The sequence below is a fragment of the Saccharothrix lopnurensis genome (genome assembly GCF_042658445.1).
Lineage (GTDB): Bacteria > Actinomycetota > Actinomycetes > Mycobacteriales > Pseudonocardiaceae > Actinosynnema > Actinosynnema lopnurensis.
Genome location: NZ_JBHSQO010000022.1, coordinates 1 through 115,343, shown reverse-complemented (window position 1 = coordinate 115,343; position 115,343 = coordinate 1). Strand labels below are relative to the sequence as shown.

At 74.7% G+C, this 115,343-nt stretch carries 102 protein-coding genes, 2 pseudogenes and 1 riboswitch (1 of these 105 running past the window's edge); of the genes and pseudogenes, 51 read left to right on the top strand and 53 right to left on the bottom strand.

Features of this window, described 5'->3' with window-relative positions; translation table 11 throughout:
• On the top strand, window positions 1-539 hold the 3' portion of the coding sequence (locus tag ACFP3R_RS21760; protein ID WP_344034012.1) for a GntR family transcriptional regulator. The gene continues 220 nt to the left of window position 1, outside the view; 539 of the gene's 759 nt are visible here — the last part of the coding sequence; the start codon falls outside the window, past its left edge; its stop codon occupies window positions 537-539.
• Window positions 540-767: 228 nt separating this feature from the next.
• Here ACFP3R_RS21760 and ACFP3R_RS21755 read toward each other — a convergent pair whose 3' ends face one another.
• Window positions 768-1,691, bottom strand: coding sequence for a threonine ammonia-lyase (locus ACFP3R_RS21755; protein ID WP_380638198.1), 924 nt, complete (start codon window positions 1,689-1,691; stop codon window positions 768-770).
• Between the two features lie 692 nt (window positions 1,692-2,383).
• Here ACFP3R_RS21755 and ACFP3R_RS21750 point away from each other — a divergent pair.
• Complete coding sequence (locus ACFP3R_RS21750) at window positions 2,384-3,403, top strand: S1 family peptidase (RefSeq protein ID WP_380638197.1); 1,020 nt, start codon at window positions 2,384-2,386, stop codon at window positions 3,401-3,403.
• 140 nt (window positions 3,404-3,543) lie between these two features.
• Here ACFP3R_RS21750 and ACFP3R_RS21745 read toward each other — a convergent pair whose 3' ends face one another.
• The gene (locus ACFP3R_RS21745) at window positions 3,544-4,299 is read right to left on the bottom strand and encodes a dioxygenase family protein (protein WP_380638214.1); all 756 of its coding nucleotides are present in this window, start codon (window positions 4,297-4,299) and stop codon (window positions 3,544-3,546) included.
• Entirely contained in the window at window positions 4,299-4,958 is a 660-nt protein-coding gene (gene thiE / locus ACFP3R_RS21740; RefSeq protein WP_380638196.1) for a thiamine phosphate synthase, read from the bottom strand. Before thiE ends, ACFP3R_RS21745 begins: the two co-directional genes overlap by 1 nt.
• 43 nt (window positions 4,959-5,001) lie before the next feature.
• Window positions 5,002-5,113: riboswitch (TPP riboswitch) on the top strand.
• On the opposite strand from thiE, the gene thiO reads away from it, so the two are divergent.
• The 4 genes from thiO (at window position 5,104) to ACFP3R_RS21720 (ending at window position 7,658) form a co-directional block, all read left to right on the top strand.
• Window positions 5,104-6,105, top strand: coding sequence for a glycine oxidase ThiO (gene thiO / locus ACFP3R_RS21735; RefSeq protein WP_380638195.1), 1,002 nt, complete (start codon window positions 5,104-5,106; stop codon window positions 6,103-6,105). Its footprint overlaps the riboswitch before it by 10 nt.
• Window positions 6,102-6,302, top strand: a complete 201-nt coding sequence (gene thiS, locus ACFP3R_RS21730) for a sulfur carrier protein ThiS (protein WP_380638194.1) — start codon at window positions 6,102-6,104, stop codon at window positions 6,300-6,302. Before thiO ends, thiS begins: the two co-directional genes overlap by 4 nt.
• Window positions 6,303-6,304: 2 nt before the next feature.
• On the top strand, window positions 6,305-7,168 hold the full coding sequence (thiG, locus tag ACFP3R_RS21725) for a thiazole synthase (protein ID WP_380638193.1): 864 nt from the start codon (window positions 6,305-6,307) through the stop codon (window positions 7,166-7,168).
• Window positions 7,169-7,226: 58 nt separating this feature from the next.
• Window positions 7,227-7,658: a MarR family winged helix-turn-helix transcriptional regulator gene (locus ACFP3R_RS21720; protein WP_380638192.1), complete on the top strand. Its 432-nt coding sequence runs from the start codon at window positions 7,227-7,229 to the stop codon at window positions 7,656-7,658.
• A gap of 91 nt (window positions 7,659-7,749) precedes the next feature.
• On the opposite strand, the gene thiD is transcribed toward ACFP3R_RS21720, so the two are convergent.
• Together thiD and thiC are read right to left on the bottom strand one after the other, a co-directional pair.
• Window positions 7,750-8,568 carry a bifunctional hydroxymethylpyrimidine kinase/phosphomethylpyrimidine kinase gene (gene thiD / locus ACFP3R_RS21715; protein ID WP_380638213.1) on the bottom strand — a complete coding sequence of 273 codons (819 nt, stop codon included), beginning with the start codon at window positions 8,566-8,568 and terminating at the stop codon, window positions 7,750-7,752.
• 28 nt (window positions 8,569-8,596) lie between these two features.
• The gene (thiC, locus tag ACFP3R_RS21710; protein ID WP_380638191.1) at window positions 8,597-10,246 is read right to left on the bottom strand and encodes a phosphomethylpyrimidine synthase ThiC; all 1,650 of its coding nucleotides are present in this window, start codon (window positions 10,244-10,246) and stop codon (window positions 8,597-8,599) included.
• Between the two features lie 194 nt (window positions 10,247-10,440).
• Between thiC and ACFP3R_RS21705 the strand changes: the two genes are divergently transcribed.
• On the top strand, window positions 10,441-11,196 hold the full coding sequence (locus tag ACFP3R_RS21705; RefSeq protein WP_380638190.1) for a hypothetical protein: 756 nt from the start codon (window positions 10,441-10,443) through the stop codon (window positions 11,194-11,196).
• A gap of 45 nt (window positions 11,197-11,241) precedes the next feature.
• On the opposite strand, the gene ACFP3R_RS21700 is transcribed toward ACFP3R_RS21705, so the two are convergent.
• Window positions 11,242-11,826: a peptide deformylase gene (locus ACFP3R_RS21700; RefSeq protein WP_380638189.1), complete on the bottom strand. Its 585-nt coding sequence runs from the start codon at window positions 11,824-11,826 to the stop codon at window positions 11,242-11,244.
• A 182-nt stretch (window positions 11,827-12,008) separates the two neighbouring features.
• Here ACFP3R_RS21700 and ACFP3R_RS21695 point away from each other — a divergent pair, with 182 nt between their 5' ends.
• Window positions 12,009-12,305, top strand: a complete 297-nt coding sequence (locus tag ACFP3R_RS21695; RefSeq protein ID WP_380638188.1) for a DUF3263 domain-containing protein — start codon at window positions 12,009-12,011, stop codon at window positions 12,303-12,305.
• Complete coding sequence (locus tag ACFP3R_RS21690) at window positions 12,302-12,988, top strand: LytR C-terminal domain-containing protein (RefSeq protein ID WP_380638187.1); 687 nt, start codon at window positions 12,302-12,304, stop codon at window positions 12,986-12,988. Before ACFP3R_RS21695 ends, ACFP3R_RS21690 begins: the two co-directional genes overlap by 4 nt.
• Before the next feature lie 200 nt (window positions 12,989-13,188).
• Here ACFP3R_RS21690 and ACFP3R_RS21685 read toward each other — a convergent pair whose 3' ends face one another.
• From ACFP3R_RS21685 to moeA, 5 genes are all read right to left on the bottom strand, one after another.
• Complete coding sequence (locus tag ACFP3R_RS21685) at window positions 13,189-14,574, bottom strand: alpha-amylase family protein (RefSeq protein WP_380638186.1); 1,386 nt, start codon at window positions 14,572-14,574, stop codon at window positions 13,189-13,191.
• A 107-nt stretch (window positions 14,575-14,681) separates the two neighbouring features.
• Entirely contained in the window at window positions 14,682-17,126 is a 2,445-nt protein-coding gene (locus ACFP3R_RS21680; protein ID WP_380638185.1) for an AAA family ATPase, read from the bottom strand.
• Between the two features lie 340 nt (window positions 17,127-17,466).
• Window positions 17,467-18,465, bottom strand: a complete 999-nt coding sequence (gene pssA, locus ACFP3R_RS21675; RefSeq protein WP_380638184.1) for a CDP-diacylglycerol--serine O-phosphatidyltransferase — start codon at window positions 18,463-18,465, stop codon at window positions 17,467-17,469.
• 4 nt (window positions 18,466-18,469) lie between these two features.
• Window positions 18,470-19,174 (bottom strand): phosphatidylserine decarboxylase, encoded by a 705-nt coding sequence (locus ACFP3R_RS21670; protein WP_380638183.1) that lies wholly within the window; start codon window positions 19,172-19,174, stop codon window positions 18,470-18,472.
• A gap of 184 nt (window positions 19,175-19,358) precedes the next feature.
• Entirely contained in the window at window positions 19,359-20,570 is a 1,212-nt protein-coding gene (gene moeA, locus ACFP3R_RS21665) for a molybdopterin molybdotransferase MoeA (RefSeq protein WP_380638182.1), read from the bottom strand.
• Window positions 20,571-20,624: 54 nt separating this feature from the next.
• Here moeA and ACFP3R_RS21660 point away from each other — a divergent pair, with 54 nt between their 5' ends.
• The 5 genes from ACFP3R_RS21660 (at window position 20,625) to ACFP3R_RS21640 (ending at window position 25,847) form a co-directional block, all read left to right on the top strand.
• Complete coding sequence (locus ACFP3R_RS21660) at window positions 20,625-21,269, top strand: AIM24 family protein (protein ID WP_380638212.1); 645 nt, start codon at window positions 20,625-20,627, stop codon at window positions 21,267-21,269.
• Between the two features lie 80 nt (window positions 21,270-21,349).
• The gene (locus ACFP3R_RS21655; RefSeq protein WP_033443686.1) at window positions 21,350-21,556 is read left to right on the top strand and encodes a cold-shock protein; all 207 of its coding nucleotides are present in this window, start codon (window positions 21,350-21,352) and stop codon (window positions 21,554-21,556) included.
• A gap of 109 nt (window positions 21,557-21,665) precedes the next feature.
• The gene (locus ACFP3R_RS21650; RefSeq protein WP_380638181.1) at window positions 21,666-22,883 is read left to right on the top strand and encodes a serine/threonine-protein kinase; all 1,218 of its coding nucleotides are present in this window, start codon (window positions 21,666-21,668) and stop codon (window positions 22,881-22,883) included.
• Between the two features lie 216 nt (window positions 22,884-23,099).
• Window positions 23,100-24,722 carry a chaperonin GroEL gene (gene groL, locus ACFP3R_RS21645; RefSeq protein ID WP_380638180.1) on the top strand — a complete coding sequence of 541 codons (1,623 nt, stop codon included), beginning with the start codon at window positions 23,100-23,102 and terminating at the stop codon, window positions 24,720-24,722.
• 624 nt (window positions 24,723-25,346) lie between these two features.
• Window positions 25,347-25,847: an NUDIX domain-containing protein gene (locus tag ACFP3R_RS21640; protein WP_380638211.1), complete on the top strand. Its 501-nt coding sequence runs from the start codon at window positions 25,347-25,349 to the stop codon at window positions 25,845-25,847.
• A gap of 504 nt (window positions 25,848-26,351) precedes the next feature.
• Here the strand turns inward: ACFP3R_RS21640 and ACFP3R_RS21635 are convergent.
• Both ACFP3R_RS21635 and ACFP3R_RS21630 read right to left on the bottom strand, forming a co-directional pair.
• A complete protein-coding gene (locus ACFP3R_RS21635) occupies window positions 26,352-26,774 on the bottom strand; it encodes a carboxypeptidase regulatory-like domain-containing protein (protein ID WP_380638210.1) in 423 nt (140 codons plus the stop codon).
• A gap of 59 nt (window positions 26,775-26,833) precedes the next feature.
• Entirely contained in the window at window positions 26,834-27,439 is a 606-nt protein-coding gene (locus ACFP3R_RS21630; RefSeq protein ID WP_380638179.1) for an RNA polymerase sigma factor, read from the bottom strand.
• 316 nt (window positions 27,440-27,755) lie between these two features.
• Between ACFP3R_RS21630 and ACFP3R_RS21625 the strand changes: the two genes are divergently transcribed.
• From ACFP3R_RS21625 to ACFP3R_RS21605, 5 genes are all read left to right on the top strand, one after another.
• Window positions 27,756-28,409 (top strand): copper homeostasis protein CutC, encoded by a 654-nt coding sequence (locus tag ACFP3R_RS21625; RefSeq protein ID WP_380638178.1) that lies wholly within the window; start codon window positions 27,756-27,758, stop codon window positions 28,407-28,409.
• Between the two features lie 93 nt (window positions 28,410-28,502).
• Window positions 28,503-29,780, top strand: a complete 1,278-nt coding sequence (locus ACFP3R_RS21620) for an extracellular solute-binding protein (RefSeq protein WP_380638177.1) — start codon at window positions 28,503-28,505, stop codon at window positions 29,778-29,780.
• A complete protein-coding gene (locus ACFP3R_RS21615; protein ID WP_380638176.1) occupies window positions 29,777-30,742 on the top strand; it encodes a carbohydrate ABC transporter permease in 966 nt (321 codons plus the stop codon). The genes ACFP3R_RS21620 and ACFP3R_RS21615 overlap by 4 nt, the downstream gene beginning before the upstream one ends.
• Window positions 30,739-31,584: a carbohydrate ABC transporter permease gene (locus ACFP3R_RS21610; protein WP_380638175.1), complete on the top strand. Its 846-nt coding sequence runs from the start codon at window positions 30,739-30,741 to the stop codon at window positions 31,582-31,584. Before ACFP3R_RS21615 ends, ACFP3R_RS21610 begins: the two co-directional genes overlap by 4 nt.
• Window positions 31,581-32,939: a beta-N-acetylhexosaminidase gene (locus ACFP3R_RS21605; RefSeq protein ID WP_380638174.1), complete on the top strand. Its 1,359-nt coding sequence runs from the start codon at window positions 31,581-31,583 to the stop codon at window positions 32,937-32,939. The genes ACFP3R_RS21610 and ACFP3R_RS21605 overlap by 4 nt, the downstream gene beginning before the upstream one ends.
• A gap of 59 nt (window positions 32,940-32,998) precedes the next feature.
• On the opposite strand, the gene ACFP3R_RS21600 is transcribed toward ACFP3R_RS21605, so the two are convergent.
• The gene (locus ACFP3R_RS21600; protein ID WP_380638173.1) at window positions 32,999-33,220 is read right to left on the bottom strand and encodes a PspC domain-containing protein; all 222 of its coding nucleotides are present in this window, start codon (window positions 33,218-33,220) and stop codon (window positions 32,999-33,001) included.
• 112 nt (window positions 33,221-33,332) lie between these two features.
• On the opposite strand from ACFP3R_RS21600, the gene ACFP3R_RS21595 reads away from it, so the two are divergent.
• The 10 genes from ACFP3R_RS21595 to ACFP3R_RS21550 all read left to right on the top strand — a co-directional run bounded on the left by ACFP3R_RS21595 (window position 33,333) and on the right by ACFP3R_RS21550 (window position 43,138).
• A complete protein-coding gene (locus tag ACFP3R_RS21595; protein WP_380638172.1) occupies window positions 33,333-34,187 on the top strand; it encodes an AAA family ATPase in 855 nt (284 codons plus the stop codon).
• A 19-nt stretch (window positions 34,188-34,206) separates the two neighbouring features.
• A complete protein-coding gene (locus tag ACFP3R_RS21590) occupies window positions 34,207-35,286 on the top strand; it encodes a vWA domain-containing protein (protein ID WP_380638171.1) in 1,080 nt (359 codons plus the stop codon).
• On the top strand, window positions 35,279-36,385 hold the full coding sequence (locus ACFP3R_RS21585) for an XdhC family protein (RefSeq protein ID WP_380638170.1): 1,107 nt from the start codon (window positions 35,279-35,281) through the stop codon (window positions 36,383-36,385). The genes ACFP3R_RS21590 and ACFP3R_RS21585 overlap by 8 nt, the downstream gene beginning before the upstream one ends.
• Before the next feature lie 78 nt (window positions 36,386-36,463).
• Window positions 36,464-36,955: a (2Fe-2S)-binding protein gene (locus ACFP3R_RS21580; protein ID WP_380638169.1), complete on the top strand. Its 492-nt coding sequence runs from the start codon at window positions 36,464-36,466 to the stop codon at window positions 36,953-36,955.
• Window positions 36,952-39,438, top strand: coding sequence for a xanthine dehydrogenase family protein molybdopterin-binding subunit (locus ACFP3R_RS21575; RefSeq protein WP_380638168.1), 2,487 nt, complete (start codon window positions 36,952-36,954; stop codon window positions 39,436-39,438). The genes ACFP3R_RS21580 and ACFP3R_RS21575 overlap by 4 nt, the downstream gene beginning before the upstream one ends.
• The gene (locus tag ACFP3R_RS21570) at window positions 39,435-40,301 is read left to right on the top strand and encodes an FAD binding domain-containing protein (RefSeq protein WP_380638167.1); all 867 of its coding nucleotides are present in this window, start codon (window positions 39,435-39,437) and stop codon (window positions 40,299-40,301) included. Before ACFP3R_RS21575 ends, ACFP3R_RS21570 begins: the two co-directional genes overlap by 4 nt.
• The gene (locus tag ACFP3R_RS21565) at window positions 40,298-40,918 is read left to right on the top strand and encodes an SRPBCC family protein (protein WP_380638166.1); all 621 of its coding nucleotides are present in this window, start codon (window positions 40,298-40,300) and stop codon (window positions 40,916-40,918) included. The genes ACFP3R_RS21570 and ACFP3R_RS21565 overlap by 4 nt, the downstream gene beginning before the upstream one ends.
• A 68-nt stretch (window positions 40,919-40,986) precedes the next feature.
• Window positions 40,987-42,012 carry a CapA family protein gene (locus tag ACFP3R_RS21560; protein ID WP_380638165.1) on the top strand — a complete coding sequence of 342 codons (1,026 nt, stop codon included), beginning with the start codon at window positions 40,987-40,989 and terminating at the stop codon, window positions 42,010-42,012.
• A gap of 90 nt (window positions 42,013-42,102) precedes the next feature.
• Window positions 42,103-42,762 (top strand): DUF433 domain-containing protein, encoded by a 660-nt coding sequence (locus ACFP3R_RS21555; protein ID WP_380638164.1) that lies wholly within the window; start codon window positions 42,103-42,105, stop codon window positions 42,760-42,762.
• The gene (locus ACFP3R_RS21550; protein WP_380638163.1) at window positions 42,749-43,138 is read left to right on the top strand and encodes a PIN-like domain-containing protein; all 390 of its coding nucleotides are present in this window, start codon (window positions 42,749-42,751) and stop codon (window positions 43,136-43,138) included. The genes ACFP3R_RS21555 and ACFP3R_RS21550 overlap by 14 nt, the downstream gene beginning before the upstream one ends.
• 60 nt (window positions 43,139-43,198) lie before the next feature.
• Here ACFP3R_RS21550 and ACFP3R_RS21545 read toward each other — a convergent pair whose 3' ends face one another.
• The 7 genes from ACFP3R_RS21545 to ACFP3R_RS21515 form a co-directional block, all read right to left on the bottom strand.
• Window positions 43,199-44,155: an o-succinylbenzoate synthase gene (locus tag ACFP3R_RS21545; protein ID WP_380638162.1), complete on the bottom strand. Its 957-nt coding sequence runs from the start codon at window positions 44,153-44,155 to the stop codon at window positions 43,199-43,201.
• 10 nt (window positions 44,156-44,165) lie between these two features.
• Window positions 44,166-44,891, bottom strand: coding sequence for a hypothetical protein (locus tag ACFP3R_RS21540; protein WP_380638161.1), 726 nt, complete (start codon window positions 44,889-44,891; stop codon window positions 44,166-44,168).
• 100 nt (window positions 44,892-44,991) lie between these two features.
• Window positions 44,992-46,653, bottom strand: coding sequence for a DNA repair helicase XPB (locus tag ACFP3R_RS21535; protein ID WP_380638160.1), 1,662 nt, complete (start codon window positions 46,651-46,653; stop codon window positions 44,992-44,994).
• Window positions 46,654-46,733: 80 nt separating this feature from the next.
• Entirely contained in the window at window positions 46,734-47,288 is a 555-nt protein-coding gene (locus tag ACFP3R_RS21530) for a hypothetical protein (RefSeq protein WP_380638159.1), read from the bottom strand.
• Window positions 47,289-47,693: 405 nt separating this feature from the next.
• A complete protein-coding gene (locus tag ACFP3R_RS21525) occupies window positions 47,694-48,554 on the bottom strand; it encodes a metal ABC transporter permease (RefSeq protein WP_380638158.1) in 861 nt (286 codons plus the stop codon).
• The gene (locus tag ACFP3R_RS21520) at window positions 48,551-49,288 is read right to left on the bottom strand and encodes a metal ABC transporter ATP-binding protein (RefSeq protein ID WP_380638157.1); all 738 of its coding nucleotides are present in this window, start codon (window positions 49,286-49,288) and stop codon (window positions 48,551-48,553) included. Before ACFP3R_RS21520 ends, ACFP3R_RS21525 begins: the two co-directional genes overlap by 4 nt.
• Window positions 49,285-50,190: a metal ABC transporter substrate-binding protein gene (locus tag ACFP3R_RS21515; RefSeq protein WP_380638156.1), complete on the bottom strand. Its 906-nt coding sequence runs from the start codon at window positions 50,188-50,190 to the stop codon at window positions 49,285-49,287. The genes ACFP3R_RS21520 and ACFP3R_RS21515 overlap by 4 nt, the downstream gene beginning before the upstream one ends.
• Window positions 50,191-50,534: 344 nt before the next feature.
• Between ACFP3R_RS21515 and ACFP3R_RS21510 the strand changes: the two genes are divergently transcribed.
• On the top strand, window positions 50,535-50,774 hold the full coding sequence (locus tag ACFP3R_RS21510) for a hypothetical protein (protein ID WP_380638155.1): 240 nt from the start codon (window positions 50,535-50,537) through the stop codon (window positions 50,772-50,774).
• Window positions 50,775-50,887: 113 nt separating this feature from the next.
• Here ACFP3R_RS21510 and ACFP3R_RS21505 read toward each other — a convergent pair whose 3' ends face one another.
• Both ACFP3R_RS21505 and ACFP3R_RS21500 read right to left on the bottom strand, forming a co-directional pair.
• Window positions 50,888-52,165, bottom strand: coding sequence for an RNA polymerase sigma factor (locus tag ACFP3R_RS21505; protein ID WP_380638209.1), 1,278 nt, complete (start codon window positions 52,163-52,165; stop codon window positions 50,888-50,890).
• 14 nt (window positions 52,166-52,179) lie between these two features.
• Window positions 52,180-52,599, bottom strand: a complete 420-nt coding sequence (locus ACFP3R_RS21500) for a YciI family protein (protein WP_380638154.1) — start codon at window positions 52,597-52,599, stop codon at window positions 52,180-52,182.
• Between the two features lie 240 nt (window positions 52,600-52,839).
• Between ACFP3R_RS21500 and ACFP3R_RS21495 the strand changes: the two genes are divergently transcribed.
• Window positions 52,840-54,336 carry a serine/threonine-protein kinase gene (locus tag ACFP3R_RS21495; protein ID WP_380638153.1) on the top strand — a complete coding sequence of 499 codons (1,497 nt, stop codon included), beginning with the start codon at window positions 52,840-52,842 and terminating at the stop codon, window positions 54,334-54,336.
• A 67-nt stretch (window positions 54,337-54,403) separates the two neighbouring features.
• Here ACFP3R_RS21495 and ACFP3R_RS21490 read toward each other — a convergent pair whose 3' ends face one another.
• Complete coding sequence (locus ACFP3R_RS21490) at window positions 54,404-55,882, bottom strand: SulP family inorganic anion transporter (protein WP_380638152.1); 1,479 nt, start codon at window positions 55,880-55,882, stop codon at window positions 54,404-54,406.
• A 364-nt stretch (window positions 55,883-56,246) separates the two neighbouring features.
• Here ACFP3R_RS21490 and ACFP3R_RS21485 point away from each other — a divergent pair, with 364 nt between their 5' ends.
• Window positions 56,247-56,609, top strand: a complete 363-nt coding sequence (locus ACFP3R_RS21485) for a DUF2203 domain-containing protein (RefSeq protein ID WP_380638151.1) — start codon at window positions 56,247-56,249, stop codon at window positions 56,607-56,609.
• A 7-nt stretch (window positions 56,610-56,616) separates the two neighbouring features.
• Here the strand turns inward: ACFP3R_RS21485 and ACFP3R_RS21480 are convergent, their stop codons facing one another.
• Together ACFP3R_RS21480 and ACFP3R_RS21475 are read right to left on the bottom strand one after the other, a co-directional pair.
• Window positions 56,617-56,931, bottom strand: coding sequence for a hypothetical protein (locus tag ACFP3R_RS21480; protein ID WP_380638150.1), 315 nt, complete (start codon window positions 56,929-56,931; stop codon window positions 56,617-56,619).
• A 118-nt stretch (window positions 56,932-57,049) separates the two neighbouring features.
• The gene (locus ACFP3R_RS21475; RefSeq protein WP_380638149.1) at window positions 57,050-58,096 is read right to left on the bottom strand and encodes a LacI family DNA-binding transcriptional regulator; all 1,047 of its coding nucleotides are present in this window, start codon (window positions 58,094-58,096) and stop codon (window positions 57,050-57,052) included.
• 229 nt (window positions 58,097-58,325) lie between these two features.
• On the opposite strand from ACFP3R_RS21475, the gene ACFP3R_RS21470 reads away from it, so the two are divergent.
• The 7 genes from ACFP3R_RS21470 to ACFP3R_RS21440 all read left to right on the top strand — a co-directional run bounded on the left by ACFP3R_RS21470 (window position 58,326) and on the right by ACFP3R_RS21440 (window position 68,660).
• On the top strand, window positions 58,326-60,662 hold the full coding sequence (locus tag ACFP3R_RS21470; RefSeq protein WP_380638148.1) for a beta-xylosidase/alpha-l-arabinosidase: 2,337 nt from the start codon (window positions 58,326-58,328) through the stop codon (window positions 60,660-60,662).
• Window positions 60,659-61,642 (top strand): ABC transporter permease, encoded by a 984-nt coding sequence (locus ACFP3R_RS21465; protein WP_380638147.1) that lies wholly within the window; start codon window positions 60,659-60,661, stop codon window positions 61,640-61,642. Before ACFP3R_RS21470 ends, ACFP3R_RS21465 begins: the two co-directional genes overlap by 4 nt.
• Entirely contained in the window at window positions 61,639-62,574 is a 936-nt protein-coding gene (locus ACFP3R_RS21460) for a carbohydrate ABC transporter permease (RefSeq protein ID WP_380638146.1), read from the top strand. The genes ACFP3R_RS21465 and ACFP3R_RS21460 overlap by 4 nt, the downstream gene beginning before the upstream one ends.
• Window positions 62,575-62,629: 55 nt before the next feature.
• On the top strand, window positions 62,630-64,255 hold the full coding sequence (locus tag ACFP3R_RS21455; RefSeq protein WP_380638145.1) for an ABC transporter substrate-binding protein: 1,626 nt from the start codon (window positions 62,630-62,632) through the stop codon (window positions 64,253-64,255).
• A 99-nt stretch (window positions 64,256-64,354) separates the two neighbouring features.
• Complete coding sequence (locus ACFP3R_RS21450) at window positions 64,355-65,968, top strand: GH39 family glycosyl hydrolase (protein ID WP_380638144.1); 1,614 nt, start codon at window positions 64,355-64,357, stop codon at window positions 65,966-65,968.
• Window positions 65,965-66,654 (top strand): glycosyl transferase, encoded by a 690-nt coding sequence (locus tag ACFP3R_RS21445; protein ID WP_380638143.1) that lies wholly within the window; start codon window positions 65,965-65,967, stop codon window positions 66,652-66,654. The genes ACFP3R_RS21450 and ACFP3R_RS21445 overlap by 4 nt, the downstream gene beginning before the upstream one ends.
• Window positions 66,651-68,660, top strand: a complete 2,010-nt coding sequence (locus ACFP3R_RS21440) for a beta-galactosidase (protein ID WP_380638142.1) — start codon at window positions 66,651-66,653, stop codon at window positions 68,658-68,660. The genes ACFP3R_RS21445 and ACFP3R_RS21440 overlap by 4 nt, the downstream gene beginning before the upstream one ends.
• Before the next feature lie 245 nt (window positions 68,661-68,905).
• Here ACFP3R_RS21440 and ACFP3R_RS21435 read toward each other — a convergent pair whose 3' ends face one another.
• Entirely contained in the window at window positions 68,906-70,870 is a 1,965-nt protein-coding gene (locus ACFP3R_RS21435) for an alpha-glucuronidase (protein ID WP_380638141.1), read from the bottom strand.
• Between the two features lie 171 nt (window positions 70,871-71,041).
• Here ACFP3R_RS21435 and ACFP3R_RS21430 point away from each other — a divergent pair, with 171 nt between their 5' ends.
• Window positions 71,042-72,004, top strand: a complete 963-nt coding sequence (locus ACFP3R_RS21430) for a pirin family protein (RefSeq protein WP_380638140.1) — start codon at window positions 71,042-71,044, stop codon at window positions 72,002-72,004.
• A 9-nt stretch (window positions 72,005-72,013) separates the two neighbouring features.
• On the opposite strand, the gene ACFP3R_RS21425 is transcribed toward ACFP3R_RS21430, so the two are convergent.
• From ACFP3R_RS21425 to ACFP3R_RS21415, 3 genes and pseudogenes are all read right to left on the bottom strand, one after another.
• A complete protein-coding gene (locus ACFP3R_RS21425; RefSeq protein WP_380638139.1) occupies window positions 72,014-72,346 on the bottom strand; it encodes a YnfA family protein in 333 nt (110 codons plus the stop codon).
• A gap of 67 nt (window positions 72,347-72,413) precedes the next feature.
• Window positions 72,414-72,881, bottom strand: a pseudogene (locus ACFP3R_RS21420) (F0F1 ATP synthase subunit A); the annotation flags it as partial.
• Between the two features lie 91 nt (window positions 72,882-72,972).
• Window positions 72,973-73,314 carry an STAS domain-containing protein gene (locus ACFP3R_RS21415; protein WP_380638138.1) on the bottom strand — a complete coding sequence of 114 codons (342 nt, stop codon included), beginning with the start codon at window positions 73,312-73,314 and terminating at the stop codon, window positions 72,973-72,975.
• Between the two features lie 181 nt (window positions 73,315-73,495).
• Between ACFP3R_RS21415 and ACFP3R_RS21410 the strand changes: the two genes are divergently transcribed.
• The gene (locus ACFP3R_RS21410; RefSeq protein ID WP_380638137.1) at window positions 73,496-76,234 is read left to right on the top strand and encodes a SpoIIE family protein phosphatase; all 2,739 of its coding nucleotides are present in this window, start codon (window positions 73,496-73,498) and stop codon (window positions 76,232-76,234) included.
• A 14-nt stretch (window positions 76,235-76,248) separates the two neighbouring features.
• On the opposite strand, the gene ACFP3R_RS21405 is transcribed toward ACFP3R_RS21410, so the two are convergent.
• From ACFP3R_RS21405 to ACFP3R_RS21370, 8 genes are read right to left on the bottom strand one after another with little or no spacing between them, the layout of a single operon-like run.
• A complete protein-coding gene (locus ACFP3R_RS21405; protein ID WP_380638136.1) occupies window positions 76,249-77,508 on the bottom strand; it encodes an ATP-binding protein in 1,260 nt (419 codons plus the stop codon).
• On the bottom strand, window positions 77,505-80,054 hold the full coding sequence (locus ACFP3R_RS21400; RefSeq protein ID WP_380638135.1) for a tetratricopeptide repeat protein: 2,550 nt from the start codon (window positions 80,052-80,054) through the stop codon (window positions 77,505-77,507). The genes ACFP3R_RS21405 and ACFP3R_RS21400 overlap by 4 nt, the downstream gene beginning before the upstream one ends.
• A gap of 22 nt (window positions 80,055-80,076) precedes the next feature.
• Window positions 80,077-81,627, bottom strand: a complete 1,551-nt coding sequence (locus ACFP3R_RS21395) for a SpoIIE family protein phosphatase (protein ID WP_380638134.1) — start codon at window positions 81,625-81,627, stop codon at window positions 80,077-80,079.
• Window positions 81,624-83,345: an ATP-binding response regulator gene (locus tag ACFP3R_RS21390; protein ID WP_380638133.1), complete on the bottom strand. Its 1,722-nt coding sequence runs from the start codon at window positions 83,343-83,345 to the stop codon at window positions 81,624-81,626. Before ACFP3R_RS21390 ends, ACFP3R_RS21395 begins: the two co-directional genes overlap by 4 nt.
• Window positions 83,346-83,392: 47 nt before the next feature.
• On the bottom strand, window positions 83,393-84,406 hold the full coding sequence (locus ACFP3R_RS21385) for an ATP-binding protein (RefSeq protein WP_380638132.1): 1,014 nt from the start codon (window positions 84,404-84,406) through the stop codon (window positions 83,393-83,395).
• Entirely contained in the window at window positions 84,403-84,816 is a 414-nt protein-coding gene (locus ACFP3R_RS21380) for an ATP-binding protein (protein WP_380638131.1), read from the bottom strand. Before ACFP3R_RS21380 ends, ACFP3R_RS21385 begins: the two co-directional genes overlap by 4 nt.
• Window positions 84,813-85,187 (bottom strand): STAS domain-containing protein, encoded by a 375-nt coding sequence (locus tag ACFP3R_RS21375; RefSeq protein WP_380638130.1) that lies wholly within the window; start codon window positions 85,185-85,187, stop codon window positions 84,813-84,815. The genes ACFP3R_RS21380 and ACFP3R_RS21375 overlap by 4 nt, the downstream gene beginning before the upstream one ends.
• Window positions 85,187-86,038, bottom strand: a complete 852-nt coding sequence (locus ACFP3R_RS21370; protein ID WP_380638129.1) for an STAS domain-containing protein — start codon at window positions 86,036-86,038, stop codon at window positions 85,187-85,189. The genes ACFP3R_RS21375 and ACFP3R_RS21370 overlap by 1 nt, the downstream gene beginning before the upstream one ends.
• A 152-nt stretch (window positions 86,039-86,190) precedes the next feature.
• On the opposite strand from ACFP3R_RS21370, the gene ACFP3R_RS21365 reads away from it, so the two are divergent.
• The 4 genes from ACFP3R_RS21365 (at window position 86,191) to ACFP3R_RS21350 (ending at window position 92,670) form a co-directional block, all read left to right on the top strand.
• Entirely contained in the window at window positions 86,191-87,321 is a 1,131-nt protein-coding gene (locus ACFP3R_RS21365; RefSeq protein WP_380638128.1) for an alkaline phosphatase family protein, read from the top strand.
• Between the two features lie 143 nt (window positions 87,322-87,464).
• Entirely contained in the window at window positions 87,465-91,100 is a 3,636-nt protein-coding gene (locus ACFP3R_RS21360; RefSeq protein WP_380638127.1) for a DEAD/DEAH box helicase, read from the top strand.
• A gap of 18 nt (window positions 91,101-91,118) precedes the next feature.
• Window positions 91,119-91,712 carry an acetoacetate decarboxylase family protein gene (locus tag ACFP3R_RS21355; protein ID WP_380638126.1) on the top strand — a complete coding sequence of 198 codons (594 nt, stop codon included), beginning with the start codon at window positions 91,119-91,121 and terminating at the stop codon, window positions 91,710-91,712.
• Window positions 91,713-91,917: 205 nt separating this feature from the next.
• Window positions 91,918-92,670 (top strand): class I SAM-dependent methyltransferase, encoded by a 753-nt coding sequence (locus ACFP3R_RS21350; RefSeq protein ID WP_380638125.1) that lies wholly within the window; start codon window positions 91,918-91,920, stop codon window positions 92,668-92,670.
• Between the two features lie 9 nt (window positions 92,671-92,679).
• On the opposite strand, the pseudogene ACFP3R_RS37840 reads toward ACFP3R_RS21350, so the two are convergent.
• A pseudogene (locus ACFP3R_RS37840) lies at window positions 92,680-93,136 on the bottom strand (P-loop NTPase family protein); the annotation flags it as partial.
• A complete protein-coding gene (locus ACFP3R_RS21345; protein ID WP_380638124.1) occupies window positions 93,106-93,279 on the bottom strand; it encodes an ATP-binding cassette domain-containing protein in 174 nt (57 codons plus the stop codon). The pseudogene ACFP3R_RS37840 and the gene ACFP3R_RS21345, both read right to left, overlap by 31 nt.
• 11 nt (window positions 93,280-93,290) lie before the next feature.
• Between ACFP3R_RS21345 and ACFP3R_RS21340 the strand changes: the two genes are divergently transcribed.
• The gene (locus ACFP3R_RS21340) at window positions 93,291-93,611 is read left to right on the top strand and encodes a TetR/AcrR family transcriptional regulator C-terminal domain-containing protein (protein ID WP_380638123.1); all 321 of its coding nucleotides are present in this window, start codon (window positions 93,291-93,293) and stop codon (window positions 93,609-93,611) included.
• Here ACFP3R_RS21340 and ACFP3R_RS21335 read toward each other — a convergent pair.
• Window positions 93,595-94,800: a cysteine desulfurase-like protein gene (locus ACFP3R_RS21335; RefSeq protein ID WP_380638122.1), complete on the bottom strand. Its 1,206-nt coding sequence runs from the start codon at window positions 94,798-94,800 to the stop codon at window positions 93,595-93,597. The two genes, ACFP3R_RS21340 and ACFP3R_RS21335, sit on opposite strands and share 17 nt — an antisense overlap.
• A 150-nt stretch (window positions 94,801-94,950) precedes the next feature.
• On the opposite strand from ACFP3R_RS21335, the gene ACFP3R_RS21330 reads away from it, so the two are divergent.
• Window positions 94,951-96,543, top strand: a complete 1,593-nt coding sequence (locus tag ACFP3R_RS21330) for a glycoside hydrolase family 64 protein (protein ID WP_380638121.1) — start codon at window positions 94,951-94,953, stop codon at window positions 96,541-96,543.
• Between the two features lie 69 nt (window positions 96,544-96,612).
• On the opposite strand, the gene ACFP3R_RS21325 is transcribed toward ACFP3R_RS21330, so the two are convergent.
• A complete protein-coding gene (locus ACFP3R_RS21325) occupies window positions 96,613-97,935 on the bottom strand; it encodes an aminotransferase-like domain-containing protein (protein WP_380638120.1) in 1,323 nt (440 codons plus the stop codon).
• Window positions 97,936-98,014: 79 nt separating this feature from the next.
• Here ACFP3R_RS21325 and ACFP3R_RS21320 point away from each other — a divergent pair, with 79 nt between their 5' ends.
• On the top strand, window positions 98,015-98,878 hold the full coding sequence (locus ACFP3R_RS21320) for an alpha/beta fold hydrolase (protein ID WP_380638119.1): 864 nt from the start codon (window positions 98,015-98,017) through the stop codon (window positions 98,876-98,878).
• Here ACFP3R_RS21320 and ACFP3R_RS21315 read toward each other — a convergent pair.
• On the bottom strand, window positions 98,863-99,897 hold the full coding sequence (locus ACFP3R_RS21315) for a serine/threonine-protein kinase (protein WP_380638118.1): 1,035 nt from the start codon (window positions 99,895-99,897) through the stop codon (window positions 98,863-98,865). The two genes, ACFP3R_RS21320 and ACFP3R_RS21315, sit on opposite strands and share 16 nt — an antisense overlap.
• Before the next feature lie 350 nt (window positions 99,898-100,247).
• The gene (locus ACFP3R_RS21310) at window positions 100,248-101,237 is read right to left on the bottom strand and encodes a lysyl oxidase family protein (protein WP_380638117.1); all 990 of its coding nucleotides are present in this window, start codon (window positions 101,235-101,237) and stop codon (window positions 100,248-100,250) included.
• Window positions 101,238-101,458: 221 nt separating this feature from the next.
• On the opposite strand from ACFP3R_RS21310, the gene wecB reads away from it, so the two are divergent.
• Window positions 101,459-102,619, top strand: a complete 1,161-nt coding sequence (gene wecB, locus ACFP3R_RS21305) for a non-hydrolyzing UDP-N-acetylglucosamine 2-epimerase (protein ID WP_380638208.1) — start codon at window positions 101,459-101,461, stop codon at window positions 102,617-102,619.
• On the opposite strand, the gene ACFP3R_RS21300 is transcribed toward wecB, so the two are convergent.
• Together ACFP3R_RS21300 and ACFP3R_RS21295 are read right to left on the bottom strand one after the other, a co-directional pair.
• A complete protein-coding gene (locus tag ACFP3R_RS21300; protein WP_380638116.1) occupies window positions 102,537-103,847 on the bottom strand; it encodes an FAD-dependent oxidoreductase in 1,311 nt (436 codons plus the stop codon). The genes wecB and ACFP3R_RS21300 overlap by 83 nt on opposite strands.
• Window positions 103,847-104,653 carry a glycosyltransferase gene (locus ACFP3R_RS21295; protein WP_380638115.1) on the bottom strand — a complete coding sequence of 269 codons (807 nt, stop codon included), beginning with the start codon at window positions 104,651-104,653 and terminating at the stop codon, window positions 103,847-103,849. The genes ACFP3R_RS21300 and ACFP3R_RS21295 overlap by 1 nt, the downstream gene beginning before the upstream one ends.
• A 380-nt stretch (window positions 104,654-105,033) precedes the next feature.
• On the opposite strand from ACFP3R_RS21295, the gene ACFP3R_RS21290 reads away from it, so the two are divergent.
• Both ACFP3R_RS21290 and ACFP3R_RS21285 read left to right on the top strand, forming a co-directional pair.
• On the top strand, window positions 105,034-106,446 hold the full coding sequence (locus tag ACFP3R_RS21290; RefSeq protein WP_380638114.1) for a sugar transferase: 1,413 nt from the start codon (window positions 105,034-105,036) through the stop codon (window positions 106,444-106,446).
• Entirely contained in the window at window positions 106,428-107,912 is a 1,485-nt protein-coding gene (locus ACFP3R_RS21285) for a putative glycoside hydrolase family 15 protein (RefSeq protein ID WP_380638113.1), read from the top strand. Before ACFP3R_RS21290 ends, ACFP3R_RS21285 begins: the two co-directional genes overlap by 19 nt.
• Before the next feature lie 57 nt (window positions 107,913-107,969).
• On the opposite strand, the gene ACFP3R_RS21280 is transcribed toward ACFP3R_RS21285, so the two are convergent.
• From ACFP3R_RS21280 to ACFP3R_RS21250, 7 genes are all read right to left on the bottom strand, one after another.
• Entirely contained in the window at window positions 107,970-109,103 is a 1,134-nt protein-coding gene (locus ACFP3R_RS21280) for a glycosyltransferase family 4 protein (protein WP_380638112.1), read from the bottom strand.
• Window positions 109,096-110,166: a glycosyltransferase family 4 protein gene (locus tag ACFP3R_RS21275; protein ID WP_380638111.1), complete on the bottom strand. Its 1,071-nt coding sequence runs from the start codon at window positions 110,164-110,166 to the stop codon at window positions 109,096-109,098. The genes ACFP3R_RS21280 and ACFP3R_RS21275 overlap by 8 nt, the downstream gene beginning before the upstream one ends.
• Window positions 110,167-110,177: 11 nt before the next feature.
• The gene (locus ACFP3R_RS21270) at window positions 110,178-111,599 is read right to left on the bottom strand and encodes an oligosaccharide flippase family protein (RefSeq protein WP_380638110.1); all 1,422 of its coding nucleotides are present in this window, start codon (window positions 111,597-111,599) and stop codon (window positions 110,178-110,180) included.
• Entirely contained in the window at window positions 111,584-112,834 is a 1,251-nt protein-coding gene (locus ACFP3R_RS21265) for a glycosyltransferase 87 family protein (RefSeq protein WP_380638109.1), read from the bottom strand. The genes ACFP3R_RS21270 and ACFP3R_RS21265 overlap by 16 nt, the downstream gene beginning before the upstream one ends.
• Complete coding sequence (locus ACFP3R_RS21260; protein ID WP_380638108.1) at window positions 112,831-113,718, bottom strand: YveK family protein; 888 nt, start codon at window positions 113,716-113,718, stop codon at window positions 112,831-112,833. Before ACFP3R_RS21260 ends, ACFP3R_RS21265 begins: the two co-directional genes overlap by 4 nt.
• Window positions 113,715-114,773: a glycosyltransferase gene (locus ACFP3R_RS21255; protein ID WP_380638107.1), complete on the bottom strand. Its 1,059-nt coding sequence runs from the start codon at window positions 114,771-114,773 to the stop codon at window positions 113,715-113,717. The genes ACFP3R_RS21260 and ACFP3R_RS21255 overlap by 4 nt, the downstream gene beginning before the upstream one ends.
• Window positions 114,763-115,343, bottom strand: a 581-nt coding sequence (locus ACFP3R_RS21250; RefSeq protein ID WP_380638106.1) for an O-antigen ligase family protein, incomplete at its 5' end; no start/stop codon positions are given. The genes ACFP3R_RS21255 and ACFP3R_RS21250, both read right to left, overlap by 11 nt.

The window sequence follows — 115,343 nt, the reverse complement described above, 5'->3', positions numbered from 1 at the left end:
GCGTGCAGGGCAAGGGCACCTTCGCCGCCGAGCCCAAGGTGGCGCAGCGGCTCCAGCTGTCCTCGTACACAGAGGACATGAAGGCCCAGGGGCGGCAGCCGTCGTCGAAGCTGATCGAGGCGTCCGAGATGCCCGCCGAGGCCGAGCTGGCCCGGCTGCTGGGCGTGCGGGCGGGCGCGAAGGTGCTCCGCCTGCACCGGCTCCGCCTGGCCGACGGCGAGCCGATGGCGATCGAGACCACCCACCTGGCCCTGGGCCGCTTCCGCGGCCTGCGCCGCTACCTGGCCCCGGGCGCCTCCCTCTACCAGGTGCTGCGCGAGCGCTTCGGCGTCGAGATGGGGCACGCGGAGGAGACCATCGAGACGGCGCTCGCCTCGCCGGAGGAGGCCGAGCTGCTGGGCGCCGACATCGGCCTGCCCATGCTGCTGCTCTCCCGGCACTCGTTCGACACCGAGGGCAACCCCGTCGAGTGGGTCCGCTCGGTCTACCGGGGCGACCGCTACAAGTTCGTCGCCACCCTGAACCGCCCCGCCGGCTGACCACCCCTCCGACCTGTCCCCACCTCCATCCCCCACCCACCCCAATTTCCCCCTTATCCATCCACACCCCTCCGATGACCGCCGCGAGTCGAACGCTCACGCCCATCGTGTCGAACGTTCAGGACCCCCGAGTTCCACGTTCGCGCGCCGCGCGGGGGTCCCGAGTGTGGAACTCGGGGGTCGCGGGTGTTCGACACGGTCGACGCGGGCGTTCGACTCGCGCGGGGGTCAGGTGAGGAGGGGGAGGAGGGTGGTGGGGTCGACGTTGCCGCCGGAGACGACGGCGGCGGTGCGCGGCGTGGGGGAGGCCAGGTAGGCCGCGAGGGTCACCGCGCCGCTGGGCTCGACGACGAGGCGGGAGCGGAAGGCCAGCAGGCGGACCGCGGCGGCGATGGCGTCCTCGGGGACGGTGACCACGTCGTCCACGTGGGCCAGGACGTGGGCGAAGGTCAGCGGCGAGGGCTCGGCCCGCAGGCCGTCGGCGGCGGTGCGGACCCGGTCGGCGGCCGGCCAGCGGACCAGCTCCCCGGCGCGGAACGACGCCGCGGTGTCGCCGGCGAGCTCGGGTTCCACGCCGACCACGCGGGTGGCCGGGCTGAGGGCCTTCACGGCCGCGGCGACGCCCGAGATCAGGCCGCCGCCGCTGACCGGGACCAGGACGGTGGCCACCTCCGGCAGGTCGGCGACCAGCTCCAGGCCGATGGTGCCCTGCCCGGCGATCACGTCGGGGTGGTCGAACGGCGGCACGAGGGTCGCGCCCAGCGAGGCCGCCAGCTCGTGCGCCCGGGTCTCGCGCTCGACCACCGGCACCTCCACCACGCGGGCGCCGTGCGACCGGGTCGCCTCCACCTTGACCCGCGGCGCGGTGTCGGGCACCACGATCGTCGCGGGCACCCCGAACAGCTTCGCCGCGTACGCCACGGCCTGCGCGTGGTTGCCGCTGGAGTAGGCCACGACCCCGCGCGCCCGCACGTCCTCCGGCAGCCGCGCCAGCGCGTGGTAGGCGCCGCGGAGCTTGAACGCGCCCACGGGCTGGAGGCTCTCCGGTTTGAGCCACAGCCCGTCGTCGAACCGCAGCAGCGGGGTGCGGACCACGGCGGGGGCGATGAGGGCGGCCGCGGCGCGGATGTCGGCGAGCGTCACGAGTTCCATGCCACGATCCTCACCCCGACGCCGGTCCGGGCCTCAGCCGGGCGTTACGGGAACTCCTCCGGCCTCACCCGCTTGGAGCAATAGCTTTCACGCGTACGGGCATGCAATCACCGAATCCTTTACTTCTGGCAAATCCGCCCGAATCGGTGATCGAATAACTACCTTGAGTGAGAGTTAACTGTCAAACGCTACACAGCGCAGTTGCATTGGCGTGGTCTGTGACACACTTCCCCCTCGGATGGCCTGAACCGTAATAGGTAACAGGGTCATAACGTCGCTCGAACGGGCGAGTACTGGTCGGTAGCGACCGGGAAGGAGGGGTCGTGCGGCACAGCTGGACCCCGCGCGTCACGTTCGAGGGCCTGGTTCCGGACCCCGGCGACACGGCCGGGAGGACGAGCGGAACGGGCGAAGTGACCGGGAAGAGAAGTGGAGGGGTGGGGCGACCCCTGCCGCCGCCCCACCACCCGTCCCCCTAGAGCCCCCGAGAGCGGTCCCTGCAACCAGGCTCTCGGGTTCCCTGCACCCGAAGATGAGGGAGACGCCTAATGAACCGCACGAGTGCGGTCCGCCTTGCCACGGCCACCCTGCTTGCCGTCGGCTCGGCTACGGCCCTAAGCCTACCGGCCATCGCGGCGCCGGTTGTGCCCTATGCGGAAAGCCCTTCCGATACGGAGAGCTACCCCGCCGAGTTGCTCCAGGCAGCGCAGCGTGATCTCGGCCTGTCGGCCGAGCAGGTGACCGCCCGTTTGGCGAGTGACACCCGTGCGAGTGAGGTGGAGTCGGCCGCGAAGTCCGCGGCGGGCAGCGCCTACGCGGGCTCGTGGATCAACCCGGCGGGCAGGCTGGTCGTCGCGGTGACCGACGCGGCCAAGGTGGACGCGGCCCGCGCCGCGGGCGCCGACGTCAAGCGCGTGGCCTTCTCGCACCAGCAGTTGACCGGCGCCAAGGCGTCGCTCGACGGCCTGGCCTCCGCGCCGAAGTCCATCACCGGCTGGCGGGTCGACGAGCAGACCAACTCGGTCGTCGTCGAGATCAACCGCACCCAGCGCGACGCGGCGGCCGAGGCGTTCCTGGCCACCGCCAAGTCCGTCAGCCCGTCGGTGCGGGTGGTCGAGGTCTCCGAGTCCCCGACGACCCTGTACGACACCCGCGGCGGCGACGCCTACTACATCGGCAGCGGCCGGTGCTCGGTGGGCTTCGCGGTCACCGGCGGGTTCGTGACGGCGGGCCACTGCGGCCGGTCGGGCAGCGCGACGACCGGCTTCAACCGCGTCGCGCAGGGCACGTTCGCGGGTTCGTCGTTCCCGGGCAACGACTACGCCTGGGTGCGCACGAACTCCAACTGGACCTCGCGTCCGTGGGTGAACCGCTACAACGGCTCCAACGTCACCGTCACCGGCTCGACCGTGGCCGCGGTCGGCGCGGCGATCTGCCGCTCCGGCTCGACCACCGGCTGGCGCTGCGGCACCGTCCAGGCCCGCAACTCGACGGTGAACTACCCGCAGGGCACGGTGTCCGGCCTGACCCGCACCAACGCCTGCGCGGAGCCCGGTGACTCGGGCGGCTCGTGGGTGGCGGGCTCCGGCTACAGCCAGGCCCAGGGCGTGACCTCCGGTGGTTCGGGCAACTGCTCCTCCGGTGGCACGACCTACTTCCAGCCGGTCGCCGAGATCCTCAGCGCCTACGGCCTGAGCCTCACCCGAGGCTGACGGCCACCCCCGGCGGAGCTCCACGGACCGCCGGGCACCGCTCGGACGAACACCCCCGGTCGCCGCTCTCCCGCGGCCGGGGGTGTTCGGCGTGACGGGGCGGTACCGGGAGGTCGGCGTTCCCGAGGCCGAGGCCGGGGTCAGGAGAACTGCACCGACCGCTTGGACAGCCCGTACCAGAAGCCCTCGACCGCCGTGGTGGCCTCCGACGCGCCGCTCGCGCCCAGCGACACGAACAGCGGCGCGAGGTGCTCGGTGCGCGGGTGCGCGAGGAGGGCGGCGGGCGCCTTGTGCCGGAAGTCCAGCAGCGCGTCCACGTCGCCGGCCGCCAGCGCCCGCCCGGCCCAGTCGTCGAACTCGGCCGACCACGACGGCGGCCGGTAGTCCGGCCCGACGGACATGTCCACGCAGCTCAGGTTGTGCGTCAGGAACCCGCTGCCGACGATCAGCACGCCCTGCTCGCGCAGCGGCGCCAGCCGCCCGCCCACCTCGAACAGCTCGCGGGGGTCCAGGCTCGGCAGGGACACCTGGAGCACCGGCACGTCCGCCTCCGGGAACATCTCCCTCAGCGGCACGTACGCGCCGTGGTCCAGGCCCCGCGCCCCGTCGTGCGCGACGGGCCGGTCGAGCAGCCCGGTCACCGCCCGCGCCAGCTCCGGCGCGCCGGGCGCGGGGTAGGTCACCTCGTAGTACCGCCGGGGGAAGCCCCGGAAGTCGTAGGTCAGCGGCACGGTGGTGGTCGCGCCCAGGGTGAGCGGGTCGTTCTCCCAGTGCGCGGAGACCACGAGCACGGACGTCGGGCGCGGCAGCGCCGCGGACCACGAGGCGAGTTCGCCGGTCCACCGTTCGTCGTCGGCCAGCGGGGGAGCCCCGTGGCCCAGGTACAGCACGGGCATCACGGGGACGACTGTACGCCTTCTAGTTGAAATTTCAACCAAGAGGCGGCGGTCCGGGGGTCCTCGGCCTCGGTGATCGCCCGCACGACCACCACCCGCGTCGCGCCCGCGGCCAGCACCGCGGGCAGCCGCTCCCGGTCGATCCCGCCGATGGCGAACCACGGCCGGTCACCGGCGCCCGCGGTCGCGCGCACCAGGTCCAGGCCCGGCGCGGGCCGTCCCGGTTTGGTCGGCGTCGGCCAGCACGGCCCGGTGCAGAAGTAGTCCACGCCCGGCTCGACCGCCGCCGCCCGCGCCTGCGCCACGTCGTGCGTCGACCGGCCGATCACCACGTCCTCGCCGACGACCCGGCGGGCCAGGGGCACCGGCAGGTCGTCCTGGCCCAGGTGCAGCACGTCGGCGTCCACGGCCAGCGCCACGTCGGCCCGGTCGTTGACCGCCAGCAGCGCGCCGTGCCGCGCGCACGCCTCGGCCAGCACCTCCAGCGCCGCGATCTCCCGCCGCGCCTCCAGGCCCTTGTCGCGCAGTTGGACGACGTCGACCCCGCCCGCGAGCGCGGCGTCGGCGAAGTCCGCGAGGTCGGGGCGGTCCGGCGTGCAGAGGTAGAGCCGCGCGTCGGCGAGCCGCCGCCTGATCCGCGTCGCGTCGAGTCCTGGCACGGCCGCACCGTAACGGCCGCGGCGCCCGGTGCGCTACGGTGGAGGTGGTCCGCACGGGAGCCCGGGGTACACCGGGCTGAGAGGGAGCGTGGCGCGCTCCGACCGTCGAACCTGATCCGGGTCATGCCGGCGCAGGGAGCGCGAAGTGCCTTTGACAACGCGGGTGACCGTCCTGGGTGGCGGGGTGATCGGGCTGTCCGCCGCGTGGTGCGCGGCGCGTGACGGGTTCCGGGTCGAGGTCGTCGACCACGGGTCGCCGCACGGTGGTTCGCGGGTGGCGGGCGGGATGCTCGCGCCGGTCACCGAGGCGTGGCCGGGCGACGAGGAGGTGCTGGACCTCGGCGTGGAGTCGCTGGGGCTGTGGCCGGCCTTCGCCCGCGACCTGGGCGTGGAGCTGACGCCGCTGGGCACGCTGGCGGTGGCGGTCGACCGGGCGGACGCCGAGGTGCTGGACCGGTTGCGCGACCACCTGGCGACGAGGGGCCGATCGGTGCTGCGGCTGACCGGCCGCGAGCTGCGGGCGCTGGAGCCGGGGCTGGGCCCGGTCCGGAGTGGACTGTCCGTGCCGGGGGACGTGGCCGTGGACAACCGGGCCCTGCTGCGCGCGCTGCGCGGGGCGTGCGAGCGCGAAGGCGTGGTCTTCCCCCCGACACCGGGCGAGGCGGACGTGACGGTCATCGCGGCCGGCGCCTGGAGCCGCGACCTGCACCCGGCGTTGCGCGCGGTGATCCGCCCGGTCAAGGGGGAGATCCTGCGGCTGGCGGCCCGGCCGGGCGCGCTGCCGCCGCCCCGGCACACCGTCCGCGCGCAGGTCTCCGGCCGCCCCGTCTACCTGGTGCCGCGCCCCGACGGGTTCGTGCTCGGCGCCACCCAGTACGAGGCGGGCTTCGACGGGGACGTGACCGTCGGCGGGGTGCGCGACCTGCTGCGCGACGCCGAGGTGGTGTGGCCGGGCATCGCCGAGTACGCGCTGGTCGAGGTGGCCGCCGGGTTCCGCGCGGGCAGCCCCGACAACGCGCCCGTGATCCGCTGGCTGGAACCCGGTGTGCTGGCCGCCACCGGGCACCACCGCAACGGCCTGCTGCTCGCGCCGGTGACGGCGCGGCGCGTGGTCGCCCTGCTCCGCGAGGGAGGAACCGGATCGTGAAGGCGAAGGTCAACGGGGTGGAGCGCGAGCTGCCCGACGGGGCGACCGTCGACGCCGTGCCCGCCCTGCTCGACGCCCCGGCGAGCGGGGTGGCGGTCGCGGTGGACGGCGAGGTCGTGCCGCGCGCGGCGTGGGGGACGACCGCGGTGCCCGAGGGCGCCGTGGTGGAGGTGCTGACCGCGGTGCAGGGAGGCTGAACGTGGACGACCCCTTGGTGATCTCGGGACGGGAGTTCGGCTCGCGCCTGGTGATGGGCACCGGCGGCGCGGCGAACCTGGCGGTGCTGGAACGCGCCCTGGTGGCCTCCGGCACGGAGCTGACCACGGTGGCCATGCGGCGCCTGGACCCCTCCGGCGGCGGCGGGGTGCTGGAGCTGCTGTCGCGGCTGGGCGTCGAGGCGCTGCCCAACACCGCGGGCTGCCGCACCGCGGCCGAGGCGGTGCTGACCGCGCGGCTGGCGCGGGAGGCGCTGGGCACCGACTGGGTGAAGCTGGAGGTCGTCGCGGACGACCAGACGCTGCTGCCCGACCCGGTGGAGCTGCTGGACGCGGCCGAGCGGCTGGTGGACGACGGTTTCACGGTGCTGCCCTACACCAACGACGACCCGGTGCTGGCGCGGCGGCTGGAGCAGGTGGGCTGCGCCGCGGTGATGCCGCTGGGCTCGCCGATCGGCACGGGCCTGGGCATCCGCAACCCGCACAACGTCGAGCTGATCGTGGCCCGCGCGTCGGTGCCGGTGATCCTGGACGCGGGCGTGGGCACGGCGTCGGACGCGGCGCTGGCCATGGAGCTGGGCTGCGCGGCGGTGCTGCTGGCGACCGCGGTGACCAGGGCGCGGGACCCGGAGCGGATGGCGGCGGCGATGCGGGCGGGCGTGGAGGCGGGCCGGCTGGCGCGGTTGGCGGGGCGCATCCCCAAGCGCTTCTGGGCCCATGCGTCGAGCCCCGCCCCGGAGGGTGCCGCCCCGGAGGGTGCCGCCCCGGAGAGTGCCGCCCCGGAGAGTGCCGCCCCGGAGGGCGTCGCCACGGGGCCCGTCGCCCCGGAGAGTGCTGCACAGGGGTGATTGCCCGGCACGGCATGATGGGTGCTTCCATCGCCGCCTGCCCGAGGAGGACTGTCCCGTGACCGCCGACCAGGTCGAGGACGCCACCGCCCGGCTGTACCTCGCGATCGGCAGGCTCTCCAGGCTGCTGCGCCGCACCGGTTCCCCCGGTCTGGGGCCCGGCGCGGTGTCCGCGTTGGCGACGCTGGCGCGCTGCGGACCCATGCGGCTGGGTGACCTCGCCGCGAAGGAGGGCGTCGCGCCGCCCACGCTGTCGCGCATCGTGGCGTCGCTGGTGGAGGCGGGGTACGTGCGGCGCGAGCCGGACCCGCAGGACGGGCGCGCGTGGCTGGCGACCCCGACGCCCGAGGGCGAGACCATGGTGTCGGGGGTGCGGTCGGCGCGGGTGCGGGAGTTGCAGCGCCGCATCGAGGAGCTGCCGCCGGAGCACCGGGCCGCGCTGGTGGCGGCCCTGCCCGCGCTGGAGGAACTGGTCGGCGAGGCGGGCTGAACCGCGTCGGGTGTCCGGGAGCGGCGACGTGCCGCGCGGGCGTCGAGCGCCCGCGCGGACAGCGCCACCGGCACCCCCGCGGGGACACCGGTCAGGTCCCCTCGCCCCGGCCCTCCAGCCGCCACAGCGGCGACACCGGCCCGACCCCGCCGCCCAGCGGGTAGGCGGCGGCCACCGACCGCACGATGAAGTCCTTGCCGAACCGCACCGCCTCGGGCACGGACTCGCCGCGCGCCAGCCGGGAGCAGATCGCCGACGCCAGCGTGTCACCGCTGCCGTGGGTGTGCGCCACGTCGTAGCGGGGACCGAGGAACTCGGTGAACTCCTCGCCGTCGTAGAGCACGTCCAGGCACTCCGGGTCGTCCCACAGGTGACCGCCCTTGACCAGCACCCACCGCGGGCCCAGGGCGTGCAGCGCCTCGGCGGCCTTGCGCTGGTCGGCGCGGCTGCGCACCTCCAGGCCGGTGATCAGCCGCACCTCGTCGAGGTTCGGCGTGACCAGCGTGGCCCGCGGGAACAGCAGGGTCCGCAGCGCGTCGAGCGCGTCGTCGGCGAGCAGCTGGTGGCCGTGCATCGACGCCGCCACCGGGTCCACCACGAACGGGCCCACGTCGACCCGGTCCAGCACCCCCGCCACGGCCTCGATGATCGCCGCCGACGCCAGCATGCCGGTCTTGGCCGCGTTCACCCCGATGTCGGTGGCGACGGCCTCGACCTGCGCGGCCACCACGTCCGCCGGGATCTCCACGTACCCGGTGACGCCCAGCGAGTTCTGCACGGTCACCGCGGTGACCGCGGTCAGGCCGTGCACGCCGCACGCGAACAGCGCCCGCAGGTCGGCCTGGAGGCCCGCGCCACCGCCGGAGTCGGACCCGGCGATGGTCAGGACCCTCGGCGGCGTGCCCGCCATCGGCGTGTCCGCCATCAGCGCGCCCCCATCAGTCGACCACCGGCAGGTACACCTTGCCGCCCTGGTCGGCGAACTCGTGCGACTTCTCGTCCAGGCCCGCCTCGATCGCCTCCACAGTGGACAGACCGCGCTCCTCGGCGTACCGGCGGACGTCCTGGGTGATCTTCATGGAGCAGAACTTCGGCCCGCACATCGAGCAGAAGTGCGCCGTCTTCGCGGGCGCGGCGGGCAGCGTCTCGTCGTGGAACGAGCGCGCCGTGTCCGGGTCCAGCGACAGGTTGAACTGGTCCTCCCACCGGAACTCGAACCGGGCCTTCGACAGCGCGTCGTCCCAGTCCTGCGCGCCCGGGTGGCCCTTGGCCAGGTCGGCGCTGTGGGCGGCGATCTTGTAGGTGATCACGCCGGTCTTCACGTCGTCCCGGTTCGGCAGGCCCAGGTGCTCCTTCGGGGTCACGTAGCACAGCATGGCCGTGCCCAGCCAGCCGATCTGCGCCGCCCCGATCGCCGAGGTGATGTGGTCGTAGGCGGGCGCGATGTCGGTGGCCAGCGGCCCGAGGGTGTAGAACGGCGCCTCGCCGCACCACTCCTCCTCCAGCCGCACGTTCTCCGCGATCTTGTGCATCGGCACGTGGCCGGGGCCCTCGATCATCACCTGCACGTCGCGGGCCCGCGCCACGTGCGTCAGCTCGCCCAGCGTGCGCAGCTCGGCGAACTGGGCCTCGTCGTTGGCGTCCGCGATCGACCCCGGCCGCAGGCCGTCACCCAGCGAGAACGTCACGTCGTAGGCGCGCAGGATGTCGCACAGCTCCTCGAAGTGCGTGTAGAGGAAGCTCTCCCGGTGGTGCGCCAGGCACCACGCGGCCATGATCGACCCGCCGCGCGAGACGATGCCGGTCACCCGCCTCGCGGTCAGCGGCACGTACCGCAGCAGCACGCCCGCGTGCACGGTCATGTAGTCCACGCCCTGCTCGGCCTGCTCGACGACGGTGTCCCGGTAGACCTCCCACGACAGCTTCGCCGGGTCGCCGTCGACCTTCTCCAACGCCTGGTAGATCGGCACGGTGCCGACCGGCACCGGCGAGTTGCGCAGGATCCACTCGCGCGTCTCGTGGATCCGCCTGCCGGTGGACAGGTCCATGATCGTGTCCGCGCCCCAGCGCGTCGCCCACACCATCTTCTCCACCTCCTCCTCGATCGAGGAGGTCACCGCGGAGTTGCCGATGTTGGCGTTGATCTTGACCAGGAACTTCTTGCCGATGATCATCGGCTCGGACTCGGGGTGGTTGCGGTTGGCCGGGATGACCGCCCGCCCGCTCGCCACCTCGTCCCGGACGAACTCGGGGCTCATGCTCTCGCGCGTCGCCACGAACCGCATCTCCGGCGTGACGACCCCCGCCTTCGCGTACGCCAGCTGGGTCACCGCCCCGTTCACCGGCTCCCGGCCCGCCACCCACCCCGCGCGCAGCCTCGGCAGTCCACTGTGGACGTCGATGCGCACGGACTCGTCGGTGTAAGGCCCGGAGGTGTCGTAGAGGTCCACGTGCTCACCGTTGGTCAGCCCCACCCTGCGGAAGGGGACCCTGATGCCCTCACCCGCGTCCCGGTGCGCCTTGCCCGACCCGGAGACGGGTCCGGTGGTGACGCTGGGTTCGACCGAACGGTCGTCGAGTGCCGTCACGGCATTTCCTCCCTACGCCGGCATTACCCGGTCAGGTTCCGGCGGTCGGCGGCGCCAGGTGTTCGGCCGCCCTCTCAGCCCGCTGTGGCGCGAGCTCCCGCGTGTTGAGTTGTCCGACCGACCATAGCCACGGCCCCGTGCCGGTGCCAAGGTGCGGATGCCAACGACCACCGTTTGCGCGTACCTTTCTCCGCGTGGCTGATCACCAGCCGTTCCCGCCCGGTGCGCGGCGCGTGGCGCGCCCCGCCGCCGTCTCGCCGTGCCCGTCGTGCGGCGACCTGGCGGGTCGCGGCTACCCCGGGTGCCGGTTCTGCGCGGAGCTGGTGGACCAGTACTGGCTGCTCGACTGGCAGGAGCTGCTGGCCGCCGAACAGCTCACCGAGGGCGGCGCGGGCGAGCGGGAACTGGCCGAGCTCGTCCTCGCCGACGAGGTCGGGCGGCACCCGTGGACCTGCACCGACTGGGCGATGACCCTGGTCGCCTGCTCCCAGTGCGGCGAGGAGCTCGGCGCCGGCCCGGTCGACTGCTGGCGCTGCGCCGTGGCCGACGGCCTGCGCTGGTCCTGGGACCACACCGGCCACCCCGGCGCCATGACCGCCGGCGAGCACCTGCTGCGCGTGGCCAGGGCCGCCCTGCGCGCACCGCACCGGCGCCGGGCCGCGGTCGTCCGCGCCTGGCGGCTGCTCCTGCCGTTCCTGCTGGCCGGGGACCTGCCCACGGTCGGGCAGCTGCGGCGCGTCCGGGCCGCGGTCATCGCCGGCGACTACGCCGAGCTGGCGGGCTGCGCCAGCCACGTCGAGCTGGCCTCGTTCCCCGAGCTGCCGTGGCGGCGCCCCGAGCGCCCGGCGCGCCCCGACCACCAGCCGAGGCCCGAACCCGACGACACCGCGCGGCGCACCCCGGCGGCGGCGCAACCCGTGCCGGACGAACCGGCCGCGGACCCGGTCTAGGCCGCCCCGGCTCCCTGTTCTCGGCCCCCGTCCTCGGTCCTGGCCTCAGTCCTCGTCGTCGTCCGCGAACGGGTCGTCCGAGGTGGCGGGGTCCCAGGACAGGCCGGGCACGCCCCACCCGTTGGCCTTGAGCATCCGCTTGGACGCCCGCTTGTGCCGCCCCACCAGGCGGTCGAGGTAGATGAGCCCGTCCAGGTGGTCGGTCTCGTGCTGGAGGCAGCGCGCGAAGTACCCGGTGCCCTCCACCTCGATCGGCTTGCCGTCGGTGTCGACGCCGGTGACCTTCGCCCACGACGCCCGCCCCGTCGGGTACGACTCGCCCGGCGCGGACAGGCAGCCCTCGAAGTCGTGGTCCGGGTCCGGCATCCCCAGCGGCACCTCGGAGGTCTCCAGCACCGGGTTCACCACCACGCCCCGGAACTGGTTGCCGTCGTCGTCCGGGCAGTCGTAGACGAACAACCGCAGGTCGACCCCGACCTGGTTGGCCGCGAGCCCGACACCGTTCGCCGCCGCCATGGTCTCGTACATGTCCTCGACCAGGGTGCGCAGCGCGTCGTCGAACACCTCGACCGGGCGGGTCGGGTTGTGGAGCACGGGATCTCCGGCGATCCGGATCGGGTGAACTGCCATGACCGGCAGCTTATCGGCGCGCCTCCCCCGTCCCTCCCGTCTCCCTCGTCTCGTCGGTGTCGTGCCGGTGTCGCGTCGGCGTCTCGTCGGTGTTGTCCGGACGCGCCGACCGATGAACCGACCCCGATCATGATCACGTGATGTAATGGCGTCCACGCACGGGACACGGCTGAGGAGCCAGAGTGGACGCCGCAGAGGCACTGGCGCCGGCGGAGGAGCCGGACGACGGTTTGAACGACCGGGAGCGGGAGATCCTGGCCTTCGAACGCCAGTGGTGGAAGTACGCGGGCGCCAAGGAACAGGCCATCAAAGAGCTGTTCGACATGTCGGCCACCAGGTACTACCAACTGCTCAACGCATTGATCGAGAAGGAAGAGGCGTTGGCCGCGGACCCGATGTTGATCAAGAGACTGCGCCGGTCGCGATCCGGCAGGCAACGCGCCCGCGTGGCGAGCCGGTCGGGTGTCGAACGCCGATGACGAACCCGGAACAGCCCGCGGGCAGCGCCCAACCCGCCCGCGCCGCGGGCTACGCGCTGCTCGGCCTGGCGGCCATCGCCCTGGTCATCGGCGTGATCAGCCTCTTCGGCGGCTCCGACGACGAGTCCCCCGCGGCCCAGCCGCCGCCGTCGAGCGCGACCTCCGACCCGCAGGCACCCTCCTCCGGCGACCCCACCGGCGGATCGCCCACCGAGTCGTCCGCCGGAACCCCCACCGGGTCGGCCACGGGATCGGCCACCCCCGCGCCCACCACCGGGGCCGACCCCACCGGCGCGCCCGCCACCACGGGCACCCCCGCCGGCCAGGGCCAACCCCAGGGCCAGGCCACCGACACCCCGCCGCCCCCGGTCGTCGCCAAGCCGCCGGTGCGCGTCTACAACAACGGCACCATCAGCGGCCTGGCCGCCCGCGCCTCGGACGACGTGCGCCGGGCCGGCTGGGAGGTCGCCGAGACCGCCAACTACTCGCAGTCCCAGGGCCTCATCCCGACCACCACGGTCTACTACCGCCCCGGCACCGACGAGGAAGCCTCCGCCCGCCAACTCGCCCAGGTCCTGAACGCCGAGGTCAAGCCCCGCTTCGACGGCATCGAAGCAGCCCACCCCGGCATCATCATCATCCTCACCAACGACTACCGGGGCTCCTCCGGCAAGGTCTCCTGACCGCGCGAGTCGAACACCCGGACCCACCGTGTCGAACACCCGGACCCCCCGAGTTCAACACTCGGGCTCGCGCGAGTCGTACGCCCAGACCCCGCGAGTCGTACGTCCAGGTCGGGTGAGTCGTACGTTCAGGACCCCCGAGTTCAGCGTTCGGGTCCCCCCTCCCGGGTGACCGTCCCGGGCCGGGCTGATCGAGTCGGTCAGCCCGCCAGGACGACCCAGCCGCCGGGTTCCAGGCGGACCCGGGCACCCGGTGTGCCCGGCGCGTCGAGCCGGGCCCGGCCGGCCAGCACGTCACCGGCCCCCGGCACCCGCACCTCGACCGGGCCGCCGGCGGTGGACATCGCGACCACCACGCGTTCCCCCTCCTCCGCCGAGGCGTAGGCCAGGAACTCGTTCGACACGTCCAGCACCTCGGTCCGCGCCCGGTGCAGCCACGCGTGCCTGCGCCGCAGCCCCAGCAGCTCCTGGTGCAGGTGGAACACCGGCAGCCCCACCGGCGACAGCTCGGCCGGCGAGGCCGGGAACGGCGGCCTGACCTCGTCGTCGCCGCCCGCCCGGTCCTCCTTGACGCCGCGGAAACCGTGCTCGTCACCCGCGTAGACGGCCGGGGTGCCGCCGGTGGTGGCCAGCACGACGAGCGCGTGCGCCAGGTGCGCGGGGTCGGTCAGCCGGCTGGCGATGCGCGTGACGTCGTGGTTGCCCAGGAACGTGTACGGCACGAAGTGCTCCAGGAACCCGTCGTGCCGGCGCAGGGCGTGCGCCAGTTCGTGGAAGTTGCGGTCGTTGAGCGAACTCCACACCGCTTTCCACAGCTCGTACTGCGTGACCGAGTCGAGGCCGCCCTCGGTGACGAACGCGGTGTAGTCGCCGTGGATGACCTCACCCATCAGGTAGGCGTGGGGGTGACGGGCGCGCACACGTTCGGTCACCTGGGCCCAGAACTCCTTCGGCACCGCGTAGGCGGCGTCCAACCGCCACCCCGCCACACCCCGGTCGAGCCAGTGGATCATCACGTCGGCGACGTGGTCGACCACGGCCGGGCAGGAGTGGTCGAGCGCCACGAGGTGCCGGTGACCCTCGAAATCGTCGTAGTCGGGCTCGGTCCCCGGCGTCCACGCGGCGTCCGTCCACGCGGCGTCCGGGCGCAGCCGGAACCACGACGCGGTGGGCGCCGAAGGCCCCTGCTCCAGCACCGCCCGGAACGCCGCGTGCCCCCGACCGACGTGGTTGAACACGCCGTCGAGCAGGACGCGGACACCGCGGGCCGAAGCGGCGGCGACCAGCGCGTCGAAATCCCCGTCGTCCCCCAGTCGGGGGTCGACGCGGTAGTGGTCGGTGGTGTCGTAGCCGTGGGTCTCGGACGCGAAGACCGGGCCCAGCGCCAACCCGGACGCGCCCAGCTCCAGCAGGTGGTCCAGCCAGGCGGTCAGGTGACCCAGGCGGTGCGCGACCGGGGCGTCGGCGGCGAGCCGGGGCTCGGCCCCGGTGAACCCGAGCGGGTAGACGTGCCACCAGACGGCGTGCCGAACCCAGTCCGGACCGGCGACGAACGCCCCCGCCGCACCCACCACGTCACCGTTCACCCGTTCGCACCTTTCCTCCGCACCGCACCGAATGGTCCCGCCCGCCCCCGGCGTGTCGCCCGGTCCGGTGGCACGTGTCATCCGTTGGGGCGTTCCCGCGAGCCGGCTCAGCCCCCGCGCGACTCGGCGTAGGCGGCCAGGGCGGCGAGCTGCGCCGGGTCCAGCGACGGCCGGACCGCCGTCCGGGCGGCGGCCAGGTGGGCGCCCGTCACCTCCGTCGCCGACAGCGACTCCCGCATCGCCGTCAACGCGGCCTCCCGGATCAACGCCGCGCAGTCCGCCGCCGAGTACCCGTCCAGCTCCTCCGCCAACGCCGCCAGGTCCACGTCCCCGGCCAGCGGCGTGTTCCGCGCCGACGCCCGCAGGATCTCGCCCCGCGCCTCGGCGTCCGGCGGCGGCACGTACACGAGCCGCTCCAACCGGCCCGGCCGCAGCAACGCCGGGTCGACCAGCTCCGGCCGGTTCGTCGCACCCAGCACGATCACGTCGCGCAGCGGCTCGACCCCGTCCAACTCGGTCAGCAGCGCCGCCACCACCCGGTCCGACACGCCCGAGTCCGACGACTGCCCGCGCCGCGGCGCCAACGCGTCGACCTCGTCCAGGAACACCAGCGCCGGCGCCGCCTCGGCCGCCCGCCGGAACAGCTCCCGCACCGCGCGCTCCGACTCGCCCACGAACTTGTCCATCAGCTCGGCGCCCTTGACCGACAGCACGTTCAACCGACCCGTGCCCGCCAGCGCCCGCACCAGGAACGTCTTCCCGCACCCCGGCGGTCCGTACATCAGCAGCCCGCGCGGCGGCGCGACCCCGAGGCGCGCGAACGAGTCCGGGTACTGCAACGGCCACAGCGCGGCCTCGGTCAACGCCTGCTTGACCTCGACCATGTCACCGACGTCCGCCAGCGTCAGGCCGCCCGTCCGCAGCGTGTCCGAAGTGGACATCGAGATCGGCCGGACGATCTCCAGCGCGCCCAGCAGGTCCTCCTGACCCACCCGGGGCTCCGCGGCGTCCCGCTGCCGCAGCACCGCGCGCACCGCGGCCTCCCGCCGCAGCGCCACCAGGTCCGCCGCCACGAAACCGGGCGTCCGGTCGGCGACCGCGCCGAAGTCCACATCGGACTCCACCGGCACGTCCCGCAGCAGCACCCGCAGCAGCTCCGTCCGCGCCGCCCGGTCGGGCAGCGGCAGCACCAGCTCGCGATCCACCAGCTCCGGGGCCCGCAACCGCGGGTCCACGGCCTCCGGGTGCGCGCTCGTGACCACCAGCGCGACACCTTCGGGGCGCCCGCGCAACGCGTCGAGCACCACCGTCGCCACCGGCGGCGGCGTGGCGGCGGGCAACAGCGCCTCGACGTCGGTCAGCAGCAGCACGGCAGGTGCCTGCGCCGAGGCCGCCGAGACCAGGGCGTCGGCCAGCCGCTGCGCGGTGGTGTTGGCCTCCAGGACCGCGATGCTCGGCGCGGCGACCTCCACGACCACCGCCCCGGCCGCGTGCGCGACGGCCCGCACGAGCGTCGTCTTGCCGACCCCCTCGGGGCCGTTGACCAGCGTCGCGAGGCGGGGGGTCGCGCCGAGCCTGGCCAGCAGTTCCGGGTGGCTGAACGTGAGGTCGAACCACTCGGCGAGCCGCTTGGCGGCGTCCTGCTGGCCCACCAGGTCCGCGATGGGCACGGGGGGCGCGGTGGTTGTCGCGTCCTCGTCCACGTCCGGTTCGGCCGGGTCCGCGTCGAGCACGCCGGAGCCCGTCGGGTACACGCCCGCCGAGCCGATCAGGCCCGCGCCCGAACCCCTGCCCGTGGACCCCGGGCCCGCGAAACCCGGGCCCGCACCCGCCGCGCCGACACCTGCCCCGCCCGCGCCCGATCCGGTCCGGCCAACCCCGGCCGAACCCCGACCGCCCGCACCGATCCCGCCCGAGCCGATCCCACCCGGGCCGCCTGAGCCGGCCCCAACCCCGGCCGCGCCGCCGGCCCGGCCCGAGCCCGGCGCGTCACCCGTGCTCGCCCCGTCGCGCCACCCCACGACCGTCGACGGCTGCACCGCGACCGGCACCCCGGCGGGTTCGGAGGCGGTGATGGTCAGCAGCTCGTTCGTCCACGTCATGCCGATCGCGTTCGACAGTTTGCGCCTGGTCGCGCTCAGGTCCGTCCCCGGCGGCGGGGCCAGGTCCTGCGGCAGCAGGGACACCGCGTCGCCCACCATCAGCACCTTGCCGGTCAGCGCCATGCGCAGGGTCTCCGGCGCGAGCGACGTGCTCGCCAGCCGTGACCCGGCCACCACCACCCGTCGGGCAGCGGAGACCTCCACCGGGGCCACCACCACCTCGGCGCCCTCCACGACCCCGATGTTCGACAGGGTCACGTCGTCCAGCAGCACCACCCCGGGCGGGCCGTCGCCGGCGGCGGCCAGGGCCGCGCTCACCCGCGCGCCCGTCAGGCGCACCGCGTCCCACGCGCGCAGGCCCAGCGCGTCCAGCACCTCCGGGTGCAGCCGCACCACTCCGCGGCGGGTGTCCAGGGCCGAGGGGGACAGGCGGGCCGTCAGGGTGATCACGGCGTCGAGCGTAGTGCGGGGGCCGGGTTCGCACGGGTCGGACGGGGTCGGCTGGAGGTGGGCCCGGGTCGGACGGGGTCGGCTGGAGGTGGGCCCGGGTCGGCCAGGGTCGGCTGGGGAGGTAGGTGGGCCCGGGTCGGCCGGCGGCCGGGTGGGGGTGGTCGGGGGGCTGCGTGGGGGTCGTCGAGGGGGAGCGGGGGTGGACGAGAGGGGAGTGGGGGTGGGGCGTGGGGGGTGGTCGGCGGTTCCTTCATGTTCAACCGATGACCGTAACGGCGTTTCCGTACATGGTCCCGCCGATGATCACCCGATCGGGTCGGGCAAGATCAACACCAGTCCATCACGGGCGGTCGTGCCTGCGCAAACCCATGTGCCGCCACCCGCGCCGCTTGCCCTGACCCGGGCCGGGAGCCGAGCCCGAGCCCGGCCGCGGCTGGCCGTTGGTGTCCGCCACCACCTCGGTCGAGTCGATCCGCCGCGGCCGGCCAACCGCGCGCAGCGCCGCGCCCGCCACCCGCCCCCGCAGCGGCTGCCGCAACCCCAACCGCCTGGCCGCCACGCCGTGCGCCCGCTTGATCGCCCGCCGGTCGGCCGCGGGCACCTCCCACGCCTCCGGGTGCTTGGCCAGCCACCGGTACCGGCGCACCGAGTACGGCAGGTGCGTCAGGTACACCAGCATCGCCGCGATCAGCGCCGCCAGCGGGAACGTGATGATCGCCGCCGCCAGCAACCCCACGAGCACCAGCAGCGGCGCCACGAACCGCGGCGACACCCTGATCGTCTTCACCGACAGCGTCGGGATCCGGCTCACCAGCAGCATCGCCACCGCGACCGTCCACACCCCGACGACCACCGGGTCGGACCACCAGCCCGGCTGGCCCACCTGCTCGTCCACGATCAGCGGCAGGAGCAGCAGCAACCCGCCGGCCGGCGCGGGCACGCCGACGAAGAACTCCTTGGTGAACGGCGGCCGCTCGACCTCCAGCAGGGTGTTGAACCGCGCCAGCCGCAGCACCATGCACACCGCGAACACCAGCGCGATGACCCAGCCCTGGCGCGCGCCGTCGAACTTCCACACGTAGACCACGAGCGCGGGCGCGACCCCGAACGAGATCGCGTCGGCCAGCGAGTCCAGTTCCGCGCCCATCTTGCTGGTCGCGTCGAGCATCCGGGCCAGCCGCCCGTCCAGCCCGTCGAACAGCGCCGCCGCCGCGATCGCCGCGATCGCCGCGCCCCACATCTCGACGATGGCGAAGTGCACCGAGGACAGCCCCGAGCACATCGCGAGCACCGTGATGGCGTTGGGCAGCAGCCTGATGCCGGGCCCGCTGGGAGCCATCCGCTCAGCCCTCCGAGGGGAGTTCGGCGAGCACGGTCTCGCCACCGATCGTGCGCTGACCGGCCTCGACCAGCACCCGGCTGCCCGCCGGCACGTACAGGTCGACGCGGGAGCCGAACCGGATCAGCCCGTAGGTCTGCCCGGCGGCCACCTTGTCGCCCTCGGCGACCTGGCACACGATCCGCCGCGCGACCAGGCCGGCGATCTGCACGACGACCACGTCGTGCCCCTCGGGGGTGGTGAGCCACACGGCGTTGCGCTCGTTGTCGTCGCTGGCCTTGTCCAGGTCCGCGGACAGGAACTTGCCCGCCCGGTACGCCACGCGGCGCACCAGCCCGGTCACCGGGACGCGCTGCACGTGCACGTCGAACACGGACAGGAACACGCTGATCCGCGTCATCGGCACGTCGCCGAGCCCCAGTTCGGCGGGCGGCGCGGCCTCGACGACGTGGGACACGGTGCCATCGGCGGCCGCCACGGCGAGGCCGGGGCGGGTGGGGGTGGTGCGCGCGGGTTCGCGGAAGAACCACGCCACCCACGCGGTCAGGACCGCCCCGACCACGCCGAGGCGCTTGGAGCGCCGGCGCAGCAGCAGCGTCACGACGGCCGCGCCGGCCACGAACGGGCGGCCCGCGGGGTTCATCGGGGGGACGATCCCCTTGGCGAGCTGGAGGAGGTGGGAGACGGCACCACGGTTCTGGTCGGTCATGGCTCTTCCGTGTCGGGGCGGTTCCGGCCCGTCACACGCTACGCGGCCGAGCGGTCCGGCGTGCCGACCCCCGGCCGGCCCGCCCGTGCGTCCCCCGACGAAACGCACGGACCGGGCGAGCGGGGACCGTCACCAGTGTAATCCCGATCACAGCCGATGATCAACGCCGATGGGTGAACGCCGATCACCCTCCGTGAAGCATGTGCACGGTGACCTCGGCGCCCCCGGCCAGTTCCGTCACGTCCTCGGGCACCTCGATCAGGCAGTCGCTGACCGCCAGCGCCGACAGCAGGTGCGAGCCGGGACCACCCACCGGCGTCACCACCCGCCCCGACACCGGGTCGTAGGCGCCGCGCCGGAACTGCGTCCGCCCGGCCGGCGAGCCGATCGGCGAGCTCAGCCGCGCCACCGCCGTCGGCCGCGCCACCCGCGCGAACCCCATCGCCGCCCGCAGCGCCGGCCGGACGAACACCTCGAACGACACCTGCGCGCTCACCGGGTTGCCCGGCAGCGTCGCCACCGCCACCCCCCGGTACCGGCCCGCGCCCTGCGGCCCGCCCGGCTGCATCGCGACCCTGGTGAACTCCACCCCGCGCCCGGAGAGCGCGTCCTTCACCACCTCGTACGCGCCCGCGCTCACCCCGCCGGAGGTGAGCAGCAGGTCGAACGACCCGAGCCGCGGCCCGACCGCCTCGTGGAACCGCCCGACGTCGTCCGGCACGAACCGCAGCAGCTCCGCCTCACCGCCTGCCTCGCGCACCGCCGCCGCCAGCATCACGCCGTTCGACTCGTAGATCTGCCCCGGCTCCAGCGGCGCCCCCGGCCCGACCAGCTCCGACCCGGTCGACAGCACCAGCACCCGCGGCCGCCGGCGCACCGGCAGCGCGCCGAACCCCAGCGCCGCCGCCAACCCCAGCTGCGCCGGCCCCAGCCCCGCCCCCGCGGCCAGCACCACCGACCCGGGCGCCACGTCGTCCGCCGCCCGCCGCACGTTCTGGCCCGCCGCCACCGCGCGGTCCACCCGCACCGCCGACGTGCCCGCGTCGGTCCACTCCACCTGCACCACCGCGTCCGCGCCCGCGGGCACCGGCGCGCCCGTCATGATCCGGTGCGCGGTGCCCGGCTCCAGCGGCGACACGTGCGCGCGACCCGCGGGGATGTCCTGCGCCACGGGCAGCGTCACCGGCACCGCCGCCACGTCCGCCGCCCGCACCGCGTAGCCGTCCATCGCGGAGTTGTCGAACGGCGGCAGCGCGATCGGCGCCACCAGGTCCCGGGCCAGTACCAGCCCCAGGCAGTCGGCGAGGGGCGGCTCCACCACCGGCATCACGCCCACCAGCGCGGCGACGCGGGCCCGGTGGTCGGCGACTCTGATCAGCTCGGACACGTCCACCATCCTGCCCCTCCCGTGGCAGACTGCCCCGGGCGGTTGGTCGAGGCAGGGGGAACGTTGCAGGTCCGCACGCGCCACACCCCGGCTGCGGGGGTGGCCCGACTAGTGCTCGCACCGGGCGAACCGGTGCTCGTCGAGCGTTCCTCGGTGCTCGCCACCAGCTACGGGACCGCCGTCGACGTCCGCGCCAAGGCGCCCGGCGTCACCGCCGCGCTGTGCACGGCCGGCGCCGAGGGCGGCTGGGTGGACGTCGCCCCGCCGCTGCCCGGCGACCTGCACGTGCTGGAGCTGGAGGGCACGTCCGGCTGGTGCGTGTCCAGGACCGCCTGGCTCGCCTCCGCCGCCACCGCCCGCCTCGACCCCGCCGCGCCGCCCGTCCGCGCCCTCCACGGCGGCGACCACGGCGTGTTCACCTACGCCTACGGCAGCGGCCCGGTGGTGCTGTCCTGCTACGGCGCCCTCGACGTGGTCACCCTGGAGGCCGGTGAGCTGGTCACCGTCGACGCCGGGCACGTCGTGGCCTTCGCCGGCACCCTCCAGTGCCGGTTGCGCGCGGTTTCCCCCGACGCGCCCCAATCCGTGCGGAATGGCGAGGGACTGGTCCTGGACTTCGCCGGACCCGGACTGGTGCTCACCCGGACCCACAGCCCGCGCTCATTGGCCACTTGGTTGCGGGACAACGGATTCAGTACGCGCGCATGACTCCATAAGGAGGTATCGGCGGACCCCCTCGTGCCTCTAGCGTGGCGGTTTGCTCAGGGTATTTCTCAAAGGAGGACGTCTTGGCTGTCGGCACGGTCAAGTGGTTCAACTCGGAGAAGGGGTACGGCTTCATCGCCGCCGACGGCGGGCCAGATGTGTTCGTGCACTACTCGGCGATCCAGATGGAGGGTTTCCGCACGCTGGCCGAGGGCGACCGCGTGGAGTTCGAGATCCAGGCGGGCCGCGACGGCCGCAGCCAGGCGTCGGACGTCCGGAAGGCCCCGTGACCCACGCCCGGCCCGCCCCGCGGCGGGCCGGGCGGCTCACGACACCCCCGACGGGGGCTTTGCCGGGAACCCCGCGCACGTCGCGGCACGCGGACGTTAGGCTGCCCGGGTGTCGGAGGACCTGACAGGACGACGGCTGGGGCACTACCGCATCGACGGGGTGCTCGGCCGCGGTGGCATGAGCGTGACCTACCGGGCCACGGACGTCAGGCTCGGGCGCAAGGTCGCCCTCAAGGTCATCGGCGAGCACCTCACCGCCGACGCCGAGTTCCGCGAGCGGTTCGTCGACGAGGCCCGCAACACCTCGGCCATCGACCACGCCAACATCGTCCCGCTCTACGACTTCGACGAGGTCGACGGGCTGCTCTACATCGCGATGCGCCTGGTCGACGGCCAGGACCTCGCCGCGCTGATCAAGGACGGCCCGCTGCCGCCCGCGCGCACCCTCACCCTGCTCGGCCAGGTCGCCGAAGCCCTCGACATGCTGCACGGCAAGGGCCTGGTCCACCTCGACGTCAAACCCGCCAACGTGCTGGTCACCGCCAAGGAAGCCTCCCGCGAGCACGTCTACCTGGCCGACTTCGGCCTGACCAGGCGCGGCGCCACCGGCCACCGCACCCGCACCGGCGACTTCCTCGGCTCGCCCACCTACGCCGCGCCCGAGCACCTGCGCGGCGAGCCCCTCGACGGCCGCACCGACCAGTACGCGCTGGCCTGCATGCTGTTCGCCTGCCTGTCCGGGCGCCCGCCGTTCCAGGGCGGCGTGCAGGACGTCATCCAGGGCCACCTCGGCTCGGAGACCCCCTCGCTGAGCGCCCTGGTGTCGCTGCCGCCCGCCATCGACGACGTGCTGCGCCGGGGCACCGGCAAGGACCCGGCGCAGCGGTACGCCTCCTGCGTGGAACTGATCAACGCGGCCCGCGTGGCGCTGTCCGCCGCGCCCCAGACCGCCCCGCCCGCCCGGCGCCCCGACCAGGGACCCCCCGGCCCCCAGACCGGCGGCGTCCCCGCGCAGCCCTACCGGCCCCCCTACCAGCAGCACCAGCAGCAGCCCGGCTTCCTCCAGGAGCCCGTGCGGCTGCGCCCGCCCGCCCAGGTCGGCACCAGCGCGTTCACCGACACCCACAAGGGCCGGCCCGCGTGGTTCGCCCCCGTGCTCGTCGGCGCGATCGCGATCGCCGCCATCGTCGTGCTCATCCTGTTCCTCACCCCCAAGGACGAGCCGCCCAGCGGGCCCGCGCAGAGCACGAACCAGTCCATCGACGTCGGCGAGCCCACCGCCGGCCGCACGCTGCCCACCAGCGTCCCCGTCCGCACGTCCCGCTGACCTGGTCTTCTTGCACTCTCCTCCGTCGAGTGCTAAACACGGTATTGGCACTCGGGCCAGCCGAGTGCCAACACGCAGGCTGGGACGGTGAGGCAGGCTCCCCACCGGGAGCAGGTCGTCCGTCGCGGGCACCGAGCCTGGCCGAAGCACCGTGTTCCGCTGTGGGCGCGCGCCCACAGTGGCCCCATTCGCAATCAGGCGGAGGAACACACCGCAATGGCCAAGATGATCGCGTTCGACGAGGATGCCCGCCGCGGTCTCGAGCGTGGCATGAACACTCTCGCCGACGCCGTCAAGGTGACGCTCGGCCCCAAGGGCCGCAACGTCGTGCTCGAGAAGAAGTGGGGCGCGCCGACCATCACCAACGACGGCGTCTCCATCGCCAAGGAGATCGAGCTCGAGGACCCCTGGGAGAAGATCGGGGCCGAGCTCGTCAAGGAAGTGGCGAAGAAGACGGACGACGTCGCCGGTGACGGCACCACGACCGCCACCGTGCTCGCCCAGGCCCTGGTCCGCGAGGGCCTGCGCAACGTGGCCGCGGGCGCCAACCCGCTGGGCCTCAAGCGCGGCATCGAGCAGGCCGTCGAGGCCGTCATCGAGCAGCTGCACAAGACCGCCAAGGAGGTCGAGACCAAGGAGCAGATCGCCGCCACGGCGTCCATCTCCGCGGGCGACTCGACCATCGGTGAGCTCATCGCCGAGGCCATGGACAAGGTCGGCAAGGAAGGCGTCATCACCGTCGAGGAGAGCAACGCGCTCGGGCTCGAGCTTGAGCTCACCGAGGGCATGCGCTTCGACAAGGGCTACATCTCCGGTTACTTCGTGACCGACCCGGAGCGGCAGGAGGCGGTCCTCGAGGACCCGTACGTCCTGCTCTACGGCTCCAAGATCGCCACGGTGAAGGACCTGCTCCCGCTGCTGGAGAAGGTCATGCAGTCCGGCAAGCCGCTGCTGATCATCTCCGAGGACGTCGAGGGCGAGGCCCTGGCCACCCTGGTCGTCAACAAGATCCGCGGCACCTTCAAGTCCGTCGCCGTCAAGGCCCCGGGCTTCGGCGACCGCCGCAAGGCCATCCTCCAGGACATCGCCACCCTCACCGGTGGCCAGGTCATCACCGAGGACGTCGGCCTCAAGCTGGAGAACGCCGACCTGTCGCTGCTGGGCAAGGCCCGCAAGGTCGTCGTCACCAAGGACGAGACCACCGTGGTCGAGGGCGCGGGTGACGCCGAGCAGATCCAGGGCCGCGTCAACCAGATCCGCGCCGAGATCGAGAAGTCGGACTCCGACTACGACCGCGAGAAGCTCCAGGAGCGCCTGGCCAAGCTCGCGGGTGGTGTCGCGGTCATCAAGGCCGGCGCCGCCACCGAGGTCGAGCTCAAGGAGCGCAAGCACCGCATCGAGGACGCGGTGCGCAACGCCAAGGCCGCCGTGGAGGAGGGCATCGTCGCCGGTGGTGGCGTGGCCCTGCTGCAGGCCGCCGAGGCCGCGTTCCAGGGCCTGAACCTGGAGGGCGACGAGGCCACCGGTGCCAACATCGTCAAGGTCGCCGTCGAGGCGCCGCTGAAGCAGATCGCCGTGAACGCCGGCCTCGAGGGCGGCGTCGTGGTGGAGAAGGTCAAGGGCCTGCCCGTCGGCCACGGCCTCAACGCCGCCACCGGTGTCTACGAGGACCTGCTCGCGGCCGGCGTCCCGGACCCGACCAAGGTCACCCGCTCGGCGCTGCAGAACGCCGCGTCGATCGCCGCGCTGTTCCTGACCACCGAGGCCGTCGTCGCCGACAAGCCGGAGAAGGCGGGCAGCGCCCCGTCCGTCCCGGACGCCGGCGGCATGGACTTCTGATCGACTCCACCTGATCCGATCCCGTTCCGGTCCTCTCGACCGGGGTGGGGTCGGGCCGGAGTCGGATTGGTTCGGACCGGCTCGGTCGGGTCGTGGGAATGGCGACCGGATCGGTGGGTTCGACCGGTGAGAAGGTTGAGAAGGGCTCGGTTCGCTTCGCGCGAACCGGGCCCTTTCTCGTTATGTTCGGTGGGGTGGAATTGTCGGGTTGTGCGGGAGGGTCGGACACTATCGGGTGATTCCTGCCCGAGAATGTACGGAAACGGCGTTATCGATCTCGGTTAGAGAAATCGACGCCCGAACCACCCCGGTACGACCGCGAGTCCCTCGTTCCGGGGTGCGGGGCAGAACGAGCGGCGGAGAGCGCGGGGAGAGTGCGAGAGCACGGGGAGAGTGCGGAGTGCGGATGAACGCGGACCGCACCGGACAGCCGACTTGGCCGGTCTCGCTGGACACCCCCTGGGGACGCTGTCCCCGGCGGCGTGCGTGCGGTCGGTCGGAGGAGGGGGTTGCATTGGGAGCGGTCGTGAGGGATCACTCGAAGGTGGTGCGTATGCCGGTCGGGCACGTGGGCCGGGTCGGCGGTGTGTCCGGTGTGGCCGGTGCGCTGATCGGCGCGTGCTGATGGCTCACCGGCACCTGGTGGACGTCCACGTGGCGCTCGTGCGCGACGACGGCCGCGTGCTGCTGAGCCTGCGGCGTGATCGGGATCCGCGGTTCGACGGGAAGTGGCACCTGCCGGCCGGGAAGGTCGAGGCGGGTGAGTCGCTGTCGGCCGCGGCCGTGCGGGAGGTCGCGGAGGAGATCGGGGTCGTGGTGCGGGAGGTGGACCTGAAGTTTGTTCACCTTGTCCACGCGGTCGCGCCGGGGGTCGAGGCGCGGGTGGGGGTGTTCTTCGAGGTGCGTGAGTGGGTGGGGGAGCCCGTGGTGCGCGAGCCCGACCGGTGTTCGGCGGTGGGGTGGTTCGCGGTTGGTGCGCTGCCCGGGGAGCTGCTGGAGTACGCCGCTGTCGGGTTGCGGGCCTTGGGGGCGGCAGGGGCGACGGTGGGGATGGCGGGGGACGCAGGGGCCGGGGCTGCCGGGGCCGGGGTGGCGGGGTTGTTCACCGTCCACGGCTGGGCGTGATCAGGCCCGGGGCTGGCGGTGGCGAGTCGGCTCGGGTGGGGAAATCCCAGGTGAGAGCACGAGGCGGGACCAGCGGGCGGGCGTAGGGCGCGAGGGCCGGGCGCGGACCAGACAAAGGTCGGGCGAGGGTCGGGCGCAGCGCGCGGGTCTGGCGGGCGGGCGTGGGGTGCGGGGTGCCGGTACAGCTGGCGGGCACGAGGCGTGAGGCCAGCGGGCGGGTGCAAGGCCAGCAGGCGGGCACGGGGCACGAGCACAGCAGGCGGGCGCGGGCCCGGTGGGCGGGCGCGAGGCACGAGTGCAGCCGGTGGGACCAGGACGCGGGCCCGGCGGGTGACGCGGGGCACGGGCGCGAGGCACGGGTGCAGCCGGTGGGCGCAGAGCGCGGGCCCGGCGGGCAGGCGCGAGGCGCGAAATCAGGGCCCGGGTGCAGCAGGCAGGCGCCGGGCACAGGGACACGGGAACCAAGGCGGGAACGAGCGGCAGGGGGCAGGGCCCCGCCGACCACTACAACATGATCGTGGGCGTCACGACCGTCCGGCCCGGCTCGCCCCGCGAGTTCACCAGGTGCACCACGATCTGCGTGGTCCCGGCGGGCACGTCGGACAGCACGAACCGCCCCCCGTCGTCCGCCGTGGTGGTGCTCGACTCGTGCTCGGCCACCCGCACCTCGACCGTGTGCTCACCCGCGGGCACCAGCCAGCCGTCTATGCGGTGCCGGGCGCCGGTCGAGGTGAAGTTCACCATCAGGGTCAGGTTGTCCACCGTGAAGGTGATGGTGCCGGGACTCCCGCCGCGCACGCCGGCGAACGAGCCGGCCCGCTCCCAGCGGGCCACCTCGACGTCCAGGTTCTCCAGGGCGACCGCGAACCTGATGCGTTCCACGAGCCCCGCCGGGGGCGGGTCCAACTCGTACACCAAACGGTTCAGTTCAGTGAGGACAGCGGTGTCCTCTTGTCCTCTGCGGTCATCGCGCGGGTCGATGTCGTTCACCGCGATCCTCCTTCCGCGTCGAGATGTGCGCGCAACGCGGTCAGGCACCGACCCCTGGTCGGGCCGATGCTGCCGCGCGGCATGGACAGTGCTTCGGCTACCGCGCGGTACTCCGCCCGCCCGGCCAGCACGGTGAGTCGCAGGAGCTCCTGGCACCTCTGCGGCAGCCGCCCGAACGCCCGCCACAACCGGTGGTCCCGGTCGTCGACCAGGGCGGCGTCCTCGGGCAACCCGTACTCGCTCTCCAGTTGTTCCGCCAGCTCGTCGTTCAGCGAGGCTTCCCGCCGGCTGGGCGTCCAGGTGCGCTGGGCCTCGCGGCGCGTCGTCACGACGAGCCACCCCGCCAGCGCGCGGGGTTCGACCAGGCGGTCCAGGTGCCGCAGCAGCGCGAGCCACACCGTCTGCACCACGTCCTCGGCGGTGCTGCGGTCCAGCCCGTGCCCGCGGGCGATGTGCCACACGAGGGGGGTGAGGTCGGCGATCAGCACGTCCAGCGCCCTCCGGTCGCCGTCGCGCGCGGCGATGACGCAGGCGGCGTGCCGGTCCGTCCCGTCCAGGCCCTCCCAGGGTGGGCGCTCACCGGCCGTGCGGAGTTCTCCCACGTCCTCACCTCCTCCTCGCGTCCCCCGTCCGAAGTCGATCGTCACACACCTTCACCACCGTCGCGGCGGCGGCCCGCGATGCCCCCCTCGCACCGCGGACCGCCGTTCCCCCCTGGAGCGGCGTCCGATCGGCACCCCTCGAAGCCGATCGACCGCCTCCCCTCCCCCAGAGCTCCGGCTCACCCCGCCCGGTTCGCGGTCGCGGTGAGGAACCGTCATCAGACAAGGAGTGAGTAGTTCTACGCTGGATACACGGCCGGCCGTTGACAGTTGACTTCCCCCGCCCACCGCCCGGTGGCTCGCTATGGTCCAGACCATGTTGGAAGTCATCGCGCTGCACGCCGCCGACGCCGAGGCCGCCCAGGCCGGCGGGGCCGACCGCCTGGAACTGACCGTCGACATGGCCGCGGACGGGCTGACGCCGCCGGTGCCCGTGCTCCGCGACGTCCTCGGGGCCACCGACCTGCCGGTCCGGGTGATGCTGCGGGACGCGCCCGGGTTCGCCCCCGGCGACCTCGGCCGCCTGCGGCGCGACGCCGCGGCGCTGCGGGCGGCGGGCGCCTCGGAGTTCGTGCTCGGGTTCCTCGACCACCGGGCGAAGGTCGACGTCGCGGCGTGCGCGGAGGTGCTCGCGGAGCTCGACGGGTGCGCCTGGACGTTCCACCGGGCGCTGGACAACTCCGCCGACCCCGAGGCCGCGTGGGGCGTGGTCGGGGACCTGGGCTGCGACACCGTGCTGGCCGCGGGCAGCCCGCGCGGGGTGGCCGACGGGCTCGGGGTCCTGGAGCGGCTGGCCGCCCGGCGGGACGGCGTCCGCCTGCTGGTCGGCGGCGGGCTGAAGACCGGGCACGTGGCGCCGCTGAAGGCCGTCGGGGTGACCGCGTTCCACGTCGGGAGCGCGGTGCGCCCGGCGGGCTGGGACGCGCCGCTGTCGGCCGACGCCGTCCGCCTCTGGGCGGATCTGGTCTAGACCGCCTGCCGATTCGGCCATAGCATCCCCGTTGCTTCCCTTGAAATAGTCGTTGCACAGGACGCAATGCATCCTGAAGAAGAGGTGGCGAGGATGCGGTTCGCAGTAGCAGCAGCAGCCGTGGGCGCGGTCGTGCTGGCCGGGTGCGCCCCGGTCCAGTCGGGTCCGGCCCCCACCGGCGCCGACGAGCAGACCGGCCAACTCCGGGTCTGGTTGTTCGACGAGGTCAACCGGGGCCCCAAGGAAGCGGTGGTGAAGGAGGCCGTCACCGAGTTCCAGGACGCGCACCAGGGCGTCACCGTCGACGTCCAGTACATCCAGGTGCAGACCCGCGCCGAGCGCTTCAAGGCCGCCTTCAGCGATCCGCCGAGCGCGCCCGACGTGGCCGAGTTCGGCAACACCGACCTCGCCGGGTACGTCGCGGGCGGCGGGTTCGCCGAGATCGACGTGAACGGGTGGGACGAGGGCAAGGACCTGCTGCCCGCCGTGCTCGACACCGGCGAGGTGGACGGCAAGGTCTACGGCGTCCCCTGGTACGTCGGCGTGCGCGCCCTCTACTACCGCACCGACGTCTTCCAGGAGCTGGGCCTCCAGCCGCCCGCCACGCTCGACGACATCGCGCCGCTGGCCCGCCGCGTCCGCGAGGCCAGGCCCGACCTGCTCGGCATCTCCGCGGGCGGCAAGTACACCTACGGCGCCATGCCGTTCGTGTGGGCCAACGGCGGCGACATCGCCCGCCGGGAGGGCGGCGGGTACGTCTCCACCATCGACAGCGCCGAGTCCAAGGCCGGCCTGCGCCAGTACACCGAGCTGATCGCCGACGACATCTGCCCGCCCGCCCAGTGCGCCGGCAACGGCGGCGACGCCAGCGTGGAGGCGTTCCGCGCGGGCAAGGCCGCGATGGTCGTCGGCGGCGACTTCAACCGCAGGTCCGTCGACGCCTCCAGCGCCGCCGGCAAGTACGCCGTGGTGCCGCTGCCCGGCAAGACCCCCGGCTCGATCGCGCCCGCGTTCGCCGGCGGCAACCTGCTCGGCGTGCTCAACGGCTCCCAGCGCAAGAGCCTGGCCACCGAGTTCGTCCGGCTCCTCGGCGGCAAGACCTACCAGCGCAAGATGTTCGACGCCATGGGCAACCTGCCCACCTTCGGCGACGTCCAGCGGGAGGTCGCCGAGGCCAACCCGGTGCTGGAGCCGTTCATCCGCACCCTGGAGGCGGGCACCAGGTTCGTGCCGGTCACCCCGGACTGGGCCAAGGTCGACGCCCAGGCCGTGCTGCCCAACCTGCTCCAGGAGGTCGCCGCGGCCGGGGAGGACCTCGACACCGTGGCCAGGTCGGCGGCCGACGAGATGAACGCCGCGTTCGGTTCATGACGGCCGGGACCACCGCCGCGCGGGAGGCGGCTGCCCGGCCGGCCCCCGCCGGGCAGCCCCCGGCGCGCGGGAGGGGGAGGGGGAGGCGGGGCGACGGGCGCGCCGCGGTCGCCTACCTCGCCCCGGCGCTGCTGGTGCTGGTCGGGCTCATGGGCTACCCGATCTACCAGCTCGTGCTGATCTCGCTCTACGACTACGGCCAGGAGCAGGTCAGCGGGGGCGCGGCGCTGGAGTTCCTGGGCCTGGGCAACTACGGGGCCCTGGTCGCCGACGACCGGTTCTGGGCCGTGCTCGGGCAGACCGTCGGGTTCGCGGCGGTGTGCGTGGTGGGGACCCTGCTGGTCGGCGCCGCCCTCGCGGTGCTGGCCACCAGGGTCCGCACCTGGGCCCGGACGGTGCTGTTCCTGGCCGCGCTCGGCGCCTGGGCCACGCCCGCGGTCGCCGGGTCCACGATCTGGCTGTTCCTGTTCGACGCGAACCTGGGCTTCGTCAACGAGCTGCTCGGCACCACCGGGTTCTCCTGGACCTACGACCGGTGGGTCGCGTTCGGCCTGGTCGCCGCGCAGGTGGTCTGGTGCTCGTTCCCGTTCGTCCTGGTCACCCTGTACGCGGGCATCAAGGCCATCCCCGGCGAGGTGCTGGAGGCGGCGGCGCTGGACGGCGCGTCCACGCTGCGGACCGCGACCAACGTCATCCTGCCCCTGCTGCGGCCGCTGCTGATCGTGGTGACCATCCAGTCGATCATCTGGGACTTCAAGGTGTTCACCCAGATCTACGTGATGACCAACGGCGGCGGCATCGCCGGGCGCAACCTCGTGCTCAACGTCTACGCCTACCAGCAGGCGTTCGCCGCCTCCGAGTACGGGCTGGGCGCGGCGATCGGCGTGGTGACCACGGTCATCCTGCTGCTGGTCACCGTCGGCTACCTGCGGGCGCTGCGGCGGAGCGGGGAGGTGCTGTGAACCGGGGTGTGTCCAGGGGGATCGCCGAGACCGTCACGGTCGTGGTGGCCGCGGTGGTCGCGTTCCCGCTGTACTGGATGGTGCTGACCGCGCTCAAACCCGAGGCGGAGGTCATCTCGGCCGACCCGCGGCCGTGGACGCTCGCGCCCACGCTCGACAGCTTCGCGCGGGCGCTGACCGTGCAGAGCTTCGGCCGCTACTTCCTCAACAGCCTCGTGGTCGCCGTCGCGGTGGTGCTGCTGAGCCTGCTCATCTCGTTCCTGGCGGCCACCGCGCTGACCCGGTTCCGGTTCCGCGGCCGCACCACCATGCTGGTGATGCTGCTGGTGGTGCAGATGGTGCCGGTGGAGGCGCTGACCATCCCGCTGTTCTTCGTGATGCGGTCGGTGCGCGACGTGGCGCCCGTGTTCGGGCTCAACCACCTCGGCTCGCTCGTGCTGGTGCACCTGGCGTTCAGCCTGCCGTTCGCGATCTGGATGCTGCGCGGGTTCGTCGCGGCCGTGCCCGTCGAGCTGGAGGAGGCCGCGACCCTGGACGGCGCGTCCCGCTTCCGGTTCCTGTGGCAGGTGCTGTTCCCGCTGGTGGCGCCCGGTCTGGTGGCGACCAGCGTGCTGTCGTTCATCCACGCGTGGAACGACTTCCTGTTCGCCAAGACCTTCATCATCTCCGCCGCGGAGAACCAGACGCTGCCGCTGGCGCTCCAGGTGTTCGTGAAACCCGACCAGAACGACTGGGGTGCCATCATGGCCGGGTCGACGCTGATGACGATCCCGGTGCTGCTGTTCTTCATCCTGGTGCAGCGGCGGCTCGTCGCGGGCCTGGCCGGGGCGGTGAAGTCGTGACGCCGCTGCTGCCGCGCCCCGTCTCCTGGACCGCCGACGGGACGGAGGTCGACTTCCGCGGCGACTTCCGGGTCGAGCGCGTCGCCGGGCCGGCCGAGGGCTACCGGCTGTCCGTGACGCGCGCGGACGGCGTGCGGGTCCAGGCGTCCGACGCGGCCGGCGAGTTCTACGCCCGGCAGGCGCTGCGGCAGCTCAGCGGCCCGGCCGCGTTCCGGGCGGTGCCGCCGGGACCGGTGCGGCTGCCGGTGTGCGAGGTGGTCGACCACCCGCGGTTCGCGTGGCGCGGCGCGATGCTCGACGTGGCGCGGCACTTCCTGCCCAAGCACGACCTGCTCCGCTACGTCGACCTGCTCGCGGTGCACCGGCTCAACGTGCTGCACCTGCACCTGACCGACGACCAGGGCTGGCGGTTCGAGTGCCGGCGCTACCCGCGCCTGCACGAGGTCGGCGGCTGGCGCGCCGACTCGCGGTTCGGCGACCGCCGGTCGGGCGGCACGACCGGGCGGCCCCACGGCGGCCACTACACGCAGGACGACCTGCGCGAGGTCGTGGCCTACGCGGCGGCGCGGCACGTCACCGTGGTGCCGGAGATCGACGTGCCCGGCCACAGCCAGGCCGCCATCGCCGCCCACCCGGAGCTGGGCGCGTCCGGCGGTCCGGTGTGGACGGACTGGGGGATCAACCCGAACGTGCTGCGGGCCGACGAAACCGCCGTCGACTTCTACCGGCACGTGTTCGACGAGCTGCTGGAGGTGTTCCCGGGCGAGGTCGTCGGCCTGGGCGGCGACGAGGCCGAGGGCGGCGACGGGCGGTTCGTGCGGCGCATCGCCCAGCACCTGGTCGCGCGCGGCAGGCGGCCCTTCGGCTGGGACGAGGTGCTGGACGCCGGTCCGCTGCCGGCCTCGACGGTCGTCGCCTCGTGGCGCGGCGAGGAGCCCGGCCTGCGGGCCCTGGAGCGCGGCCACGACGTGGTGATGTGCCCGGAGGAGCACCTCTACCTGGACTACCGCCAGTCCGACCACCCCGACGAGCCCATCCCGGTCGGCACCGTCACCACCCTGGCCGACGTGTACCGGTACGAGCCGGCGGCGGCGGACCGGGTGCTCGGCGCGCAGGCGAACCTGTGGACCGAGCACCTGGACTCGCCCCGGCGGCTGGACTACGCGGCGTTCCCCCGGTTGAGCGCCTTCGCCGAGGTCGTGTGGAGCCCCCCGGACCGCGACGAGGCCGAGTTCCTCGCCCGGCTGACCGAGCACCACCTGCCGCGGCTCGACGCGCTCGGCGTCGAGTACCGACCCCTCGACGGCCCCCGACCGTGGCAGGCGCTCCCCGGTGTGCCGGGCTTCCCCCGGTGATCCCCCGACGGTGATCCCCGACGGTGATCCTCGGCGCCCCCCGGTCCGGGGTCGCGGGGCTAGTCCTCCTCGGGCACGAGGAACCAGCACGCCAGGTACAGCACCGCGCCCGCGCCGAACCCGAACAGGGTCGCGGCGACCAGCAGTATCCGCAGCAGCGCCGCGTCCACGCCGAGGAGCTTCGCGACACCGCCGCAGACGCCCGCCAGCATCCGGTCGCCCCGGCTGCGGCGGAGCTTCCTGACCTTGTCCGTGGCCTGGTCGATCACGTCGTTCGTCATGGCTCAAGGGTGCGGGACCGGGGCCGCCCGCACATCGGGGACCGACCCTGGTCCCGTCTCGGGGCCGCGTCCCCGAGGACACGGGGTCGCACCCGCCCCTACCCTCGGTGTCGTGACGCCCGACGAGCTGGCCGAAGCCCTGGACCGCGTCGACTACCTGCCCGACCCGGGCCTGGCGACCGCCGCCTTCCTCGCCCTGCGGACGCGCCGCCCGCTGTTCTGCGAGGGCGAACCGGGCACCGGCAAGACCTCGCTGGCCGTCGCCCTGGCCCGCGCCCTGGACCTGCCGCTGATCCGCCTCCAGTGCCACGAGGGCATCGACGCCGCCCAGGCCCTCTACGACTGGGACTTCCCGCGCCAGCTGCTGCACCTGCGCGCCCTCGAAGCGGCGGGCCCGGTGGACGCCGACGCCGCCGAGGCGTCCCTCTACGCGCGGCGCTTCCTGCTCGCCCGCCCGCTGCTCCGGGCGCTGGAGGAGGCGCCGTGCGTGCTGCTGGTCGACGAGGTGGACCGGGCCGACGACGAGTTCGAGGCGTTCCTGCTGGAGGTGCTGGACGAGAACGCGGTGACCATCCCCGAGCTGGGCCGCGTCGCCGCCGCCACCCCGCCGCTGGTGGTGCTGACCTCCAACCGCACGCGCGAGGTGCACGACGCGCTCAAGCGCCGCTGCCTCTACCACTGGCTGGAGCACCCGGACCTGGCGCGGGAGGTGGCCGTGCTGCGCCGCAGGCTGCCCGGGGTCGACGAGCGCCTGGCCACGCAGGTCGCCGAGGCCGTGCGGCGGCTGCGGGAACTCGACCTGGTCAAGCCGCCGGGGGTGGCGGAGTCCCTGGACTGGGCGGCGGCGCTGCTCGCCCTGGGCCGCACGGAGCTGGACGCGGAGAGCGCCGCCCTCACCCTCGGCGCGGTCCTGAAGTACCGCGAGGACACCCGGCGCGCCCTTTCGGCCGGTGTGCTCGCCGGGTGATCCCGCGCACAATCGGGGGATGACCGACACCGGCGTGCCGACCGGGCTCGTGGGGTTCGCCCGCGCGCTGCGGCACGCCGGCGTGCCGTGCGGGCCCGACCGGACGCGGGCCTTCGTCGAGGCCCTCGGCCACCTCGACCTGACCGCCGCGCACGTCTACTGGGCGGGCCGGCTCACCCTGTGCTCCGAACCCGACGACCTGCCCCGCTACGACGCCGCGTTCACCGCCTGGTTCGGCGGCGGGCCGCCGCGCCCGCCCTCCGCCCGCACCCGGCGCGCCGGCCGGCTCGCCGCCCTCACCACCGGCACCGGCCGGTCCGGGCGCCCGCCCACCCTGAAGGTCGCCGCGAGCGACGCGGAGGTGCTGCGGCACCGGGACATCGCCACGCTCGGCCCGGCCGAGAAGAGGCACCTGGACGAGCTGCTGGCCGCCCTGAGGCCCGTCCCGCCCCGGCGGCGGACCCGGCGCGCCGAACCCGCCCGCCGGGGCGACCCGGACCCGCGCCGCACCCTGCGCGCCATGCTCGCCACCGGCGAACCGGTCCGGCTCGCGCGCCGCCGCCGCGCCGAACGGCCGCGCCGGGTCGTGCTGCTCATCGACGTCTCCGGCTCCATGAAGCCCTACGCGGACGCGCTGCTGCGGTTCGCCCACGTCGTGGCCCGCGCGATGCCCGTCGAGGTGTGCACGCTCGGCACCCGGCTCACCCGCGTCACCCGCCAGCTGCGCCACCGCGACCCCGGGACGGCCCTGGCCGCCGCCGCGCGGGCCGTGCCCGACGCCGAGGGCGGCACCCGGCTCGGCGAGACGCTCCAGGTGTTCCTGGACCGGTGGGGGCAGCGCGGCGCCGCGCGGCGGGCCGTCGTGGTGATCTGCTCCGACGGGTGGGAGCGCGGCGACCCCGCGCTGCTGGCCGAGCAGGTGGCTCGGCTGTCCCGGCTGGCCCACCGGGTGCTGTGGGTCAACCCGCACGCGGGCCACGACGGGTACCGGCCGGTGCAGTCCGGCATCGCCGCCGCCCTCCCGCACCTGGACCGGCTGCTCGCCGGCCACAGCCTCGACACCCTGCGGGAACTGCTGGAGGAGGTTCGACTTGCGTGACGTCCTCGCCGAACTGGCCCGTCGCGTCGAACGGGGGGAGACCGTCGGCGTCGGCACCGTCGTGGCCACGTTCAGCTCCGCGCCCCGCCCACCCGGCGCGGCCATGCTCGTGGGCGCCGACGGCGAGGTGGTCGGCAGCGTGTCCGGCGGCTGCGTCGAGGGCGCGGTCTACGAGCTGGCGCGCCAGGTGGTCGCCGACGGCCGGCCGGTGCTCCAGCGCTACGGGGTGAGCGACGACGACGCGTTCTCGGTCGGCCTGACCTGCGGCGGCATCCTCGACGTCTACGTGGAGCCGGTCGGCGCGGACACCTTCCCCGAGCTGGCCGAGGTGGTCGGCGCGGTGCGGGCGCGGGAGCCCGTGGCCGTGGTCTCGGTCGTCGAGCACCCGGAGTGGGTCGGTCGCCGCCTGGTGGTGTGGCCGGACCGGGTGAGCGGCGACGTGCCCTCCGCCCGCGCCCGCGACGCCATCGCCGACGACGCCCGCGGCCTGCTCGCCGGCGGCCGCAGCGGCACCCTGCGCTACGGGCCCGACGGCCAGCGGCGCGGCGAGGGCCTGACCGTGTTCGTCAACTCCTTCGAGCCGCCGCCCCGGATGCTGGTGTTCGGGGCGATCGACTTCGCCGCCGCGGTCGCGCGGCTCGGCGCGTTCCTCGGCTACCGCGTCACGGTGTGCGACGCGCGGCCGGTGTTCGCCACGCGGACCCGGTTCCCCGGGGCGGACGAGGTGGTCGTGGACTGGCCGCACCGCTACCTCGCCGCGCAGGCCGAGGCCGGGGCGGTCGACGGGCGCACGGTGGTCGCGGTGCTCACCCACGACCCGAAGTTCGACGTGCCGCTGCTGGAGGTCGCGCTGCGGCTCAAGCTCGGCTACGTCGGCGCCATGGGCTCCCGCCGCACCCACGACGACCGGCTGCGCCGCCTGCGCGAGGCCGGCGTGGCCGAGGACGACCTCGCCCGGCTGTCCTCGCCGATCGGCCTGGACCTCGGGGCCCGCACGCCCGAGGAGACGGCCGTCTCGATCGCCGCCGAGATCGTCGCCCTGCGCTGGGGCGGCGGCGGCGACCGGCTCAGCCGGACCGAAGGCGCGATCCACGGCTGACGACCGGGGGGTTGTCCGGCGCGGCCACCGGTAGCAGGCTCGGTGTGACCCCCATCACCACCAGCGTTGGGAGTGTTCATGCGGATCACCGTCACCGTGGACGGGGTGGCCTACAGCGACGAGGTCGAACCCCGCACGCTGCTGGTCCACCACCTGCGGGAACGACTCGGCAAGACCGGCACGGTCGTCGGCTGCGACACCGGCAACTGCGGGGCCTGCACCGTCCACCTCGACGGCCGGAGCGTGAAGTCGTGCGCCGTGCTCGCGGTGCAGGCGGACGGCCGCGAGGTGACCACCGTCGAGGGCCTGGCCCGCGAGGGGCGACCGCACCCGGTCCAGCAGGCGTTCCACGACAACCACGCGCTCCAGTGCGGGTTCTGCACCCCCGGCATGATCATGCAGGCGGTCGACCTGCTGGCCGAGGACCCCGACCCCGACGAGGACGCCGTGCGGCACGGCCTGGAGGGCAACCTCTGCCGCTGCACCGGCTACCAGAACATCGTCAGCGCGGTGCGCGACGCGGCCTCCCGGATGAACACCGCCCGGACCGACGCGGGTGGTGGGGCATGACCGCCACCGCCGAGCACGGGTCCGGAGCCGGGTCCGGGGCAGGGTCCGGGGCAGGGTCCGGTGAGATCGGCCGGGCGCGCCGCCGCAAGGAGGACGCCCGCCTGATCACCGGCGCGACCCGGTGGACCGACAACATCCAATTACCCGGGATGCTGCACCTCGCGGTCCTGCGCAGCCCCGTGGCGCACGCCCGGATCACCTCGGTCGACGTCGCCGCCGCAAGCCGGATGCCCGGCGTGCTCGCCGTGTTCACCGGCCGCGACCTGGCCGACGAGCAGGGCAGCCTGCCGTGCGCGTGGCCGATCACCGAGGACATCCTCATCCCGCCCGCGCCCCCGCTGGCCGTGGACGAGGTCAACTTCGCGGGCGAGGCCGTCGCGCTGGTCGTGGCCCGCGGCGCGGCCGAGGCCCAGGACGCGCTGGCCGAGGTCGACGTGGACTACGAGGACCTGCCGGTCGTGCTCGACCTGGTGACCGCGGTCGCCGAGGACGCCGACGTCGTCCACGCCGACCTGGGCACGAACACCTGCGCCACCTGGGTGTTCGACTCCGCCGCGGCCGGCACCGGCGAGGACGTCGACCGGGTGATCGAGGAGGCCGAGGTCGTCCTCCGGCGCACGTTCCGCCAGCAGCGCCTGATCCCCGCGTTCATGGAGCCCCGCTCGGTGGTGGTGGACCCGGCGCCGGACTCGTTCACCGTGTGGTCGTCCACCCAGGTGCCGCACATCCTGCGCTGGATGCTGGCCGCCGTGACCGGCATCCCCGAGCAGCGGCTCCGGGTGATCGCGCCGGACGTCGGCGGCGGTTTCGGCGGCAAGCTCCAGGTCACGCCCGAGGAGGTGCTGACCCTGCTGGTCGCCCGCCGCCTGGGCAAGCCGGTGAAGTGGACCGAGACGCGCACCGAGTCGATGCTCTCCGCCCACCACGGCCGCGACCAGGTGCAGCGCCTGACCCTGGCCGCCCGCCGCGACGGCACCGTCACCGGGCTCAAGGTGGACCTGCTCGCCGACATGGGGGCCTACCTGCGCCTGGTCACGCCGGGCGTGCCGATCCTGGGCGCGTTCATGTTCAACGCCATCTACAAGTTCGCCGCCTACCGCTTCACCTGCACCAACGTGTTCACCAACAAGGTGCCGACCGACGCCTACCGCGGCGCGGGCCGCCCCGAGGCCACCTTCGCCATCGAGCGGCTGCTGGACGAGCTGGCCGCCGAGCTGGGCCGGGACCCGCTGGAGCTGCGCGAGCAGAACTGGATCCGGCACGACGAGTTCCCGTTCACCACGGTCGCCGGCCTGACCTACGACACCGGGAACTACGAGGCCGCCACCGCCCGCGCGAAGGAGCTGTTCGACTACGGCGCGCTGCGCGCCGAGCAGGCGCGGCGGCGCGCGGCGGGCGACCCGGTGCAGCTGGGCCTCGGCGTCTCCACCTACACCGAGATGTGCGGGCTCGCGCCGTCCCGCGTGCTCGGCGCGCTGCGGTACGCGGCGGGCGGCTGGGAGCACGCGGCGATCCGGGTGCTGCCCACCGGCAAGGTCGAGCTGATCACCGGCACCTCCCCGCACGGCCAGGGCCACGTGACGGCGTGGAGCCAGATCGTCGCCGACCGGCTCGGCGTGGCGTTCGAGGACGTCGAGGTGCTGCACGGCGACACCCGCGTGGCCCACCGCGGCATGGACAGCTACGGCTCCCGGTCGCTGGCCGTCGGCGGCACCGCGGTCGTGCTGGCCGCGGACCGGGTGCTGGCCAAGGCCCGGACCGTGGCCGCGCACCTGCTGGAGGCCGCGGAGGACGACGTCGAGTTCGCGAACGGCGCGTTCACCGTGCGCGGCACCTCCGGCGCCTCGGCCACGACCACCTTCGGCGACGTGGTGGTGGCCGCGCACGTCGCCCACGACCTGCCCGAGGGCGTGGAGCCGGGCCTCGACGCCGAGGCCACCTTCGACCCGGACAACTTCTCCTACCCGCACGGCACCCACCTGTGCGCGGCCGAGGTCGACACCGAGACCGGCGCGGTGCGGCTCCGCTCGTACGTGTGCGTGGACGACGTCGGCAAGGTGGTCAACCCGCTGATCGTCGAGGGCCAGGTGCACGGCGGCCTGGCGCAGGGCATCGCCCAGGCCCTGTTCGAGGAGGCCGTGCACGACGAGCACGGCACCCTGACCACCGCCACCCTCGCCGACTACCTGCTGCCCTCCGCGGTGGACCTGCCGCACTTCACCACCGACCGCACCGAGACCCCGGCGGCGTCCAACCCGCTGGGCGTGAAGGGCGTCGGCGAGGCGGGCACCATCGCGTCCACCCCGGCCGTGGTCAACGCGGTCGTGGACGCGGTGCGGCACCTGGGCGTGACCGACGTGGAGATGCCCTGCACGCCGATGCGGGTGTGGCGGGCGATCCACCACCGGGAGACCGACGTGCCCACCACCCCCGGCGCGGGCGGCGGACTCGGCTCCCTCGACGCGAGCGGAGGTGCGCGGTGATCCCGGCGGCGTTCGACTACGTCGCGCCCACCACGGTCGAGCAGGCCGTGCGGGCGCTGGCCGAGGGCGGCGAGGACGCCAAGGCGATGGCCGGCGGGCAGAGCCTCATCCCGGTGCTGCGGATGCGGCTGGCCGCGCCCACCCTGGTGGTCGACCTGTCCCGGGTGGCCGGGCTGGGAGGCGTGCGCGACGAGGGCGACTCGCTGCTGATCGGCGCCCTGACCACGCACCACGAGCTCCAGCGCGACCCGCTGGTCAACGGGCACGCCCGGCTGCTGCGCCTGGCCGCCGACACCGTCGCCGACCCGCAGGTCCGGCACCGGGGCACGCTCGGCGGCTCGCTCGCCCACGCCGACCCGGCCGGCGACCTGCCCGCGCCCGTCCTGGCGCTGGACGCGGTCCTGGTGTGCACGGGCCCCGGCGGCACGCGCGAGGTGCCCGCGGCGGAGTTCTTCGTCGACCACTTCACCACCGCCCTGGCGCCGGACGAGCTGCTGACGCACGTGCGCGTGCCGAAGACGACCGGCTGGGGCGCGCGCTACGAGAAGTTCAACCGGGTCGCCCAGGCGTGGTCGATCGTGGGCGTCGCCGCCGCGGTCGAGGTCGTCGACGGGGTGGTCCGGCGGGCCCGGGTGGCGCTGACCAACATGGGGCCGACCCCGGTGCGGGCCCGCGGCGTGGAGGAGGAGCTGGTCGGGCGGTCCGCCGGGGCCGGGACGATCGCCGCCGCGGCCGAGCGCGCCGCCGAGGGCGCGGACCCGCCGGTGGACGGCGACGCCGACGCCGGGTACCGGTCCCACCTGGCCCGCGTGCTGACCCGGCGCGCGGTGACCGCGGCGGTGGGTGCGGCGGTGGAGGGGTGAGGCTGGAGCACCGGTTCACCGTGCCCGCGCCGGTGCCCGAGGTGTGGGCGGCGCTGCTCGACCCCGGGAAGGTCGCGCCGTGCCTGCCCGGGGCCACCCTCACCGGCGTGGACGGGCGGCGGTTCACCGGCACCGTCAAGGTCAGGCTCGGGCCCGTCACCCTGCTCTACAAGGGCGCCGGCGAGTTCACCTCGGTCGACGAGCGCGTGCACGCCGCCGTGCTCAAGGCCACCGGCAAGGACACCAGGGGCAACGGCACCGCCTCCGCCACCGTGTCGGTCGCGCTGACCCCCGGCGAGGCGGGCACCGAGGTCACCGTGGTCACCGACCTGGCCGTCACCGGCCGCCCCGCCCAGCTCGGGCGCAACCTGATCGGGGAGGTCAGCGGCAAGGTGGTGGCCGAGTTCGCCGAACACCTGGCGACGCGGCTCGCGCCGGCGGAAGCTGAGGAGGTGACTACCCAGGAGAGCCGGCCCCACCTGCGGGCGGTGCCGGACGAGCCCCTCGACCTGATCGACACCGCCGGCGTGCCCGTGCTCAAGCGGGTGCTGCCGGTCGTGGTCGGCGCGGTGGCGCTGGTGCTGCTGGTCCGCGGCCTGCGCGGGCGGCACCGCTGAACGCGCGCGGCAGGCGGCTGGCCCTCGGGCTGGTCGCCTGCACCGCCGTGGCCTGCACCGGGTCCCCCGTGGTGCTCACCACCCCCCGGCCGACCCCGACCACGACGTCCTCGGCCGCGCCCGAGCCGCCGTCGTTCACCCTGGCGGCGGGCGGGGACATCCTGATCCACCCGGCGCTGACCGAGCAGGCCGACCGGGACGGCGCGCGCGACTTCGTGCCCCTGCTGGACGGCCTGCGGCGGGCCGTCGACGCCGACGTGTCGTTCTGCCACCTGGAGACGCCGCTGTCCGCGCCCGGCGCGCCCACCTACGGCTACCCGGCGTTCAGCGCGCCGCCCGAGGTCGCGGCGGCGCTGAAGGACATCGGCTACGACAGCTGCTCCACCGCGTCCAACCACACCCTCGACCGGGGCGCGCCCGCGATCAGGACCACGCTGGACGTGATGGACGCGGCGGGGCTGCGGCACACCGGGTCGTTCCGCTCGCCGGAGGAGGCCGCGACGCCGCTGCTGCTGGACGTCGGCGGCGTCAAGGTCGGGCACATCGCGTTCACCTACGGCTTCAACGGCATCCCGCTGCCGCAGCCGTGGATGGCCAACCGGCTGACCACCGAGGGCGTGCTGGAGGCGGCGCGGGCGGCCCGCTCGGCGGGCGCCGAGGTCGTGGTGGCCAGCCTGCACTGGGGCACCGAGTACCAGCACGAGGCCACCCCGCAGCAGCGCGAGACGGCGCGGGCGGTGCTGGCCGACCCGGCCGTGGACCTGATCATCGGCACCCACGTGCACGCCGTGCAGCCGATCGAGCGGATCGGCGGCAAGTGGGTCGTCTACGGCATGGGCAACGAGGTGGCGCGCCACTCCGAGCCGCGCGGCACCACCGAGGAGGGCATCGTCACCCGGTTCCGGTTCGTCAAGGGCCCCGACGGCTGGGCCGTCCGGGAGGCGTCCTACGTGCCGACCCTGGTCGAGTTCGGCCCGCCGATCCGCGTGGTCGACCTGACCCGCGTGCCCGCCACCGCGCGCCGCACCGAGGCCCTGGCCCGGACCGACGGGGTGGTGCGGAGCCTGGGCGCGGACATCACCCACCCGTCCTGACCGCCCCCGGGACCGCCGGTCCACCCGTTCGCCCGATCGGTGGCGTCCCCGCCGCCGTACGATTTCGACGATCAGGCCGGAGGAGGTGACGTGGTGGTCGACAGGTTCCGCGATCCGTTGCTGACCGCGAAGGAGACCGCCAGGCACCTGCTCATCCCGAGGTCGACCCTGCACCACTGGCTGGCCGAGGAGGCGGCCGGCGCGCCCCTGGTGCACCAGGTCGCCCCGGAGCGCCGGGGTTCGCCCTCGGTCCCCTTCGTGGCGGTGGTCGAGGCGTACGTGCTGCGCTCCCTCCGGGACCTCGGCCTCGGCAAGCGGAAGATCAGGGAGGCCGCGGCGGCGGTGCGCGGCGAGTTCGGCACCGACTACGGCCTCGCCACCAAGCAGATCGCCACCGACGGGATCGACATCTTCCTGCACTACGCCGACGGCGACCTGGCCCGCCTGGGCGACAGGCAACGCCCGATCAGGGAAGTGCTCGGCGGCTACCTCCGCCACATCACCTGGGAGGGCGACGACGACTTCCCCTCGTCGCTGCGGCTGCGCCAGTACCCGGACATCGCGCCGGTGGTCATAGACCCCCGGTTCGGGTGGGGCGCCCCGATCATCCAGCAGAACCGCGTCCCGGTGGACGCGGTCGTCAAGATGTGGCTCGCCGGGGATTCGCTGAGGGACGTCGCGTACGAGTACGACCTGGAGCCCGACCAGGTCGAGGCGATCTGCAGGTCTGCCCAGCGTGTCGCGGCCTGAGTTCTTCCTCGACCGGGGACTGGGCCGAGGTGTCGCCGACGGCCTGCGCGAACTCGACTGGTCGGTGCACCGCATCACCGACCACTTCCCGGATGACGCGCAGTGCGTCGCGGACGAGGAGTGGCTCGCCTACGGTCTGGAACGCGGCTGGGTCCCGTTGTGCAAGGACGGTCGGATCAAGGGCCGCAACCACGAGCGCGAACCGCTCGTGGTGCACTCCGCGGTGCTCTTCTACCTGAACAACCAGCAGCTCCGCCGGGACCAGATGGTCGACCGCTTCCGGTGCTCCCGTCCGGCGATCGACCGCGCCGTGGAGAGGGGCGGCCCGGCCGTCTACGCCATCGGGGAGTCCGGCATCCGCCGGACGTGGCCCTGACCGAGCCGGCCGACCACCCGGTCCCGCGAGTCGAACGCCCAGGACCACCGTGTCGAACGCTCAGGACCCCCGAGTTCCACGGTCGAGCAACCCCCGGACCCGGTCGAGCCGGTCGAGCCAGCGGGCGGTCGTCCCCTCGTCCGCGGCGAACCCGGCGAACCGGTCGGGCTCCGGGGCCTTCGCCGGCACCGGCAGCCAGCCGTCCACCGGGCGCAGCGGGTCGGTCGACACGTCCCCGTCCAGCAGGGACAGGGTGCCCAGGCCGCACGCGAAGTCCAGCTCGGGCAGCGCCCCGGCCAGCGCCAGCCCGGCCGCCAGGCCCACCGACGACTCCACCGCCGACGACACCACGCACGGCAGGCCGCACGCCTCGGCCACGGCCAGCGCCCGCCGCACCCCGCCCAGCGGCGCGACCTTGATCACCGCCACGTCCGCCGCGCCCGCCACGGCCACCCGCAGCGGGTCCTCGGCCCGCCGGATGGACTCGTCGGCGGCCACCCGCACGTCCACCCGCCTGCGCACGGCCGCCAGCTCCTCCACCGACGGGCACGGCTGCTCCACGTACTCCAGGCCGCCCGCCGCGCGGTCCAGCTCGCGGACGGCGGCCACGGCGGTGTCCACGTCCCACGCCGCGTTGGCGTCGACCCTGATCGCGCCGGACGGGCCCAGGGCGTCGCGCACCGCCGCGACCCGCTCCAGGTCGTCGCGCAGCGGCGTGCCCGGATCGGCGACCTTGACCTTGGCGGTCGAGCAGCCGGAGCCGGCCACGATCGCGTGCGCGCGGTCGGGGGGGACGACCGGGACCGTGCAGTTCACCGGTACCCGGGTGCGGACCGGCGCGGGCCAGCCCCGTTCGGCCGACTCCAGCGCGCACGCCAGCCACGGCGCGGACTCGGCGTCGGAGTAGTCCTCGAAGGCGCAGAACTCGCCCCACCCGGCGGAGCCCTCCAGCAGCACGCCGTGGCGCACCGCGATGCCCCGGAACCGGTTGCGCATCGGGATCGAGTAGACCAGCACCCGGAGCATCCTAGAGCGGGTCGAGGGACGCCACGCGGCGCAGCGCGCTGTCCGACAGGTCCGGGTCGAGCTCCTCGGAGAGGACGCGCAGGGCGTCGGCGAACCGGTCCACGCGCCGGTCCAGCCCGCCCAGCTCCCGGGTCTCCTCGGCCAGCTCGCCGGCCAGCCCGGGGCGGTTCGCGACCCGGCGCAGGGACTCCCGGGCGGCCTGCGAGTCGCGCAGGGCCACCAGGGCCCGCCACAGCTGGTGCTCGACGCGCGCCACCCACCTGGCGTCCAGGCCGCGCACGGTGTCGAAGTGCCCGCACATCCGGGTCGCGCGCCGCCGCTGCTCCGGGTCGGTGAACTGGAGGACGTGCACGACGTCGGTCGCCGGGGCCGCCCGCGCCAGCCGCCGGTCGTCGACGCGCACGGGGAGGGCCGCGGCCAGTCCCACGACGAGCACCGGCGCGCACGCCAGGCCCACCGACCACCACGGCGACGGGCCGAGCACCGCCAACGCCCCGGTCGACAGCGCGGCGGGGACCAGCAGGGCCCGCGCCCGCGCCCGCCGGACCCGCCCCCGGACGGCCCGCGCGGTCGGCGCGCGGTCCGCCCCCGGACGCCACATCCACCAGCCGGGCACCGGCGTCGACGAGGTCACCGGCGCGCTCAGCGGGCCGTCGGGCGGGCCGGGCCGGACCCCAGGGCCCGCCCGCGACCGCCGGCGACCGGGCGGTGGGCCGATCCGCGCCACCGGTGCTCCACGTCGATCACAGGTCCCTCACCGTCCTCGTCGACCAGCCGGGGAGGGGGAAGTGTCCCGGCTCGTCCCCCCGGCCCCGCGACCGGGTCGGCTAGCCGACCTCGGGGAGCTTCGGGCCCAGCAGGTCGTCGGCGTCCACGATCCGGTAGGCGTAGCCCTGCTCGGCCAGGAAGCGCTGGCGGTGGGCGGCGTAGTCCGTGTCCAGGGTGTCGCGGGACACGACCGAGTAGAAGTGGGCCTGCCTGCCGTCGCCCTTGGGGCGCAGCAGCCGGCCCAGGCGCTGGGCCTCCTCCTGCCGCGACCCGAACGTGCCCGACACCTGCACGGCCACCGACGCCTCGGGCAGGTCGATGGAGAAGTTCGCCACCTTCGACACCACCAGCGTGCCCAGCTCGCCGCGCCGGAAGGCGTCGAACAGGGCCTCGCGCTCCTTGGTCTTCGTCGAACCCTGGATCACCGGCGCGTCCAGGGCCTCGCCCAGGGACTCCAGCTGGTCCAGGTACGCGCCGATCACCAGGGTCGGCTCGCCGGGGTGCCGGTCCAGGATCGACCTGACCACGGGCAGCTTGGTGCGGGCCGTGGCGCAGAGCTTGTAGCGCTCCTCCGGCTCTGCCGTGGCGTACTCCATGCGCTCGTTGTCGGTCAGGGTCACCCGGACCTCGGTGCACTCGGCGGGCGCGATCCAGCCCTGGGCCTCGATGTCGCGCCACGGCACGTCGTAGCGCTTGGGCCCGATGAGCGAGAACACGTCGCCCTCCTGGCCGTCCTCGCGCACCAGCGTGGCGGTGAGGCCGAGGCGGCGGCGGGACTGGAGGTCGGCGGTCATCCGGAACACCGGGGCGGGCAGCAGGTGGACCTCGTCGTAGACGATCAGGCCCCAGTCGCGCGAGTCGAACAGCTCCAGGTGCTTGTACTCGCCCTTCGACCTGCGGGTGATCACCTGGTAGGTGGCGATGGTGACCGGGCGGATCTCCTTGCGCTCGCCCGAGTACTCGCCGATCTCCTCCTCGGTCAGGGAGGTGCGCGCGATCAGCTCGCGCTTCCACTGGCGCCCGGCCACCGTGTTGGTGACCAGGATGAGCGTCGTCGCCCCCGCCTCGGCCATGGCCGCCGCGCCGACCAGCGTCTTGCCCGCGCCGCACGGCAGCACGACCACGCCCGAGCCGCCCGCCCGGAACGCCTGCGCGGCCCGGCGCTGGTAGTCGCGCAGCTGCCAGCCGTCCTCCTCCAGCGCGATGGGGTGCGCCTCGCCGTCGACGTACCCGGCCAGGTCCTCGGCCGGCCAGCCGATCTTGAGCAGCAGCTGCTTGAGCCGGCCGCGCTCGCTCGGGTGCACCACCACGGTGTCGTCGTCGATGCGCGCGCCCAGCATGGGCTTGACCTTCTTGTGGCGCATCACCTCCTCCAGCACCGCGCGGTCCACCGAGGCGAGCGTCAGCCCGTGCGCCGGGTGGTTGGCCAGCTGGAGGCGGCCGAAGCGGCCCATGGTGTCGACCACGTCCACCAGCAGCGGCTGCGGCACCGGGTAGCGGGAGAAGCGGACCAGGGCGTCCACGACCTGCTCGGCGTCGTGGCCGGCGGCGCGGGCGTTCCACAGCGCCAGCGGGGTGACCCGGTAGGTGTGGACGTGCTCGGGTGCCCGCTCCAGCTCGGCGAAGGGCGCGATGGAGGTGCGGGCCTCGTCCGACAGCGGGTGGTCGACCTCCAGCAGGAGGGTCTTGTCCGACTGGACGATCAAGGGGCCGTCGGTCACTGGTGCGCACTCCCGTCGATTGGGTACCTCCAGTGTGCCCACCACGTGCAAGTCCGGTGCCCGACCGCGTGTGCGCCTGGTCACGGCCCTGGGGATACCTTCTGGGTCGTCACGCGCACCCGTCCAGCGAGGATGATCATGAGCAACGAGCCGAACCAGCCCGCCGAGGACGCGCCGAAGCCCACCCCGGCCGGGTCGTCCTCGCCGAAGGCGCCCGGCGCGCCCGGTGGACCGACCGCGCCGCACGTGCCGCCGGCCGACGCCGAGCGCATCGCCGCCTCCGAGGCCGCCGCCGCGACCGCCCGGGAGCCCGAGCTGACGACCCCGGCGTCCACCGGCCTCGGCTCGGGGACCGGTGAGCTCGGGACCACCCCGGAGGCGGGCGCGGGCGCGCGCGAGCAGCCGGTCGCCGGCAACGAGCCCGCCACGCCCGCCGGCCCCGCGGCCGTCACCGGCGCCCGTCCCGTGCCCTCCGCCGACCCGGTCGCCACCGGGGTGGACGAGCCGGCCCCCGCGTCCCCGGCCGCCGACGAGCCCTCGACCGGGGGACGGGCGACCCCCCCGTCCGCGGTCGGCGGGTCGGGCGGCGCCGGGCCCGCCCGGGCCCCCCGCGGCCGGGGGGGGGGGGGGGGCACGCGCGGCGCGTGGGGGGAGAGGCCGGCCAGGCGACGAGCGCGGCGGCCAGCGGGACCGCGGCGGCCGCGGCGACGGCCCCGGCCCGGACGGCGCGCGGTCGGGGGGTGCGCGACCCGGGGGCACGCGGGCCAGGGGCCCGGGTACCGGGGGGCTGCTCCGGTGTGCTCATGCCAACTCCACTTCCCAGCGATTTCCGGCAGGACGGACCGAGCATTTCTTCGGCGGTTTCCTGCCGGATGCTAGGAGGGCGCGCGACACGCGGTCAACGACGGATTTCAGGGGTGCCGGCCGGTATTCGATTCGAATTCATCGAACGACCAGGTCAACGGCGCTTTTCCGATCGCCTGGGAACAGCCCCTGGTCACGGTTGTGAACACATCACGGATGTGAACGAATTCGGACCGTCAGGCCGCCGTCCGCCGGTTCGCCGCGATTCGCCGACCGAGCAGGCCGTGCCGCGGCGCGAAAAGGTGGGCCAGCAGGAACAGCCCGCCCTGCACCAGCACCACCATGCCGCCCGAGGCGGTGTTCAGGTGGTAGCTCAGGTACAGCCCGAGCACCGCCGCGCCGACCGACACGGCCGGGGCGATCACGAGCATCCGCCCGAACCGGTCGGTGAGCAGGTGGGCGGTCGCGCCCGGGATGACCAGCATCGCCACCACCAGCACCACGCCGACCACCTGGAGCGCCACCACGCAGGTCAGCGCCAGCAGGCCGAGCAGGGCCGCGCCGAGCAGGCGCGGGTTGAGGCCGATGGCGTGGGCGTGCACCGGGTCGAAGGCGTAGAGGGTGAAGTCCCGGCGCTTGAGCAGCAGCGCGACCAGCACGAGCGCGCCGAGCGCGGCGATCTGGGCGAGGTCGGCGCGGGCGACGCCGAGCAGGTTGCCGAACACGACGTGGTTGAGGTCGGTCTGGCTGGGCGTCACCGAGATCAGCACCAGCCCGAGGGCGAACAGCGTGGTGAACACGATGCCGATCGCCGCGTCCTCCTTGACCCGGCCGCCGTCGCGGACCACGCCGATGAGCGCGACCCCGAGGAACCCGAACACCACCGCGCCCAGCGCGAACGGCGCGCCGAGGACGTGGGCCAGCACCACGCCCGGCAGCACGGCGTGCGACACCGCGTCACCCATCAGGGACCAGCCGATGAGCACCAGCCAGCACGACAGCACCGCGCACACGGCGGCGGCGACCACCGCGGCCGCGAGCGCCCGGACCACGAACCCGTAGCCCAGGGGCTCCACCAGCAGCTCGTACGGGGTCACGTCGTCTCCTCGCGGGCGGTCACGTCGAGCACGAACGCGCGGACCAGGTTCTCCGGCCTGAGCACCTCGTGCGACCGGCCGTGCACCAGGACCCGGCGCATCAGCAGCACCGCCTCGTCGGCCAGGGCGGGCAGGCCGTGCAGGTCGTGGGTGGACACCAGGACCGCCGCGCCGTCCGCGGCCAGTTCCCGCAGCAGCCGCGTGATCGTGCCCTCCGAGCGCTTGTCCACGCCCGCGAACGGCTCGTCCAGCAGCAGCACGCGGGCCTCCTGCGCGATGCCCCGGGCCACGAACGCCCGCTTGCGCTGCCCGCCCGACAGCCGGCCGATCTGCCGGTCCGCCAGGTCGGTGAGGCCGACCCGGTCCAGCGCCCGGTCGACGGCCTCGTGGTCGGCGCGGCCCGGACGGCGGGTGAAGCCCAGCCGGCCGTGCCGCCCGGTCATGACCACGTCCCGCACCGACACCGGGAACGCCCAATCCACCGCCTCGCTCTGCGGCACGTAGGCCAGCACGCCGGAGCGCCGCGCCCGCAGCGGCGGGCCGCCCCGGACCCGGACCGCGCCGCGGTCCGGCCGCACCAGGCCGGTGATCGCCTTGAACAGCGTGGACTTGCCCGACCCGTTCACGCCCACCAGCCCGCACACCCGGCCGGTGGCCAGCGACAGGGTGACGCGGTCCAGGGCGAGCACGTCGCCGTAGCGGACGGTCACGTCGTCCACCTCGACCGCGTTCACCGGGGGTCCCGGGTCAGCGCGGCGGCGATGGTCCGGGCGTCGTGGCGCACCAGGTCCAGGTAGGTCGGCACGGGACCGTCCGGTGTGGACAGGGAGTCGACGTGGAGCACACCGCCGAAGGCGGCCCCGGTGGCGGCGACGACCTGCCGCATCGGGGCGTCGGACACGGTGGACTCGCAGAACACCGCGGGCACCGCGTGGGCGCGCACGAACTCGATCACCCCGGCGACCTGCCGCGGCGTCGCCTGCTGCTCGGCGTTGACCGCCCACAGGTAGCGCTCGGTCAGCCCGGCGTCGCGCGCCAGGTAGGAGAACGCGCCCTCGCAGGTCACCAGCGCCCGCTTGCCCTCGGGCAGCACCGCCAGCGCCGCCACCAGGTCGTCGTGCACCCGTTGCAGCTCGCCCCGGTAGCGCTCGCCGTTGGCCCGGAAGTCCGCCGCGTGCTGCGGCGCCAGCGCGGCGAACGCCTCGACCAGGTTGTCCACGTAGGTCCGGACGTTGAGCGGCGACATCCACGCGTGCGGGTTCGGCTCGCCGGCGTAGGCGTCCTCGGCGATCGGCACGGGCGCCACGCCCTCGCCCGCCACCACGTGCGGCGCGTCGACCTCGGCGACGAAGCGGGCGAACCACGCCTCCAGGCCGAGCCCGTTGTCCACCACCAGGTCGGCCGCGGCGGCTTTCTTGACGTCGTCGGGGGTCGGTTCGTAGCCGTGGACCTCCGCGCCGGGCTTGGTGATCGACTCGACCCGCAGGTGCCCGCCCGCGACGACGCCGGCGATGTCGGCCAGCACCGTGAACGTGGTCAGCACCACCGGCCGGTCGTCCCGCGCGGTGGCGGCCGGCGCGCCGCAGCCGCCGGTGAGCAGCGCGACCGCGCCGATGACGCCGATCAGCTTCGTCATGGTCGGGACCGTAAGCCCGGGTCCGTTCGGCCGGCGGGTCGTGCACCGAAAAGCGCAGCGCCGCTACCTCTTCCGGCCCACCCCGGCCGGGGGCGGCGCGAACGCTGCGCAGCCGTCCGGCCCCCGGCTGGGCCGGCCGGGGACGACCGCAGGCCAACCCCAACCCGACCTGTGCTCCTCCCAGCCGGGGGCGCCGTCCCCGGGAACGGGAGGGAGACCACGACCAGGACGAAGCTCGCCGCGGTGGTCGCGCTCGCCGCGGGACCGGCGCTGCTCGGCACGGGCACGGCGACCGCCGACGCCGGCGGCACGGTGGCGCTGTCCGGGAGCTCGGCACGCGGTTCGTGTTCGACGACTCGGTGGAGGTGCAGACCGGCCCGGGGTGCCGGCACCCGTCCGCGGCCGACCCGACCCTGGTGGAGTGCGACGACTCCGGCGTCACGACCGTCGTGGTCTACGCGGGTGGCGGCGGCGCGGCCCACCTGGTCGGCGGGCACCCCGGTCGAGCGGCCCGGCTGATCGGCTTCGCCGACGCGCCGCGCGAGCCGCACGGCATCCCGGTGCGCGACGCCGGGGAGGGGTGAGGTTCGGAGGCGTGAGGCTGGAGGGGTGAGGCTGGAGGGGTGAAGCCCGGCGCGGTCAGGCCCGACCCGGTGGGACCCCGTGGGGAACCGAGGTCCCACCGGGTCCCCCGCGCTCAGCCCAGAGCGGCGATCTTGCCCCTCAGCACCGCCCGCTCGCGCTCGTTACCGCACAGCTCCACGGCACGGGCCAGTTCGGCACGCGCCTCCTCCGCCCGCCCCAACCGGGTGAGCAGCTCCCCGCGCACGCTCGGCAGCAGGTGCGACCCGGCCAGCGCCCCGCCGGCCGCCAGCTCGTCCACCACCGGCAGCGCCGCGGCCGGCCCCCGCGCCATGGACACCGCCACCGCCCGGTTGAGGTCGACCACCGGGGACGGCGCGAGCCGGCCGAGCGCCTCGTAGAGCAGCACGACCCGCTCCCAGTCCGTCGCCCCGACCGAGGGCGCCACGGCGTGGCACTCGGCGATGGCCGCCTGGAGGCCGTAGGCGCCCAAACCCCGCCCGACCCGCTCCGCGCGGACCAGGGCGGCCCGGCCCCGGACGATCGCGGCGCGGTCCCAGCGGCGGCGGTCCTGGTGCTCCAGCAGCACCGGTTCGCCGTCCGGGCCGGTGCGGGCGGGGAACCGCGCGGCGGTCAGCTCCAGCAGCGCCAGCAGGCCGTGCACCTCCGGCTCGTCCGGCACCAGGCGGGCCAGCACGCGGGCCAGGCGCTGGGCCTCACCGGCCAGGTCGAACCGGATCAGGTCGTCACCGGAGCTGGCCGAGGAGCCCTCGGTGAAGATCAGGTAGACCACGCTGAGCACCGACCCGAGCCGGGCGGCGCGCTCGTCGGCGGGCGGCACCGCGAACGGGACCCGGGCCGCGCCGAGGGTCTTCTTGGCCCGGGTGATCCTGGCCTGCACGGTCGCGGTCGGGACCAGGAACGCCTTGGCGATCTCGTCGCTGGTCAGGCCGCCGACCACGCGCAGGGTCAGGGCGACCCTCGCCTCCCGCGACAGCACCGGGTGGCAGGCGGTGAAGACCAGCGCGAGCACGTCGTCGTCGATCCGGTCCGGGTCCCACACCACGTCCTCCTCCCGGTCGGGGGGCGGGCCGCCCGAGGCGACGCCGCCCTCGCCCAGGTCACGGGCGAGGACGGCGTACTTCCGGTCCCGGGTGGCACGCCTGCGGAACGCGTCGACCGCGCGCCGCCGGCCCACGGTGAGCAGCCACCCCGCCGGGTTGCGGGGCACGCCCTCGCGCGGCCAGGTCACCAGCGCCTCGGCCAGCGCCTCCTGGGCGAGGTCTTCGGCCAGCGCGAAGTCGCCGGTGCAGCGCGCGAGCGCGCCGACGATCCGCGCCGACTCGATCCGCCAGACGGCGGCGACGGCCCTGCGACCCGTGGGGTCCGACATGCCCGCGGCCCCGCTCAGAGCTGGCCGGTGGCTTCCCGCCACGCCCGCTCCTTCGCGATCCACTCGTTGTCCTGCGGGAACTCGTCGATCGTGCTCACCCGGCGGATCTCGGTCTTGAAGCCCGGACCACCCATGGGCATCCGCTTGGCCCACTCGACGGCCTCCTCCTTCGAGGCCACGTTGAGGAGGTAGAAGCCGCCGAACAGCTCCTTGGTCTCGCCGTACGGGCCGTCGGTGACCACGGGCGCCTCGGCGGAGTAGTCGACCACCACGCCCTCGGCGCTGTCGGCCAACCCCTCGGCCGCGACCAGCACACCGGCCCTGATCAGCTCGTCGTTGAACCTGCCGACCGTCTCCAACATGGCGTCGAAGTCGACGCCGCCCATCTTCTCGTAAGCCTCGTCGGTCGCGCGCATGATCAGCATGTACTTCACGGTCTTCGTCTCCCTGGCTGTTCGGGCCGCTCCGGTGGACCCTCTCATCCCCAGGTCGAACGGGCGGGGCACCCGATCGACACACCCGCCAAAAATCTTTTCCGGGAAATCCGCGGCGCGCCACGAAGCCCGTGCGCTGCCCCCGGGGCCCCTTGGTCCCCGGCGGTCGCGGTGGCGGCTCCGACCGACCGGGGCCCGTTAGGGTGCTCACCGCACGGGACGTGGGGGACGGAGGAGCCGGTGACGGACGTAGGGCGCCTGGTCGCCGGTCGCTACCGGATTCGCGCGCGGCTCGGCGCGGGCGCGATGGGCGTGGTGTGGCAGGCGTTCGACGAGCGCCTGGGCCGGGTGGTGGCGCTCAAGCAGCTGGTGGTGCCCGAGGGCGTCGACGCGGGCGAGGCGGTGGCGCGGGCGGCCCGCGAGGGACGCATCGCGGCGCGGCTGCACCACCCGAACGCGATCACCGTCCACGACGTCGTCGAGGAGGACGGCAGGCCCGTGCTGGTCATGGAGCACCTGCCGTCGCGGTCGCTGGCCGAGCTGGGCGTGCTGGGGCCGGACCGGGCCGCCCGGGTGGGCGCCCAGGTCGCCTCCGCGCTGGCCGCCGCGCACGCGGCCGGGATCGTGCACCGCGACGTCAAGCCCGGCAACGTGCTCATCACCGCCGACGGCACCGCCAAGATCAGCGATTTCGGCATCGCGCGAGCGGTGGGCGACGTCGCGGTCACCCGGACCGGGCTGCTCGCGGGCACGCCCGCGTTCCTGTCCCCCGAGGTCGCCCGCGGTGCGGAGCCGGGGCCCGCGTCCGACGTGTTCTCGCTCGGCGCGACGCTGTACGCGGCGGTCGAGGGCAGGCCGCCGTTCGGGGACGGGGCCAACGCCATCGCCTTGCTGCACACCGTGGCCTCGGGGAGGTTCGCGCCGCCCGCGCACGCCGGGCCGCTGACCGGGCTGCTGATGGACCTGCTGCGCACGGAACCCGGCGACCGGCCGACCATGGCGCAGGTGGCCGAGCGGCTTCGGGTCGGGCCGCTGCCCCGGACCCGGCTGGACCTCGCGGTCCCGCCGGTCGGGCCGGTCCCGCCCGACGGGAGAGCCGGGTCGGGCCGGTGGGACGCGCCGGGCGGGAGGGCCGGGACGGTCCCGCCGGTCGGGAGGGTCTCGCCGGACGGCCGGAACGGACAGGACGCGCGGGGTGGGCGGGTGCTGCCGATCGCGTTGGCCGTGCTGGTGGTGGTCGGGGCGGTGGTCGCCGTGGTGGTGGCGACCCGCGGCGACGACGGCGACCGGGCGGCCGCCCCCACCGGCAGCGCGCCGGCGGGCGGCAGCGCGCCCCGGACCACCACGACGACGACCACGACCACCACCACGACCACCGCCCCGGAGGTCGCCCTGGAGCAGGTCGTCGCGGACTACTACGCGCTGCTGCCGGACCGGGTCGACCAGGCGTGGGAGATGCTGGGGCCGGGCGCGCGGGGGCAGGGGAAGCCCCGCTTCGAGAAGGCGTGGCGCGACGTGGAGGACCTCACCGTCGTCGCCACGCCCGTGGTGAGCGGACCGGGCGCGGTCACCCTCGCCATCGCCTACACCGACGGCTCCCACCGGATCACCGAGACGCGCCGCCACCGGGTCGTCGTGCGCGACGGCACGCCGCTGATCGAGTCGGACGAGGTCGTGCAGTCCGAGCGGGCCGACCGGAAGAAGCGCCGCGGGGACGAGGACGACGAGGGCGGCTGAGGGCGGCCCGGCGCACCCCGCGGCGCGCACCCTCGGCACACCCGGCAGCACCCTCTCAGCGGCTCCCTCAGCGGCTCCCGCCCAGCTCACCGCTGAGGGTGCGGTGGATGCTCGCGCTCTGCTCGTTCAGGCCGGTGATCTCCACGGTCTTGCCCCGCCGCCGGTACCGATCCTCGATCGCGTCCAGCGCGGCGACCGACGAGGCGTCCCAGACGTGGGCCGCGGACAGGTCGATCACCACCCGGTCCGGGTCGCCCGCGTAGTCGAACCGCGTGACCAGGTCGTTGGAGGAGGCGAAGAACAGCGCGCCGGTCACCGAGTAGACCACGGCGCCGCCGTCGGGGTCGGTGACCGCCGTGACGTCGGCCAGGCGCGCCACCCGCCGGGCGAAGACGACCGCCGCGGTGACCACGCCGAGCACCACGCCGATCGCGAGGTTGTGGGTGGCCACCACGCAGGCGACGGTCACGACCATGACGGTGATCTCGCCGGCCGGCATCCGCTTGAGCGTCCGGGGCGCGACGGAGTGCCAGTCGAAGGTCGTCACCGACACCACGACCATCACGGCGACCAGGGCGGCCATCGGGATGTCGGACACGACCGGGCCGAACACCACGCACAGCACCATCAGGAACACGCCGGACAGGAACGTCGACAGCCTGGTCCGCGCGCCCGACACCTTCACGTTGATCATGGTCTGGCCGATCATGGCGCAGCCGCCCATGCCGCCGAAGAAGCCGGTGACCACGTTGGCCACCCCCTGGCCGATCGACTCGCGCGTCTTGTTCGACGGGGTGTCCGTGATCTCGTCGACGAGCTTGGCGGTCATCAGCGACTCCATCAGCCCGACCAGGGCCACGGCCAGGGCGTAGGGCGCGATGGTCGCGAACGTGGCCGCGGTCAGCGGCACGTCCGGCAGTGCGGGCACGGGCAGCGACGAGGGCAGCTCGCCCCGGTCGCCCACGGTCGGCACGGCGATGCCCGCGCCGACCGTGATGGCGGTCAGCGCGACGATCGACACCAGGGGCGCCGGGACGGCGGTGGTCAGCCTCGGCAGCAGCACCAGCAGCACCAGGCCGCCCAGCAGCAGCGGGTAGACCGCCCACGGCACGCCGCGCACCTCGGGCACCTGCGACACGAACACCAGGATCGCCAGCGAGTTGACGAAGCCGACCATGACCGAGCGCGGGATGAACCGCATCAGCCCCGCCACGCCCAGCGCCCCGAGCGCGACCTGGAACACGCCGGCCAGCACGACGGTCGCGAGCAGGTGGTCCATGCCGTGGTCGCGGTAGACCGGGGCGATGACCAGGGCGACCGCGCCGGTGGCGGCGGAGATCATCGCCGGGCGGCCGCCGACGACCGAGATCACCACGGCCATGGTGAACGACGCGAACAGCCCCACCGCCGGGTCGACGCCCACGATGATCGAGAACGAGATGGACTCGGGGATCAGCGCGAGCCCGACCACCAGGCCGGCCAGCACCTCGGTGCGCAGGGTCTTCGGGGACAGGCGGACACCGCGCGGCAGCGCGAGGGGGAACACACGGGGCAAGGGAGGACCTGTCGTGCTCGGGGCGCGCCGGGGTGGTCGGGGTCGCGCCGGGGTGCGTGCGGCCTGCGGGACGAGGGGGTCTTCAGCGCCGGGTCGTCACGGCGGCGAGGGGGCCGGGGTGGTGTGCACGGTGCTCCCGGGTGCTTTCCGGCCAGGAGCGACGCCGACCCCGACTTCGGTGCGCCGGCGCGGGTGCCGGCCGGGAAGAGCCTACCCGCGGACGGCGGCGGAGCCGGTGTGGATCGGCCCACAGGGCTCCGGGCACGCGTCGCGCGGAGCGATTCCGGGTACCCGGTGTGGTGATCGCCGGCGGCGCGAGGAGCCCGGGTCGGACGCCCGCCGGTAGGCTGATCGGGTGGGTTTGTTCAGCGTGCCCGAGGCGCGGGAGGAGCTGGCGAGGCTCCGGCCGGTGCTGGCGGAGATCGTCGGGGTGCGCGCCGACGCGGCGGAGCTGGCCGCGTCGCTGAGGGAGGGCGGTCGCGGGACGGACCTCGGCGGGTTGCCGGAGTTCAAGGCCGCCCAGGCCCGGTTGGACGACCTGCTGGCCGGCGTGCAGGCGACCGGCGCCGAGCTGAAGGGCTTCGCCCCGCTGCTGGTGGACTTCCCGGCCGACCTGGACGGCGTGCCCGTGCTGCTGTGCTGGCTGGAGGGCGACGAGGGCCTGGACTGGTACCACCGGGCCGACCTGGGCTTCGCGGGGCGCCGCCGGCTGCCGTGACCGGGGCTCACCCCTCCGGGCCTGACTCCCCCGGGCCCGATTCCCCCGGACCCGATTCCCAGCGCTCCCGGCGCTCCTCGGCGTCCTGCTCCCACCACGGCGTGCCGCGCTCACCCAGCGCCACCTTCGCCGCGTGCACGCGCCCCCGCGCCCGCGCCTCGGCCTCCGCGTCGCCAGCCCGCAGCGCCGCGCCGACGTCGCGGCGGGCCGCCATCAGGGCCCGTCGCAACCGCGCCGCCACGTCCTCCGGGATCTCCGGGTCGGTGGCGCGCCACCGCCTGCCGTTGATCACCACGTAACGACCGTCCGGGGTCCGCTCCACCCCACCAGCATCGCCCGGCCGGCCCCGGCCCGCAGCCGGGGCGGGCGACATCAGCTCCCGGCACCGGCTCCCCGGTATCGGCTCCCCGGCACCGGCCCCCCGACACCGGCCCCCGGTCTCAGCTCCTCGGCGGAGCGGTGCTCTGCCGCACCACCAGCTCGGTCGCCAGGTCGATCCGCTCGTTCGGCGGCCGCTCCCCGCGCGCCAGGGTGAAGACCATCTGCGCGGCGGTGGTGGCCATCTCCCGCAGCGGCTGGCGGACGGTGGTCAGCGGCGGACCGATCCACTCGGTGACCTGGACGTCGTCGTAGCCGACGATGGACAGGTCCTCCGGGATGGACAGCCCCAGCTCGCGCGCCGCCCGCATCACGCCCAGCGCCTGGAAGTCGGACCCGGCGAAGATCGCCGTGGGCCGGTCGGGGCGGTCGAGCAGGGACAGGCCGTGGGAGTAGCCGCCGTTGACGTAGAAGTCGCCGTAGCGCACGAAATCCGGTTCCACGGCGACGCCCTCGGACTCCAGCGCACTGCGGAACCCGTCGATGCGGGCGCGGCTGCACAGCATGGTGGTGGGTCCGGAGATCACCGCGATGCGCTGGTGGCCGAGGGAGAGCAGGTGGCGGGTCGCGGCCAGGCCGCCCGCCCAGTTCGCCGAACCCACGGTGGGCACGCCCGGCGGCTGCTCGCCGGCGGTGTCGACCACGACGAACGGGATGTTGCGGGTGGCCAGCTGGTGGCGCTGCCCGTCGTCGAGCTCGGCCAGCACCAGGATGACGCCGAGCGGGCGGCGGGTGAGCAGGTCGTCGAACCACTCCTGGCGCGGCCGGTGCGCGCCGCCCAGCTCGGACAGCACGACGGCCGCGCGCTCGACCGCGGCGGCCAGCTCCACCCCGCGGATGATCTCGGTGGACCAGGCCGAGTGCATCTCGTGGAACACCAGGTCGATCAGCGCGGGCCGGGACGACTGGCGGGCTCGCCGCCGCTGGTAGCTGTGCCGCTCGATGACGCTCTCGACGCGGGCCCGGGTGTCGGCGGCGACGTCCGGCCGCCCGTTGAGCACCTTGGACACCGTCGGGATGGACACGCCGGCCTCGGCGGCGATGGAGGAGATCGACGGCGTCCGGCCGTCGGTGGCCCCGGCGGTGCCGGGCTCGGTGGACGCGCTCATGCAGGCCCCTGTTCGCGACGTAACCCGAGCAGCAGCGGCGCCGGGGCTAAAGTTTCGATCTCGAAGCGTAAGGGTTGTTACCAAGGTTGAACAGCGGCTGTTCACAAATACGAACTTGTTGACGCCCCAACGACTAGCCCCTACGTTCTCCACACCGGGTCGTAATGTCGGCATTCGAGCCGATACTTTCGGCCTTCACGAAGACGTGAACTGCGGAGGAACCTGGTCGATGGGGAACAGGACGACGGACACCGCACCGCCCGACGCGCCGGCCTGGCGCGACACGCGCCTGCCGGCGGCCGAACGGGTCGGGTCGCTCGTCGCCGCCATGACCCTCCGCGAGAAGCTGGCCCAGCTGGTCGGCCTCTGGGTGGGCGCCGACCCGGCCGGCGGCGAGGTCGCGCCGCACCAGTGGGACCTGACCGACGCTCCCCCCGCCTGGTCGGACGTCATCGCGCACGGCCTGGGCCAGCTCACCCGGCCGTTCGGCACCCGACCGGTCGACCCGTCCGCCGGGGCGCGCTCGCTCGCGCTGTCCCAGGAGCAGGTCGTGGCCGCGAACCGGTTCGGGATACCGGCGCTGGTGCACGAGGAGTGCCTGACCGGGTTCGCCGCCTGGCGGGCCACCGCGCACCCCGCGCCGCTGTCCTGGGGCGCGAGCTTCGACCCCGCCCTGGTGGCCGAGATGTCCCGGCTGATCGGCGCGTCGATGCGGGCCGCGGGCGTGCACCAGGGGCTGGCGCCGGTCCTGGACGTCACCCGCGACTACCGGTGGGGCCGCACCGAGGAGACCATCGGCGAGGACCCCTACCTGGTCGGCACCGTCGGCACGGCCTACGTCCGCGGGCTGGAGGAGTCGGGCGTCGTCGCCACGCTCAAGCACTTCGCGGGCTACTCGGCCTCCCGCGCCGGGCGCAACCTCGCCCCGGTCGCGATCGGCCCGCGCGAGTTCGCGGACGTGGTGCTGCCGCCGTTCGAGATGGCCGTGCGCGACGGCGGCGTCCGGTCGGTCATGCACTCCTACAGCGAGGTCGACGGCGTGCCGTCGGCGGCCGACCGCGGCCTGCTCACCGGGCTGCTGCGCGACACCTGGGGCTTCACCGGCACCCTCGTGGCCGACTACTTCGCGGTCAAGTTCCTGGAGTCGCTGCACGGCGTCGCCGCCGACGAGGAGGCGGCCGCCGCGCTGGCGCTCGCCGCGGGCGTGGACGTGGAGCTGCCGACCGTGCGCTGCTACGGCGAACCGCTGCGGCGCGCGGTGGAGCGCGGTGACGTGCCGGAGGAGCTGGTGGACCGCGCGCTGCGCCGCGTGCTGGCGCAGAAGGTGGAGCTGGGCCTGCTCGACCCCGACTGGTCCCCGCTGCCCCCGGACGTCGACGACCTGCGGCTGGACACCCCGGAGGCCCGGGACGTGGCGCTGCGGCTCGCGCGGGAGTCCGTGGTGCTGCTCAAGAACGACGGCGTGCTGCCGCTCCGGCCCGGCCTCCGGATCGCCCTGGTGGGCCCGCAGGCCGACGACCCCATGGCGATGCTGGGCTGCTACTCCTTCCCCGCGCACATCGGCGCGCACCACCCGGACGTGCCGCTGGGCCTGGACATCCCGACCGTGCTCGACGCCCTGCGCGAGGCGCACGGCGAGGTGACCCACGTGCGCGGCTGCGAGGTCCGGGACGGCGGGGTCGACCCGGCGGCCGTGGAGGCCGCGGCCGCGGCGGACGTGTGCGTGGTGGCCGTCGGCGACCTGGCGGGGCTGTTCGGCCGCGGCACCTCCGGCGAGGGCTGCGACGCCACCGACCTGGTGCTGCCCGGTCCGCAGGGCGACCTGGTGCGCGCCGTGCTCGCCACCGGCACGCCCGTGGTGCTGCTGCTGATCACCGGGCGCCCGTACGCCGTCGGCGACCTGGCCGCCGGCGCGGCCGCCGCGGTGCAGTGCTTCTTCCCCGGCCAGCTCGGCGGTCGCGCGATCGCCGACGTGCTGACCGGCGCGGTGTCCCCCTCCGGGCGGCTGCCGGTGAGCATCCCGGCCGACCCCTCCGGCCAGCCGGGCACCTACCTGTCGGCCGGGCTCGGCCTGCGCAGCGAGGTCTCCGACGTCGACCCGACGCCGGCGTTCCCGTTCGGCCACGGCCTGGGCTACGGGGAGTTCACCTGGTCCGCGCCGCGCGTCGACCGCGCGGACTGGCCCACCGACGGCGCGGTGGAGCTGGAGCTGGACGTGCGCAACCCCGGCGCCCGCGCCGGCGCGGACGTGGTGCAGCTGTACCTGCACGACCCGGTCGCCCAGGTCACGCGCCCGGTGGTGCGGCTGGTCGGCTACGCGCGGGTGCCGCTGGCCCCCGGCGCGACGGCGCGGGTGCGCTTCCGCGTGCCCGCCGACGTCACCTCGTTCACCGGTCTCGACGGGCGGCGCGTGGTCGAACCCGGCGAGGTCCGGCTGCGCGTGTCGCGGTCGAGCGCCGACGTCCACCACGAGGTCGCCCTCGACCTCGTGGGCCCGCCCCGGGCGGTCGACCACACCCGGGACTGGCTGACCACCGCGACCGTGAAGGAGGTGGCGGGCTCGTGACCACCCAGGTCCGCGAACCGGTGTCCGCGGCGGGCGAACCGGTCCGCAAGCCCCCGCGGGTCCGCGAGGGGCGCGGGCGGGAGAGCTGGCGGCGGGCGATCCGCCGCGACTGGCAGCTCTACACGCTCGTCCTCGTGCCGCTGCTGTTCTTCCTGGTGTTCCGGTACCTGCCGATGCTGGGCAACGTCATCGCGTTCCGCCGGTTCGTGCCGGGCGGCGACATCTACGGCGAGTCGTGGGTGGGCCTGCGCTACGTCAAGATGTTCCTCGACGACCCGACGTTCTGGCAGGTCTTCGGCAACACGATGGTCCTCGGGGCGCTGACGCTGCTGCTGTGCTTCCCGCTGCCGATCGTGCTGGCGCTGCTGCTCAACGAGGTCCGCACGCGCTACTTCAAGCGGTTCGTGCAGACGGTGTCCTACCTGCCGCACTTCCTGTCGATCGTGATCGTGGCGGGCATGGTGCTCCAGCTGGTCTCCGTGGAGGGCACGGTCAACCAGGTGGTCAAGGCGTTCGGCGGCGACCCGATCACGTTCGCCCAGGACGCCGACTGGTTCCGCACCATCTACGTCTCCTCCGAGGTGTGGCAGACCGTCGGCTGGGGCACGATCCTCTACCTGGCCGCGTTCACCACGATCGACGGCCAGCTCTACGAGGCGGCGCGGATCGACGGCGCGGGGCGCTGGAAGCAGACCTGGCACATCACGCTGCCCGGCATCCGCCCCACCATGATCACCCTGATGATCCTCAACATCGGCACCTTCATGGCGGTGGGCTTCGAGAAGATCCTGCTGCTCTACAACCCGCTGACCTACCCGACCGCGGACGTCATCTCGACGTACCTGTACCGGGTCGGCCTGGTGTCGAACAACTTCAGCTACGCCGCCGCCATCGGCCTGTTCGAGGCGATCATCGGCCTGACGCTGATCCTGTCCGCGAACGCGATCTCGCGCCGAGCAGTGGGGACGAGCCTGTGGTGACCACCGACCCGACGCGGCTCGCCGAGCGGGTGGAGAAGCCGGCCGCGCCGCGCCGCACCTCGCTCGACGACACCCCGGGCTACCGCGTCTTCCGCCGCGTCAACACCGCGGTGCTGCTGGTCGTGGTCGTGGTGACGCTGTACCCGTTCGTCAACATCGTGGCGCAGTCGTTCAGCGACGAGCGGTACATCCTGGCGGGCCAGGTCAACTTCTGGCCGCGCGGCTTCAACCTCCGGACCTACGAGGTCGTCGTCTCCGACCCGGCGTTCTGGAACAGCTACCTCAACACCGTGGTCTACACGGTGACCGCCACGGCGATCTCGCTGGTGCTGACCACCACGTACGCGTACGTGCTGTCCAAGCACCACCTCAAGGGCCGCGGCCTGCTGATCGGCATCGCCGTGTTCACCATGTTCTTCAACGGCGGCCTCATCCCCAACTACGTCCTGATCTCCGAGCTGGGCATGAAGAACACGATCTGGGCGATCGTGCTGCCCAACGCGATCAGCGTGTTCAACCTGCTGGTGATGAAGGCGTTCTTCGAGAGCCTGCCCAAGGAGCTGGAGGAGGCCGCCGCGATCGACGGCCTCAACACCTACGGCATCCTGCTCAAGATCGTGCTGCCGCTGTCCAAGGCGGTGATCGCGACGATGGTGCTGTTCTACGCGGTCGCCAACTGGAACTCGTGGTTCACCGCGTTCCTGTACTTCGACCGGGCCGACCTGTTCCCGGTGACCGTCTACCTGCGCAACATGATCTCCGGCGCCTCCACGGCCACCTCCGTGGGCGGCGCGTCGGGCGACCTGACGCAGGTCAACTCCAACATCAAGGCCGTGACGATGGTGCTCACCGTGCTGCCCATCATCACCGTCTACCCGTTCATCCAGAAGTACTTCGTGTCGGGCGTGATGCTCGGCGCGGTCAAGCAGTGACCCCGTCCCCCGCACCGCACCTCGCACGTCCGGTCCCCCCGAGGAGAGCAGCACGATGAGAACCACGTGGAAGCGCGCGCTTCTGGCACTGGCCGCAGGCAGCCTGGTGCTGGGCACGGCGGCGTGCAGCGACGACCCCGCCACCGAGGGCGCGGTCGACCTGGGCGGCAAGAAGGTCGCCGCCATGGCCGACCTCAAGGCCGGGCAGCAGTTCAAGGCGGGCGAGGCGGTCGAGTTCGGCATCCTCTACAGCGACCACCCGAACTACGCCATCAAGGACGACTGGCTGTTCTGGAAGGAGCTGGCGGCGCGGACGAACGTCACGCTCAAGCCCACGGTCGTGCCGATGAGCGACTACGAGCAGAAGCGCAGCCTCGTGGTCGGCGCGGGCGACGCGCCCGCGATCATCGCCAAGACCTACCCGGGCCAGGAGCAGGCGTACGTGGCCTCCGGCGCGATCCTGCCGGTGAGCGACTACCTCGACCTGATGCCGAACTTCAAGGACAAGATCGAGAAGTGGAAGCTCCAGCCGGAGCTGAACACGCTCAAGCAGGAGGACGGCAAGTTCTACGTGCTGCCCGGCGTGCACGAGAACCTGTGGCCGGACTACACCCTGGCCTTCCGCACCGACGAGCTCCAGCGGCTGAACCTCCAGGCGCCGAAGACCTGGGACGAGGTCCACACCGTCCTCAAGGCGATCAAGGCCGCGCACCCGGACGCCTACCCGCTGTCGGACCGGTTCGAGGGCAAGAGCATCCTCAACTACGCCGCGGGCTCGTTCGGCACCAGTGGCGGCTGGGGCTACTCCAACGCGCAGTGGAGCGCCTCGGACGACAAGTTCGTCTTCACCGGTTCCTCGCCCGAGCAGAAGCAGCTGATCGAGTTCTTCCGCGGGCTCGTGGACGAGGGTCTGATGGACCCCGAGAGCTTCACCCAGAAGGATGAGCCGGCCATCCAGAAGCTGGCCAACGGCAAGTCCTTCGCGATCAGCTCCAACGCGCAGAACCTGGTCAACGACTACCGCCCGGCGCTGAAGAACATCCCGGGCGCGACCATCGCCAAGGTCACCGTGCCCGGCGGCCCGAAGGGCGACGTCATCTCCGGCACCCGCCTGGAGAACGGCCTGATGATCTCCGCGAAGGCGCTGGAGAGCGACAGGTTCGTGGCGATGATGCAGTTCATCGACTGGCTCTGGTACTCCGACGAGGGCCAGGAGTTCGCCAAGTGGGGCGTCCAGGGCACGACCTACGAGAAGGACGGCTCCGGCAAGCGCGCGCTCAAGCAGGACGTGGCCTTCGGCGGCCTGAACGTCGGCGCGCCGCAGCACCTCCAGAAGAACTTCGGCTTCCAGGGCGGCGTGTTCGCCTACGGCGGCAAGACCGAGCTGCTCCAGTCGATGTTCACCCCGGAGGAGATCACCTTCCAGGAGGCCATGAAGGCCAAGGAGGTCAACCCGCTGCCCCCGCCCTTCCCGTTCACCGCGGACGAGCGCGAGCAGGCCACCCTGTGGGAGACCCCGCTCAAGGACGCCGCCACCCAGGGCACGCTCCAGTTCATCCTCGGCGACCGCGACATCTCCGAGTGGGACGCCTACGTCAAGGAGCTGGAGGCCAAGGGCATGACCCAGTACGTGGAGCTGGTCAACAGCGCCCACCAGCGGTTCAAGCAGAAGAACGGCTGAACCCCGGCAGAGAACAGCGCGGTGGAGAACAGCGATGAGGACCCGGGTCCGGCCGCGGTTGGGGCGGCCGGACCCGGCCCGCGTGCGGAGGTTGTCGAGTTGAGCCACGTCGTCGTGCCCGCCGAGCCGCTCGGCCGCCTGTCGGAGTCCTGGCGCCACTGCGTCGGCACCGGCCGGCTGAACCTCGCGCTGCGGGCGGACTACCAGGAGTCGCTGGCGCTGGTGCAGCGGGACATCGGGTTCCGGTACGTCCGGGGCCACGGCCTGCTGTCCGACGACATGGGCGTGCACCGGGTGTCGGGGGGCGAGACCCGGTACTCGTTCACCTACCTGGACCAGGTGTTCGACCGGTTCCTGGAGCTGGGCATCCGCCCCTTCGTGGAACTGGGGTTCATGCCCACCGCGCTCGCCTCCGGCGAGGACACCGTGTTCTGGTGGAAGGGCAACATCACGCCGCCGCGCGACCAGGCCGAGTGGACCGCGCTGGTGCGGGCGGTGGTGGCGCACCTGATCGACCGGTACGGCCTCGACGAGGTGCGCGCCTGGCCGATCGAGGTGTGGAACGAGCCGAACCTGACGCACTTCTGGAAGGACGCCGACCAGCGGGCGTACTTCCGGCTCTACGAGACCACCGCGCGGGCGATCAAGGACCTGGACGCGGGTCTCCAGGTCGGCGGGCCCGCGATCTCGCCCGGCTCGGACGAGTGGTGGGCGCCGTTCGCCGAGTTCGTCACCTCCCGGGACGTGCCGGTCGACTTCGTCTCGCGGCACGCCTACACCTCGGGCCCGGCCCAGCACGTCCCGTTCGGCACCTACCAGGAGCTGCTGCCGCCCCGGGCGCTGCTGGAGCAGTTCGAGGCGCCCCGCCGGCACCTCGCGGGCACGGCGCTGGCCGGGCTGCCGGTGCACATCACCGAGTTCAACACCTCCTACCGGCCGGACAACCCGATCCACGACACCGCCTACAACGCCGCCTACCTCGCGCCGGTGGTGGCGGGCGGCACGGAGCTGGTGGACTCGTACTCCTACTGGACGTTCTGCGACGTCTTCGAGGAGGAGAACGTGCCCACCTCCCTGTTCCACGGCGGGTTCGGCCTGCTGACCCACCGGCAGCTGCCCAAGCCGACCTACCACCTGTACGCGTTCATGGCCCGCATGGGCGCGCACGTGCTGGCGCGCGGCGAGGACCACCTGGTGTGCCGCGACGACGACGGCCGGGTGACCGCGCTGGCGTGGCAGCCGGTGGGCGGCAGCGAGGGCGGGGCGGCCCCCGAGCGGCACACCGTGCGGCTGTCGGTCCCGGTCCGCGGCGAGCGGGCGTTCAGCCGCCGCGAGCGGGTCAACGAGCACGACGGCAACGCGTTCGCCGCGTGGCGGGAGCTGGGTCGGCCGCGCTCGCCCGGCGCCCGGGAGCTGGCGGTGCTGCGGGACTGCGCGCGGCCGGCCGTGGAGCACCGGGCGCACGCGGTCGAGGGCGGGCGGGTGCTGCTCGACCTGGCGCTCCGCAGGCACGAGGTGACGTTCGTCGAGGTGCTGCCGGTGCGGCCGGAGGAGCACCCGGGCCTGGACGACCGGCGGCTGCTCGGCGGCTCGGACGACCGGCTGGTGGGGGACCTGCCCGGGGCGGGGTCGTCCGGGGTCGGCCTGCCCGGGGCGGGGCTGCCCGGACCGGCCCTGCCCGGGGTCGGCCCGTCCGGGTCGGTGTCGTCGTGAGCGGACCGCGGCAGGACCCGGCGAACGAGATCGGCGCCGGGGTCCTGTCGCGCGTCGCCTCGGTGGTGTACTGGTTCCTGGTGGTCGAGGTGCTGCTGGTGCTCACCACCGCGCCCGCGCTCGTGCTCGTCGTGTTCCTCGCCGGCGGTGGCGGCAACGCGCCGCTGATCGGCCTGTGCTTCCTGCCGGTGGGTCCCGCGCTGTCCGCGGCGGTATTCGCCTGGCGGGTCTTCCTGACCGACCGCGACCTCTCCCCCGCCCGCCACTTCGGGCGCGGCTACCGGCTCAACTGGCTGGACGTGCTGCGCTGGTGGGCGCCCGCGGTGGCGGTGCTGACCGTGATCGGCTTCAGCCTCGCCAACCCGGGGCTCGCGGGCGTGCCCGGCGCGTACGGGGTGCTGCTGGTGGTGGTCGCGGTCGGCGTGCTGGTCTGGGCGTCCAACGCCCTGGTGCTGTCCTCCGCGCTGTCGCTGCGCGCGCGGGACACCGCGCGGCTGGCGTCCTACTACCTCTGGGCCCGCCCGGCGAGCGCGCTGGGCGCGCTGTCGCTGGTCGTGGCCGGCGGCGGGCTGGTCGCGCTGACCTCGGACTGGGTGCCGGTGCTGCTCGCCTCCCCGCTCACCCTGCTCCTGCTGCGCAACGCCGAACCGGTGCTGCGCGACGCCACGGAAAGGTTCACCGCGTGATCGGCTACGGCGGCGACTACAACCCCGAGCAGTGGCCCCGCGAGGTGTGGGACCGCGACTACGAGGCGTTCGGGCTCGCGGAGATCAACACCGTGACGCTGGGCGTGTTCGCCTGGGCGCACCTCCAGCCGGCAGAGGACACCCACGACTTCTCGACCCTGGACGCGATCGTCGACCGCGCGACCGCCGGGGGCAGGCGGATCGTGCTCGCCACGCCCAGCGGCGCGATGCCGCCGTGGCTCGCGCACGCCTACCCCGACGCCTGCCGGGTCGACTTCGAGGGCCGCCGGCACGTCTACGGGCAGCGGCACAACGCGTGCCCGTCGTCCCCGGACTTCCGCCGGCTGTCGGTGGCGCTGGCCGGGCGGCTCGCCGAGCGGTACGGGGACAACCCGGCGATCGTGGCCTGGCACGTGGGCAACGAGTACGGCGGCGCGTGCTACTGCCCGCTGTGCGCGGCGGCGTTCCGGCGGTGGCTGCGCGAGCGCCACGGCGACCTCGACGGGCTCAACCGGGCGTGGCACACCACGTTCTGGTCGCACACCTTCACCGACTGGGAGCAGGTCCAGCCGCCCACCGCGCTGTCGGAGCACTGGCGCGGGCCGAACCACACCGCGTTCCAGGGCATCACCCTGGACTACCGCCGGTTCCTGTCCGACGCGCTGCTCGGCGGGTTCGTCGCGGAGAAGGCGGCGATCCGCGAGCACGTCCCGGACACGCCCGTGACCACCAACCTCATGGGGCTCTACCAGCCCGTCGACTACCACCGGTGGGCGCCGCACCTGGACTTCGCCTCGTGGGACAACTACCCGCCGGAGGACCCGTCGGCGGCGCGCACGGCCGCCCGGATGGCGCTGGCGCACGGGTTGGTGCGGGGCCTGCGCGGCGGCCGGCCGTTCTGGGTCATGGAGCAGACCCCCTCGGTGACCGCCTCGCGCGACGTCAACGCGGTCAAGCGGCCCGGCGTGCTGCGGCTGTGGTCGTGGCAGTCCGTCGCGCACGGGGCCGACGCGGTGCTGTACTTCCAGCTGCGCCAGTCGCGTGGTGCGTGCGAGAAGTACCACGGCGCGGTCCTCGACCACGCCGGGCGCACCGGGACGCGGGTGTTCCGCGAGGTCGCGGCGCTGGGGCGGGAGTTCGCCCGGGTCGGCGCGGAGCTGACCGGCGCGCGCACGCCCGCGCGGGTGGCGCTGCTGGTCGACTGGGACAGCTGGTGGGCGGTCGAGATGTCCGACGGGCCCAACCGGAACGTGCGCTACCTGGACGTGCTGACGGCCTACCACCGGGCGCTGTGGCAGGCGAACGCGGCGCTGGACGTGGTGCCGGTGACCGCGGACCTGTCCGGGTACGACGTGGTGGTGGCGCCGCTGCTGCACGTGGTGAAGGGGGATGTCACGGAGCGCGTCACGGCGTTCGTGGAGCGGGGCGGGGCGTTCGTGACCACCGCCCTGTCCGGCCGGGTGGACGAGGACGACAACGCCTTCCTCGACGACGGCCCGTTCGCCTCCCTGCTGGGGCTGTGGGTCGAGGAGACCGACGCCCGGCAGCCCGACGTGGTGAACCCGGTGGCGCTGTTCGGGGCCGAGCACGCGGCGCGGCACGTGTTCGAGGTGGTCGTGGTCGAGGACGCCGAGGTGCTGGGCGCCTACGGGGCCGACTTCTACGCCGGGTCGCCGGCCGTGACCCGGGCGGCGCGCGGGCGGGGCAGCGCCTGGTACGCGGCCACCCTGCTGGACGACGCGGGCGTGGCCGCGCTGGTGCGGGCGGTGCTGGACGAGCACGGCCTGGCCGGGCCGCTGGCCGACGTGCCGGACGTGGAGGTGGCCGAGCGGGTGGGCGCGGACGGAACCCGGTGGCTGTACGTGCTCAACCACGGGCCGCGGCGGGTCGTGCGGTGCCCGGTGGCGGGGGTGGACGTGCTGTCGGGGCGGGAGCTGGCGGTGGGTGGGGAGCTGGTGCTGGAGGCGGTGGACGTGCTGGTGGTGCGGGTCGCGGCCGACGCCTGACGGGTCCGGAGGCCGAAGCCTCGCGCGGGTCCGGTGGAGGCCGGGCCCGCGCCCGTCCGGCAGGACCCGACCCACACCATCGGGCGGTGCCCGGCCCTCCCCGTCCGGCCCTCCCCGTCCGGCCCTCCCCGTCCGGCCCCCGCCCGACCCGCACCGCCCGACCCGCACCGCCCGACCCGCACCGCCCGACCCGCACCGCCCGACCCGCACCGCCCGATCCCCGCCCGGCCCCCTGCCCCGGCGCGTCAGTGGATCGTCCTCCCGTGCGCGTCCGGCACCCCCGACTTGCGGAAGAAGTAGGTGTTCACCTGGTCGCGCCACTCGGTGGCGCACCGCAGCTGCTCGGCCAGCAGCTCCGCCACCCGCCCGAACACCCCGTCCGGCACGCGACCCTCCAGCCCCGCCCACACCCGCGCCATGCGCACGACCTCCTCCACCCCCTCGAAGTGGGTGTCGTAGACGTGCTGGACCACCGTCTTGCCCGAGTGCAGCACGTGGCCGTACGGGACGTGGTGGAAGAACAGCAGCAGCTCGTCCGGGCAGGTCTCCGGCGACTCGTAGACGTCCCGCCACGGCGCCGGGTACTGACCGGTGAACCCGGTGCCGGTGGCGCGGGTGCGGTCCACGCCCACGCCGTCGCGGTCGGCGAAGTGGTAGGTTCCCCAGGGCGAGTACTCGTAGCCGTCCACGCTCGGGCCGTAGTGGTGGCCCGGGGTGACCATGAAGCCGACGCCCAGCGGGGCCGTGTAGCGCTCGTAGGTGGGCCAGGAGTCGTCCATCAGCTCGCGCAGCGGTCCGCGCGCGGCCGGGTCCTCGAACGTCAGGCCGATCCACTCGTCCAGCACGGCATCGGGCGCGAGCCGGTCGTCCCAGGCCAGGCGGCCGAAGCCGAACAGGTTGGCCTGCGCCAGCGGGTGCCCGGTCCAGAACCGGTCCAGCCCGACGTTGGACACGGCGACGACGCCGTCCACGAGGTCGCCGACGGTCCGGCCGTCGAGGGGGAAGCGGAGGATTTCGCTCCACTGCGGCACGAGGTGGCAGACGTGCTTCTGCTGCCCGGTGTACTCCTGGGTGACCTGGAACTCCACGGCCAGCCGGGTGCGCGGCAGCGCGGCGATCACCGGTGAGACCGGCTCGCGGGCCTGGAAGTCCATCGGGCCGTACTTGACCTGGAGCACCACGTTGGGGTCGAACGCGCCGTCGAGCGGGGCGAAGTGGTCGTGCGCGGCGCGGGCGCGGTCGGTGGCGCGGTCGCGCCAGTCCTGGCGGTGGTCGTAGACGAAGGCGCGCCAGAACACCGTGCCGCCGAACGGGGCGAGGGCGCGGGCCAGCAGGTTCGCGCCGTCGGCGTGGTCGCGGCCGTAGGCGAAGGGACCGGGCCGGCCCTCCGAGTCGGCCTTGACCACGTACCCGCCGAAGTCGGGGATCGCGGCGTAGACGGCGGCGGTGGCGCGGTCCCACCACTCGCGCACCGCCGGGTCCAGCGGGTCGGCCGTGGGCAGTCCGCCGAGGGTCACGGGCGACGAGAAGCCGACCGACAGGTGGACGCGCACGCCGTGCGGCCGGAACACGTCGGCCAGCCGCACCACGTCCGGCAGCAGGTCGGTGAGCAGGCGGGCCTCGGCGCGGTGCACGTTGACGTTGTTCAGGCCCACCCGGTTGACGCCGATCGAGCCGAGCAGGCGGGCGTACTCCGCGACCCGGTCCAGGTCCTCGCGCACGCGGCCGTCGGCGTAGAAGATCGAGTTCCCGGCGTAGCCGCGCTCGACCTGGCCCATGAACGGGTGGACCTCCGTGTTGTCCCAGTGGTCGAGCATCCGGATCGGCTGCCGGGGCGCGTGGCGCCGCGGCGCGAAGTCGGCGGCGAACGCGGCCTCGCCCAGCCGCACCACGTGGTGGAAGCCGTAGAGCAGGCCCGCGCCGCCGCCCGCCCGGACCGAGGTGGTCCCCGCCCGCGCGACGGTGAACTCCTCGGAGCCGCCGAACCCCCCGGAGGCGTCGAACTCCCCGGAACCACCGTCGCCCACGAGGACCAGCTCCAGGTCCGCGGGACCGTCGTCGACCAGCGCGCCGCCGTGCGCGGCGACCGCGGCGGCGACCTCGTCGCGCACGGTGGTGACGAGGAGGCCGGTCCCGGTCACCCGGACGCGCCGGGAGCCGACGGGGCGGAACGCGGGGACGGGCAGCCAGGCCGGGTGGGGAGGTGTCACCTCTCCGAACCTAGTTGCCGCCCAATCGGAAAGCAGCGGCCGGAGTCCACATGGGACGGCGAAATACTTTCGTCGCGAACGGGAACGCCCAGTCGGCCCCTCGGCGGGGTCGGCGCGGCGCGGGTCACGATCGGGGCCGCGACCCCGGCGGGGCCGCCTACCATGGGTCGGGTGAGCAACGTCGAGGCCGAACCGGTCGCCCTGGTCGGCGGGAGCGCCCCCGGTGCCGCGGTGGTCGAGGTCCTGGAACCCCGCGACGTGCCGCTGGGCGGCCCGCGGGCGATGACCGTGCGCCGCACGCTGCCCCAGCGGTCGCGGTCGCTGATCGGCGCCTGGTGCTTCGCCGACCACTACGGCCCCGACGACGTCTCGGTCAGCGGCGGCATGGACGTCGCGCCCCACCCGCACACCGGGCTCCAGACCGCGAGCTGGCTGTTCAGCGGTGAGATCGAGCACCGCGACAGCCTCGGCGTGCACGCGCTGGTGCGGCCGGGCGAGCTGAACCTGATGACCGCCGGGCACGGCATCTGCCACTCCGAGGTGTCCACCCCCGCCACGACCGTGCTGCACGGCGTGCAGCTGTGGATCGCGCTGCCCGACGCCGACCGCGACGCGCCCCGGGACTTCCAGCACCACGTGCCCGAGCCGGCCGGGCTGGGCGGCGCGACGGCGCGGGTGTTCCTGGGCACGCTGGCCGGCCACACCTCCCCCGTGCGCACCTCCACCCCGCTGCTGGGCGCCGAACTGGTGCTGGACCCCGGCGCCCGGCTCGTGCTGGAGGTGGACCCGGCCTTCGAGCACGGCGTGCTGGTCGACCTGGGCGGGGTCGAGCTGGAGGGCACCGCGCTGGCCGGCGGCGCGCTGGGCTGCCTCGGGGTGGGCGCCTCCCGGCTGCGGCTGGACAACCCCGGGGACGCGCCCGCCCGCGTGGTCCTGCTCGGCGGCGAGCCGTTCGGCGAGCGGCTGGTCATGTGGTGGAACTTCGTCGGCCGCAGCCACGACGAGGTCGCGCGGTACCGCGAGCAGTGGCAGGAGGGGTCGGAGCGGTTCGGGCGGGTCGAGGGCTACCCCGGCGACCGGCTCCCCGCGCCCCCGCTGCCGGGGGGCAGGCTCCGGCCGCGCGGCAACCCGTGACCGGGGGCCTCAGCCACGCGGGCCGTACATGATCACGGCCACGCCGACGAGGCAGATCCCCGCGCCCGCGTAGTCCCAGCGGTCCGGGCGGAACCCGTCCACGAGCATCCCCCACGCCAGCGACCCGGCGACGAACACCCCGCCGTAGGCGGCCAGGATGCGGCCGAAGTTCGCGTCGGGCTGCACCGTCGCCACGAACCCGTACAGGCCCAGCGCCGCCACCCCCGCGCCGATCCACAGCAGGCCGCGGTGCTCGCGCACGCCCTGCCAGATCAGCCACGCCCCGCCGATCTCGGCGAGCGCGGCCAGCGCGAACAACACCAGCGAGCGGACGACCGTCATGATCGCGACCCTAGCCGGGCGGCCGTGCGCGACGGCACCACGCCCCGGTGGCCGCCCGCCCGGCGCTCAGTGGCTTCGGCACGTCCGGGATGATGAACTGGTTGCGCAGGTAGCCGACGAGCCCGTGCCGCCTGATCCCCACGTAGTGGTAGAGCGGGAACACCAGCAGCAGCGCCACCGCGGCCGGGAAGCCGATGTGCGCCATGGTCGGGAACTGCACCAGCGGCACGACGCCGAAGATGTTGTTCACCAGCACGAAGCAGAAGATCGACACGATGAACGGCACGAACGGCCGGAAGTCGTCCGCCCCGATCTGCTCGCGGGCGACGGTGTTGCGGCCGAAGTCGTAGACCGACTCGGCGGCGAACTGCACCCGGCTCGGCACCAGCCTCATCCCGCGCGTGGTGAGCAGGAAGAACGCGGCGATGATCACCACCGACAGCACGACCAGCACCATCGGTTTGGTCACCCCGCCGAGGATCGGCGGCGGGAACAGGTCCCCCGCGCCGGGCGGGCTGAAGGAGTTGTCGGCCATGGGCGTCCCCCTCGTCCAAGGTCTTGACGAGAATTTAACGGACGACCCGGTATGCCGTCGTCAGACTAAAGTTGACGATCCGGCCCGGCGCTCACTCCAGCGCCCCCTCCAGCGTGTCGTGCAGCTCCAGCACCTCGCCCAGCCCCACCGAGGTCAGGGTGCGCCGCACCAGGCGCGGCGTGACGATCTTCAGCACACCGCCGCCGGCGCGCGTCCGCTCGTGCGCCAGCAGCAGCGCCTCGATGCCGATCGAGGCGAAGAACCGCACGTCCGTCAGGTCCACGACCACGCCGTCCCGGCCCTCGCCGACGGCGTCGAGCAGCGGTTCGCGCAGCTTGTGCACGGTGGCGATGTCCAGCTCACCGCGTGCCGCGATCACGGTGAGGCCCTCGTCGACGCGGCTCGTCGACGTTTCGAAGTCGTGGGAAGACATGCGGATCCGTTCTCCAGAGCGGGTTCACTCGCGCAGGTGCGCTGTGGGCTCAACGACACCGCCGGACACCAGAAGATCACACCCCGGCCACGTCCTCGCGGGCACCTCCCCCTCAACGGTGATCTGTGCGGTGGGGCGCTCGCGGTTAACCTGGGTGCCCGCACCGACGAGGAGCCACCGAATGACAGGACCGCGCGAGCCGGGGCCGACCGACCTGGCGAGCCTGGTCGACGACCTGCCCGTCGTCGTGTGGGAGGCGGACGCGCGGACCGGGCGGCTCACCTACGTCTCGCGGCACGCCGAGCGGCTGCTGGGGTTACCGCCGGGCCGGTCGCCGGAGTCGTGGGACCCGGTGGTGCACCCCGACGACCGGGGGGCGGTCGCGCGGGATCGCCGGCCCCGCCCTGACGGACCCGACGAGTTCGAACTGGTCTACCGGGTGGTCGCGGCCGACGGCGCCGTGCGGTGGGTCCGCGACGGGGTCCGGGTGGTGCGGGACGCGGACGGCGCGCCCGCGCGGCTGCGCGGCGTGCTGGTCGACGTGACCGGCGCCCGGCTGCGCGAGGAGCGCGACCGGTTCCTGGGCGAGCTGGACCGGGAGCTCCGGCGGCTGGTCGACGCCGAGGAGGTGATGTCGGCGGCCATGCGGCTGCTCGGCGAGCACCTGGGTGTGAACCGGTGCGCCTTCGCGGAAGCGGAGGCCGACGAGGACCACTTCCTGATGAGCGGCGACTACACCGACGGGCTGCCGCCGCTGCCGGGCCGCTTCGCCATGTCGGCCTTCGGCGCGGGCGCGGTGCGGGCGATGCGCGCCGGGGAGCCGTGGGTGGTGCGCGACAGCCTGGCCGACCCGCGGCTGGGGGCCGGCGACCTGCGCGCCTACCGGGTCACGGGCATCCGCGCGGTGATCTGCCTGCCGCTGCTGCGGGGCGGCAGGTTCGTCGCGGCGATGGCCGTGCACCAGGCTACAGTCCGGCACTGGACCGAGGCGGACGTGGAGCTGGTCACCGTCGTGGTGAACCGGTGCTGGGAGTCGTTGCAGCGCACGCACGCCGACCGCGCGTTGCGCGCCAGTGAGGAGAGACACCGGTTGCTGGTGGAACGTGCCACGGACGGCATCTGGACCGTCGACCGCGACCTGCGGTTCGTGGATGTCAACCCCGCCGCGTGCGAGCTGCTCGGGTACGCGCGGGAGGACCTGCTGGGGCGGTCGCTGACCGAGCTGGTCGCCCCGGGGCCCGCCGCCCGGCTGGCGGAGCTGGCGGGCTCCCCGGGACGGGTGATCAGCGACGTGTGGGAGTTCCGGCGCGCGGACGGCGACGCGGTGCCGCTGGAGCTGAGCATCCAGAGCACGCCGACCGGGTTGCAGGCGATCGGGCGGGACGTCACCGAGCGGCGGCGCGTCGAGGCCGAGCGCGAGCTGCTGCTCCAGCGCGAGCGCGAGATCGCCGAGACGCTCCAGCACAGCCTGCTGCCGCGCGAGCTGCCGACGCTGCCCCGGGTCGCGGTGTCGGCCCGGTACCTGCCCGCGGCGGCGCACGGGCAGATCGGCGGCGACTGGTACGAGGTGCTGCCGATCGGGGAGAGTTCGGTCGCGCTGTCCGTGGGCGACGTGGTGGGCAAGGGGCCGACCGCGGCGGCGGTGATGGGGCAGCTGCGCAGCGCCCTGGCCGGGTACCTGCTCGACCACCACTCCCCCGCCGCCGCGCTGGAGCGGCTGGACGCGTTCGCGCGCCGCACGCCCGGCGCGCTGGGCAGCACGTGCGTGTGCCTGACCTTCGACTGGGCCACCGGCGAGCTGTGCTGGTCCGCCGCCGGGCACCCGCCCGCGCTGCTGGTCTCGGCGGAGGGCGCGCGCTTCCTGGCCGGGTCCGCCGACGACGACGCCGACCGCCCGGACGACACGGACGACACCGACGGCCCCGGCGGCGCGGTGCTGGGCACGCCGGACCGCGCCCCGTACCGGGACCGCCGGGTGGGCGTGCCGGTGGGCGCGTCGGTGGTGCTCTACACCGACGGTCTGGTCGAGCGGCGCACCGCCGTGGTCGACGTGGGGCTGGCCCGGCTGGCCGAGGTGGCGGGCAAGGCGCACGGGTCGGGGCCGGACGAGCTGGCCGACGAGGTGGTCGGCGCGCTGCTCGCGGACGGGCAGGACGACGACGTGGCGCTGGTGGTGCTGCGCCGGGTGCCCGACCCGCTGGACCGGCGCGACGTGCCCGCGGTGCCCGAGGCGCTGTCCGACATGCGCCGCGACGTCCGGACCTGGGCGGCGCTGGCGGGCGTGTCGACCGACATGCTGTGCGACGTGCAGTTGGCGCTGGGCGAGGCGGCGGCGAACGCGGTGGACCACGCCTACCCGGACGGTCCCGGCACCTTCGACTACCTGCTGGACCGGACCGCCGGCGGTGACGTGCGGGTGGTGGTGCGCGACCACGGCCGGTGGCGGCCGGAGCCCGCGGACAAGGGCCACCGCGGGCGCGGCATCGAGATCATCCGCGAGCTGGCCGACGAGGTGGTGTTCGAGCGCGGGCCCGGCGGCACCACCGTGGACTTCCTGGTGCCCGCCGAGCCGCGGCACCCGCGGGCCGAGCCCCCGCCCGCCGGACCCGTCGCCGGGAACGGGGACGGGGACGGGGTGGTGCGGCTGACCGGCGACCTCGACGCGGCCGGTGTCGCCGCCGCCCGCGCCGACCTGCTGGCCCGGGTGCGGGGCGGCTCGGTCGACCTCGACCTGACCGGCCTGGAGTACCTCAGCAGCTCGGGCGTCGCGCTGCTGCTGGAGGCCGCGGCGACCGCGCGGGACGCGGGCCACCGGATGACGTGGACCCTCCGCCCCGGTTCCGCGCCGGCCCGCATCGTCCAGCTGTCGGGGCTGTCCACCGCGCCGGGGCTGGACATCCGCCTGGCCGCGGGGGAGTGAGCGGGCGGTCCCGGTCAGACGGGGTCGATGATGCGGATGTAGCTGCGCATCCGCGGGTCGCTGAAGCGGTAGACGCCGCGGGTGACGCGGCGCAGGACGGTCAGGCCGTCGTCCGAGGCCAGCCGCCGCAGGGCGGCGGACGGATCGCCCACGGCCGCCCTCAGCTGCGCGGTGGTGAACTCGTCGGTGTCGAGGGCGGCCGCGGCGACCAGGAGCGCGCGGTAGGCGCCGCTGGGTGAGCGGGTGCTCTCGGCGTAGGCGTGCCGCAACGTGCCCTCCGCGTCCTCCACCGCGGTGGACATGGCCAGTGGCAGGACGTCCGGGCCCACGGTGCTCCGCTCGGTGCTGATGGCGTTCTCGGCGCACTTGAGCGCGAGCAGGTGGGTGAAGTGCGGGTAGCCCGCGCTCAACCGGGCGATCTCGGCGGTCACCCCGTCCTCGAAGGTCAGCCCGAGGGCCCGGCCGCCCGCCTGGACGATCCGGCGCAGGTCGTCCGACGGCATCCGGTGCAGCCTGGTCTCCCGCAGGGACCGCTGGACCGACGGGTGGGCCCCGGTGAGGTCGGCCGCGGTGCCGGCGATGCCGACCAGCATGAGCTTGAACCCCGCCCCGGCGTCGCTGAGGTGCTTGATCAGCTCCGCGACCTTCCGCCGGGCCACCGGGTCGGCCACCACGTCCAGCTCGTCGATCAGCATGTAGCCGCGCAGCCGGGCCAGGTGCGCCGCCGCGTCGGCCGCCCCGACCACCGCGCCGGGGCGGTAGGTGGCCGCCAGGTTCGACTGGCGCTCCCACTCCACGCCGGCGTCGAACACCGTGACGCCCTTCTTGCGGGTGTCCGTCTCCTGGGTGGTGTACTCGACGCGCCGCACGTCCAACCCGGCGTCCGCCAGCGGCTTCCGGAAGATCGTCTCGAACGTGTCGGTGTGGTCGCAGCGCTTGGTGTAGTAGCCGGACGTCGTGGCCAGCGCGGCGGTGTGCATGACCACGTTGGCCAGCGAGCTCTTGCCCACGCCCCGGTCGCCGTAGAGCAGGGAGTGCTGACCGGGCGTGTTCAGCGCCTCGACCAGCTTGCGCACCTCGTCCTGCCGCCCGGCCAGCATCTCGCCGGGCTGGATGGGCTGGTGCGGGGTGAACACCTCGCGCACGCGCGAGGCCACGATCGCCGCCTCGTGCGACAGGCCGAACACGTCGCCCAGGCCGCCGGGGGTCCGGGTGTAGCGGGTGCGCAAGCGGGGCCTGCCGACGCTGCGCCACCCGCGCGGGTCCGTCGTCACGACCGCTCCCCCCGGTCGCCGCCCTCCTGCTCCAGCAACCGGAGGTCCAGGGCCAGGTTGTCGGCCGACCGCCGCGCGTCGGGGTGGTCCGGCCCCAGCACCTCGCGCAGCCGCGCCGCGGTGGTCCGGTCGATCTCGGCCGCCTCCGCGAACCGGCCCAGCGCCCGCAGGCCGGCCGCCAGGTTGTTCGCCGACAGCAGGGTGTCCGGGTGGTCCGGACCCAGCACCCGCCGGTACCGCTCGTGGGTCTCCTGGTCGAGCCGGAGGGCGGCCTCGTCCTCGCCCAGCGCGGCCAGGCTGTCGGCCAGGTTCCCGGCGGCCACCAGGGTGTCCGGGTGGTCGGGGCCCAGCACCCGCCGGGAGCGCCGGAGCACGTCCTCGTTCAACGCCCTGGCCTCCTCGGGGCGGTCGAGCGCCAGCAGGTCGGCGGCGACGCCCGCCCTCGCCGCCAGCGTGCGGGGGTGGGAGGTGCCCAGGAGGCGTTCGGTGGCGCGCAGGACGTCCTCGTCGAGCCTGAGCGCGGCGGCGAAGTGCCCCTGTTCGTGCAGCAGGCCGGCGAGGTTGGCGCGCGCGGCGAGGGTTTCCTCGTGCTCCTCCCCCAGGGCCGCGACCGCCCGGCTCAGGGCCTCCGCCTGGGCCCTCCGCGCCTCGTCGAGGTCACCGCTCTCGCGGTGCAGCGCCGCGACGGAGTTCAGGATGGCCAGGGTGTGGGCGTCGGACGGGCCGAAGGCGCGCTCGTGCGCGGGCAGGGCGGTCCGGGCCAGGTCGAGCGCTTCCCCGAACAGACCGAGTTCACGCAGTGCCGAGACGGCGTCCCTCGTCGCGGACAGCGTCCTCGGGTCGTCCTCGCCGTGGAGGTCGCGGAACCGCCGTGCCTCGTCCCGGACCAACTGCCACCGGCCCCGTTCCAGCGAGTGGTGGTGCTCCCGCGCCAGCGTCGTCGCCTCGGCCAGGCCCTTGAGCGCGGGGGTGTGCGCTCTCAAGCTCTCCGCGACCTTGGTCATGCCCAGGACCAGCTCCACGGGCTTGTCCGCCGACGTGGCCACCTCCTGGCTCCGCCGGAGAACCGTCGGCATGTGCGTCGCGATGCCCGTCACGACCTGGAAGGGCATGTTCTCGGACACCGCAGCGGCCAGGAGGTCCATCGCCCTCACCACCCAGAACTCGGGCGGCTCCTCGGCCGACCGGGCGCGAGTGCGCACCTCCTCGGCCAGCAACGGGTGCAGGGTGAAGCGCTGCCCCTCCACCTCGACCGGGGCGAACCAGTCCAGCCACCTGATCACGTCCGCGATGCCCGGCAGGTCCCCGAGTTCTTCGCCGAACAGGGCGAACGGCACCGGCTCGGGGCCGAACTGGGCCGCCGTGGTGAGCAACCGGTGCACCTTCTCGTCCCGCGCGAACACGTCGTCGAGCACCAGCCGCAGGGCCGCCGAGCCGCGGGTCGGGGCGACGACCTCCCGCAGCCGGTCCCGGTACCCGCGCGCGGACAGCCCGGCGTGGCGGGCGTGGCGGGCGGCCACGGCCACGGTCAGCGGGTGGTCGAGCAGGACGCCCGCGAGGTCGTGCGCCTCGTCGCGCGACCAGCCCGTCCCCCCCAGCAGCAGTCGCACGGACTCCTCGCGGTCGAACGGTCCCACCGCCAGCGTCCGGTGGGCGCCCGGCAGGTCCTGGCGGGAGGTCACCAGCACGTCGCACCGCGTGCCCTCGACCAGGTCCAGCGCCTTCGGGTCGGTCAGGTCGTCCAGCACGACCAGCGCCTTGACCGCCGACCGTCGGAGGTGCTCGCGCAGCGCCCCCACGACGTCGTCGGCCGGGTCCACCCCCAGGGCCGCGGCCAGTTCCGCGACCACCGGTGGGAAGACCTCGGGGGTCGAGCAGGACAACCACCACACCACGTCGTACTCGTCGCGCCTGCGGTGCGCGACCTCGGCGGCGAGCCAGCTCTTGCCCGTGCCGGCCGCACCCGTCAGCACCTGGACGCCCCGTCCGGCGTCCAGCTCGTCGAGCAGCCGCGGCCGGTCCACGAACCGGTCGCGGGGTCCCGGGATACGCCGCAGCCGCCGCGCACCGGCGGCCGGCGGGCGGTCGACCCGCGCGCGCACCCCGTCGAGCACCGCCCGGTGCAGCGCCCCCGGCCCGCTCACGACCGCGTCCGCCCTCCCGGCCCAGGACCGGCGGAACAGCCCCTGGAGGAAACCGGTCTCGGGGTCCGCGAACAGCCAGGCCGGGCCCACCACCTCCTCGCCCAGCAGCACCACCAGCCGGGGCACGCCCCGCCGCTCGGCCTCGGCGAGGTCGGCCTCGACGACCGACACCGGCGGGTGCTCCCGGGAGGTGGGCCCGTAGCGGAAGCCGAGGACCGCCACCACCAGGTCCACCTCCGGCGGCTCCGGGCGGGCGTCCCAGGCCCCGTCCAGGCGCAGGGGCTGCCCGCCCGCGCGCCGGACGGCGTCCTCGGCCAGCTCGGCGAACGAGCGGTCCCCGGGGTAGCGCGCCAGCTCGGGCGTGCAGCTGAGCAGCACCCGCGGCGGCCGTGGTGGAGCCATGCCGGCCATCATCCCAGGCCGGTCACCCGCGCGGCGCCAGGTGCTCGCGGCGGAACGCCAGCAGGGCGATGTCGTCCTTCTTGTTCCGCCCGAAGTCGGCCAGCAGCCGGTCGCACAGCGCGTCCATGTCGTCGTCGTGCGACACCGCGGTCCGCAGCAGCTCCATGCCCTCGTCCAGGTCGGCCCCGGAGTGCTCGACCAGGCCGTCCGTGGTCAGCAGCACCAGGCCGCCGACCGGCAGCACCACCTCCGACGCGGGCGGCCGGGGCAGGCTGATGCCCAGCAGCGGGCCCCGGACGTCCAGGTAGCGGGCGCCCGAGGCGTCCGCGAGCAGCGGCGGGATGTGGCCGGCGTTGGCCACCACCGCGGTCTCCTCGGCCGGGTCGACCAGGATCAGGCACATCGTGGTCAGGCCCTGGGTCGAGTGGAACTTGTGCAGCATCGCGTCGAGGCGCCGCAGGATCTGCGCCGGGTCGCTCTCGTCCACCGCGTAGGCCCGCAGCGCGTGCCGCACCTCGCCCATGATCGTGGCGGCGTGCAGCGAGTGCCCGGTGACGTCGCCGATGGCGATCAGCAGCCGGTCGTCCAGCTCGGTGACCTCGTAGAAGTCGCCGCCGATCTCGGCGTGCGCGGACGCGGGCGCGTAGCGGGCCGCCATCGGCAGCGCGGGCAGCGACGGCAGCCGGCGCGGCAGCAGGCTGCGCTGGAGCGTCAGCGCGAGGTCGTGCTCCTCGCTGAAGGCGCGCAGGCCCTCGGCGGTGAGCGCGGTCGCCTGGGCCAGCTGCCGCAGCAGGTTGTGGTCCTCGTCGGTGGCCACCGCGCCCGGCGCGACCGCGACGCGGATCGGCGGGCGGCGGGGGTTGCCGCGCGCCACCACGACCGTCGCGGGCACGCCGGGCTCCCACGGCGGGTCCGGTTGGGTCCCGGTGTCGGGTGGCAGGCCGTCGAGCAGGCGCGCGGGCTCGCGGCGCAGCCCGGCCGGCGCGCCGGGTTCGGCACGGCCGATCAGCAGCTCGCCCTCGGGGTTGGTGACCAGCGCGGTGGCCGGGGCGCCCAGCACCGTCGCGGTGCCCTCCGCCGCCGCGGCGACCAGGTCGTCGAACGTGGCGGCGGCGTTGATCCGCAGGGTCGTCGTGGTCAGCTTGGCCAGCCGGTCGGCCAGGCGCTCGACCAGCGCGCGGGCCCGGTAGTAGCGCAGCGCCGCCTCCACCGTGGCCAGCAGCTCACCGGGCTCCAGCGGTTCGGTCAGGTAGGCGTCCGCGCCGCGGTTGAGGCCGGTGATCCGGTCCTCGGCCTCGCGGAACGCCGCCGAGACGTGCACCACGGGCACGGCCGCGGTGCGCGGGTCGCCCTTGATCCGCTCGGCCACCTCGAACCCGGACATGTCCGGCAGGTTCACGTCCAGCACGACCAGGTCGAACTCCTGCGCGGCGAGCAGGTCCAGGCCCTGCCCGCCGGTGACCGCCTCGGTCACCTCGTGCCCGCCGCGGCGCAGCCAGCTGACCCGCACGTACCGGCTGGCCACCGTGTCGTCCACGACGAGGATGCGGGCGGGCACGACGGGTGGGGTCATCGGTCCGCCTCGGTGGGAGGGGTGGGGAGCCTGGCGGCGGTGCGGGCGGCCCGGACGGCGTCGCGGACCTGGGCGGGCGTGATGGCCGCGACCGGCAGCACGGCCGCGGCGTGGCCGGCGGCGGTGCGCTCCAGGCCGCTGTCCACGTCGTGGCCCACCAGCACCACCGGCACCGACCGCGACTCCTCGGCGCCGCGCAGCACCGACAGGATCTCGGTGCCGCTGACCTGCGGCACGTCCACGGACACCACCACCAGGTCCGGCCGCTCGCGGCGGGCGGCGGCCAGCGCCCCGCGGCCGTCGGAGACCTCCAGGACCCGTTCGGCGAGCCCCTCCAGCGCGGTCACCAACCGGGTCCGCACCGCCTCCTCGGGCACCACGACCAGCGCGAGCACGGCCGCGGAGTCGTCGGCCTGCCGCAGCGGCAGCCGCACGGAGACCTCGGTGCCCTCGCCGGGCGTGCTGCGCAGCGCGAGGTCGCCGCCGAGGATGCCCGCCAGCCGCCGGGCGTAGGGCAGGCCCAGGCCGGTGCCGCTCGCGCCGATCTGGAGCGGGCCGGCGACCTGGTAGAAGTCCTCGAAGACGCGGTTCTGCTCCGCCTCCGGGATGCCGATGCCGGTGTCGGTGACGACGAAGCGCACGGTGTCGGGGTCCAGGTGCACGGCCAGCCGCACGCGGCCGCGCTCGGTGAACTTCAGCGCGTTGGACAGCAGGTTGCGCAGGATGCGCCCGAGCATGACCTCGTCGGTGATCAGCTCCGGCATCGGCGGCGGGTGGTCCACCACCAGCTCCACGTCGGAGGAGCGGACCAGCGGCTGCACCGAGCCGTGCAGCCGGGCCAGCAGCAGCGGCAGGTCCACCGGCGCGAGCCGGGGCCGCAGGCTGCCGGACTCGGCCTTGGCGGTGTCCAGCAGCTCGTTGATCAGGGCCAGCAGGGTCGAACCGGCCTCCTCGATCAACCCGACCTGTTGGCGCTGCTCGTCGGTCAGCGGGTCGCCCTCGGGGTCGGCCAGCAGCCGGGCCAGGCCCAGCACGGAGTTGACCGGCGAGCGCAGCTCGTGGCTGATGCCGGACCAGAACCGGGTGCGCGCCTCGGCCGCCTCGCGCAGCTGGGTGCTCTTCTCCTCCAGCTCCGCGTACAGCGCCACGACGCCCTGGTTGGTCTGCTCCAGCTCGTCGGACAGCTCCTTGTGCAGGGCGATGATGCCCTGGTTGGTGTCCTCGAGCTCCTCGTTGAGGCGCACCAGCTCGCGCTGCTTGGCCTCCAGGTCCTCCAGGGTCTGCACCAGGTCCTGGTTCTGGGAGCGCAGCTCGTCGAGCGAGTCGGCCGCGTCCCGGACGCTCAGCAGTCCCCGCAGCCGCTCGACCTCCTCGGCCCGCAGCGGTTCGTGGCCCACGGGCAGCACCTTGACCAGGGTCGTCGCCCAGCCCTCGGCCAGCACCTCGTCCATGAGCCTGCGCGCGGTGTCCCAGCCCGGTCCGCCGGTCTCGCCGGTCTCGACCCGGATCAGCAGCGCGGGCGCGGGCGGGCGGCGCAGCAGGAACACCAGGGTGGTGGGGGTGGTCAGGCGCACCAGCTCGCGGCCCACGTCGCTGAGCGAGGTGGCCACCCTGATCTGGTTCTGCCCGTCCAGCCCCAGCGCCGCCGCGGCGTCACGACCGTGCTGCCGCAGCGGGAACACGTCGGCCTCGCGGTGCACCGTGACCCGCAACAGCACCTCGTCCCCCGGTCGTCCGCCTGCCCCTGCCCCCGTCCCGGGGCCCGTCACGGCGCCACCGCCACGAGCACGCCCGCGTCGTCCCGCCGCACGCCGGCGTCCCGCATCAGCGCGGCCGCGACGACCAGCGGCGGCCGGGTGACCAGGTCGTCGTCCGGCGTCCAGCGCTCGGTCAGGCCGTCGGAGTGCAGCACGACCGCCGCGCCGGGGGGCAGCGCGTAGTCGAACGCGCGGACGGTGCGCGCCTGGTAGCCCGCCACGCCGGGCACCGACACCATGCCGTGCTTGCGCTCGCGGGTGACCACGGCCGCGGCGATGTTGCCCAGCCCGGCGAACCGGACCACGCCGGCCTCCCGGTCCAGGTCGGCCACCGCGACCGCGCCGCCGCGGGTGCCGCGCAGCGCCTCGTGCAGCCGGGCCACGGCCGCCTCCGGCGGACCGGGCGGCAGGGCGCAGAACATCCGGACCGCCTCGCGCGACGCCGAGGCGGCCAGCGGGCCGTGCCCGGAGCCGTCGCACATCATCAGGGTCACCCGGTTCGCCGAGCGGCGCACGGCGTAGGCGTCGCCGCACTGCTCCTCGCCGCCGATGGCCCTGGTCAGGCCGGCGGTGGTGCCGTCGTCGTCGAACGGGGGGACGTGGCGGGGGTGGAACCGGGCCACCAGCACGGTGCCCCGGCCGAGGTCGGAGGACAGGGCGAACCGGTCCGCCGACCGGGACACCGCCCCCAGGCCGAGGCCCAGGGTGCCGGTGGTGGACTGGCCGTCGGTCATGGCCAGCCCCACGTCGGCGATGCCGGGGCCGCGGTCGAGGGCCAGCACCTCGACCGCCGCGTGCTCGGTGGAGCGCACCGAGCGCACCACCACCTGGCCGCCGCCCGCGTGCTTGTGCAGGTTGGTGCCGATCTCGGTGACCGCGAGCCCGATCTCGGCCACCCTGGTGGCGGGGAACGCCAGCCGCTCGGCGAGGTTCGTGGCGGCGCGGCGGACCCGGCCCACCTCGGCGGGCTCGTCCACGTTCAGCCACGCCACGTCCTCGGTGACCGGGAGGCAGGTGCTCACCTCTTCCACTTCACCACCGTCACCGTCGTGCCGCGACCGACGCCGGTGTCCAGGTCGAACTCGTCGACCAGCCGCCGGGAGCCGCTCAGGCCCAGGCCGAGGCCGCTGCCGCTGCTCCAGCCGTCGGCCAGGGCGAGCGTCAGGTCCGGGATCCCGGGCCCCTCGTCGCGGAACGAGGCCCGCACGCCCTGGCGGGAGCCCTGGGTGACCACCTCGACGGTGGCGAAGCCGCCACCGCCGTAGATGAGGGTGTTGCGCGCCAGCTCGCTGGTGGCGGTGACCAGTTTCGTCTGGTCCACGAGGGACAGCTTCACGCGCTGGGCGTACCCGCGCACGAGCTGCCGCACCCGCACCACGTCGTCGTCACCGGCGATGGGCAGTTCCTCCGGCGCCTCGCCGGGGGTGGTCACAGCTGTCCCCGGCGCCGCGTGCCCAGCTCCCGCAGGATCCTCATGCCCCGCTCCAGGTTCAGCGCGGTGCGCACCCCGCCGAGCGTCAGACCCAGTTCGACCAGCGTGATCGCGACCGCGGGCCGCATCCCGACCACCACCGTGTCGGCGTCGAACAGCCGCGACAGGGAGGCGATGGTGGCGAACATCCGCCCGATGAAGGAGTCGACGATCTCCACCGCGGAGATGTCGATCACCACGCCGTGCGCGCCGCTGGCGGAGATCCGCTCGGCCAGGTCCTCCTGGAGCGCCAGCACGCTCTGGTCGTGCAGGTCGATCTGGATCGACACCAGCAGGATGCCCTCGATCTCCAGGATCGGCACCCGCTCCATCAGCGGCTCACCCTCACGATGTCGGTGCCCTCCTTGCGCAGCGCGTGGCGCAGCGCGTCGGCCAGCGATGCCTTGGTGGTGATGTCGCCGAACTCGATGCCCAGCTCCACGATCGTCTGCGCGATCTGCGGCCGGATGCCCGAGACGATGCAGTCCGCGCCCATCAGGCGGGCCGCCACCACCGTCTTGAGCAGGTGCTGGGCGACCTGCGTGTCCACCGCGAAGACGCCGGTGATGTCGATGATGGCGTACTCCGAGCCGGTCTCGACCAGCGTCTCCAGCAGCTTCTCCATCACCACCTGGGTGCGCGCCGAGTCCAGGGTGCCGACCAGCGGCACCGCCAGCACGCCCTCCCACAGCTTGACCACCGGCGTGGTCAGCTCCAGCAGCTGCTCGGACTGCTCCTTGATGATCTCCTCGCGAGCCCGCGTGTAGGTCTCGAAGGTGAACAGGCCGAACGCGTCCAGCAGCGAGGAGAAGTCCATGAGCTGCCGGAACAGCGCCGGGTCCTCGTCGTTCCCGGCCAGCTCGAACACCACCCGCTTGAGCGCGAAGACGCTGGACGCGGTCTCCGACGGGCTGTAGCCGCTGCGGGCCCGGTTGCGGGACATCTCCTCCAGCAGCGACCGCACCTCGGCGTACCTCGCGTCGCGCGCGTCGCGCGCGTCCGCGCCGCCGACCACCGGCGAGAGCACGGCGAGGAACTCCCGGAAGTCGCGCTCCAGCTCGGCGGCGGTCGCCCGCCCGCGCACCGTCTCCGCCACGGACGCGACCCAACGCCGGACCAGCTCGTCGGTGTTCTCGCGCAACAACCCGGTCAGGCGGTCCGCCTGCCCAGTTCCGTCAACCACTCAAGCCTCCTCGTGACTGTCCCCGTGACCGTCCCCGCGCAAGACAGTAGACGGGCGGCCGACCGGCACCACCCGGCGACTCACCGGGCCGGGCCCGGGAACCTGTCGCCGGTGGGGGGCGGTCACCCGCCGCGCGCCCTAAGGTCGGCGGGGTGGATCTCCTGGTGCCCCGGTACGGGGAGGGCTCGCTGTCCGACGTGGTGCCGTCGCTGCTGGCCGGGCTGGGGGTGCCGGGCGCGGTGGACGTGCTGGGCGTCTCCGGGCCGGCCCGGGTGTGCGTGCTGCTGGTGGACGGCCTGGGGTGGCGGCTGCTGCGGGAGCACGGGGAGGACGCGCCGTTCCTGTCGTCCCTGGCCGGGCGGGCGATCACGGCCGGTTTCCCGGCCACCACCGCCAGCAGCCTCGCGGCGCTGGGCACCGGGGCGCCGACCGGTGAGCATGGCCTGGTCGGCTTCTCCTTCGCGGAGGGCGGCGAGCTGCTCAACGCGCTGCGGTGGAGCCGGTACGACGCGGCCGGGCACGTGGACCTGCGGGAGTCGCTGGTCCCCGAGTCGGTGCAGCTCCGGCGGACGGCCTTCGAGGCGGCGGCCGGGGCGGGGGTGGCGGTGCGCCTGGTGCTGCCGCGGGAGCACGAGGGCAGCGGCCTGACGCGGGCGGCGCTGCGCGGCGGGCGGTTCGAGGCGGTGCTGGGGTTCGGCGACCTGGTCAGCCGGGTCGGTCGGGCGCTGCGGTCGGCGGACCGGGTGCTGTGCTACGCCTACCACGGGGACCTGGACGCCCTCGGGCACGTGTACGGGCCGAGCAGCGAGCCGTGGCGATGGCAGCTGCGGTTCGTGGACCGGGTGGCCGAGGCGATCGCCGCCGGGCTGCCGGAGGGCGGGGCGCTGGTGGTGACGGCGGACCACGGCATGGTCACCGCCGGTGAGCGGGTCGACCTCGACACGGTCGGTGGGCTGCGGGAGGGCGTGCGGGCGGTCGCCGGTGAGGCGCGGGTGCGGCACGTGTACACCGACACCCCCGATGACGTGCGGGAACGCTGGTTGTCGGTGCTGGGTGAGAGGGTGTGGCTGGTATCGCGGGCGGAGGCGGTCGCGGCGGGCTGGTTCGGGCCCCGGGTGGCCGGGCACGTGCTGCCGCGCATCGGTGACCTGGTCGTGGCGGCGCGGGACTCGCTGGTGCTGGTGCGCTCGGAGGCCGAGCGGTTCCAGGCGGGGTTCACCGGGCACCACGGCTCGCTGACCGCCGTCGAGCAGGAGGTGCCGTTGCTGGTGGCGGGCCGCTGAGGTCGGTCGCGCGGCGTGGTGGCACGGGTCGGTCGCGCGGGTGTCGGCCGGTGAGCGGGTCGGCGGTGCGGGCAGGCGGCGTGCGTGGTCGGGATCGGCATAGCATCGCTTGTCGGCCCGCCGGGTCGGGACGGAGGCGGTGAGTGGAGCACGGGTCGCCCGTGGTGGACACGTCGGTCGTCGGGGTCGTGGCCGCCCGGTGGGGTGTCCGGCCGGAGCCCGCGATCGCGCGCTACGCCGAGCCCGGGTGGCAGCTGTCGCCGGTGCCCCTCGACCCGCCGTGCCCGAGGTGCTCCGGCGAGTTGCACGGGCTGTACCGGGCGCACCCGCACCGGGGCAAGCACCAGCTCCAGGCCGCGGTGGCGTGCCCGACGTGCCCGGCGACGTTCACGCTGCGGGAGCTGAAGCTGTCCCAGCGGTCGGTGCTGGGTGAGCTGCGCCCGGAGGCGGTGTCGCGGCGGATGGCCGAGGACGCCCAGCTGGCGGCCCTGACCCAGCGCACCCCGCCGACCCCGGAACCGGCGACGCGACCCACGACCACGCGACCCACGACCGCCCAGCCCGCGACCGCCCAGCCCGCGACCGCCCAGCCCGCGACCGCCCAGCCCGCAGCAGCCCAGCCCGCAGCAGCCCAGCCCGCAGCAGCCCAGCCGCCGACCACGCAGCCCGCAGCAGCCCAGCCCACGGCCACCCGACCGCCGACCACCGGGCGCGCGGAGCCGGAACCCGGTCCCACCGCCGGGAAGCGGCGTGCCCGCAGGTCGGCCCCCGCCCCGACACCGGCCGACACCCGGACGCACCCCGAGCCGCACCCCGAGCCTCATCCCCGGCCGCCCCTCGACACCCACCCCGACACCCACCCCGAACCGGCCCCGGAACCACCCCTCGGCCCGGTCCTCGGCCCGGCCCCCGAGCCGGTCCGCACCGGCCGCCGCGTCTCCACCGTCGCCATGGCGGCGCGCATCCGGTCGATCCTCAACGGCTCCGAGGCCGCGCCCACCACCCGCGAGGCGGACCTCCCGACGCTCCCGCCCGCCGTCGGGTCCCGCCCGGTCTGGTGGCGCAAGACCGTCGACCCGGCCCTGGACGTCCCCGACGTCCCGCCCGGCGTGGACGCCCGCGTGGTCCTGCCCGACCGGCCCGAGTTCGACGACCTGCGCGCCCGCCTCGACCGGGCCGGGGTGCCGTACCGGCCGGTCCGCCACTGGCTGGAGCAGGAGGACGTGACGGCCGACGCGGCGTCGGCCTGGCTGTCCGAGGTCGGCGGGGTGGTGCCGGAGCGGTGCGAACCGGTCTCCGGCGAGGCCGCGCGGGCCGCGCGGCTGGCGTTCGAGGTGCTGTGGGACCTGCACGAACCGCCCGGCGAGGTGCCCGCGCCCGTGCCGGTGGAGCGGTTCGTGCCCGCCGACTGGGCGCGGTTCCTGCCGTTCCCGGTGCTCAACCCCGCGCAGACCCAGGCCGCGCCCCACCTGGTGGACGGCGACTCCCACGTGCTGATCACCGCGCCGACCGGCGCGGGCAAGACCGCGATGGGCATGATGGCCGTGCTCAAGGCCATCCTGGAGGAGGGCCGCAAGGCCGCCTGGCTGGTGCCGCAGCGCTCGCTGACCGACGAGCTGGACCGGGAGCTGGAGACGTGGCGCGCGCACGGCCTGCGCGTGGAGCGGCTGTCCGGCGAGTACGCGGTGGACGTGGAGGCGGTCAAGGCCGCCGACCTGTGGGTGGCCACCACCGAGAAGTTCGAGGCGATCTGCCGGGCCGCCTCGCTCCAGGCGGCGCTGGGCGAGGTCGGCTGCCTGGTCGTGGACGAGATCCACCTGCTGGGCAGCCCGGGTCGGGGCGCGCTGCTGGAGGCCCTGCTGGCGCGGGTGCGCGGCGCGGACTCGCCGGTGCGCATCGTCGGCCTGTCGGCGACCGTGTCCAACGCCGCCGAGGTCGCCGAGTGGCTGGAGGCGGAGCTGGTCGCCACCACCTGGCGGCCCTCGCGGGTCACCTGGCAGCTGCCGACGATCCCGGCCGCCTCCGGGTTCGCCGCGAGCAACCGGCAGCGCGAGCAGGTGGTGATCGACCTGACCCACCGGCACACCGCCGAGGGCGGCAGCGTGCTGGTGTTCTGCGGCTCCAAGCGCAACGTCCGGTCCACCGCGATGGCGATCGCGGCCGACCGCGGCGCGCCCGTGCACACCGTCGCCGCCGACGACGTGGACGGCCTGACGAGGGTGTGCGCGGACGTCGGCGTGCGGCTGCACTACGCGGACTACGAGCACAAGCACGCCGCCGAGCGCGCCTTCCGCGGGCGCGAGGCGGACGTGCTGGTGGCCACCTCCACCGTGGCGGCGGGCGTGAACCTGCCCGCGCGGGCGGTCGTCGTGCGGGACGTGTCGATCGGCGGCGAGCCGATGGACACCTCCACGGTGCTCCAAATGTTCGGCCGGGCCGGGCGGATCGGCGCGGGCGAGACCGAGGGCTGGTCCTACCTGGTCGTCGACGAGACGCAGCGCGCCGGGTGGCAGACCCGGCTGGTGGCGGGCTACTCGGTGTACTCCCGAATCCGCGAGTCGCTGCCCGACCACGTGCTGGCCGAGGTGCTCCAGGGCCGGATCCAGACGACGGACGACGCGCAGGCGTGGTGGGTGGAGACCCTGGCCCACGCGCAGGGCGACGACGACCTGGAACCGGTGCAGGAGGCGGTGTCGTTCCTGGTCGACGAGGGGCACCTGGCCCTGGTGGACGACCGGCTGTCGATCACCGAGCTGGGCAGGCTGACCGCGCGGATGATGGTGTCCACCCGCACCGGCCACCGCCTGCGCCGCACGCTCGGCCTGCTGCCCGTGCCGCGGGACCCCGACGAGGCCGAGACCGCGCTGAGCCTGGTGCTGTCGGTGGCGGTGCCCGACCTGGCGGGCATCCCGGTGCCCGAGCCGGTGCGGCCCGCCGTGGCCACGGTGATCAAGGCGGGCGGCCGGACCTCGCGGATCACCAGCACCACGTCGGTCAAGGGCCTGGGTTCCCAGGCGTCGACCGCGCCGGGCGACCTGGCCTGGGCGGCGCTGCTGCTGGCGGCCCGCTCGCCGCACCTGTTCGACGCCGGCAGGCCGGGCCGCCGGGTCGCGGGCGGCATCCCGCTGACCACCCTGCACCAGGTGTACGAGCAGGCGCCCCGGTTCCTGGCGTGGCTGGCCGCGCAGGGCGCGCTGGGCTCGGTGCACCCGTGGATCGCCGTGGTGGCGGCCGACCTGGACCACCGGGTGCGCTGGCGCTCGCTGGTCCCGGCGCGCGGCTCGGGTCGGCTGCTGTGGATGTGCGAGGAGATGGCGACCCGCCCCCACCTGAGGACGCACGTGCCGGACCTGTGGCGCTCGGCGGTGGCGCGGGGCGTGCGGTCGCCGGACTGGCCGCCGGGCCGGTCGCCGGCGGGGTGCGTGCTGGACCACGCCGGGTACACCGCGCTGCTGCGCGAGCGCACCACGAACTACGAGCTGACCGCACACGCGTCGGGGGCCGTCGCGACCGGTGGCACCGGGGCGGCGGTGGTGGCCTGGCGCGGCCGGGCGCGCACCGAGCCGACCACGTCCGCGTCGACCGTCGCCTACCCGGAGCCGGAGGACGGGGCGGACCCGGGGGCGGGGGTCACGGGGGTCGCGGTGTTCACCCGGCGGGGCGACTACCGGGCGACCGGCTGGCTGGCCGCCTACACCGCGGTGAACCCGCCCGAGGAGGCCCCGCCGCCGAGCCGCCCGCGCCGGGGTCTGGGCGGGACCACGACGCGGCGGCCCTGATCGGCGCAGAATGGTCCCGTGACCTATCCACCGGAACCGTGGGTGCTGCACGGCGAGGCGCAGGCGTCGCTGTGGTTGGTCGACGTGGCCAGGCTGCCGCCCTCGCCGGTCCGCCCGGTCACCGTGCGGGGCCGCGCCGTGGTGGGCACCGCGTTCGTGGACTACCGGCCGCCCGGCCTGGTCTACCACGAGCTGGCGGTGGCGGTGCTGGTGCGCCGCGGGTGGCGGATCGGTGTGTCCGTCACCCAGATCTGGGTCGACAGCCCGGTGTCGCGGGAGGGCGGTCGCGAGCTGTGGGGCATCCCCAAGGAAGCGGCGACGTTCGACTCCCCCACCTCCGCCCACGACGACCGGGGGCCGATCGCGAGCCTGGCCGTCGCCACCGCGCGCCGGGGCCTTCGGCTGCCGCTGGGGACCTCGACCTGGCAGGTCCTGGGCGCGGCCCTGGCCCGCACCCCGCTGCGCGCCACCGCCCGCGTGGCGCCGCTGCGCGCGGCCTGGCAGGTGAACCCGGCGGGCCCGCTGAACTGGCTCCCGGCCCGGCCGCTGGTCAGCGTCGCGCTGACCGGCCTGCGGCTGCGCTTCGGGCCGCGCGCGGCAGGTCCGGGGTGACGGCAGGGTCGGGTGGCAGCAGGGTCGGGTAACAGCAGGGTCGGGTGACGGCCGCCCGACCGGCGCCCAACCATGCGCGCCGGACCCCGCGCCGGCGACCGGGACCGCGCTCCCCCCGCTGCCGACCGCCGCCCCACCGGGCCGAGGCGGTTCGCCGGGGTGAAATCGGGTGCGGCCACCGGGTCCGCCTGCCACCCTCGACCCCGTGCCCACGTTCGAAGACCTGGTGACCGAGGGCGCGGCCGTCCCGACCGAGGGCTGGGACTTCTCCTGGTTCGACGGCCGCGCCACCGAGCAGCGCCCCTCCTGGGGCTACTCGACGCTGATGGCCGGGCGGATGGCGGCAGCCCGCGCGGCGCTCGACGTCCAGACCGGCGGGGGCGAGGTGCTGGCCTCGATCCCGGTCGCCCCGCCGGTGCTGGCGGCCACGGAGTCGTGGGCGCCGAACCTGGCGATCGCCCGGCGCACCCTGGCGGGGGTCGGCGCGACCGTCGTCCACGTCGGGGACCACGACGACCTGCCGTTCCCGACCGACCACTTCGACCTGGTGGTCAGCCGCCACCCGGTGACGACCCGCTGGGACGAGGTGCGCCGCGTCCTGCGCCCCGGCGGGACCTACCTGGCCCAGCACGTCGGCGCGGGCTCGGTGCGCGAGCTGACCGACTTCATGATGGGTCCCCGGCCCGTCGACCCGGGCCGGAGTGCCCCGTCGATCGCGGCCGGGGCCGAGGCCGCCGGCCTGGAGGTGGTCGACCTGCGGCAGGAGGCGCTGCGGATGGAGTTCCACGACGTCGGGGCCGTGGTCCACTTCCTGCACAAGGTGATCTGGATCGTCCCCGACTTCACCGTGGCCGCCTACCGGGACCGGCTGGTGGAGCTGCACCGCTTCGTGGAACGCCACGGCCCGTTCGTGGCGCACTCGCAGCGGGTGCTGGTGGAGGCGCGCGAGGTCGGCTGACGGCGGGCCGCGGCGCTGGTGCCAGACCGGCTCGTCCACCTCCACCACCCGGCCGTCCGGGGCGAAGCGCAGGTAGCGGTCGAAGTCGGCGGCGAACCAGCGGTCGTGGGTGATGGCCAGGACGGTGCCGGTGAACGCGCGCAGGCCGTGCTGGAGTGCGTCCGCGCTCGCCAGGTCGAGGTTGTCGGTCGGCTCGTCGAGCAGCAGCAGGGTCGCGCAGGTCGGGGCGGGCGTGGGTCTGGGTGGAGTGGCCGGGCGCGACGCGGGCGCCCAGCTCCACCGCGCCGGTGTGCGGCACGTCGTCCGCCCCGCCCAGCAGCCGCAGGAACCGCGTCTTGCCCGAGCCGTTGGCGCCGAGCACGGCGACGCGCTCGCCGAACCACGCCTGGGGGTCGAACGGACCGGTCAGGCCGGTCAACGCCGGCTCCGAGCAGGTCAGGGCGCGCTTGCCGGTGCGGCCGCCCCGCCGCTGGTGGCGACCTCGCCCGAGGCCGGTCGCAGCTCGCCGGCGACGAGCCGCAGCAGGGTGGTCTTGCCCGCGCCGTTCGGGCCGACCAGACCGGCCGTGACGCCGTCGCCGACGCGGAACGAGACGCGGTCGAGCAGCACGCGGCCCGAACGTGCTGGAGCGCACGGAGTTCCTCCAGGGCGCGCTGGCGTCGGCGGGCTTCACCGGCGCGCACCTGGCCGCCGCCACGCACGGGCTGGCGAACTTCGTCATCGGCTCCGCGCTCACGCAGTCGACCTGGCACAGCGCCGAGGTGCTGGCCGCGGCGCGCGAGCACCTCCGGACGCGCGCCGACGCCTACCCGACCCTGGCGGCCAACGACCACCTGGCCGACCAGGACTGGGACGCCCTGTTCGAGCGGGGCCTGGACCACTTCCTGACCGGCCTGGCCGGGGGTCGCCAGGGGGGACCCCCGGTCAGCCGGCCCCGGTGAACCGCGCGAGGCCGTCGAGCAACCGGTCCACCTCGGCGTCCGTCGTGTAGGCGGCGAGGCCGACGCGCAGCCCGCCGGTGTCCCCCAGGCCCAACCAGCGGGAGGTCTCCAGCGCGTAGAAGGACCCGGCGGGCGCGCTGACGCCCAGCCCGGCCAGGAAGCGGTGCGCGTCGGCCGCCGGGCGGTCCGCGAAGGTCGCCAGCAGGGTGGGCGTCCGCCGCGCCGCCCGCGACCGCACGACCACCCCGGGCAGCGCGGCCAGCCCCGCCTCGACCCTCTCCCGCAACCGGTCCTCGTGCGCGCCGGCCTCCGCCAGCGACCGCGCCAGGCGCGTGCGCCGGTCGCCCCGCGACGGGACGAGGTCGGCGATGAAGTCGACCGCCGCCGTGCAGCCGGCCAGCAGCTCGTAGGGCAGCGTGCCCAGCTCGAACCGCTCCGGCACCGCGTCCGACGACGGCAGCAGCTTGTCCGGCCGCAGCCGGTCGAGCAGTTCGGGCCGCGCGGCCACGACCCCGCAGTGCGGTCCGAAGAACTTGTAGGGCGAGCAGGCGAAGAAGTCCGCGCCCAGCGCGGTGACGTCGACCGCGCGGTGCGCCGCGTAGTGCACACCGTCCACGTAGCACAGCGCGCCGCGCGCGTGGACCAGCCCGGCGATCGCGGGCAGGTCGGGGCAGGTGCCGATCAGGTTGGCGGCGGCGGTCACCGCCACCAGCCGGGTCCGCTCCGACAGCACCGCCGCCACGTCGTCGGGCGTCAGCTCGCCGGTGGCCGGGTCGAACCCGACCCACCGCACCACCGCGCCGACCGCCTCGGCCGCCTGCACCCACGGCCGCACGTTGGCGTCGTGGTCGAGGCGGGTGACCACCACCTCGTCGCCGGGCCGCCAGGTCTTGGCCAGGGTGCGCGCGAAGTCGTAGGTCAGCTGCGTGGCGCTGCGCCCGAACACCACGCCCGTCGGCTCGACGCCGAGCAGGTCGGCCAGCGCGCGGCGGGCGTCCAGCACGATGGAGTCGGCGGCGCGCTCGGCCGCGGTCACCGCGCCGCGGTTGGACAGCGAGGAGGTCAGCGCGTCCCGCACCGCGTCCGCGACGGCGGCGGGCACCTGGGTGCCGCCCGGTCCGTCGAAGTGGGCGGTGCCGGAGGCGAGCGAGGGGAAGTGGCCGCGCACGGCGTCGACGTCGTAGGTCATGGCACCCACTCTCTCCTATTGACAGCGAATGGACCTTCGGCCGACCCTATGGAAGCGCTCTCACGAATCGGTCTGGACCAGTTTCGTGAAGGCTCCGCCGCCCGTCCCTGGAACCCCGGGTGGCGGACGAACCCTGCCCTAGGAGTCAAGATGCGCACCCGAACGAAGTTGTTGAGCGCGCTCGTCGCCCTCGCGGCGGCCGGAACCGTGGCCAGCGCTCCGGCGCAGGCCGTCGGTCCCGACCTGCTGCCGCTCACCGTCACCAACAACAGCGGCCGGTCGGAGTCCGTCCACCTCTACGTCCTCGGCACCGACATCCGCCCCGGCGGTCGGCTCGGGTACGTCAACCAGGGCGGCGGCTTCACGCCGTGGCCCGCCGGCTCGAACCCGCCCTCCCCCGCGCCGGACGTGTCGATCCCCGGTCCCCCGCCGGGCGGCAGCGTGACGCTGCGCGTGCCCCGCTTCATCTCCGGTCGCGTCTACATGTCGTTCGGGGACAAGCTGAAATTCTTCTTGACGCCGGACGGCCTGGTCCAGCCCGCGCCGTGGGCGTCGGGCGACCCGAACCACGGCATCCTGTTCGACTGGAGCGAGTTCACCTACAACGACGCGGGCCTGTGGCTCAACAGCTCCCAGGTGGACATGTTCGCCGTGCCGCACGCGGTCACCGTGACCGGCGCGAGCGGCGTGACGAAGAAGACCGGCGAGCTGGTCGCGAACGGCCGGGCCAACGTGGTCAACGGCATCCGCGGCCAGGCCGGCTGGGGCGGTTCGGTGGTCACCCGGTCCGACGGCACGGTGCTGCGCGTGCTCGCGCCGGGCAAGGCCGCCGACGTGGGCCTGTTCGACCGCAACTACCTCGACCCGTACATCACGCAGGCGTGGAACGCCTACACGTCCAGGACGCTGACCGTGGCGCCCTTCGGCGACCGCCCCGACGTGCGCTACTTCGGCCGCACCTCGGGCAGCACCATGAACTTCACCAACTCCGCCGGGCAGCGGGTGGCGTCGTTCGCCAAGCCGTCCACCGCGAACGTGTGGGGCTGCGACGGCGCGCTGCACGCGCCCAACGACCAGGTGGTCGGCCCGATCGCGCGCACCCTGTGCGCGGCGCTGCACCGCTCCACGCTCGGCGTGATCGACACCCAGCCCGGCGGCGGGCCCGCCGACTTCTACCGCGGCGCGATCACCAACCACTACTCGCGCCTGGTGCACCAGAACATGGTGGACGGCAAGGCGTACGGGTTCGCGTTCGACGACGTGCAGGCGCAGGAGTCCCTGGTGCACGACGGCGACCCGAGGGCGGCGGGGATCATCCTGACCCCGTTCAGCGGTGGCGGCGGCACCACCCCTCCGCCCACCGGCGGCAGCATCGTCAGCGCCTGGCACGGCAAGTGCGTGGACGTGCCGAACTGGAACTTCACCGACGGGCAGCGCCTGATCGTGTGGAACTGCACCGGCGGGACCAACCAGCGGTGGGAGTTCACCGGCGGGGCGGTGCGCACGCAGAACGACATGTGCATGGACGTGGCCTGGGGCTCGACCGCGAACGGGGCGGCCGTGCAGGTCGCGCGGTGCAGCGGCAACCCGGCCCAGCAGTTCGTCCTGTCGGCGGCGGGCGACCTGGTGAACCCGCAGGCGAACAAGTGCGTGGACATCGCCGACTGGAACCCGGACAACGACGCGGTGCTCCAGCTGTGGGAGTGCGGGGGCACGGCGAACCAGAAGTGGCGGCGCGGCTAGGTCTTCCGCCGGTCCGCGGTGCCCGAGCGCCGGGGTGGGCGGGGATACCCGCCCACCCCGGCGCTCCGCTCAGTCCACGGCCTCGTCCTCGGGGTGGCCGTGCGCCAGGGCGGCCAGCACGTCGAGCGCCCTGGTCAGCACCTCGGCGGGAGTGGAGGCCAGGGCCAGGCGGACCGCGTTCGGCGCGTGGCCGGGCACGACCGCGAACGCGGCGGCGGGGGTGACGGCGATGCCCCGCCTCCCCGCGGCGGCCACGAAGGTCTCGGCCCGCCACCGTTCCGGCAGTCGCCACCAGCAGTGGAAGGCGCCCGGGTCGGAGCGGACGTCGAAACCGGCGAGGTGCCGGCGGGCCAGGTGCTGGCGCCGCGCGGCCAGGGTTCGCTTGCGGTCCACCACGGACTCGACGGTGCCGTCCGACATCCAGGTGGTGGCCGCGGTCAGGGCGAAGCGGCCGGCCGTCCAGCCGCCGGAGCGGGCGGCGGCGGCCACGCGGTCGACCAGGTCCGCGGGCGGGACGACGAAGCCCAGGGTCAGGCCGGGCGCCAGGCGCTTGGACAGGCCGTCCACCACGGTGGTGCGCTCCGGCGCGAGCGGCGGCAGGCCGGGGCCCAGGAACGCGTAGACGGCGTCCTCGACGACCTGCACGTCCAGCTCCCGCACGACCTCGGCCAGCTCCGCGCGCCGGTGCTCGGGCGCGGTCGTGCCGAGCGGGTTGTGCAGCACCGGCTGGAGGTAGACCGCGCGCACGCCGCTCGCCCGCACCGCCCGCGGCAGCACGCCGGCCTCGTCCACCGGCAGGGGCACGAGGGTGACGCCGAGACGGGTCGCGATCGCCTTGACCACCGGGTAGGTGACGGCCTCGACGCCGAGCCGCCCGCCCACCGGCACCAGGGCCGCCACCGCGGCGGCGATCGCCTGCCTGCCGTTGCCGGTGAACACCACGCGCCGCGGGTCGGGGCTCCAGCCGCCGCGGGTCATCGTGCGGGCCGCCGCCTCGCGGGCCGGGGCCGTACCGCGCACGCCGACCGGCGCCATCGCCTCGCCGAACCCCCGGTCGACGAGGTCGTGGAGGGCGGGCGCGAGCAGTTCGGCCTGCTCGGGCAGCACGCAGGTGTTGAACTCCAGGTCCACGCGGGCGTCGGCGGGTTCGGCCAGCGCCGGTTCGGCGGGTGGGGGCGCGGCGCGCACGAACGTCCCCCGCCCGACCTCGCCCACCGCCAGGCCGCGCCGGACCAGTTCGCCGTAGGCGCGGGCCGCCGTGGAGGCGGCGATGCGGTGCGCGCGGGCGAACCCGCGCTGCGGCGGCAGGCGGTCACCGGCCTTGAGCCGGCCGGCCTCGATGTCGCGCGCGATCCGGTCCGCGATGTCCCGGTAGTCCACGGCACCCCACATTGCACCGAGAGCATTGTTTTCATTGCACCGAGATAGTGGCGTTCCTAGGCTGGGGCCGTCAACGGCAACGGGGGTCCTCATGCGGGTGAACGGGTTGGACATCGCCTACGACGACGAGGGCAGCGGCCCGCCGGTGGTGCTGGTGCACGGGCACCCGTTCGACCGCTCGCTGTGGCGGCCCCAGGTCGAGCGGCTCAGCGGGGTGTATCGATTTATCGTGCCCGACCTGCGCGGCTACGGGGAGACGAAACCCGTGTCCGGGAGGGCGGGGGCGATGCCGGACACGACGCCGCTGGGCGTGTTCGCCGACGACCTGGTGGCGCTGCTCGACCGCCTGGGGCTGGAGCGGGTGGTGCTGGGCGGGCTGTCCATGGGCGGGCAGATCGTCATGGAGGTGCACCGAGCCCACCGGGAACGGGTCGGTGCGCTGATCCTCGCGGACACCTTCCCGGAGGCGGAGACCCCGGCGGGGCGGGAGGCCAGGCGCGCGGCGGCCGAGCGGGTGCTGCGCGAGGGCATGGGCCCCTACGCCGACGAGGTGCTGGACCGGATGATCACCCCGCGCAACGTCCGCGAACTGCCCGAGGTGGCGGAGCACGTGCTGCGGATGATGCGCGGGACCCCACCCGAGGGCGCGGCCGCCGCGCTGCGGGGGAGGGCGGAGCGGCCCGACTACCTGGGATCGCTGGCCCGGGTCGCCGTCCCGGCGCTGGTGGTGGTCGGCGCGGAGGACGAGTACACGCCGGTCGAGGTGGCGCGGCGGCTGCACGCGGTGATCCCCGGGTCGACGCTCGCCGTCGTCGACGGGGCCGGTCACCTGCCGAACCTGGAGCGGCCGGAGGCGTTCACCGGGGTGGTGGAGCGGTTCCTCGCGGAGGTGTTCCGGGAGGCGGGCGGAGCGACGGGGTCCGGTCCGGGAATGCCGGATCAGGGCATCAGGTAACCGGGCATCTGCTGGTGGAACCCGGTCGCCGGGGGCGTCGGCACGGGCTCGAACTGCCCGGACACCACCCAGGCCGCGCCCACGGCGGCGAGCACCGCCGCGCTCGCGACCGCCAGCTTCGCCCGCGAGTGCGCCGGGGCCCTGAGGACCACGGTGCCGGGTTCGACGGCGAGCACCGCCACCGGCCGGGTCGACCCGCGCAGCAGGCGGGCGCACTCGGCGGCGGTCGGGCGCCGGTGCGGGGACAGCGAGGTCATGCGCTTGAGCAGGCGGACGAGGTCGGCGGGCAGGTCGCGCGGGACCTCCGGTTGGCGGTGCAGGCGGGCCACCGCCGCCTCCACCTGGCTGCCCTGGTACTCGCGCCGCCCGGTCAGGCACTCCAGCAGCACCAGGCCGAGCGCGTAGACGTCGGCCGCCGGGCCGACGTCCTCGCCGCGCACCTGCTCGGGGGCCAGGTAGGCGGCGGTGCCGACGACCTGGCGGGCGTTGGTGAGCCTGGTCGAGCCGGCCGAGCGGGCCAGCCCGAAGTCGGCCAGGTAGGGGATGCCGTCCTCGTCGAGCAGGATGTTCGACGGCTTCACGTCGCGGTGCACCACGTCGCGTTCGTGCACGTGGGCGAGGGCGTCGGCGAGGGGCGCCCCGAGGTCCCGCGCCTGCTCGGGCGTCAGCGGGCCACCGGCCAACCGGTCGCGCAGCGTGGGGCCGTCGACCAGTTGGAGGACCACGAACGAGGTGCCGTCGCACTCCCCCGCGTCGTAGACGGAGACGAGGTTCGGGTGCGACAGGCAGGCCAGCGTGCGCACCTCGTTGTCGAACCGGCTGCCCGCGACCAGGTCCTCGCCCTGGAACACCTTCACCGCGACGTAGCGGCGCAGCACCACGTCCCAGCCCCGGTGGACCTCGGCCATGCCGCCCGAGCCCAGCTTCCCGGACAGGTGGTAGCGACCCGCCAGCACACGACCACCGGCACGGTCGGCCACGCGGTCGTCGGTGGGCAGCGACACTGCCTCACCCCTCACGGTCGACTGGTCCGGACGCGACCGGGTTCCCCTCCGTCGACGCCGACAAACCGGAGAACCGATTCGAGACGCGAACCGGCCATGACCTGCGTCTCACCACCGGACGAGGAGCCCGGACCAGCCCGTGACCACCGGACGGCGGCCCCCCCACCCGGGTGACCACCCCGCGACGGCGGACAGCAGCCGCCACCCGGGCAGCCACACCGCTGCACCACGACCCGGCAGCCCTCCACCACAGCCCCACCCGGGCAGCCACCCCACCACCCCACCACCCCACCACCGCAGCACCGCAGCCGCCACCCGGGCAGCCACCCCACCACCACGGCACGGCAGCCCCCGGCAACCACTCCCTACCCAGGAACAGCGACCACCGACGGCAGCGGGTCGAGCAGGGCGTCACCGGCTGCCCGCCGCGCGCACGTCGCCTCCCCCGGGCAGCTGCGCAGCAGCTTCACCACCGGCGGCGAGGTGATGCGCAGCGGCGGCTGCGCGGCTCCCCCCGGCCACTGGAGCGAGATCGCCACCGACGACGTGTTGTTGTCGTAGGACTTCTCCACCAGCGAGCGGTCGCCGTTGACCACGTTCAGCACGTCGTACACGCCCGACCTCACCCTGGTCAGGTCGAGCCACTGGAAGTCGACCGTGTACCGGTAGTCGTCGCCGTACCCGACCGAGATGCCCTCGGCCACCTCCAGCGCCTCGGGCGCGTGGTGGCCGCAGCGGTTCTGGCGCAGGTAGTCGGCCAGCGCGCCCTCCGGGGTGCCCGGGTCGTCCGGGCGGTGGGGCAGCGCGTCGTGCAGCGGGTAGCGGTCGCCCAGGCAGAAGCCGGTCTTGCGGTCGGTCACCACCACCCGCCCGTCGGGCGTGCGCAGCTGGAAGTGCTCGAAGTCGAGCAGGTGCCAGTGGGTGTGCGACGGGGCGGGCTCGTAGTACAGGGTCGCCGGGATCGGGTTCTGCGCCTCCGCGTACGAACCGGGGACCTTTCCGTCCACAGAGGACTGGAAAGCCTGCCGCGCGGTCATGGTCGGCTCGTCGGCGCGCGCGCGGCTGCCGTAGATGAGCAGCGGCCCGTCCCCGACGTTGTCCGCGGCGGTGGTGAAGCGCAGCCGGACCGCCTCGCCCGCGCTCCCGCACGCCCCGTTGGGCGCCTCCGCGTCGGCGACCACGCACACGTCCCAGTCCGTGCAGCCCGCCGGGTCGCCGGTCTGCCCTCCCGCGCACCCGACCGGCGCCTGCCTCAGGTCGGGCAGGAGGTGCGCGTCGCCGGCCCGCGCGTTCGACGGCCCCATGAGCGCCACGACGAGCACCGCCGTGGCGAGCAGGGGCACGTGTCTGCGCATTTCTCCTCCTGTGTTCGGGGTGATGGACGGATGCGTCCACTTGAGAACCTAGTGACATACCCCGACAAAACCGGCTCCACACCGTCCAGGTTCACTCGATCGACTGAGACACAAGGGAAATCGACCACCGGGACTCTAACCTTCTCCGCGATCGCGCCCCGGCGCGGCGTCCGCGACTGGAGGTGGGTCAGATCGACACGGGAGCCCCCGGGGCCGTCACGATGGTGTGCGGGACGAGGCCAGAGCTGATCAAGCTGGCCCCGTTGATCCGCCTGCTCGGGCAGGCGGCCACCGTCGTCTACACCGGGCAGCACTACGACACCGCGATGTACCACCGCATCCGCCGCGACATCGGGTGCACCGGCCGGTTCCACGAGCTGGCGGTCGGCGGCGCGCGCCGGGGCGCGCAGCTGGGCGCGGCGGTGGCCGCGGTCGACGGGCTGCTGGCGCAGCACCCGACGCGGGCGGTGGTCGTGCAGGGCGACACCACCTCCGCGCTGGCGGGCGCGTTGGCCGCCAACGCCAACGAGGTGCCCCTGGTGCACGTCGAGGCGGGCCTGCGCAGCTACGACCGGGCGATGCCCGAGGAGCACAACCGGGTGGCCATCGACCACCTCGCCGACCTGTGCTGCGCGCCGACCCCGCTCAACCGCACCAACCTGCTCGCCGAGGGCGTGCCCGACGAGCGCATCGCGATCACCGGCAACACCGTGGTCGAGGCGCTCGTGGCCGCGCTGCCCGGCCGCGAGGAGGAGGACGTCGTGCTGGCCGCGCACGAGCTGCGGCCGGACGGCTACGTGCTGGCCACCGTGCACCGCCCGGAGAACGTGGACGACCCGGCGAACCTGGAGACCATCCTGCGCGAGCTGCTGCGGCTGCCGCTGCCGGTGGTGCTGCCGCTGCACCCCCGCACGGCCAAGCGGGTCGAGGGCTTCAACCTGGGCGGGCTCCTGGCGGGCCTGCGGGTCGTGGAGCCGCAGGCGTACCCGGCGTTCCTCGCCCTGGCCCGGCACGCCGCGGTGGTGGTCTCCGACTCCGGCGGCATCCAGGAGGAGGTGAGCGTGCTCAAGCGGCCCGTCGTGGTGGTGCGGCGCAGCACCGAGCGGCCGGAGATCGAGGGCACGTTCGGCACCCTGGTGGCGCCGGGGGCGGGGGTGCGCGCCGAGGTGCTGCGGTGGCTGGACGACGTGCCCGGCCACCGGGAGCGGCTGGAGCGCATCCCCTCCCCCTACGGCACCGGCTCGCCGTCGACCCGGATCGCCGCGGCGCTGCGGCGGCTGGTCGGTGACGAGCGGGTGCTCAGCCCGGAACGGGTCTTGGTGCCCCCGCCGGCGTCGCGACCACGCGGTTCGCGAGTCCCACACTCGAATTCCAGCTCGTGACGTCCGGGTAGACGTGGGCGGTGGTCGCCAGCAGCAGCGGGGTGCCGGCGACCACCACCGGCGGCCGCCGCGCCAGGTAGCCCAGCGGGTACACCGGTTCCACGAACGGCGCCCGGAACACGCGCACGTCCTCCACGTCCTCGCGGCCCAGCCCGGGGTGCAGGGCCAGCAGCTGCGCGGTCCACCGCTCGGCCACCGCGGCGTCGTCCTCCGCGAACAGCGCGGAGCCGCGGTCGGTGTAGCGCATGGCGTAGACCAGGTGGCGGCCGGCGTAGGGCTCCACGCCCGCCAGCGGGGTCATCTGGACCAGGCCGTCGAAGTCCGTGCCGGAGCGCACCACGGGCGTCCAGTAGTGGCCCGACAGCGGGCGGCGCAGGAAGAACAGCGCGTTGACCACGCCCTGGTACGGCAGCTCCACCTCGGGCAGGCGGGGCGCGAGGTCCTCGTCCGCGACCTGCCGCAGCTGGGGCAGCGGCAGCGTCGAGATCGCCCGGTCGGCGGTGAGCACCTCGCCGGGCAGCTCCAGCCGCACGCCGTCGCCGACGCCGATCCGCCGCACCGGCGCGCCGAGCCGCACCACGCCGCCGTGGGCCTCGATCGAGGCCCTCAGCGCGTCCACGACGGCCCGGTAGCCGCCCTCCGGGTAGCCGCGCACCGAGACCGCGCCCTCGCGCCCCAGGCGCTGCCACAGGTACAGCGCGGGCACGTCGCCGAAGCGCGCGCCGAACTTCGCGCCGAACAGCGGCGCCAGCAGCAGCTCCCACACGCGGTCGCCGTACAGCCCGCGCAGCCAGTCCTCGGTCCGGACGGCGTCGAGGTCGCGGCCGCGGCCCAGGCGGCGCAGCAGCAGCGTGACCACGCCGAAGCGCACCCGGTCGGGAAGGCCCAGCGGGGTGAAGCGCAGCAGGTCCAGGGCCGTGTTGAACGGGTGGTGGCGCCCGGCGACGACCATCCCCATCCGGGTGGGCGACCACCTGATCGAGGACCGCAGGCCGAGTTCGTCGAGCAGTCCGAGCAGGTGCTCGTCGGAGGGCATCACGCAGTGGTAGAACCGCTCGACCCACCGGTCGCGCCACGGGAAGAACGTGCCCAGGCCGCCGAGCCGGTCGCTGCCCTCCAGCAGGGTCACCCCGGTGCCCGAGCGGGCCAGCCGGTGCGCGGCGGCCAGGCCGCAGATCCCGCCGCCGACGACCGCGACGTGCTCGCCCGCCCGGGGCGCGGCGGCCATCACAGGGCCCGGTGCGGCGCGGGCGCGAGGCGGTCGCGCGCCAGCAGCCTCAGGTACTGCCCGACGGTCCGGGCGATGCGGATCTTGCTCGCGCCCCGCTTGCGGTCGTACCGCAGCACCAGCGGCACCTCGGTCACCACCGGGCGGCAGTGCCGCAGCTTCATCAGCAGCTCCACCATGCAGGCGAACCCGCGCTCCTCGATCAGCCGCTCGCCCCAGTGGCGGGTGGCCCGCGCGAGCAGGTCCGCGCGGTAGGCGCGGAACCCGCTGGTGAAGTCGCGCACCCCCTCGACCCGCACCAGGCGCCGGAACAGCACGGCCGCGCCGCGCGAGAGCAGCCGGCGCAGCGGGGGCGCGGTGGCGTCGTCGCCGCCGTCGACGAAGCGGGAGCAGATCACCACGTCCGCGCCCGCGTCGATCTCCGCGCGCAGCCGGCGCAGCAGGTCCGGGTCGTGGGTGTCGTCGGCGTCCATCACCACGACGAGGTCGGACCCGGCGGCCTCCGCGAGCACGGCGCGCAGGCCGGACTGGACGGCCTGGCCGAGGCCGAGGTTCACCGGGTGGCTGACGAGCCTGAGGTCCAGGCCGGGCACGCCGGCGGCGACCACCTCGGCGGTGCCGTCGGACGAGCCGTCGTCCACGACCCAGGCGGTGAGCCGTTCGGCGAGGGCGACGTCCGCGAGCCGGCGGAGCAGCGGCGGCAGCGACGCGGCCTCGTTGTAGGCGGGCAGCACGACGTGGGCTCGGGCGCTGGTGCCGCGGCCGGGGGAAAGGGCCGGTGCGCCCTGTTCCGACGTGGTGCGCACGGCGCCTTCATCGACGGTCAAAGGGCCCCATTTCACTGGATGTCGGATGTCGGGTCAGAATTATTCGCCTGCGTGTCCCGACCCGATCCGGCCACCCCGGGCGTTCCGGGTGGGGCGGCGGGGCGAATTCGCCGGTGCCCGACCGACCGGCCCTGACCGAGAAGAGGAAAAACCGTTCCCGAAAGAGTGAACTAATCCAAGGAAGGCGCACTGAATTTACACCGAGTGACTAGCGCTTCCCCGTTCGACTGGTCTCGAACGGGTGACCAATATCGAGTTCCTGGTGGAGAGGACGACGTCCTGATGTGGTGTGGCGTGTGCGGCACGCCCGCGGCCCCCGGCCCGGGCGGTCCGCGGTGAACGGGGTGGGGGTGAACGGGGTGGGGGTGAACGGGGTGCGCTCGGCGGCCACCCGGCCCCCGGCGTCGCGGCGGCGGGGCCCGGGGCCGCGCGAGTCCTCGTGGTCGGACCTGCTCCGGCGGGTGAACGCGGTGGCGGTGCTGCTGGTCGCGGTCGACGCGGGCGCGGTGGCGCTGGCGGTCGCGCGGTGCCGCCCGGACTGGTGGTGGGCCGCGGTGGTGGCGGCGGCGCTGCTGGGCGCCCGCGCCGCGGGCCGGCTGTACCGGCGGCGGCTGTGGCTGTCCTGGCTCCAGGACCTGCCCCGCTCGCTCGGCGCGACCGCACTGGCCTTCGCCCTGGTCACCGGGGTCGGGCTGGTCGCGGACGAGCCCGCGCTCGCCGCCCAGCGATCGGTGCTGGTCTTCGCCGCGGCCGGCGAGCCCGCGCGGCTGGCGGTGTTCGCGTTCGGCCGCTGGTGCCGGCGCCGGTTCCACCGCTGCGACCGGGCGATCGTGGTCGGCGCGGGCAAGGTCGGCGTCGACCTGGTCGGCGCGATGCTCGCGCACCCGGAGTTCGGCCTGCGGCCGGTCGGGTTCGTCGACCCGGAGCCGGCGCTCGACCCGGCCGCGCTGCCGGTCGACCTGCTGGACGGGGACCTGGCCGACTCGATCGGCCGGTTGGGGGTGGGCACGGTGGTGCTGGCGTTCTCCCGCGCCCGCGAGTCGTCCGTGGTCGACTCGGCCATCACCGCCCACCGGCTGGGCTGCACCACCCTGGTGGTGCCCCGGATGTACGAGCTCCACCAGGACGGCCCCGACGTCGAGCGGCTGCGCAGCTACCCGCTGATGCGGCTGGGCACCGCGCCGACCAGCAGGCCGAGCTGGTGGGTCAAGCGCGGCATGGACGTGCTGCTGGCCGCCGGCGCGCTGGTGGCGCTGTCACCGGTGATCGCCCTGTGCGCGCTGGCCGTGCTGCTGGAGAGCGGGCGGCCGGTGATCTTCCGGCAGGTCCGGATCGGGATGGATGATCAGCCTTTCGTGCTCTACAAGTTGCGCAGCGTGAGAATGCTGGGCGAAGACGATTCCCAAATCACCTGGTCGGTGACCGGAGATCGCCGGGTCGGACCAGTCGGACGATTCCTGCGCAATTCGTCCCTGGACGAACTGCCCCAGTTGTGGAACATCATCCGGGGCGACATGTCGATCGTCGGCCCGCGCCCGGAAAGGCCGGGTTTCGTGCGCGAGTTCTCCGCGATCCACGAGCTGTACTGGGCCCGGCACCGAGTTCCCACGGGATTGACCGGGCTGGCGCAGGTGCACGGCCTCCGGGGCGACACCTCGATCGTCGACAGGTCCCGGTACGACAACTACTACATAGCGAACTGGTCCTTGTGGCTGGACGTCAAGATCCTGTTGCAGACGGTGGGTGAGCTGTTGTGCCGAAGGGATCGCTGATCCGGCGGGCGCGCCGGGCGGCGGGGCTGCTGTGCGCCGCCGCGCTGCTGCTGGCGGGCTCGGGCTGCACCGTCGACTCCGCCACGGGCCAGGTCGGGGGCAGGCCCCCGGCGGACCCGCTGGCCCCGCCGCCCAAGCCGCTCGCGCCGTGCGCCTGGTGGTACGGCATCGGCGAGCCGCCGAGCGCGGTGGAGCTGAAGTTCGCCGCCCAGCACTACGACCTGGTGGTGCTCAACGCGACCGAGACCAAGGCCCTGCGCCGGCTCAAGAAGCTGAACCCGGACATCAAGGTGCTGGTCTACAAGGACTTCTCCAGCACCCGCAACTACCCCGGCGCGGTCATCGGCGACGACGACGCGCCGTTCCTGCCCAGCGGCGTCGGCTACTTCGCCGCCCAGCGGCACAACCCCCAGTGGTTCGCGGTGGACACGGAGAACCACCGGATCGAGTGGAAGCCGTACCCGAAGCACTGGCAGATGGCCGTGTGGGACCCCTCCTACCAGAAGGCGTGGACCGAGGCGGTGACCACCGAGCTGGTGCGCGAGGGCTGGGACGGGGTGCTGGCGGACAACGACTTCAGCTCCCTGCGCTACTACTCCTCGGCGGTCGTCAAGGGCGCGGAGGACGCGGCCGAGTCCGACCGGATCATCCGCGAGGGCCTGGACGCGTTCCTCACCACGGCCGGCGACGCCCTCCAGAAGGCGGGGAAGATGCTGGTCCCGAACGTGTCCGAGTCGCACCTGACGGCCGGGCGCTGGTCGGCGCACTCCCGCTACCACGGCGCGATGGAGGAGAACTTCGGCCTCCGCGACACCGGCACGGGCGAGCTGCTCACCTTCAAGGGCAACGAGTGGAAGGAGCTGCGCTCGCAGGCCGCGCTCGGCGAGACGTGGCTGCTGCTGATCACGCACACCAGGAGCGAGCGGGAGGAACGGGTCGGCTACGCCACCGCGGCCCTGCTGGCGAGCCCGTACACCTGCTGGAGCGGGGCGACCACCAAGGACTACCGCCACCCGGACTGGTCGGACTACCAGGAGGCCGAGCTGGGCGAGGCGGTCGAGACCGCGAACCGGCTGCCCTCCGGGGTGTGGGACCGCCGCTTCACCGGCGGGTACGTGGCGGTCAACCCGACCGGGCAGAAGGTCGTGGTGACGCCGCCGGCGGGGCTGGTGGACCTCGACACCGGGGACCCCGTGCCCGCGACCGTCGAGCTGGCCGCCGCCGACGCGCTGGTCCTGGTCAGGCCGCCGGCCCAGGAGACCACGACCACCCGGCCGGACCCCACGACGACCACCGACCCCGCCACGACGACGCCCGCGACCACGCCCACCGACGCGCCGACCTCCAGCGCGCCGACCACCGGGGGCCCGACCTCCGCGGACCCGACCTCCGCGGACCCGACCACGACCCCGCCGACGACCGACACGACCACCGAGGCCCCGACCACGACACCCACGCCGGGCTGACCCGGGGTGGCGTTCGTCGCGGTCGGGTCACCCCCGTCCGGCGAACGCCACCCGAGGTCAGCCCCCGGGCCACCCCAGCACCTCGCGGTACAGCGCGAGGTGCCGACCGGCGCACACCCCCGGCGCGAACCGCTCCCGCGCCCGCTCCGCCAGCTCCCGCCCGGTCCGCCCCGGGTCCGGGTCCTCGAACAGCGCCCGCAGCCGGGCCGCGAGCTGCGCCACGTCACCGGGCGCGGCCAGCCGGCCCGCGTCGCCGAGCATGTCCGCCACACCGCCGGTGTCCGTGGCGACCACCGGCTTGCCCGCCGCCATCGCCTCGGCCACCACCAGCGGCTGCTGCTCCATCGTGGACGGCAGCACCAACGCGTCGTGCGCCCGCAGCAGCTCCGGCACGTCGGGGCGGAACCCGAGGAACCGCACGCGCCCGCCCAGCCGCCCCGCCAGCACCTCCGCCCGCGCCCGCTCCGGCCCGTCCCCGACCACCGCCAGCGTCGCGTCCGCGGGCATCACCCCGGGCACGGCCAGCGCCTCCAGCAGCGTCGCCACCCCCTTGCGCGCCACCAGCAGCCCGACGAACACCAGCCGCCGCACCGGGCCGGACGGCGGGTGCGGCCGGGCCGCGCCCACGCAGTTGTCGATGTGCGCCAGCCGCCGCGCGGGCACCCTCAGCCGGGAGCTGAGGAACAGCCCCATCGCCCGCGCCGGCACCACGGTCCGGTGCACCGCCCGCGCCACCACCGCGTCGGCGGCCAGCACGGTCCGCGTGTACGGCGACGGGCCGGGCGCCCGCGCCACCCCGCGGAACCACGCCTCGCCCACGTCGTCCGGCACGCCGTGGTAGGTCTGCACCACCCCGCACCGCGCCCGCGGCCCGGCCACGACCAGCCCGGCCGCGACCAGCCCGGCCGCAACCAGCCCGGAGCGCCGGTCCTGCGCGTGCACCACGTCGGGCCGCCAGGCCAGCAGCGCCGCCCGCGCCCGGCGCCCGGCGCGCACGTCCGACTTGCCCCCGACCTCCACCCGCTCGTGGTTCTCACCCAGCAGCTCGGCCCCGCGCCGGGGCACCGGCCCGAACACCCGCACGTCCGCCTCGCCCGAGTCGAGCAGGGCCCGCGCGAGCCGCACCGCCACGTCCACCGGCCCGCCGCCGTCCTGGGTCAGCAGGTACGCCACCCTCAGCCGCTCACCCACGGTCCACCAGCTTCTCCACCAGGGTCGTGACCTGCTCGTTCGCCTGCCTGCGGTCGAACAGCAGCTCGACCCGCCGACGCCCGCGCCTGCCCTCCGCGTCGACCGACGCGGTGTCGAGCAGCCGGGCCGAGATCGCCGCCGCCAGCCCGGCGACGTCGCCGACCGGCAGCACCGCCCCGGCCGAGCCGAGGGCCTGCCGCACCCCGCCCACGTCGAACGCCACCACGGACCGGCCGCACGCCATCGCCTCCAGCGGCACCAGCGCCATCCCCTCCGCCCGCGACGGCAGCACCACCACGTCCGCCGCCGCGTAGAAGTCGGCGGTCTCGTCGTCGTGGCCCCACCACCGCACCGACTCGTCCAGGAACGCGGGCCGCCAGCGGTGCCCCATCGGCCCGTCCCCGACCAGCACCAGCCGGGCGTCGGGCACCGCGGCCAGCACCGCGGGCCACGCCGAGAGCAGCAGGTCCTGGCCCTTCAGGTGGGTCAGCCGGCCCACGCACACCGCGGTGGGCCGGTCCGGCAGCCCCAGCCGCCACCGCGCGGCCAGCCGGTCGCTCGGGCGGAACCGCTCGGTGTCCACCCCGTTGCACACCACCTCGGCCGACCCGCCGATGCCGGCGACCCGCCCGACCACCAGCTCGTCGTCGCTCACGCACACGAGCTGGTGGGTCCACCGCGAGCCGAACCGCTCCCACCACCGCGACGCGCGCCCCAGGAACCCCTGGGCCGTCTGGAACGACCACAGGTGCGGCTGGAACAGCGTCGGCCGCCGCCCGCGCAGCACGAGCCGCCCGGCCAGGCCGGCCTTGGAGCTGTGCAGGTGCACCACGTCCGGCGCCAACCGCCGCAGCACGCGCCGCAGCCGGAACGCCTCGGCCACCACCCCCGGCCCGGGTCGGCGGCCGGCCCGCCACTCCTCCACCCGCAGGCCCGCGCCCCGCGCCCGCGCGGCCAGCGGCCCCGGCGGGCACACCACGGTGACCTGCCACCCCCGGTCCCGCTGCGCGCGCGCCAGGCCCAGCACCACCGCCGCCACGCCCGCGGTCACGGGTTGGCTCACGTGCACGACCTTCACCGCCGCACCCCCCGCAGCACGTCCCGGTTCACGCCCACCACGACCGCACCGCACACCGCCACCAGCACCACCCCCTGGATTCCCGCGCCCGCCACCGAACCGGGCGGCCCGAACACCTCACCGGCCGGCCACACCACCAGCGCGGCGCACCCGGCCGCCGCCACCACCCCCGCCGCGCCGCGCGCCAGGGACCGCGCCGGCGGGGCCAGCCCCCGGCGCGCCAACGCCCGCCACGTCACCGGCACCAGCACCCACGCCGCCACCGCGTGCACGAGCGACACCGCCACCACGCCCCGGGCGGTGACCAGGACCAGGCCCGACACCAGCAGGAGCAGGTGGGTCACCTCCAGCGCCAGGTAGCGGCGCGCGTGCCCGGTGGCCTTGAGCACCTGGTACCAGACGTGCAGCAGGCTGATCCCCAGGCCGTACAGGCACAGCAGCGCCAGCGGCAGCGCCGCCGGGGCCCACCGCGCGCCGAACACCACGACCCGGTCCGCCGACACCGCCACCACCGCGTACAGGCCGCCGGTCAGCGCCAGCACGGCCAGCGTGAACCGACCGACCACACCGGACAGCTCCCGCCCCTCGCGCAGCAGCTCCGCGCACAGCGGCAGCAGGACACCGCCCAGCACCACCGCCACCAGGATGTAGGGCACCCAGGCGATCCGGTACGCCAGCGAGTACGCGCCGACCGCCTCGGCGCCCAGCACCCGCGCCACGGCCAGGTAGTCCACGTTGATCAGCAGCACCGCGACCAGCGCGCCCGGCCCGACCACCGCGATCCAGCGCAGCGACTCGCCGGCCGCCGCCGCGTCCCACCCCGGCCGCACCCGCACCCCCACCAGCACCGCCAGCAGCGGCGCGGACACCGCCGTGCACAGCAGCCCCAGCACCGGCGCGTACGGTCCCGCGCCGCCCACCGCGAGCGCGATCGCCACCGCCGCGCCGAGCACCGCGCCCCCGGCGTCGGGCAGCAGCCTGCGCCGGAAGTCCAGGTCCCGGTGGAGCAACCCCATCTGCACCCCGGCCACGGCCGAGAACGGCAGGCTCAGCGCCGCCAGCCGCACCAGCGGCGCGGCCCCCGGCGCGTCCAGCGCCCGCGCCACCTCGTCGGCCGCCGCCACCAGCACCAGCGCCGACACCGCGCCCGCGCCCGCGCTGAGCACCAGCAGCGTGCCCGCCACCCGGCGCGGGTCGCCCGCGGTGCGGCTGATCACGTCGTACACGCCCATCGACTGCACGACCTGCCCGATGTTCACCAGCGCCACGGCCAGCGCGACCAGCCCCAGCGCCCCGGGGGTGAGGAACGCCGCCAGCACCAGGGTGACCGCCACCTGGCTGCCCTTGCTGACCACGTTCACCAGGAATAACCAGAGCGAACCGCGCACCGCCGCGTCGTTGGTCACGGTCGTCCGCACCGGGCCTTCGAGGCGAACGCCACCAGCAGCGCCCACGCCAGCACGACCGCCACGCCGTCCAGGGTCACGTCGGCCCGCGCGCCCAGCACGTCCCGGACCGCGAGGCCGACGAAGTGCAGGTGCGCGAACGGCACCGCCACCAGCAGCAGCACCAACCCGACCGGCCGCCAGGCCCGCTCCCGGCGGCGCGGCCACCACACCACCGCCACCGCCACCAGCGCGGGCACCGCGATGAGCACGTCACCGGGCTGGTGCACCACCGCGACCGCCACGGCCAGGCACGTCAGCAGGTCGGCCGCGGCCGGCGCGCCCGCCCGGTCCAGCCGGCGCGCCAACACCGCGCTCACCGCGAGCGCGCCCACCGGCGCCACCACTTCCGCGCCCGGCGGCGACCAGCCGGTGAGCCGGAAGAACACGGCCGCGAGGTCGATGCGTTGGGACGTCGGGGAATCCACCGCGCCGTAGGGGGTGTGGGCGGCGTGCGCGAGGTTCGCCGCGACCGCGTCGAGGAACGCGCCCGGCCCGCCGCGCGCCACCAGCGGCACCACCACGACCAGGCTCGCCACCGCCGCCACCGCCGTGCCGGTCAGCGCGACCCGCCGCGAGCCCCGGGCGAACAGCAGCAGCGCCAGCGGCAGGCCGAACTGCGGCTTCAGCCACGCCAGCGCGAGCGCCACCGCCGCCCACCGCGGGTGCCGGTCGCGCCACCGCAGCGCGCCCGCCGCGCCGACCGCGATCAGCGGGTTGACCTGGCCGACGTACAGCTGGGCCTTGCCCACCTGGCTGAGCACCAGCAGCGTCGCGACCACCGCCGTGCCGACCGCCAGGGGCGCGTGCGGGCGCAACCGGCCCGCCGCCAGCACCGCCAGCAGGACCAGGAGCACCAGCGAGGCCAGCGCGAACGCCACCGCGCCCACCCGGTACCCGGGCAGCGCGAACGGCAGGTGCAGCACCAGGTGGTAGGGCTGGTAGAGGTTGAAGTTCTGCCGCACCGGCCAGTGCGCGAACATCTCCGCCGGGTGGTAGGGGTTGCCGCCGTCGAGGAACTCGCGGATCGGGAAGTACAGCGCGTCCCGGAAGTCCTGCATCCGCTCCTCGGCCGCGTTCGCGGCCGTCGGCGTCGGCGCCTGCCACGCGGGCCGCAGCGCGCGCCACGCGCCTACGACACCCACCAGGCCCACCAGCCCGACGAGCAGCAGGTGCCCGCGGGCGGCCCGCGTGCGCAGCGCGGTCACGCCAGCACCACCCCGACCACGGTCGTGGGGGCGGGCAGCGCGCCGACCACGGCGGCCAGCTCGTCGTGCCGGCCCCGGTCCCGGGGCGCCAGCGCGATCAGCGCGTCGCCGTCGGCGGGCTCACCGGTCTTGTCCGGCAGCTCGGCGGCCAGCGCCTCGGCGCGCCCGGTGAGCTCCGGCACCACGGCCACCACGCGCGCCGGCCGCGCCGCCGCGCCGCACAGCACGGCCAGCCGCCGCACCAGGTCCGGGTCGTCGTCGTCCAGCACCGCCACCGGGTGCCGCACCCCGCCCGCGACCAGCGCCGCGCGCACCCGGTCACCCGCGCGGGTGCGCCGCAGGTGCCCGAACGCGTAGGCGCCCAGGCCCGCGACCACGCCCGCGACCAGCGCCAGGCCGAACGCCAGCGGGCGGTCCGGCGCGACCCGCCTGGTCTCCGGCCGGTCGAGCAGGCGGAGGCGGGCGGCGGGGGCGAGCAGGTCGGCGTCCACCACGGTCCGCGCGATCAGGTTCACCGCCTCGCTCGCCTGGTCGGCGGTCGGCGCGCGCACGGACAGCCGGGCCAGGCCCGAGGCGGGCACCAGCTCGACCGAGACGCGCCCCGCGAGGTCCGCCGGCGCGATCCCGACCGCCTCGGCGGGGGCGCGCAGCACCGAGGGGCTGCGCGCCACCTCGACCAGCGCGGGCAGCGAGAGCGCGACGACCTCGCCGAACTGGGCGGGCCCGTCGGAGGCGACCGGTCCGGCGAGCAGGCCCACGCGGCTCTCGTGCTCCTCGCCGCGCACCTCCACGAACAGCACCACCACCGCCGCGACGAGCACCGCCACCCCGACGGCGGTCAACGCCGGGCGCCACGGGGCGAGGCGGGTCAGGAGACCGGTCACCGCTCGTCGCCGATCGCGGTGCGCAGCAGCTCGTCGTAGGAGCGCATCAGCGCGTCCGGGTCGTGCACGCGCCGCACCGACGCGCGGCCCTCCGCGCCCAGGTCGGCCCGGACGCCGGGGTCGTCGAGCAGCCGGCGCAGCGCCTCCGCCGTGGCCCCGGGGTCACGGGGCGGCACCACGATCCCGCCACCGCCGGCCAGGGCCTGGCGCACGCCGTCCACGTCGGTCGCCACCACCGGGCGACCGGCGGCCAGCGACTCCAGCACGGCCAGCGGCATCCCCTCCCAGTCGCTGGTGAGCACGGTGACGTCGGCGGCGGCCAGCAGGTCGGGCACGTCGCAGCGGTTGCCCAGGAACCGGACCCGGTCGGTGATGCCCAGCTCGGCCGTCAGCTTCTCCAGCACGTCGCGGCGGCTGCCGTCGCCGGCCAGCCACAGCACCGCGTCCGGGTCGAGCCTGGCCCACGCCTCCAGCAGCACGTCGTGCCGCTTCTGGGGTTCCAGGCGGGCCGGGCACAGCGCGACCGGCACGTCCCGGCCGACGCCGTGCACCGCGCGCACGACGGCCCGGTCCACCCGCTCGGCCTGCGGGAACACCGCGTTCGGGATCACCACCGGGTCGGGGACGCCCGCGGCGCGCAACCGGTCGGCGGTGGCGTCGGCGACCGCCACCACGGTGCGGGAGGTGCGCCGGAGCACGCGCGCGGCGCCCGCGTAGTCCGCGTCGGACACGCCGTGGAAGACGGTCAGCAGCGGCAGCCGGTGGGGCAGCGCCGCGAGCCGGGTGACCAGGCTCGCGGACACGTTGTGGGCCAGCACGACCTCGGGCCGGAAGCTGCCGATCGCGGCCCTGGTCGCGGTGGCGGCGCGCAGCACGCCGGCCGGCCTGCGGCGCGCGACCGGCACGGTGAACGTGGGCACGCCCAGCGCGCGCAGCGCCTCGGCCCGGTGACCGCCGCCGCTCGCGACCGCCGAGTGCCAGCCGAACCGCCCGCCGGCGCGGGTCATCCCGGCGACCAGGGCTTCGGCGCCCCCGGTCCCCATCTCACTGATCACGTGGAGCACACGCAAGGTAGCTCGTTCTCCTCAGGCGCAGGTCGGCCGCGGCCACGACCGCGACCAGGGACCACAGGGGCAGGTAGTACTGCTGGGACAGGAAGGCCGAGGCGACCGCGACGGCGATCAGGCTCGCCTGCACGGCGACGACCGACGCGGGGTCGGTGGTGGCGCGCAGGACGCGTTCGGCGGTGACCGCGGTGAGCGCCAGCAGCGCGGCGAACAGCGCGAAGCCGGGCAGGCCCAGCTCGGCGGCGACCTCCAGGTACGTGTTGTGCGCCACCGGGGACTGCTCGTCGACCTCGGCGTTGTGGGAGGCGGCGGGGTAGCCGGCGCGGAAGCCCCCCGGCCCGACCCCCAGCACCGGGTGCTCGGCGACCAGGCGGGCGGCGGCCTGCCAGCGCAGCTCGCGGGTGTCCACGTTGGTGCCCGCGATGTGGGTCTTCTCCTGGAAGGCGCGGTCGAGCGCGGGACCGGCCGCCGGCGCCGCCGCGCCGACGAGCAGCACCAGCGCGGCCGCCCCGGCGAGCAGGGCGCGCGGCGTGACCGCGCGGCGGGCCACCAGCCACG

Coding starts and splice junctions, on each gene's coding strand:
- ACFP3R_RS21755 (WP_380638198.1), bottom strand. CDS start 1,691: ATGGAACTCGTGACGCTCGCCGACATCCGCGCCGCGGCCGCCCTCATC.
- ACFP3R_RS21745 (WP_380638214.1), bottom strand. CDS start 4,299: ATGCCCGTGCTGTACCTGGGCCACGGGGCTCCCCCGCTGGCCGACGAC.
- thiD (WP_380638213.1), bottom strand. CDS start 8,568: ATGGCGGGCACGCCGCCGAGGGTCCTGACCATCGCCGGGTCCGACTCC.
- ACFP3R_RS21700 (WP_380638189.1), bottom strand. CDS start 11,826: ATGGCAGTTCACCCGATCCGGATCGCCGGAGATCCCGTGCTCCACAAC.
- ACFP3R_RS21690 (WP_380638187.1), top strand. CDS start 12,302: ATGACGAACCCGGAACAGCCCGCGGGCAGCGCCCAACCCGCCCGCGCC.
- pssA (WP_380638184.1), bottom strand. CDS start 18,465: ATGGCTCCCAGCGGGCCCGGCATCAGGCTGCTGCCCAACGCCATCACG.
- ACFP3R_RS21670 (WP_380638183.1), bottom strand. CDS start 19,174: ATGACCGACCAGAACCGTGGTGCCGTCTCCCACCTCCTCCAGCTCGCC.
- moeA (WP_380638182.1), bottom strand. CDS start 20,570: ATGGTGGACGTGTCCGAGCTGATCAGAGTCGCCGACCACCGGGCCCGC.
- groL (WP_380638180.1), top strand. CDS start 23,100: ATGGCCAAGATGATCGCGTTCGACGAGGATGCCCGCCGCGGTCTCGAG.
- ACFP3R_RS21640 (WP_380638211.1), top strand. CDS start 25,347: ATGGCTCACCGGCACCTGGTGGACGTCCACGTGGCGCTCGTGCGCGAC.
- ACFP3R_RS21625 (WP_380638178.1), top strand. CDS start 27,756: ATGTTGGAAGTCATCGCGCTGCACGCCGCCGACGCCGAGGCCGCCCAG.
- ACFP3R_RS21620 (WP_380638177.1), top strand. CDS start 28,503: ATGCGGTTCGCAGTAGCAGCAGCAGCCGTGGGCGCGGTCGTGCTGGCC.
- ACFP3R_RS21615 (WP_380638176.1), top strand. CDS start 29,777: ATGACGGCCGGGACCACCGCCGCGCGGGAGGCGGCTGCCCGGCCGGCC.
- ACFP3R_RS21600 (WP_380638173.1), bottom strand. CDS start 33,220: ATGACGAACGACGTGATCGACCAGGCCACGGACAAGGTCAGGAAGCTC.
- ACFP3R_RS21590 (WP_380638171.1), top strand. CDS start 34,207: ATGACCGACACCGGCGTGCCGACCGGGCTCGTGGGGTTCGCCCGCGCG.
- ACFP3R_RS21580 (WP_380638169.1), top strand. CDS start 36,464: ATGCGGATCACCGTCACCGTGGACGGGGTGGCCTACAGCGACGAGGTC.
- ACFP3R_RS21575 (WP_380638168.1), top strand. CDS start 36,952: ATGACCGCCACCGCCGAGCACGGGTCCGGAGCCGGGTCCGGGGCAGGG.
- ACFP3R_RS21515 (WP_380638156.1), bottom strand. CDS start 50,190: ATGACGAAGCTGATCGGCGTCATCGGCGCGGTCGCGCTGCTCACCGGC.
- ACFP3R_RS21505 (WP_380638209.1), bottom strand. CDS start 52,165: ATGTCGGACCCCACGGGTCGCAGGGCCGTCGCCGCCGTCTGGCGGATC.
- ACFP3R_RS21475 (WP_380638149.1), bottom strand. CDS start 58,096: ATGAGCGCGTCCACCGAGCCCGGCACCGCCGGGGCCACCGACGGCCGG.
- ACFP3R_RS21470 (WP_380638148.1), top strand. CDS start 58,326: ATGGGGAACAGGACGACGGACACCGCACCGCCCGACGCGCCGGCCTGG.
- ACFP3R_RS21455 (WP_380638145.1), top strand. CDS start 62,630: ATGAGAACCACGTGGAAGCGCGCGCTTCTGGCACTGGCCGCAGGCAGC.
- ACFP3R_RS21425 (WP_380638139.1), bottom strand. CDS start 72,346: ATGACGGTCGTCCGCTCGCTGGTGTTGTTCGCGCTGGCCGCGCTCGCC.
- ACFP3R_RS21415 (WP_380638138.1), bottom strand. CDS start 73,314: ATGTCTTCCCACGACTTCGAAACGTCGACGAGCCGCGTCGACGAGGGC.
- ACFP3R_RS21410 (WP_380638137.1), top strand. CDS start 73,496: ATGACAGGACCGCGCGAGCCGGGGCCGACCGACCTGGCGAGCCTGGTC.
- ACFP3R_RS21400 (WP_380638135.1), bottom strand. CDS start 80,054: ATGGCTCCACCACGGCCGCCGCGGGTGCTGCTCAGCTGCACGCCCGAG.
- ACFP3R_RS21395 (WP_380638134.1), bottom strand. CDS start 81,627: ATGACCCCACCCGTCGTGCCCGCCCGCATCCTCGTCGTGGACGACACG.
- ACFP3R_RS21375 (WP_380638130.1), bottom strand. CDS start 85,187: ATGGAGCGGGTGCCGATCCTGGAGATCGAGGGCATCCTGCTGGTGTCG.
- ACFP3R_RS21335 (WP_380638122.1), bottom strand. CDS start 94,800: ATGACCTACGACGTCGACGCCGTGCGCGGCCACTTCCCCTCGCTCGCC.
- ACFP3R_RS21330 (WP_380638121.1), top strand. CDS start 94,951: ATGCGCACCCGAACGAAGTTGTTGAGCGCGCTCGTCGCCCTCGCGGCG.
- ACFP3R_RS21325 (WP_380638120.1), bottom strand. CDS start 97,935: ATGTGGGGTGCCGTGGACTACCGGGACATCGCGGACCGGATCGCGCGC.
- ACFP3R_RS21320 (WP_380638119.1), top strand. CDS start 98,015: ATGCGGGTGAACGGGTTGGACATCGCCTACGACGACGAGGGCAGCGGC.
- ACFP3R_RS21310 (WP_380638117.1), bottom strand. CDS start 101,237: ATGCGCAGACACGTGCCCCTGCTCGCCACGGCGGTGCTCGTCGTGGCG.
- wecB (WP_380638208.1), top strand. CDS start 101,459: ATGGTGTGCGGGACGAGGCCAGAGCTGATCAAGCTGGCCCCGTTGATC.
- ACFP3R_RS21300 (WP_380638116.1), bottom strand. CDS start 103,847: ATGGCCGCCGCGCCCCGGGCGGGCGAGCACGTCGCGGTCGTCGGCGGC.